This window comes from Pseudomonas sp. PDM32 (assembly GCF_019219225.1).
GTDB lineage: Bacteria > Pseudomonadota > Gammaproteobacteria > Pseudomonadales > Pseudomonadaceae > Aquipseudomonas > Aquipseudomonas laurylsulfatiphila.
Window position 1 is genome coordinate 1 of record NZ_JAHUWE010000020.1, and the last position, 81781, is coordinate 81781.

Genomic DNA, 81781 nt, shown 5'->3' on the forward strand with positions numbered 1-81781 from the left:
ACCGACTGCTGGTACATGGCCTTGTAGGTCGCCTCGTCGGTCAGGGTGTTGGCCAGAACCTCGGGACGAACGGGATACAGGGAAGCCGCACTCATCTTTCTTACCTCGGTGGAATAGTTGTTTTTGTGATCTGTTACGGGTTTGCAGCTCAAGCATTCGGGCAAATGCAACATTCAAATCCGGAAGCGACTGAGTAGTTTGTCTTGCTGGCCGACGTGCTCCACCATGGCTGAGCATTGGCGAGCCTGCTTGTCCGCGCTGCCGGAGACTTCAATACTGATGTCGCGGATATTGGTGGTGTTGCGGTTGATTTCTTCGGTCGTGGCGCTTTGCTCTTCAGCCGCCGCGGCAATCTGCAGGTTCATGTCATTGATGCGGTAAATGGCCTCGCGTATGCGTTCGAGGGTGTCATTGGCGGCATTGGCATCCCCGGCCGTCCTGCTGGCCGTGTCGCGGCTCTGCTGCATACGTGCCTGGGCATGTTTTACCCCGGTCTGCAGCTGGTCGATCATCTCGCGTATTTCCTGGGTGGATTGCTGGGTGCGCGAGGCCAGGGAGCGCACCTCATCGGCCACGACCGCAAACCCGCGTCCCGATTCACCGGCACGGGCTGCCTCGATGGCGGCATTGAGGGCGAGCAGATTGGTCTGGTCGGCGATGCTGGTGATGACCGCCACAATCGATTCAATGCGTTGACTGAGGGTGGACAAGTCATTGATCGCATGGCCGGTGGCGTCCATCTCCTCGGCCAAGCGCTTGATGGCCCCGGTAGACCGGGAAACCAGAGCGACGCCATCGGCGGTTTCTTCGTTAGCGGCAATCGCCGCTTCGGCAGCGGTTTGCGCGTTGCGCGCGACGTCTTCGGCGGTCGAGGCCATCTCGGTCATGGCGGTGGCCAGTTGATCCAGTTCCTGCAACTGCACCTGTATGCGGCTGGCGGCCTGATCCGCCTCGCACGAGGTCGCGGTGGTGCTCTCGCGGACCTGTTGCGAGCTGTTTTTCACGTCGCCGATGAGTGCTTTGAGGTTGTGCAGGAACTGGTTGAACTCCCCGGCGACCAGGGCAATTTCATCATTGCCGATCACCGGCAGCTGGCGGGTCAGGTCGCCTTCACCGCGATTGATGTCTGCCAGCGAGTCCTTCAGTTGTTCCAGCGGCCGCAGCAGTCGCCTGACCAGCAGGCCCAACACCAACAGGCTGAGCAGCACGCCCAGGCCGGTACCGATCACGGCTCGCCAACTCAGGGTATGGGCGGCGGCCATGACGATGTCCTGGTCCAGGACCACGCCGATGTACCAATCCATGCCCTTGAGATCGGAGAGGGGGATGAAGGACACCAGGAGGGATTTCCCGCCGCTGCGCACCTCTTGAAGTTGACCGTCGAGGGGCAGGGCGCTCCCGGCAAAAAGCTGACTGTAGGGCTTGCCGTTCAGTTCGGCGTCCGGGTGGGAAATGATGTTGCCGCTTTTACTGAGCAGGAACGCATAACCGGCTCCGCCGAAATCCAGGGTATTGATGGCATCGGCCACTGTGGTCAGGCGGATGTCGCCGCCAAACACCCCGAGCAACTGTCCCGCATCGCTGATCCGGGCGACGGCCGAGATCAGGATTTCACCCGTGGTGGAGTCCTTGTAGGGTTCGGTCAGGACGGCTTGGTTGCCGGTCTTTCCCGTCGCGTACCAGGGACGGGTGCGACCGTCATAGTCGGGTTTCGGATTCCACGCCGCCGTGTTCTTGATGGGTTTTCCATCTGACTCAAGGGCGCCGAACACCAGCTTGAATTCGTCTTTCAGAATGGGCGAGTCGATGATGCGCTGGGTCGCTTGCACACTGTATTGGCGATCGATCGCCTGGGAGGCCAGGTCCATCAGATGAAGCTTGCCGTTCAGCCAGTTCTCGATCTGACGTGCCACCGCACTGCTCGATTCGGCAATGCTCGCCTCGACCTGGTGACGCAAAATGCTACGGATCTGCTCTACCTGAACCAGCGATAGAAGACTGGTGGTTACCAACAGCACACAAGCAGCCACAAGGCTCACCTTGTAACGGATTTTCATCGAGGGCTCCAAAGGGGCGATCAAGGGGAGCAGAGCATCCAGCCCTGTAGGAGCTGCCGCAGGCTGCGATCTTTTGAACAGGCAATGGGAGCCACCGACAAGCAAAGATCAAAAGATCGCAGCCTGCGGCAGCTCCTACATTTCCGGGTTTTAGAAGAAGCCCAACGGATTGATGTCGTAGCTCACCAGCAGGTTTTTGGTCTGCTGATAGTGGTCGAGCATCATCTTGTGGGTTTCACGGCCGACGCCGGACTTCTTGTAGCCGCCGAACGCGGCGTGTGCCGGGTACAGGTGGTAGCAGTTGGTCCATACACGACCGGCCTTGATCGCCCGGCCCATGCGGTAGGCGCGGTTGATGTCGCGGGTCCAGAGGCCGGCGCCGAGGCCGAACTCGGTGTCGTTGGCGATGGCCAGGGCTTCGGCTTCGTCCTTGAAGGTGGTGATGCTCACCACCGGACCGAAGATTTCTTCCTGGAACACGCGCATCTTGTTGGTGCCCTTGAGCAGCGTCGGCTGGATGTAATACCCGCTCGCCAGGTTGCCCTCGAGTTTTTCCACCTTGCCGCCGGTCAGCAACTCGGCACCTTCGCCCTTGGCGATTTCCAGGTACGAAAGGATCTTGTCGAATTGCTGCTCGGACGCCTGGGCGCCGACCATGGTGTCGGTGTCCAGCGGGTCGCCGCGTTTGATTTGCAGGACCTTCTTCATCACCACCTGCATGAATTCGTCGTAGATCGACTCCTGCACCAGGGCGCGGGACGGGCAGGTGCAGACTTCGCCCTGGTTGAAGAACGCCAGCACCAGGCCTTCGGCGGCTTTCTCGATGAAGGACGGTTCGGCCTTCATGATGTCTTCGAAGAAGATGTTCGGCGACTTGCCACCCAGCTCCACGGTGGACGGAATGATGTTTTCGGCGGCGCATTTCATGATGTGCGAGCCGACCGGGGTCGAGCCGGTGAAAGCAATCTTGGCGATGCGTTTGCTGGTGGCCAGGGCTTCGCCGGCTTCTTTGCCGAAGCCTTGCACGATGTTCAGCACGCCCGGTGGCAGCAGGTCGCCGATCAGTTCGACCAGCACGGTGATGCCCAGCGGGGTTTGCTCGGCGGGTTTGAGCACCACGCAGTTACCGGCAGCCAGGGCCGGGGCGAGTTTCCAGGCGGCCATCAGGATCGGGAAGTTCCACGGGATGATCTGCCCGACCACGCCCAACGGCTCATGGAAGTGATAGGCCGCAGTGTTTTCGTTGATTTCAGCTGAGCTGCCTTCCTGCGCGCGGATGCAACCGGCGTAGTAGCGGAAGTGGTCCACGGCCAGCGGGATGTCGGCGTTCAACGTTTCACGCACGGCCTTGCCGTTGTCCCAGGTTTCAGTGATGGCCAGCAGTTCGAGGTTCTGCTCGATGCGGTCGGCGATTTTCAACAGCGCCAGGGAGCGGTCCTGCACCGAGGTCTTGCCCCAGGCATCGGCAGCGGCGTGGGCAGCGTCCAGAGCCTTGTCGATGTCTTCGGCCGTGGAGCGGGGAAATTCGGCAATCGGTTGGCCATTCACCGGTGAGGTGGTGGTGAAGTACTGACCTTTGACCGGTGCGACGAATTCGCCGCCGATGTAGTTGCCGTAGCGGGACTTGAAGGAAACGATGGCACCGGGAGTGCCTGGGTGGGCGTAGTTCATGATCGGGTTCTCTTGTTGTTTTGGGGTGTGACCGCCCACAGGACGGTCACTGTCAGGTGCGCAAGCCGTGCAGGGTCAGGAGTCCTGAGGGGTTTCGCCACGAGCCAGGCGTGCATTGATGTCTTCAATGACGGCCGGTAGATCGACGATGGTGTCGATCAGGTAGTGCGGGCGCGAACCTTCGAACATCCGGGTGATGCGGGCGCGCTCTTCGGCCAGCTTGTCCGAAGGCAAGTTCCTGAACTGGTCATAGGTCAGCCCCAGTGCGTTGCCGGAGCAGGTCAATGCGACCGTCCACATACCGGCACTGCGGCCTTCAAGGATGCCTGGCCAGGTGTCGTCGACCTTGACGCAGGCGGCCACATCGCTGATGCCCAGAGCGATCACGTTGGCCAGGGCCTGGGCCGGGTGCGGGCGGCCATTGGGTACTTCGTCAGTGGCCACGACGTGGTCGGCGACGTAGCCGTTCTTGCGCGCCAGCTCGACGACTTTCTCCATGACCACCGCCGGGTAACCCGAGCACGAACCGATTTTCAGACCCTTGTCGCGCAAGGCATCGATCGTATCCAGCGCACCGGGAATCAGCGCCGAGTGCAGGGCGATCTTCTCGATCTGCAAGGGCATGAAGCGCTCATAGAGGGCAGTGACATCGTCATCCGTCGGCAGGCGTCCGAAGGCTGCCTGGTAACGTGCGGCGATCTGCGGCTCGTTGCACAACGTGCGGATGTGGTCCCACTTGCCCATGCCCATCGGACCCCGGGCTTCTGCCAGGGAGACCGCTACGCCAAACTCGGCGAAGGCTTCGACAAAAATCTGCGTGGGGGCAAAGGAACCGAAATCAACGACGGTGCCCGCCCAGTCCAGAACCACGGCTTGCAGTTGGGAAGGTTGTTTGTATTGCATGATGATTGCTCCAGGGAAAGGTGAGTGGGTAGTACGAATTCAAGGCGTGGTGCCGACAATGACCGGTTGTACCGGGGTCGATACCAGCAGCGGGTTTTCCAGTGTTTTCGGCCGGCTGTTCCAGAAGGGCACCAGCATCAGGCTGGCCAGGAGTGCGGCGCCGGTGAACACCAGGAACACGGTGATGGTGTCGAAGTAGCCTGGCAGCAGGCCGCCAAGGACCGCACCGATCGAACCACAGCCGTTGACGAAGCCCGCGGCGGAAGCAGCCCCGTCCTTGCTGCCGAAGTCGATGGCCGCCGAGCCGCTGATCATCGAGTCCGGCCCGTAAAGCGTCAGGCCCATCATGAACAGCAGGCCGACCACCATGTACAGGCTGCCGCTTTGCATGGCGGGAACGAACAGTCCAAGGCAGACAGTGAGGACCACCAGGCTGAGCACGCAGGCCGGTATGCGACGAGCGCCGAAGTATTTGTCTGAGGCGATACCGATGAGGATGGGGCCTACCAGACCTGCCAGCTCAAACGAGGTGGGGACGATGGCGGACGCGACCTTGCCGATCTCGGGCATGCGTTCGTAGATGATCACCGGACCCCACAGCAGGATGGCGTAGCGCGCGGGCTTGAGCATGAAATAGGCCAGGCCGAGAATCAGCACGGTGCGATTTTTCATCACGGTCCGTATACCGGCCCACATGCTTTCGCGGGGAACCACGACGTTGCTGACCGGTTCGATCTCGATTTCGACAGCAGGCAGGCCTACGTCTTCCGGACGGTTGCGTTGCAGTAAATAGAACAACACCGCCACCACCAGCACGACAACGGCACTGCTGATGAACGCGATGCGCCAGTCGTGATAGGCCTGATAGGCCCACCAGCCGGCAAACGGCGTGGCCACCAGACCGCCAAAGGCGTACGAGGTGCTCCAGTAACCGAGTACGCGGCCACGCTCACTGGTACTGAAGAAACTCCCGACGTTCTTGCACAGGCCCGACCAACCGGTGGATTGGGCGAGACCCTGGACCAGCATGCAGGAGACGAAGATCGGTAGCGTGGCGTAGGTCCCCATCAGGAGCGCCGCCGCCGCCGAAATGACCAGGCCGCTGAGAACGACCACCCTTGGGCCGAACCGGTCGGAGAAGTTGCCCCACAGGAACTGGCCCACGGCGTAGGCCGTCAGGTAGAGGGCGTCGAGGTTGGCCATCATGGCCTTTTCGAGCATGAAGTTCGGGTCTTCGCCGATACCCAGCTTGGCCACGGAGAACGCTTTGCGGGTGAAGTAGAAGGCGGCATACGCCACCCAGGTAATCAGGAAAATCTGCACGCGCCAACGCTGGAGGGATTTCCAGCCGGTTGCGAGGGGGCTTGTCGTGTTGTTCATGGTGTACTGATCCCGTATGTGGTGCCAGACAGCGCAAATTGGTCGGTTTTTGTTTTTGTTTTCGGTGCACAAGTCTGTCCATTCGCACGACATCGACAGATGAACATGCGAATGGCATCAGGCTTTGATTCATGAATTACGCGATCGCTGACTCCTGCCCGGCGCTGCCGAGCGGTACGTCATCGAATCCATGGTTTAAAAAAAGATCCCTGCCCAAAGGCGCTACCCATTGCACCTTCGCTCGAATCGGCAGAGACCTTTAAAGGGGTCGATCAGGCCGCGGGCTTGAACATGTCCACGTCCATGGCGACCAGGCTGTCCGCGATAGCGCGGAGCAACTGGTGGACGATGTATTCGTCGATCTGGCCGATGCAGCCGATGCGGAAACTCTCGGCAACGGTCAACTTGCCGGGGTAGATGATGAACTGGCGGGCCTTGAGTTCTTCGTAGAAGCGCGTGAAATCGAAGTTGGGATGTTCAGGGCTGAAGAACGTGGTGATGATCGGCGACAGCCAACGGTCTTCCAGCAGCGTCTTGAAACCCAGTTCGCGCATGCCGGCAACCAGCACGTCGCGGTTGCGGGTGTAGCGCGCCAACCGGCCGTGTACGCCACCTTCGTCGCTGTGCTGCTCCAGTGCCTTGTGGAACGCCACCACACTGTGGGTCGGCGGAGTGAAGCGCCATTGGCCGGTGCGTTCCATGTAGGCCCATTGCTCGAAGAGATCGAGGGACAGCGAGTTGGCGCGGCCTTTGGCGGCTTCCAGCACGGAGCGGCGGATGATCACGAAACCGAAGCCCGGGATACCCTCGATACACTTGTTGGCGGAGGACACCACCACGTCGAAGGCTATGTCCTTCACCGTCAGCGGCACGGCGCCGAAGGAGCTCATGGCATCGATGATCAGGCTCTTGCCGTGGGCCTTCACGACATCGGCGATTTCACGCAGCGGGTTGAGGATGCCGGAGCTGGTTTCGCAATGGACGACGAAGACGTTGGTGACGTCGGGGTTGGCCTTGAGCAGGGCGTCCACTTCTTCGGGCTGGGGCGGCAGGTAATCGCCCTTGTCCAGGGTAATGAACGCGCGACCGAGGTACTCAAGGGTCTTGGTGGCGCGCTGGCCGTAGGCGCCGTTCATCAGCACCAGGGCTTTGCCGTCACGGGGGATGGCGGTGGCCAACGCGGCCTCCACCGAGTAGCTGCCGCTGCCTTGCAGTGGCACGCAGGCGAAGCTGTCATCCTCTACGCCGGCCATGCCCAGCAGTTTCTGGCGAACTTCAGCGGTGACCTGATTGAAGGCACCGTCCCATGATCCCCAGTCACGCAGCATGGCTTCCTTGGTGGCTTTGGAGGTGGTCAGCGGGCCCGGGGTCAGCAGGTAGGGTTCACCCAGGGCTGGGGTTGCCAGTGGCTGGGTAGTCGGGAATTCGGCTTTGGTCATGATCTTCTCCGGCGGTGTTGTTTTTGTGGGGGAGTGATGCATGGGTTGATAAAAACATCTGGCATCAAATAACTGAAATCGATTTATCACATGTCACAAACAAGCTGAGCTTATAACTGAGGTAGCACGCGGCCTGAGCCTGGAGGGTTCATCAGCAGCAGGCATTCAAAGGCAGCAGAAAAACCCCGCGCGGTGCATGACCGGGCGGGGTTTTCTGTTCGTTAGCGTGAAATTTCGCTTCGGGGCGGGGGCGCTTATCCCTTGTCCGCCTTGCCGGCGGCCGCGGCAAATTTCGCCAGGCGCACGTCAAGTCGACGGGGAGGTCGGTTGTGGTCTTCGGCGTGCTCCTTGCGGCGAATGGCGTTACGCACCATCAATGAACCCAGGTAGCGGACCGGCTCCGGTGGAAAATGCCCAAGCGGACCTTGCACCAGCGGCGAGCGCGTCCAGGGGTTGTCCACCCCGAGCACCAGCGACGACAGGATCTGCCCACCCATATGGCACGGACCCACGCCGCTGCCGGAATAGCCGAAACCGTAGAAGACGTTGCCGCTCGCGCCCATGCGGCCGAAGAAAGGCAGGCCGGTGACCGAGCGATCGGAAGGGCCGTTCCAGGTAGCGGCGATACCAACGTCGGCAAAGTCCGGAAAGAACTCTGTCAACGTGTTGCGCAACAGCCCTGCGTAGGGCGATGGCTGGTCGAACACCGGCAGGATGCGACCGCCGTAGGCAAAGGTGTTGCCCCCTTTGCCGAGCATGATCCGGCCGTCCGGGGTGTTGTGGTAGTAGTGCACGAAAATCCGCGAGTCGAGCACGGTGACTCCGCTGGTCAGGCCGATCCGCTCGAGCAAGTCCGGTCGCGGCTCGGTGATGATCATGTCGCTGGAGACAATGGCCACCGACCGCGAGAACTGTGGAAAGGCGCGGGCCATCCAGGCGTTCATCGCCAGCACGACCCGGTCGCAGGTCACTTTGCCGTTTGGCGTATTGACGCTGGCGGGCATGCCTTCTTCCAGGCCGGTCATCGGCGTGCCCTCGTAAATGCGCACGCCCAGTTCCAGTGCCACCCGGCGCAGCCCACGGACCAGCTTGCCCGGTTGCACACTGGCAGCCGCCGGCGAGAACCAGCCCTCGATGTGCCGGGCCGAGCCGGCCATGCGTTGCACGTCAGGTAGCGCACATTTGGCGAAAGAGTTGATGCCATGGCGCTCCAGCGCCGCGATCACCCCGTCGGTCGAGCCGACCTGGGCGCGGTTGGTCGCCGTGTAGAGCGTGCCGTCGAGACGGTAATCGGCATCCACCGCGTACTTTTCGCAAAAGGTGCCGATGGCGTAGATGCTCTGCTCCGATTCCTTGACCAGGCGTATCGCCTCCTTGACGCCGAACAAGCGCTCCAGGGTGAAGTACTTGGCCGACCATGACAGCGCGCAGCCGCCATTGCGCCCGCTGGCACCGGCACCGCAGATGTCGGCTTCGACGATGACCACGTCCAGCTCGGGATTCTGTTCCTTGAGCATGATGGCGGTCCACAGACCGGTATAGCCACCGCCGACGATGCAGACGTCGGCGCGGGTGTTCTGTTGCAGCGCAGGGCAGGGCGCAGCGGGTTGATTTTTCAGGGCCTGGTCCAGCCAGTAGGGGCGCATGGGGTCATCTCCGTTGGATCGGTTCGAGGCAGGGTTTTGGACGCAATCAGCCGCACGCGGCGACCACGATCATTTCCACGCGCCAACCGGGGTCGATCAGCTGCGCCAGGGTGCAAGCGCGTGTGGGGGCATGGCCTTCAGGGAAAAACTCATCCCAGACCCGGTTCAGCCCTTCATAGTCTTCGCGATGGGCGAGCAGGATGCGCACCGAAAGCACCCGCTCGCGGTGGCTGCCGGCACTGAGCAAAAGCTGCTCGATAGCGGCCAGCACCTCGCGCGTCTGTGCCTCGATATCGCCACTGAGATCGGTGGCAACCTGGCCACCGATGTACAGATGGTTGTCGTAGCGAACCATGTCCGAACGGCGTTTTGTTGCAGAGAAACGTTCGATTTCCATAGAGCAATCCTGGTGAGTACGAGGGGAAGCACTTGTGAAAATCATGCTTGCAGTTCACTGTTCATAAATAAAATCGATTTATCGTATGAACGAATAAGTTGAACCTATAGCAAGGTGCACCAATGACGATTTCCCATACCCAACTCAAGGCGTTTCACGCCGTCGCCATGAATGGCAGCTTCACCCGCGCGGCCGAGCAACTCTGCCTGTCGCAACCTGCGGTATCCGACCAGGTGCGCAAGCTCGAGGATTATTACGGGGTGATGGTGTTCTACCGCGACAAGCGCCTGGTGCGCCTGACGGAGGTGGGCGAGCGGCTGTTCGGCCTGACCCAGCGCCTGTTCGATATCAGTGTCGATGCCCACGACATGCTCACGGACTACCGCACCCTGTCGACCGGGACCCTGAACCTTGCCGTGGATGCGCCGGTGCACGTCCTGCCCTATGTCTCACGCTTCTGCAGCCGTTACCCCGGTATCGATGTGAAGATCGAAACCGCCAATACCGATGAGGTCCTGCAGCGGTTGTTCAGTCACCAGGCCGACATCGCCCTGCTGGGGCGCAACATCGAAGACGACCGCTTGATGACACTGCACTTGCGCAGCGATCCCATGCTGGCCTTCGTCGCCCAGGACCACCCCTGGGCGCAACGCGAGTCCATCTGCCTGGCCGACCTGCACGACACGCCCATGGTCCTGCGCGAGCAGGGCTCGGTCACGCGCTTATCCCTGGAAGAAGAGATGGCTGCGGCGGGCCTGCACATCCGCAAGGCCATCGAAGTGGAGGGGCGTGAAGCCGCGCGCGAGGCGGTGGCGATCGGCATGGGCGTCGGGGTCGTCTCGGCCGCCGAACTGGGCTCGGATTCACGGCTTCGCGGCTTGCCGATCGTTGACTGTCAGCGGCATTTCACCGAGACATTGGTGTGCCTGCGCGCGCAGAGCACGCGGCGTATCTTGACGACCTTTTTCGACATGGTTCGAGAAGGCCCGGTCGAGTGAGGTTCAGCGTTCCAGCCATCCCCGGCGCGAGGGATGGCTGCGCGAAGGACGCTACTTGACCGCTTCAACCTCATAATTCACATAACCGAACTCATTGCTGCGAGCCGCCACGTACTTGCCGTTCTGCTCGAATACCGTGGCCTCGAAAGGTGTGCCGCCGAGTGTTGTCACCAGATGCCCGTCCTTGATTTCATACTTGGCCGGTACGCCGAACTGACCACCATGCAGTATGTTCAGGTATTCCCCCTGTGCGGGCGCCTTGCCATCGACGCTGGCGACCAGGCGTTGGCCGTCGGTGCCATAGACGATTTCGAATGTCTGGCCGGTGACGGTGTTGCGCACCTTGATGGTTTTGCCCACCACGAAGGTTTGCAATTGCTCGTTGGTGAGCGCTTTGGCGCCTTCGGTTTTCAGTTGATCGATGGTTTTGCCGGCAGCGACAGTCTTGCTGTCCTCGGCTGTCGGTGTGTACCAGATCGGTGAGGTCCACGCGCGCTCCTGGACGGTGGGCGAGACGTCGGCCGGTGGCGGTACTTGCAGCTTGGCTGCGTCATAGGTGCTCCAGCGCGGGGTCGGGATCTGTAGCGCGCGGGCGTAGTAGAACGCGTGCTGGGCCGGATCGAAGTCCGGATCGACCCAGACTTTTTTCAGCTCGGTGGCACCGATGGTATTGGTGTAGGTCGCCTTGGACACATCGACTGTCGAGCCCACTGGAGGGACTTTGCCGGTGACCGGATCCGGTTGGCGATCACCGGCCCAGGCGACGTCGTAGATCTTCTCGAAGGTCTGGCCGTTTTTGGTCCAGCCCTTGATGATCTGGATGCGGTCGAGGTTGCCATCGTCGGCATCCTTGACCGCCCAAACCACGAAGGACGGTGCCTGTTTACCCGGTTTTGCCGGCAAGTCGCCACCCATGGGAACGCCCTTGGCGTAGGCGGCATGCACCCAGTCTTTTTCGTTCCACAGACTGCTGTCGAAGCCCCAGCCACCAAACATGCGCACGGGAATGCGCACGCCGCTGGTGCCGTAGACCTCTTTACGCTTCATCGCATCGAAGATCGATTCACGGGTGTTTTCTTCCGCCCAGACGCCGGCCAGGCCGGAGGTGCTGGTTTGCAAGGCGACCATGCCCGAGTTGTCTTTGCCAGAGAGGCGCGCGGCCGGGGTGCTGTCAGTAAATCCGTGGGAGCCGAAGTTGTTGCTCTGCAAATAGGGAATCACTCCGTTGTGCGAATCGCTGGCACCGACTACGCCCATTTTATAGGGGTTGTACCCACGGGTTTCCTGCATGGCCATGCCATTTTGCCAGGCCTGCCTGATGTAGCTGCCATTGATTTTCGACGTACTGTTGTCGATGCCAAGCAGGAAACTCATGATTTCATAATTGGCAAATTCGTCGGTTGGCGACAGTTCGGGGTGGGTTTCGGAAGTGCCCTTGACCTGGTGGATTTCGGTGAGGGATTCATTGCGCATCCGCGCTTCTGCCCAGGCGGCATCGATGGGCCGCCCACGGTCATCGACGTCCACCGGAAACATCAGGCCGTTGCTGAGGTTGGCGTTGTGGGAGATCGCCAGTATTTCGTTGCCCTTTTTCCGTTGATCGTCCATCCAGCTCCACAAGTCCTCGGGTTTGTTCGAGTCGAGGGCCGTGAAGGGCAGGTCCGGCACCTTCTTCGAGTCGCGGAAAAACACGTTGCGGTGCATGTTCTGGTTGTTCGGTGCCGAGGTCCATTCATAGGCGACGAAGGTGGTGAACTTGCCGGGCTTGTAGTACTTGTCGGCGATGGCGATGTTCTGCTGCCAGATGTTGCCGGCCACCTTCGGATCAATCAGTTCCTTGATGGGGTCGTTCAAGCTGCCGGCGATCCACTTGAACACCCGGTTGAAATCCGCCGGCGTCTTGACCATCAGTTTTTGCGCGATGGGCAGTTTGCTGAAGTCTGACTTCGGATCGTTGGCCAGGGCGATCACGCCGACGTATTCCGAATGATCGGTCACGCCATGAAAATCCAGCGGTCGACCTTTGAGCTGCACTTCAAACCCCATCGGATGCTTGACTGGCATGCCAAGCGAGTATTGGTAGGCCTGCTCGGGATCGACCTGATGGTTGCCGATCAGGTAGGCATCGATCGACCAGGAGCTGTGCGAGTGCGTCTGGCCAAAGTAAACCTCGCGGTCCGGATTGCCCTCTGCCCATGCCAATGTGCTGACAGTGAGCACGGCGCAACCGAGCAGTGACGGCGTGGTGAGGTGTGTTGGTGTTTTCATATTCCACGTCTCCGGAATACGGCAGTGACAGGGTGAAGTTCAGGCCCAGAAACTCGAGACTCGTTCGAAAAACCAGAAGGCCGCCAGGGTTCCCAACCCGTAGGCAGCCATCGGTCGGGCATACAGGAGCGCGGACCGTGGCAGCCGACAACGCAGCAACAGCGCTCGCAGGCACAGCACGGCGGCGACGAACATCAACTGGCCGATCTCGACGCCGACATTGAACGTGAACAGCGCCAGCGGCAGGTCGCGCTGGGGCAAGCCGATCTGCGCCAGCGCACCGGCAAAACCAAAGCCGTGCAACAGGCCAAAACAGAACGCCACCACCCATGGCCATTGGATGGTGAAGCTGACGTCGCCCCGGTTCTTGCGGACGATTTCCACCGCCAGCAACAGGATGCTCAGGGCAATCGTCGCCTCCACAGGCGGGCCGGGAAGCTGCACCGCCCCCAATGCGGCGAGCGCCAGGGTGATGGAGTGGGCGAGGGTGAACGCGGTGATGGTCTTCACCAGCATCCAGCCATTACCCACCAGCAGCAGGAGACCGAAGACGAACAGCAAGTGATCGAAGCCCCCGAGGATGTGCTGGACGCCATGGATCAGAAACGCACCGGCCACCGAGAACATTCCCGGCGTGGTAGCGATTTCTATCCAGGGTTGCGCGGGGTGGACTAGGGTGGTGGTCAGGCTGCCGTCCAGGCGCGAGACACGCACCAGCACATCGGTGATGCTCGCTTGCAGGCCGACAAACTCGATGCGCTGCCCGACCAGGCCGGCGGGACCGGCTTCAATGCCCCGGCGTTCGATCAACGAGTCGTTCAGTTGGCTTTCCACCGGGTCAACGACAGTACGCACACCTTCGGCAAACCGCAGCGCAATCGGCAAGCGCATGCCTGACAGCACCGGTGTGCGCCACAGTACGTCATAGCGCCCGGCAGCCGTTTCGTTGAGTTCCAGGTACGCGGGGCGCGACTCATGGGCCATGGCGCTCAATGCCATGAACCCGAGCAGCAACAACAGCCAGACCCTGCGCCTCATCACGGCCGCTCCGTCTGGATAGCGGCAACGTCAGCGGCGGAAGCAGGCATCATCACCACGACTTCATAGCGTGCTTTGAGTGCATCGAAATTCGCGCGTTTCGATTCGCTGCGTTGCTCGGACAACCAATCGGACTTGACCTGCTGGGCCACGGTTTCGAAAGCCGGTGCCGGTGGCTTGGCCAGCGTATCGATCCACACCAGATGCCAGCCGAAACCTGATTCCACAGGCCCCACCCAACGTCCCGGCGTTTGCTGGAACAACGAAAGGGCGAACTTTGAACCGAAGACCCGCGCCACTTGATCCTGTGATTGCTCCGTGTAGGCGTTTTTAAACATGAACGCATCGCCTTCAGCGCTGTTCCTGTCAGTCAGCCCTCCCAGCGCGGCCTGAGCCTGGGCCTGTGCATCCGCGCCGCGTTTGTCCAGGGCGAAGAACACATGATGAAAGCTCGCCAGGGGGGGCGGGGCATATTGGTCTTGATGCTGGTTGTACCAGGTCTCAAGTACACCGGGTGCCGGTTCGCGAAGTGAAGCGACATCTTCGGCGAGGAAATCCATTTTTTGCGCCAGTCGGCGGCGAATGATGGTGTCGTCTTTGTCCAGGCCAAGTTTCAGTGCTTCGCGATAGAGGATTTCCTCTTTCACATAGTCATCAATCAGGGCCTGCAACTGTTGTTCCGAGGCGGGGCGTTGCCAACGTGCCAGCCAGGAAATCGCGAGCCGCTGAACAACTTCAGGGGTAATCTCGATGCGTTGCGGATCTTGATTGACCGTTGAAGGGTGCAAACCGCCGTACAGTACGAAGAGTGCAAAACCGGCAACTAAGAAGTGCAGTAACGGCTGACGCAGGCATCGCTTGATTAACGAAATTCGAGACTCTTTCGCTTCGCAGACGCTCAAGTTCATGACTTATTGCCCCACGCTATTCTCGAATGGTTTTCGAAACAGAGTGGAGTATTGCTGCTGGGCCGGAACTTTCCACCGAGGTTAATCACGATAAGCACTAGGCATTAGTCGTAATCGGATTAATCCATTTCCCGGGGCCGTGCAGTCTTGCGCCTGTAAAACTCGGGATGAATACCAGAAACCCCAAGCCGAAGAGCGATCCCTGACAGATCTGTTCTTCCTTTACATCGGGCGCAAGATCAGGCAGTCGCCAGTGCTCAGGCTGGAGTCCGGAGTTGCCTTGGCTTGCCTGGCCCCTGTTTGCGGCGCTTGCCCACCACTTTTGTGGTCACCTGTCTGGCCGCCTCACTCATTTCTTCATAGGAGTCCAGCAGGCAGCGCGCGAGAAAATCCGGATCGGAAACGATGTTCGGTGAGCTGGTCAATGAAATAAACATCTTCCCGCAGTAGCTGGTCGGGTTCCAGATCAGTGACATGCCATCGGCCAACGGGCCCATGCCGCCCCAGTGCACCAGCTTCGCCCCGAGCAGGTAGAGCTCAGTGTTGGGACCGGGGACGTTGGTCACCATGCAGTTGTGCAGCAAGACCGGGCCCTTGCCGCCCCCGCCGGTCAGTGTCGCCAGGCGGCCGGCCAGGCCCAGCGTCGCCGGTGGGGTGAACTTCTGCAGATTCGTCAGTTCATGGGCGCCAATCGCATTCTGGATCGCCTTGCATTCCGCCGTGGCGAGTTGTACCGCCTGAAGACGCTCAAGCGGGTCTTCCATGTCAGTACCCAACGGGAACCTGAGGATTGAAATCGTATTGGTCGTGCGCTCGGCCCCTGCCTGGCGCGTATTGACGGGCGCCATGCTCACCAGGGATTTTTCCGGCAGTTCGTCTTTTGCCTGCAAATAGCGGCGCATCGCGCCGCCGATCATTGCAAGCACCGCGTCGTTGATCGTCGCCCCCGGCACCGTGCCTTTGATCTGTTTCACGGTGGCCAGGTCCAGTGTCACCGAGTCCCAGACACGTTTGGCCGACACGTTCGCGTTGAATCGCGTGCGCGGTACGCCATCCTCCGATGACCACAAAGACTGAGCCAGCCTGCGCAGGCCGAACGTGGCGAGTTTGGGTAGCACGCGCGTCAAAGGCGCGGCCATGCGCGCGGAAGCCGAAACATCGTCGATGACCATACGGGTGAGGGCGTCGCCGAACAGGCGCTGGCCGAGCAGCGGCAGGTGCTGGCCGCGGAGCGCGAACGGGTGGCGGCGGTCGAAGATCTGGCGCGTCAGGACGCCGCACTGGCGCGGCAACAATCCGCTGCGGCGCAGGCGGCGCAACAAGTCAGCGAAACCCGTTTGGCAGACCTAGAGTTGCTGCTCGAGCAGCGTGCGGCGCAGATTCAAGATCTGCAGCAGCAGCGTGAGGGCCTATTGCGTGAACGACACGAGGCCCACCAGCAGAACCTGACATTGCAGCAGGAGCTGCAGGAGTTGCGGCTCAAGGCCGAGCAGGAGCGCGTCGCACAGGAGAGCTACGTCCGTGGGGTCGAAGATCGTGCGCACCGTGAGGTCGACCTTGCTCGGGAGGAGGGCAAGCGCAGGACTGCCCAAGTAAAGGAGGCAGGCCACCAACTTGAGCAGTTGCAGCAGAGGATTGAGGGAGTTCAGGTCGCGCTGAGTCAAGCACAACAATACGCCGCTGCACAGCAGGCGCGGGGCGATACGCTGGAGCAGCAGTTAGTGCAACTGCGCTCGTCAACGGTCAGCGACCGCAAGACACGCACAAGGAAAAAGCCTGAACCAAAGCAAGCAAAGTAAGGACGCGAGGCTGAGGCTGCAGCATAAGCGCCTACTTCATTGCCATGCAATCAACCACGTCGCATGCGCAACGGTAATCATTCGATCATCGAGGCTGCCCGGCACCTGGCGAACGCTTGTGGCGCCTCATTGCACGTGATCAGCGTTTACGACAGCGCCGCTCCCGGTCACGGCAACCTGTCTCAGTACGACGCCTGCAAACCTAGGGACTGCGTCGGGCTGGCAAATTACCACCCGGCCGACTGCAGACGGGAAGAGCCTTATTGCTATGACGGTTTATCAGCGAGTCGAATAATGAGTTCGCGATGGAGAGGGTGATGGCGTATGTGGGGCGGGTGAGATCTGAGTTTCTGGCGCTGTTGAGGTCTGTAGATCCAGAGGGATGGGAGCAAGCAAAGAATCTTTCCGGGAAGACGTCGTGAGCTTCCTGGTCTCAAGGCCCCATATCACTTAAAACAGTTCATGAGCATCTGCGTTGCATCTTCGTCCGGACATCGAGGCTTGCGCGCGGACCGCCTAAATACAACAGGATGGTCTCGACAGCAAACAGAAAATAAGTTGTTGCCACTCCTTAGACTGGCTGTTCAAAGTGGCAGGTGCATCCTTGAAGTCTTCTTCCAATTCCATATGCCATGCCAGCATTCGGGAGAGTTCCAGCAAAGCCTAGGCCTGCACCAGGCAAGCTGACAGCGATGGCGATGGCGATGGCGAGGGGGCAGATTAAAAGCCAATTCGAAGGCCTGTTAGACGAGCGTATTCAGCAAACCCACAACGTCTCCAGGCGCGAGCTTGAAAGCCTGAGCTATGGTGAAAGTAAGTTAGCACTAATTTGCCCGTGAATCGTTAAAAGTCTGGCAGACTTCCATGGCTTGCTCGTCATGTTCTTTTTTCGTAATTTTTGATAGATAGGCTCGTGCTGAATTTAGTATTTTCTCATTTTCAGGGTTTAATATCTGATATTTTGCTAATGCACGTCCAGCCGACACGAAGATCCGATGAGCTTCATCCGTAAGCAGAAAATCTGTAATGCTGTCGTTTTCCTTTTGAAATACCTCAAATGCATGATCAAGTTTATTTTTTTGAGTTAGCTGGTTAGGCGTATCTTCCTCATAAGTTCTAGGGTATTTGCTCCTCTTCAGTCTCTCACCAATACCTCCATAGGCCGGATCTCGTTGTAGGTAGATGACACGATCAACTTGAGTCATTGCGAGCATCCCCGCACACATGGCACATGGCTCTAGTGTTGTATAGACGCTATATCCTTTGATGTACTTTCCTACACCCGGGCATTTTAAGAAGCCCTGCATCAGACGAACCTCTCCATGCTGCGTGGCGTCGTCGTCCTTTCTTATGGTGTTTCTTGCCCAAAATACTGGCCTGTTTGAGTTGTCTACGAGAATCGAACCTATATTGTGGCCCCGACCGTTAACGCCTGTTTGCCAATCTCTTTCGACCATGGCCATTGCCAGAAGGGAAAAGATTTCATCTTTCTCCATCTTGGCTGTAACACTGCCCCTCCTTAATAAATCACATGACGGAATGTCGGCTCTGGTTTTTTTTTCGCCATCATATTCTGCTCGCTCCGCGTAAGCGTATTGATGAGGCCGTCCAGGTACATGAAAGAAAGATTTGCATGTTAGCGATGCTTCGGCTGTGTCGTAGGAAATTGATAGTAGGGATATCAAGAGTGCGAGGAGGCTTTTCAATTTAGTTGTCTTAATGATGATTGTTGGGACGAATAGACATCGATAGCACCTAAACTCGACTTGCTCGGCACGGCAAGCGTGCACGGTTGATCGAACAGACAACTCTTAAGGGTGCCGCAGTACCACATCGACGAAGTTTTTCAGTAAAAGATAAAAAGCCCCCAGGGCCGGGGGCATAAAGGTGCTTAACGTGGTGCAACCTGGCCAGTTTCAATCACGGTGTTTTTTTTGTCTGCAAGAAATTTCTTAAAATGTCTCCGGGGCAAGCTGCGCAGAAAAATAGATTGCTGGAGATTAAGAAATTTCTTGCATACCAAGGCGGTTCGAGCAGGTGATAATCGCACTCTTGGAGATAACAGCGGCCCGAACCTAGCTATATTTAGGGCTTAATTGGTCGTAGTGTGAAGGTATAAGCCGTGGTGTATTTTTTCTGCGCGGGTAACTTTCGCTGAGCGGGATAAGTTGGCCTTGAATAAAACTACTTAAACTATAGAGGTGTTGCGTTGCGCTCACTTAATGTGCTGGTTCTTGAAGATCACGCGTTCCAGTTAATGGCCTTACACAAGATGCTAAATGCCATTCAGGTCTTCAATGTGCTGACGGCGGACAGTGTGGAGGTCGCCCAGCAAGCACTAGCCAATCGAGGAGCGGTCGATATTGCCATTTGCGATTTGCAGATGGACGGCCAAGATGGCCTCGACATGATACGGTTTTTGGCCAAATACCGCTTGGCTCGTGCGCTAATCATCCTGAGTAGCAATGACCAAAGCATACTTGACGGTGCGGCCCATTTCGCCCGATCACAGGGGATTTTAGTGCTTGGTAGTTTGTGCAAACCCATGTCGCTTGAAGCGTTGTGCCAGTTGCTGGAGACTTATCAGAATCTTGTTGCTCAAGACGCTCAATCACTACCACTGAAGCAGATATCACAGCGGTTTTCATTGGAAGAGTTACATCAGGTTGCTCCCGGTCAGCGCATCAGTGGCGCGGGTATGTTTGAGCAATGGGTTGCCTATTACCAGCCCAAAGTGAGTCTTGAGGGGCAGCTGGCAGGTGTGGAAGCGTTGGTCCGTTGGCAACATCCTAGCCATGGGTTGATGTCACCCGGTCAATTCATGGGCGCAGTGGAGAGTGCCGGACTGATTGAACCGTTAACCTGGCGGATGCTGGAACTGGCATTGACGTTGTCCTCGCGAGTGCTGCGCGAGCGCGGTGAACGCCTGCCAGTATCGGTCAATATCCCACCGTCGATGATCGAGCGGGATGATTTTGCTCGGCAAGTATTGGCGCTGTTGGGGCGCTTCGGGCTACCTGCCAACGTGCTCACGTTGGAGATTGTCGAAAACCCGTCGTTGCAGACTACGGCTGCACACCTGGAAGGTCTATTGCGCTTACGCATGCAGGGCTGCCATCTGTCGATTGATGACTTTGGCACCGGCGCCTCGAACATTCAGCGTTTGCTGCAACTACCATTTTCCGAGTTGAAAATTCCAGCAGAGTTCGTGCGTGGCATTGGCGACGATGGACGCAAGGCCTCAGTGGTCGCCGGGGCTCTGTTTATGGCGCAAAAAATGGCCTTGAGCGTGGTGGTCGAAGGTGTGGAAACAGCGTGTGACTATCGAGCCTTGCAGAAATTGGGAGGGCCAACCGTACAAGGGTATTTCATTGCGCGCCCCATGAGTGAGGTCGACCTGTTGTGTTGGATTGAAGAGCGCACCAAACTCGGCGGCCTAGTTAAGGCTGTTTAAGCATGCGCATGGCATCAAACTCTAGTCCAAACACCCGTTCGTGCAGGTCAGGATTTTTCTTGCAGACACAAACACTGCGTACGTGGAACCTGAATACGTAATTTCCCTCGCTTGGGATTAACCATATTCTCAAGTATTCAGTGCTTCAACTTTCATTGTGAGAAACAAAGTAATGGCATTGCTTTTGCGTAGTTGGCCATGGGGTATTTGAGTGCTTCTGGTCGCTGAGAGCAATTTAGCTACCATCATCCGAGGCCTTTCAAGATGAGTGCACGATGTTACTACTCATCGGCGGTTAGTCTTTCAAGAGTGTTTAAGTTTATGAAATTGTCGATGTTTTTTATGTCCTGATCGGGCTGCTATTTTTCAAGAGCACGTTATTATTGGCTCAAGGGAACTCCCAATACAGATTGTCTTCAGGTGATGTTTTACGTATCGATGTAGTGGGTGAGCAGGACCTGAGCTTTAATGATCTTCGATTAACTGACGCGGGCAGTCTTACTTATCCCTTTATTGGAGAGATCAATGCGCAGGGCAAGACTGCAGCGCAGATCGAGAAGCTGATTGCCGACAAATTGCGTGGTGACTACCTGGTCGACCCAAGGGGGTCGGTTAGTTTGCCGCGCTACCGGCAGTTTTTTATCAGCGGCGAAGTACGCAGCCCGGGCGTTTACCCCTATCAGGCTGGGCTGACACTGAGGCGTGCTGTCGCCCTCGCGGGCGGCCTGACCAAGCGTGGCTCCGAAAGTCGAATGACCATCGGTCGAGATCAGGGCCCGGTCACGCAAACGCATAAAGGCTCGTTCGACTCACCACTTTTGCCGGGAGACGCCGTCACCATTGCTCGGGGTGTCTTTTAGCAATCACGGTAACGGCGCGTGTTTTCGTCCTCAGTATTAAAAAAATTTCAAGGTGAGATTTATATGCAAAGTAACGTTCTTTCACGCAAGCCGAATCCCTCGGGTCTTGAAATATCTGATGAGATTGATCTATTCAAGCTCTGGAAAGCCCTCTGGCGGCGTAAGTGGGCCATTGTTGGTTTTACGATGCTGCCCAGCCTGTTAGTCGGCCTTTCCCTATTGACGGTTACACCGACCTATAGGGCTGAGACAACCGTTCTGATCGAGGGTAAGCCTTCATCGGTTGGCTCTATCGAACATGTTTACAGCAGGGATACCGTAAGTAGCGAATACCTGCCCACCCAACTTGAACTCTTCAGGTCCCGGGCTTTGGCCGAACGCGTGGTTCGTCAACTGAACCTGGTCGCCCATCCCGAGTTTGTCGCGAAGGAACAGGAGGGGACATTTGCCTTTCTGAAGAAACTGCTCAGTGCGCTCGACATTCGCAAACTTGTTCCGAGCGGAGCAGCGCTTGAGCCACCGACACCTGAAGAGCTTGAGGTACTTCGGTTTGATGAAGTGACGCGGGCATTCATGACTCGCATCAAGGTTATACGCAAAGGCAACAGCACGCTGGTGAAGGTGCAGGTCGAAATGAGCGATCCGCACATGGCGGCAAAAGCTGCCAACGCCTTGGCCAAGGAATTGATCGAGAGCCAAATGGAGGCGGCTGTAGAGGTCTCTGCCGGGGCCAGCGCCTGGATGAATGGCCGGTTGGTGAGCCTACGCGAGCAACTCAAAGTCTCGGAAGAACGTCTGCAGCGTTATCGGGAGGTGGAGAATTTGGTCGATGTAGGTGGTGTGTCGACGATCAGCGCGACGGAACTGGCGCGCACCGGTGACCGGTTGATCGATGCCCGGCTCAAGTATGCGGAAGCCGAAAGCCAATATCGCCAGGTTCAGGCCAATCGTGGCAACTGGGAAAAGCTGGCAGCTGTTCCGGCAGTGCTCGGTCATCCACTGATTCAGCAACTCAAGGCAGATGAGACCAAGGCGCGGGCCAAGGTTGAGGAGCGTTCCAAGCGCTACGGAGCGCAACATCCGCAGATGGAAGCTGTGCGCGCCGAATTGTATACAGCCTCCGCCAACCTGCACGGGCAGATCGTGCAAGTGGTAGCAGGTATCGAGCGTAACTACCAGCTTGCGGTTGCCAACCAAAAGACCCTGCAAGCGTCATTCAACCGCGTTCAGTCACAGCAACAGAGCGTCTCTCGCAAGGAATTCAAATTGCGTGAGCTAAAGAGTGAGGTGGACGCCAATCGCTCGCTGTATAACGCCTTCGCCAATCGTTTGAAGGAAACTGCGGCCACTTCCGACCTGGATATCGTCAGCGTGCGTATCGTTGACCCAGCGATCGTACCGACGATGCCAGTGGGGCAACGTAAAGTCCTGGTCGTGACCCTCACCGCAATGTTGTGCCTCATCCTGGCGGCCGCATTAACACTCTTGTTCGAGGCATTGAACAACACCTTCAAAAGTGCGGATCAGGTCGAAGAGCAGTTGAACATCCCGGTACTCGGCGTTGCTCCGCGGTTGTCCACAAAGCTTGGCTGCGAGTTGTGGCAACTTTACAGTCGAGAGCTGGATCGGCGCTTCAGCGAGTCTATCCGGACAATGCGTACCGGCATCGTGCTTGGCGATCTCAAGCAACCGCACAAGGTTCTACTGGTCACGTCATCCATACCTGGCGAAGGCAAGACTACTGTGTCTACTAACCTTGCATGCGCCCTGGGGCAGATGGAGAAAGTATTGCTGATTGATGCAGACTTGCGCCGTCCCATGCTAGCGAAGCATTTTCAGTTGCCCATTGGTTCGCCGGGGCTGGCTAACTTGCTCGCCGGCACTGCTTCTCTGGACGATTGCATTCAGCAGGCTGACGGGGTGGATGTATTGGCAGCGGGCACCGTGCCACCTAACCCGCAGGAGCTGCTGGCGTCTCCCTTGTTTTCCCAGCTACTGGAACAACTGAGTGAACGCTATCAACGCATTGTTATTGATACTCCGCCATGCCTCGCCGTCAGCGATGCGCTGTTGATGTCCACACTGGCGGACTTTGTACTCTATGTCGTCAAGTCCGATGCGACCGCGGTACCTCTCGTCCACAAAGGAATTGGCCAGTTGTTACAAGGCAATGCACCGGTCAAAGGCATTGTGCTCAACCAGGTCGATGTTACGGCAGCGGGTTCCAAGGGTGGCCGTTACGACGGTTACTACGACTACTACAGCTATAGCGACAGTCCCACCTGATGATCGACCTACATAATCACATGCTCCCGGGTCTGGATGATGGCTCGATTGACCTTGAAGGCGCGCTGGATCTGGCGCGCATGGCGGTGGCAGACGGTATAAAAACAATCGTATGCACACCTCATATGCACCCCGGCCGCCACGACAACAGCGTCTCAGGAATTCAAGCCGCGTGTGCCCGAATGAAAGTTGCACTGTTTGAAGCCGACATTGCCTTGCGCATTGCCGCTGCCGCAGAAGTACGATTCGGCGACCACCTGCCGGCAGCAATTGAGTCGCAATCATTGCCCTTTATGGGAGAGTGGGAAGGTAGGAGGGTGGTCCTGCTTGAGTTTCCCCATGGACAAATCCCGTATGCCGCAGAGCATCTGATCGATTGGCTGTTGGCTCATGGCATCGTTGCGATGATCGCGCACCCTGAACGCAACAAGGCTGTGATGCGAAATCCGGCGAAGCTCAGGCCGTTTGTTGCACGAGGGTGTTTGTTGCAGGTGACCGGAGCCTCCCTGACAGGGTATTTTGGTCAGCAGGTTCAGTCAGTTGCCCGTGACTTGCTGGAGCAAGGAGTCGTGCACGTACTGGCAAGTGATGGTCACAACGTGCGGCACCGTCCTGCAGTTCTCGCTCAAGCACATCAATGCGCTGCACAGCTTATTGGAGACCGCAAGGCCTATGCCCTGGTGCATGATACTCCGTGGGAAATAGCGCAGGGGCTTTTTGCATAGTTGGGCGATAAGCAGGCTGTCTGGGCCTCCTCTCGGCGCAAGCCCGCTTCTATTGATCTGTGGTTGGCGCCTTTTCCTCCTGTAGCAGGATCAACAGGCTTTGCATGCAGCTGGCGATTGCATCTGCCGCGGCCTTCAGCGCCTCAGTACCCACATTGTCTCGGCAGGCTATTTCCATATTGGTGCAACTGATATTGAGCGCTTCATATTTCAGTATCAGTGCACTGCCCTTGATCTGATGGGCGAGCTTGGCTATTCCGTTGGTGTCACGTTGATCGAGTAACTTTTGCAGTTCAAGCAGGTTGTTCGCGGTACTGCGCTCCAACTCTGACCAGAGGGCTTGCATCGCCGTCTCGTCTGCAACAGCCAAGCGCATCAGGTGGGCGTGAAGTTGATCACCTGACAATTCGCCATCATTGAACCCATCGTTATACTCGTTGCAGAGCGCCAGCAATCTGTTGCTCAAGGTGCTCAGGCTAATGGGTTTGAACAGGCAGTCATCCATCCCGGCATCCAGGCAATTTTGCCGTTCCTCAGGTACTGCGTTGGCAGTGAAGCCCAGCAGGAGGCAGCCAGGTTCGTTTCTTTGCTGTTCCTGCTGACGTATGTTTCGTGCCAGTTCATACCCGTCCATGTTGGGCATATTGCAGTCGGTGATGATCACATCGAAGGGAGCTTCGTGCCATAGCTTCAGTGCTTCGACACCATCGCAGGCTTCGCTGACATGATGGCCCAGGTAGCTCAGTTGGCGGATAAGCAGGATACGATTGGCCATGTAGTCATCGACAATCAGGATGTTCAGCGGGCAATCGGCAGCCAGTACTTCTGGCGTCTGCTGTTGCGAGGCCAAAGCCTCGACATGGAGAGCGTTCTGAAGCGGCAGATCGATCCTGACTGTGATCAGGGTACCCACACCCTCCTGGCTGATCAGCTTGAGTGTTCCCCCCATCATTTCTACCAATGCCCGACTGATGACCAGGCCAAGACCCGAGCCGCTGTCAGACAGCTGTTGAGCGTTCTTAACCTGGGAGAAAGGCCTGAACAGGCGTTGTTGGTCGGCGACAGAAATACCAATGCCGCTGTCCTCGACCTTGACTTCCAGGCTCAAGGTTCGTTCTGTGGGATGAAGGGTCGCGCTTGCCGAAAGGTTGACCGAGCCTTGGGCGGTGAACTTGATTGCGTTGCTCAGCAGGTTGGCCAACACTTGCTTGAAGCTCGCGGGGTCGATGAGTACAGGCTGGTCGACCGAAGGGTCGATATGAGTGACCAGCTGCAGTGATTTCTGTGTTGCCGGGCCATCGAAAATACGCACGATCGACATCAGCAGGTCGCGCAGGTTTGCCGGCTGAGGGGTCAGGCTGAGTTGTCCCGCCTCAATGCGCGCGATATCAAGTATGTCGCCGATCAGATCGAGCAGCCCTTGTGCGGCTTCCGAGGCGACATCGATGGCTGCCCGGTCAAATTGGCCTTGCTCGGCGGTTTTTGACGCCATTTCCAGCATCCCAATCACCGCATTCAGAGGTGTGCGGATTTCATGGCTCATGGTGGCAAGGAAGGTCGTTTTCGCCCGGCTGGCGTTATCGGCGTCATTCTTGGCAGCGTGCAATTGTTGGATCAGGTCCTGGCGTTCACTCACATCGAGCCAACCACCAATCAGCCCTTTGACGGCACCATCGCTTGCTCGATAGGGCAGCATCCAGTGATAGATCGTGAGTGTCTCGCCACAGGGAAGTCTGAGCAGGCGATCTTCGAATCTTGGCTCGCCAGAGGCCATCACTTCAAAAAAGCTTTTATTGTATTCAGCGGCCTGGGCTGGATCGAGTAGCAGGCTTTGTTCGACGGTCGTGCCCTCGAGGGGCGCGCCGTCGCTGACGCTGAAGGTATCGAGGTAGGCTTTGTTGCACAGTAACAAGCGCGCATCGCGGTCCCTGGCATAGATCGGGTGCGGGGTGCCATTGAGTAACACTCGCTCGAACTCGAGTTTGTCGTTGAGTGCGCGCTCGGCGAGTTTGCGCTTGGACACTTCGCGCTTCAACGAAGTGATCCACACTAATATGCCCAACAATAGCAATACAGCTACAACCAGGCCTTGATAGATGGTTTCACGGTGTCGGGTCCAGTAGCTGTCTTCGACGACAACTGCGCGGCGCCACCGATTGGTGATCTCATCCATTTCCTCGGGTGAGATACTCAGCAATGATTTATTGAGTATCGACAACAGCTCGGGGGCTTCTTTGCTGACAGCGAAGGCGACCTGGCCTGCTTTGGTGCCGGTGGTCGAGGCTATCTTGAGTGCGTCCGGGTAGGTCCTGGCGATGATGTAGCGCGCACTGATCAACGAACTGAGGGTTGCATCCGCTTTTCCTTGAACGACCATGGCGAATGCTTCATTTAGATTGTTGGCTGGCACAAGCTGTACGTGCGGATATTTACGTGCAAGCAGCGACAAGTTGACGTTGCCATAGACCACGGCCAGTTTCTTGCCTGCCAGCTCTTCAAGGTTATGAGGCGCGTCAGATCTGGCGCGTGTCACAAGCACCAGCGGTGTAGCCAGGTACGGGCGACTGAAGTTGACCAGCTTTTCCCGGTCTGGGCTTTGTGTCAGCGAAGCGACAATATCGAACCTGCCGGCGTTGAGTTCGGAAATCATTTGGTTGACCGAGGATCCGCGGCCAGTTTCAAAGCGCAGGCCGGTTCTCTGGCTGATCTTCTTCAGTACATCAACTGTCAATCCCTTGGAATGACCATATTCATCGACGAAGGAGAAGGGCAAGTAGTCTTCGTTGAACAAAACTTTCAACTGGCCATGCTGTGTCAGCCATTCTTGTTCTTCAACACTGAACTTGATCGAGTTGCGCCCCGAAATACTGACACCGCCTGCTTGCCAGCGCTGGACTATGGCGATGCGTTCGCTGGAGGGAATGGCTTCAAGCGCCTGGTCAACTACGCGTTTAAGTTGCGCGTTTGAACGCAGCAGCGCAAAAGAGAAGTTGTTGGCTTCCAGCCTTGAGAAGTCAGTCATCTGAACAGTGCTCAGGTAACTTTTATTGATCAGGTAATTGGCAGTAACCGTATCGCCCAAATATACGTCAGCATCGCCGAACGCGACCGCACCGATGGCATTGAGTATGGAGGGGTAGAGCACGATCTGCGCTTGGGGATAAAAACCCTGCACGGTCGCTAAAGGCAGGTAATGGTAAAGCATCGCAATTTTTTTGCCAGCCAGACTCTCGTCAGTTGCGCCATCATCTTCAATACGCGTGATGATAGTGGGTTGGTCGAGCATGTAAGTCGCCGAGAGCATAAGCTGCGGATCCGCTGCTTCATAGGCGTTGGCCGATCCGATCAGGTCAATGTCGCGGCGCTTGAGCGCCTCAATCAGTGTGGTGCGGTCTGGAAAGCTGACTATCTCGACCCGGACCTTGAGAAGCTGCCCAAGTAGCGCGGAATAGTCGGCGGTTATACCCTCGAATTCTTTTGTATGGGTAGTGATATCGAGAGGAGGGTAGTCAGGATCGGATATGCCAATGCGCAAGGTGGCTTTTTTCGCTAACCACTGGGTGTCACTTTGGTTGAGAGAGAACTTATCAGAGTCAATAACCGAGCGACCAATAACTTTCAATACAATCGGGTTGTTGTTGGCTGAGGCATAATTGAATACGGCGCAGGAAAAAATTAATATCCAAACATACTTCATACTTTTTCCTTGCTGATGCCCGCTGCCAGACGTTTGCTTTTATAGATACTGATAAGCGCCCGTGTTAAAGCGGCTGATATCTCAATGCCTCCATGGTACACTCCCTATCACCTTATAGAAAGCAAGGGTTAGCGACGTGGCGTACAAAATTCTTGTGGTAGATGACCATCCGCTTATTAGGTTGGCGTTGCGTGCAGTGGTGATCCAGGCGGGGCATGAAGTGGTGGCTGAGGCGGAAAACGGTGTAGACGCCATCAGTCTTGTTCGCCAGCACAATCCACATATTGTCGTCCTTGATGTGACGATGCCCAAGCTCGATGGAATTGCGGTCATCGACCGGATCAAAAGGCTCGAGTTGCCAGCGAGAGTTATTATCCTTACCTCGTTAGCGTCGGAATACTACGCGCAGCGCTGTATCAAGGCGGGGGCGTCAGGATTTATAACAAAGACGGATGACTTGGGCGCTGTTTCCGAAGCTATCAAGTCGGTCATGAAAGGGGAAATTTATTACCCTGACGAAGTCAACGTTTCTACCCGTAAAAGCGACATGCTGGTGGGTGAGATGGAAATGATCGGCATGCTCTCTGATCGCGAGCTTTCGGTGTTGCAGCAGCTTTCAAGAGGCATGAGTAACAAGGCGATTGCTGAAAACCTCATGCTCAGCAGCAAGACGGTCAGCTGCTATAAAGCCCGCTTGATTGACAAGCTGGGTGTCAAGTCTGTGGTCGATCTTGCTGACCTCGCCCGGCGCAACAAGTTGATCTGACTTGGGCGCACGTCCTCACGGATGGCTGAGCTTTCGTGTTCTGACCATCCGATAAAGTCTAAAGCGCCGCGCTTTAGGCCGCGCGCAAGGCGCGACCGTGTAGATCAAGCATCTCACTCCCATGCCAATCCGTGCAGCTTAAGACTTTTCTTGCAGACGCCAGCACTGCTCTCCTAGAAACTGAACCTGTCGCTTCCAAACAGAAAACTATATGTCCTGGCTTTGGTAAAGGGAGTTGCCGATATCTTGACTTGCCATGGTTTTATGGTGAGTGATTCGCTGACGAATGCTCAAGACAAGGCTTAAAAAAGATGTTTATTTTTCTGTTTTGGGGCACGCATTAGATTGGGTGTCAAAGCATGTCTGCCGATTAATCTTATATATGGTCAATCCATGAAATTAAAAACACTGATAACTACTGCCGTCACTACTGTTTTGAGTGCTGCAATTGTTTTGCCGGCCCAAGCATCAGATGGCACCATCAGCTTCTCCGGTTCAATCACGGCTACTACCTGCACCATCACCGTCACCGGTGGCGGTGCCGCCGCTGGTGCTACTGCCACTGTAAACATGCAGGCTGGCAAAGTGGCTGATCTGGATGCCGCTGGCAAGACCGCCGGCAGCACTGACTTCAACGTCAATCTGAGCAGCTGTACGGTTGCTAATGGCCTTACTCAGGGTGTGGCGGTAAATTTCGAGTCGGGCGCTAACGTCAATGCAAACGGGCACTTGTCCAACACTGGCACTGCAACTGGTGTTGATCTAGCGATCTACCCGCGGGGCAGTACCACTGCGCTTAAGCTTGGTGACGCCCCCGTCAGCTCTACCCGAAACATAGCTGGGGGCAGCGTTTCTCTGCCTTATACCGTCAAATACCTTAGAACCGCTGGAGCGGTTGCCGCGGGCACCGTGCGTTCCAACGTAACCTACTCCATCGCCTATTTCTAAGCCATATGCCGGTGGCCCCCATGGCCCACCGGCTACCAGCTAATATTTACATATGCTAGGAGATAAGCGATGCGCCCCCTCAAGTCTTCTCGGTGGTTGCTTTCTGGATTGCCCCTGCTGGCTAGCCTTTATATTACACAGGTCCAGGCTGCCATTGTGATCAGCGGTACCCGGGTGATCTATTCCTCCGACCAGAAGGAAGTCAGTGTCAAGCTCGATAATGGCGGACAGGCTCCTCTTCTGGTTCAGTCCTGGGTTGATGATGGTGATAAGCGCAGCACGCCGGATACTTCCACGGCGCCATTCATCCTGACCCCTCCTATTGCCCGGGTCAATGCAGGTCAGGGGCAGACCCTGCGGATACGCCTGACTGCCCAGCAAATGCTGCCGCAGGATAAGGAATCATTATTCTGGTTGAACGTACTGGAAGTTCCACCTTCTGCCGAGGATGGGCAAAACAAACTCAACATAGTCTTTCGCAACCGGATCAAGCTGTTTTATCGGCCGGTCGGTTTAAAGGAAGATATGGAACAGGCTGCCGGGAAAATGCAATGGCGGCTGAAGAAAAACGTTGGCGGTTGGGCCCTCGAAGGGGCTAATGCCACGCCATATTTTCTGACATGGAGCACAATCAAAGTGGGCGACGCCAGTGCTGATTTGAACTTGGAAAACAGCATGTTCGCGCCGGGCGAGCACAAAACGTTGCCACTCAAAGGCGCCTATTCCCCATCGGGTAGCAGCCGGATTGAAGGTGGCGTAATAAATGATTATGGCGGCATCAGTAAACTTGAGTTCCCTATTTTGTTCTAGTGGAACCTCTCAATGGTTACATTTGATCCGCTAAGTATCTCACTCTTATCATTAGCCTGTTGCTTCGCGTAAACGCTCATAGTCTGCAAGTTCGAAAGTAATTCCAATTAATTTATCGAGGCATTTGTCTTTGTGCGGTTTTCTCGATGGCGTAATAAAAAGTCCTCGGGGGTGTTGATGTTAATAAGACTGAAATCCCGAGTGCGAAGTGTGCGTAACAACTACGGGCGTGGGAACACTAGCAGTGGTGCTCGATGCGTTAATGTTTTTTGTTTGAAATCGTTGGCGGTTGCGACCCTGATGGGCAGCTTTGTCCTGAGCTCCTTTGTTCGAGCGGAAGCACTCGACAGCACCGAAAGCGAATTCGCCAATTTTGACAGCAAGATGTTGATGGGTGCGAGCTCCGGTTTGCTTGATGTCGAGCGCTACAGTCGTGGAAGTCCGGTCGAAACAGGCACCTACAGTGTTGACCTGAGTATCAACGGCACGCCTGCTGGGCGCTTCGATATCGCATTTATTCCTGGCGAGACACCACACCAGGCCAAGCCCGAGCTGTCACTGGAGCTGCTGGATCAACTCGGGGTCGATACCGACAAATTACAAGCGAGCGCAGGTACTGACGCCACCTCTCAGGATCTGTTCAGCCGCGTCGCCAATGCAACCTATCGCTACGACAGTGCCGATCAGCGTCTTGAGTTAAGCGTACCGCAAGTCGCAATGCTCAACCGTCCACGTGGTTATGTCAGCCCCCAGCGTTGGGACAGGGGTGTTAACGCCGCATTCGTCAATTACAGCGCCAACGCCTACCGAAGCAGTAGTCAGAACAGTCAGGGCAGCACTGCATATGCCAATTTCCACGCTGGCCTCAATCTGGGCATCTGGCGTTTGCGCCAGCGTTCGGCGCTGAACTGGAACAACGAAACTGGCAAAGCCTACCAGGCCGTTACCAGCTACGCGCAGCGAGATATCGATTCCCTCGGCTCGGAATTAACAGTGGGTGATGTGTTCAGCGATGGCGAAATGTACGATTCGGTTGCGACGCGTGGTGTGCAGCTAGCCACTGACGATCGTATGTTGCCAGACTCGCTACGAGGCTATGCCCCCGTTGTTCGTGGCGTGGCCGCCACCAATGCGCAGGTCACAGTGCGTCAGAATGGTTTCATCATCCAGCAAACCTCCGTCGCACCCGGAGCCTTTGAAATCACCGATTTGAACCCAGCCAGCCAAAGCGGTGATCTGGAAGTCACAGTGACTGAAGCCGATGGGCAGGAAAAGCAGTTTATCGTGCCGTTCTCGTCGGTCAGTCGTTCCCTGCGCGAAGGGGCTTCACGCTACACGGCAACTGTTGGCCAGGCTCGCAACCTGTCTTACGGTAGTACGCCCACGGTTGCCCAGGTTACCTACCAGCGAGGCCTTAGCAATCTGGTGACCGGCTATGTCGGCATGTCAGCCTCCGAGGGCTATGGTGCTGCAGTACTGGGCGGTGTGTTGAACAGCGAATACGGCGCTATAGGTGCAGACATTACTGCCTCGAAAACCGAGTTGGCGAGCAAGGCCTTCGCGGGGCAATCGGCGCGGGTCACTTACAATAAAGTACTTCAAAACACAGGTACCAATTTCACGTTGGCCGCGTATCGCTATTCCACTGAAGGTTATTTCGGTGTACGCGATGCACTTAATGCTCGCGACCAGTTGCAGCAAAAAGGCGGCAACCATACGAATGCCTTTCGTCATGCTCGTAGCAGAGCTCAATTGAACGTCAGCCAACGCATTAACGATAGATCGCGCCTTTATCTCAATGCCTCGGTGCAGAATTATTGGAACAGTCCGGATAGTGACAAGCAGTTTCAGTCAGGTTATAGCCAGACGTTCAACTGGGGCTCTGCCGGTGTCAGCGCCTCGCGCACCAAGGATATGTATGGGGGCAGTTCCACCCAATACATGGTCAACTTCTCCATGCCCCTTGGCGCGGCAGGCTCTCCGAATCGCGCTCATTTGAGTACGAGTGCCACCTCCAACAGCGATGGCAGCGCCGACTTGCAAAGTACGTTGAGTGGAACCCGCGGAGAAGACCAAACCCTGGGGTATGGCATTTCAGCAAGCATGAATCGTCCCGGCAGCGGTAAGAATTCACGTACTACCGGCGCTAATGCCCAGCTCCGAACGTCGGCGGCTGACCTGAGCGCTTCGCTCAGTAAGGGTAGCGACTTCCAGCAGATCTCACTGGGGGGGAGTGGCTCGGTGGTCGTCCATCCGGCCGGTATTACCTTCGGTCAACCGCTGGGTGACACCATTGCCATCGTTCATGCCCCTGATGCGGCTGGTGCGACGTTGGACAATGCCACGGGCGTGAAACTCGATCGCAATGGCCAGGCAGTCGTGTCGTATTTGACGCCTTACCGGGTAAACACCCTAGGAATCGATCCTAAGGGTCTTTCCGATGATGTTGAATTGCAAAGCACCAGTCAGGAAGTGGTGCCGCGCAGTGGCTCGGTGGTCATGGCCCGGTTCAAGACCGTCACGGGGCGGGCATTACTGATCAATGCCCGGCAGACCGATGGAAAGCCTTTGCCTTTCGGGGCCAATGTCTATGACTCGGACGGTCGGACGGTGGGCGTGGTCGGACAGGGCGGGCAGATATTTGCCCGCCTCGGCAGCGACCAGGGCAGGTTATGGGTCAGCCCCCATGGCAAGGAGTCAAGTCGGTGCAGTATGACTTATCACCTCAAGCCGAGGGAGAAGGAGCATGCGAATGCGGAACTGGCGCGGATCGATTTGCCGTGTCGTGGATAGGGCCTAGTTTTGGGGGATTTTCCTGAAGAGTGGAGCGATCGGATTGTACTGGATGGCAAAAAACAAGTTAATGAGTGAATGCGTAGAGGTAGGTCCATTATGCCAGCCTGCAATCAGAGAGGCATCAATAGGTGCGTTATGATGAAAACATTAAAGATAAAATCGATCAATTCAATAGTGTTTGTTTTTTTGATGCAACTGGCAATTGAAATTAGCGCTCCAAGTTCGGTGTTAGCATGCGGATCTTTCGCACGCGGGCATTCACTTTTTGTTCCGTGGATGACTGTAAGGTCTGGGGTGACAGATAGAGGGTCAATATTAGGTCAATGGTCTAACATAATCGACGTGGGATATAACGGTAGGGCGTGTCCCGCCAATACTGAAGTTTCGAGTAGGGTAAGCTCATCTCGGGCGCCATCGGGATTGATCGTAAATGATGGGGGGGAAAATTACGATGTGTATCCAACCGGTGTTGATAATATTGGATATTACATGCGCTTATCAGGTCCAAACGACATTGGCATTACCTTTGAGGAGGATGTTTTTCGGAACGCGCATGATGCTAATTTTGTCCGCCATCAGGTCAAGTATGTTGCTACGGGGCCGTTAAATCCTGGCATTTATACGCTTCCCGGACGGCACGTTGTAAATTCGCAATGGCGCGTAACTTCCAATGGTGCAGAAGTATTCTCTATAAATCGCAACGCAACCTATAGCGCAACCAGGGTGACCGTCACCGGTGCAACCTGTGCGGTACGCGCTGCCGATCGTAATCAGCAGGTAGTGCTACCCACTGTTTCCAGGAGCAGTTTGCAAAGCGTAGGTTCCACCGCCGCCTCACAAGGTTTTACGATTGGTGTTAGCTGCCCTCCGGGCGTCGCCCTGCATGCAACTATGACCGATGCTAACTTCCCAGATAATAGGGGCAATTTTTTGAGGCTTGCAGGAGATTCAACGGCCGCAGGCGTGGGCCTTCAAATTAGAGTATCAGACAGGGCGGACGTGGTGTCATACGGACCTGACTCGCGAATTGCACGCACCCAAAACCAATGGTTTGTGGGCGGTAATGCCACTTCGCTTGCGACCGTGCATATAATTCCTTTTACAGTGAGATATGTGCGAACAGGAGAAACCCTGCTGCCTGGAACGGTTCGTGCGCGTTCGACAATAACATTCTCGTATCAATAACTACGAGCTAAACTTTCAGCGCGCCAGGATTCACCGTGCCCGAAAACCAGGAATTGAACACATGGAAGCAATGGTCGCTAGAAGAACGGGTAAAACTTTATTTGTCTACACTTTATTGCTGGTCGCTGGTTGCTCACATCATTCGGATATAGAACTTGATCGCAATCATGCCGACGGTGTTACGGCCAAAGGCACTCAAGCTTACATTGCCTGCATAAAACACGAGCTAACCAGCGGCACAAAAACGTTTACCGTGGAGAACAGCGGTAGCATCAACCTGTTTATTGGCAGTATCGACCCCACTACGGCAGCAGGGCTTGTCGAACTTTCTCGCGTCAACGGCCAAACCACCTACAGCGTTAACCAGAGGCATGCGTGGGTTGACAAAGGCAGGTTGATCAATGCGGCACAAGAATGTTCGAAGGACTGAAATATGCGGCAGGTGGCGTTTCATGGTAGGCATGAGTGTTGCCTTAATGACCATCTCTTTCAAGGTCTTAGGTAAAATCCTCTGAAATTTCAGTCAGGGGTACCCGAAAGATGTGGGCCGATGTTTTAGCTCGATTCGAAAAAAAGCACCTGCCAGCGTCATGGTCAAATTGGCGCTGGAGCAGGCTATTGCCCCTGAATGGGTCGATCAGGTCTTCGAAGAACATCGGCAACGGCATTATTCTCGTGAGCTACTGTTCTCGACCATCATCAAGTTGATGTCCCTTGTTCCATTGGGCTTGAAGCCATCCCTGCACGCCGCCGTACGGCAACTGGAAGATCTTCCCGTCAGCTTGGCAGCCCTTTACGACAAGATCAGTCGTACCGAGCCCGCACTGTTACGCGCCCTTGTCACCGGCTGTGCACAACGCCTGGCTCCAACCATCAAGGAGCTGGGTTGCACGACGATGCTGCCGGGTTGGCAGGTTCGGGTCGTGGACGGTAATCACTTGGCATCCACGGAGAAGCGCCTGGGGGCTTTACGCCACGAGCGCGGCGCCGCTCGTCCCGGTTTTTCGGTGGTGGTCTACGACCCCGACCTGGATCAGGTCATCGACCTTCAGGCGTGTGAGGATGCCTATGCAAGCGAGCGTGTTTGTGTGCTGCCTCTATTGGCCGATGCCGAACCGGGCCAGGTGTGGCTGGCTGATCGACTCTACTGCACGCTGCCGGTCATGCAAGCGTGTGAGCAGGTCCAAACCTCCTTTGTGATTCGTCAGCAAGCCAAGCACCCACGCTTGATTCAAGAGGGTGAGTGGCAAGCGCCCGTCGCTGTGGAAACAGGCACTGTACGTGAGCAGATCATCCAAGTCAGAGGTGGTTACCAATGTCGGCGCGTCGAGCTCTTGCTTCATTCGCCAACGGACTCGGGTGACAACAGCTTGATGTTCTGGAGCAACCTGCCTGAAAGCGTCAGTGCACAGCAGATCGCGCAGCTCTATCGCCGTCGCTGGAGCATTGAAGGCATGCAGATTGCGCTGCCCTCGGAATATCTTCCGGTCATCCCTCTGGAAAAGCTGGCCCAACGTTTGTTGGAACTGGCCAAAAACATCCAACCAAAACAAGTTGCGAAAAGTCCCCGCGGCCCCAAGGTGCCCAAGCCCAAGACATGGGTCCAAGGCAGCGCGGTGCATACGCATGTTTCAACAGACCGGGTAATCAAGGCTGCCAAAACGAAAAGACCTTGAAAGAGATGGCCTTAATGACGCATTAAGATGATAAAAGGCAAAAAAGCCCCCGGTGGCGTAATGCTGCTTACTTAAGTTAAACGTGGCGCCTGTTGGGGCTACAAAGCGGTCACGAAATCTTAAGTCGCAGCATTACCCCAGCAGCGGGGGCAAAGTTTTCGATGCGGAGCAACCCGTTCAGTTTCACTCAGGGCAGTGTTTGTGCCTGCAAGAAATTTCTTAAGTTGCACAAATACGTTCGAATGGGCTTAGATGCCCTATGCAATATCTCAAGTGAACTATTAAGTTTTAATTAAAACCTTTCAATCCAGACTGTGATTATCAATTCACAGTTATCGATGCAGAATTCAACCGTGTCTCCATGTTCCCTTGATCATGCAAAGAGCGGTTTATGCCAGCGAATTCTGCAACATTCTACTCCCGCGTTTTATCGCGAGCTCCGGTATGACGACGCGAGCGCTTCCTCTTTCTGCTACAGCGACCGAAGTCCATGCAGCGCTTGCCAGTTGCCGACTGCTGTTGCAAGTGTGCCAGGGGCGGGTGCCGGAACCTGAACAGGAAATGACTGGCACTGACGTACGCCGTGCGGTCAAGCACTACGGTCAGTGCGCCGGAGTCAGTCTGCGCCTCGAGCGTTTGTCGTTGCGCAAGCTGACGCCGAAGGTATTACCTTTGGTCTGGCGCACCCAGGCGGGCGACTTCTTGCTACTCGCACGCCTGTCTGATACCCAGGCATTGATTCAGTCGCCTTCGACCAGCACGCCCGATGTGATCGAGCGTGCGCAATTGGCCGAGCAGTGGAGCGGGGAGGTGATCCGTCTTCGTCAGGGAGGCCTGCGTTTCGATCTGTCCTGGTTTGCTCCAGAGCTGCTACGTCACCGTCGGGTATTGACTGAGGTGGTGCTGTGTTCGTTGCTATTGCAGATACTGGCCCTGGCGACACCGTTGTTTTTCCAGGCAGTGATGGACAAGGTCATGGTGCACCGGGCCCTGGCGACCCTGGATGTTCTGGTCGTGACGCTGGTCGTGGTGGGGATCTTCGAGGTTTTGCTCAAAGGCTTGCGCGAATACCTTTCGGCGCATACCGCCAATCGCATCGACATTGGTCTTAGCATCAAACTGTTCCGTCATCTGCTGGGGTTGCCGCTGCTGTATTTCAAGCAGCGCCAGGTGGGCGCGATCATTACCCGGGTTCAGGAGCTGGATAGCATTCGTGAGTTCCTCACGGGCTCACTGCTGACGTTGTGCATCGATGTCGTCTTCACCCTGGTGTTTTTTGCGGTCATGGCCTGGATTTCATGGCCCTTGACTCTGTTGGTGATGGCCACGCTTCCACTGTATGTCCTGCTGGCCTGGATCAGCACCGGACCGCTGGAGAAACGCATCGAGCGTCAGTTTCAGAGTGCTGCCCGCAACACTGCTTTTCTCAACGAAACCGTGAGCAGTGCCGAGACCATCAAGAGCCTGGCGGTAGAGCCGCAGATGCAGCGGCGCTGGGAGTCCCAGACCGCCGAGATGGTCGAGGCCGGTTTCGCCAGCCAGACCTTGGGCAGCTCAATCAGCCAGGCGGTGAGCCTGCTGCAGAAGTGCACTGCGGTAGGGGTGATTTGCTGGGGCGCAAGCAAAGTTATTGGCCTGGAGATGAGCATTGGCCAGTTGATTGCTTTCAATATGATGCTGTCTCACGTCAGTCAACCGCTGGCCAAGTTGATCGAGGTCTGGCAGCAATTTGTCCAGGTGCGGGTATCGGTGGACAAACTGGGCGATATGCTCAATCTGCCAGTCGAGCAGATGCTCGGCCAGCAGCGCCCGCTACAACCGTTACGAGGCGAGGTGCGCATCGAGCAGTTGGTGTTCCGCTATCGTCCCGACCTGGAACCTGTGATCAAGGGGCTGGACCTGCACATCGTCGCGGGCCAGACCCTGGGAGTCGTCGGGCCGTCCGGCTCTGGCAAAAGCACGCTGACCGGCTTGCTGCAAAAACTCTATACGCCTGATGCCGGACGCATCCTGATGGATGGTTTACCCCTGCATCAACTGGAGCCGGCGTGGCTGCGCAGCCAGATTGGTGTGGTGCTGCAGGAAAACTATTTGTTCAACCGCAGCGTGCGACAGAACATTGCCCTGCGTCATCCAACGGCCTCCCTGGAGGCCGTTATCGCCGCAGCCCGCTTGGCGGGTGCCCATGACTTTATCCTGCAACTGCCGTTGGGCTACGACACGGTGCTGGCTGAAGCCGGCAGTTCGCTGTCTGGCGGCCAACGCCAGCGCATCGCCATTGCCCGCGCACTGATGGGCGACCCAAGGATCCTGATTTTTGATGAGGCCACCAGTGCACTGGACGACGAATCCCAAGCATTGATCCAGGGCAACATGGCGCGGATCGCTGAGGGGCGCACGGTGATCATCATCGCTCACCGATTGTCGGCCGTGCGCCAATGCCAACGCATTGTTGCCGTCGAGCAGGGGCGGGTCAGTGAATCGGGCACCCATATTGAGTTACTCGCCAACGGTGGTTGTTATGCACGCCTATGGGCGTTGCAACGTGCGTTACGCAAGGAGCAGGCATGATGCGTTGGTCATTGTTGAGCATTCCCCGGCAGGCTTGGCGCGCGTTGTGCCAGGCGCCTGCCGCACTCAAACGCAGTCGCGACGAGTACGAGTTCCAGCCCGGTTATCTGGAGATTGTCGAGCGACCACCAGCGCCTTGGGCGCGTGGCACGGCGATGGTGTTGATGTTGTCGATCGCACTGGCGCTGGCGTGGGCGATTCTCGGCTTTCTCGACATTCACGCCAGTGCTTCTGGCCGGTTGATAGTGCCTAGCCACACCAAAATCATTCAGGCCCATGATGCGGGTGAGGTCCGTGCAATCCACGTGCGTGACGGGCAACGGGTCAGGGCCGGTGATGTGTTGGTGGCGTTGAACCCGATTGGTGTCGATGCCGAGCTGAGCGAGCTGAGGGCTCAGCTGGCGTTCAAACGCCTGGAGCTGGCCAGGGCCCAGGCGCTGCTGAGCAATGACCCGATTGGCAGCTATCTGCCGCCATCCGATCTGAGCCCGGAGCAATCGCTGCAAGCCCGTGCGCAATTGGCAAGCACCTGGAAAGAAATCAACGCCAACCTGGACAGCCTGAATGCTGAAATGGCCATCAATCAGGCCGGCCAGCGGGCTCGCAGTGTGGAGATTGCCGCCTTGGGCAAGTTGGCTAGCAATGTCCGGCGGCGCCTTGATGCCCGTCGGGCGATGGCGGCCCAGCAACTGATGCCCCAGGTTGAACTATTGGAGCAGGAAAAGGAGCAGTTGGAGGTCGAGCGCGCGCTGGCCCAACAGCATGCCGAACTGCAGGTGCTAAAGGCCGAGGCGCGCAACCGGCAGGATCAGCGCGACAGTTTTCTGGCCAGGACTCAACGCGAGCAGCATGACGTGCGCCATCGCACCCAACAGGACATTGCCATTCTCGAGCAGCAACTGATCCGCGGGCGCGACAAGCAGCGCCTGCAAACGTTGTTGGCACCGGTTGATGGCGTGGTGCAACAACTGGCGGTGCATACCCTGGGCGGTGCGGTACAGCCAGCGCAACAACTGCTGGTGATTGTGCCAGAGGGCGTAGAGCTGGACGCCGAAGTCATGGTGTTGAACAAGGATGTGGGCTTCGTCAGGGCCGGTCAGCCAGTGGAGATCAAGGTTGATGCGTTCCCCTATACCCGTTACGGCACCTTGCGCGGCACCGTTATGCATGTGTCTGGTGATGCCATCAAGGATGAGCAGCAGGGTTTGGTGTTCCCAACGCGCATCCGCCTGGAAAAGGCCGCTATTGCCGTGGACCAGGGCTGGGTGCCTTTCCAGGCAGGGATGACCGTGACCGGCGAGATACGCACGGGAGATCGGCGGGTGATTGACTACCTGTTGAGCCCGATCCAGCAGTACCAGTCCGAAGCCTTGCGGGAGCGTTGATATGAGCACTGCATCTATCCACGCTGGCGACGATACACCGAACACCCTGGATACCGGCCTGGAGGCCCTGGCTTGGGCGGCACGGCGTTTTGACCTGACCATCACGGCGGCGCAGCTGAATCACCGCCTGGGCCGCGTCGAGGGCCTGGCCGACAGTATCGACTTGCGCCGTTGTGCCGGCTGGGCCGGGCTGCGGGCGAGGGCCGTGCGCAGCAACGTCCAGCGCCTGGAACAACTGCCGTTACCCGCCTTGCTGGAGACCGCGCGCGGGTGGGTGGTGCTCAATGCCGTCGAACCAGGGCAGGTCAACCTGTTCTGGCCGCTGGAGGGGCACTGTCAGGCTCTGCCCCGTGAAGAGCTGGCTGAACTGTGGCAGGGCGAGGTGTTGTTGCTGGCTGAACAGCACACCGGATTGAAAGCGCCCGTTTTCGGCGTGGCCTGGTTTTGGCCATCGATCCTCAAACATGCACGGCAGTTTCGTAGCGTGTTACTGGTCTCGCTGATGCTGCAGTTGGTGGCCCTGGTCACGCCGCTGCTGTTTGAGAACATCATCGACCGGGTGCTGGTCAGCCGGGGTATGTCCAGCCTGCAAGTATTGGGCATTGCCCTGCTGGCGTTGGCGCTGTTCGAACCGCTGTTTGGCCTCCTGCGCTCCTGGCTGTTTTCCAACTTGGCCAGCAAGATCAACGCTGAATTGTGCGCGCGCTTGTACCGGCATCTGGTGCAGCTACCGCTGAGCTACTTCCAGCGTCGTCAAACGGGCGAGATCATCGCCCGGGTCGGTGAGATGCAGCAGATTCGCCAGTTTCTCACCGGTTCGGCGCTAACTCTGGTACTGGATCTGGCCTTCTGTAGCCTGTTCATCGCGGTGATGTACAGCTATGCACCACTCTTGACATGGGTGGTGGTCGGCTCCCTGGTCCTGTACTTCCTGTTTTGGCTGTGCGTGGGCCCCTTGTTGCGCAGCCGGGCGTTGCGCGAGTACGAACTGAGTGCGGCAAACACCGCCTTTCTCACCGAGACTGTGACGGGCATCGAAACCATCAAGACCGGCGCCACCGAAGGCGGTTTCCAGCAGCAGTGGCAACGTCAGTTGGCGGCTTATGTGAGGGCGGCGTTTCACACGCGTATCGTCGGTATCTGGGCCGGTCAGGGTATTGGCCTGATTCAGAAGCTGACCGCCGCGCTGCTGCTGTGGTGGGGCGTGATGCTGGTTATGGATGGGCAGTTGACGCCCGGCCAACTGGTGGCTTTCAACATGCTGGCCGGCCATGTGGTGGAGCCGATTCTGCGCCTGGCCCAGGTCTGGCAGGATTTCCAGCACACCCTGATCTCGTTGCGCCGGCTGGGCGATATTCTCGACACCGAGTGTGAAAGCGGTAGCGGCGGTCTGGCCTCAGTGCCGGCGCTGCAGGGCGCGGTGAGTTTCCAGGGCGTGCGTTTCCGCTATGACGAAGATGGCCAGGAAATCCTGCGCAACCTCAACCTGGACGTACAACCAGGGGAATTCATCGGTATTACCGGGCCTTCCGGCTCGGGCAAGTCGACCCTGACCCGACTACTGCAACGCCTTTATGTACCGCAGCACGGGCGGGTGTTGGTGGACGGCATCGACCTGGCCATTGCCGACCCGGTGGCCCTGCGTCGCAACATGAGCGTGGTGCTGCAGGAAAGCGTGCTGTTCGCTGGCAGCATTGCCGAGAACATTCGCCTGTGCCGACCCCAGGCCAGCGATGCCGACGTACACGAGGCGGCCACCCTCGCCGGTGCTGCGACCTTTATTGAGGCGCTAAGCCAGGGTTACGACACCCAGGTCGGTGAGCGCGGCGGCCAGCTTTCAGGTGGCCAGCGTCAACGCATAGCCCTGGCACGAGCGCTGTTGACTAACCCTGGAATCCTGTTGCTGGACGAGGCCACCAGTGCCCTGGACTACGAGTCCGAGGCGGCGGTGATGGCCAATCTGCAGCGAATCGCCCAGGGCCGCACGGTCATCAGTGTCGCACATCGCCTCAACACGCTGCGTCATGCCGACCGAATCCTGGTCATCGATCAAGGCCAGGTTCTTGAGCAAGGTAGCCACGAACAGTTGCTCGCGCTGGACGGGTTGTATGCCCGGCAATGGGCCTTGCAGATGAAGGATTGAGTCTCCGACCTACTGGCAGCAGGAGGACGCACGAAGCAGTCATCTTTCCAATCACTGATACCCGTACTGATAGACAGCCTTTCGCGGCGCGAAAGGCTTTACTCAAAAACAGATAAAGGAACACTGCAATTGGTTTTTATGTCCAAGGACTTCACGCGCCTGCTCAACACACTGAGTGATCGGCAAATCCAAACGGCAGGTCGGCAAAGCGAATGGTTCAACATGAGCGCCGCTGAACGGGCTGATTACATCAGCCAGGTAGGTGAGCGTTTACTGGAAATACAGCAGAGCACTCTGAGCGTGTTGGCTGCCCAACATTTTCAGATGCAGGAAAATCCTGTCTCGGTCGATGATCATCTGCAAATACTGCAACTACGACGCCAGCAGATGAATGCATTACCCTCCACGCCGGCAATCAGAGTCTACAAGCGGCAACTTGATCGTGAAATACTGTTGTACAGCCGCCAGCAGACGGCCATTGCGCATTATGACAGTACTTGGAAAAAGGCACTGGCCATACTCAACCCTGGCGGCGCGAAGTCCCTGGATGCGCTGACCTTGAGGAAAAATCTGGGGGGCAAGCAGAACAAGCTGGATATCCGGATCAAGCGTCTTGAGCAGCAACTGAGCACACAGATTGCCAGCTCCACCTTCAGCCAAAGCTATGTAACTTTATTCTCCGAGCTACAGGCTTACAAAGACGTCAGTACTCGATACAGCGCCTTGCTCAAGGCTCCTGCAGAACAGGAAGCTGCGGCGCTTGGCGCACTGATCAAGCCACCTCAGGCCTCCGATGATCTGCCAGTGAGTATTTCACTGTTGATGATGGAGGAGCGTCCTGGCTACATCCGTATGAATGTCGCATTGGTCAATCCCTGCACGGATGGTCGTTTCAAGGATTTCTACCTGGAAAGCGGCAGACTGGTTGTACCCACAGACGGGGTACTCAACTTCTCCTTTGGTACCGCTGCACGCTCCCTGGCCTGGCAGCAGCAATACCGGCTCAAGAACGAGCCTCCTTCCTTTCGCTCGCCGACCCATGCGCCGATTCGCTCGGTGCTGGTAAGAACCGAATTTGTCGAGAAATACTTCGCCAACCATATGGTGTCGGAAAGCAGCTTGCGCGAAGGCTTCAAGGTGCAGTTGCTGAGCAATGGCCGCAAGCTGATGCTGACCAACGTTGACCGCAAGGTACCCAACCAGATTGGCATCCAGGTGTCCGGTCAGGCGTTGACTACCACTACCACCCGCGAGGTTCCGTTGCCGAGCGCCTTGAGCGACCTGATCAATCAATACGCGGATATCAGCAGCTTCCAGACCATTGGTTTGGAGGGGTTTCGTCACAGCAGTTACAACGCGGACCGTGATGGTTTGTTCGTCAATATCCATGAGCTGGAACGCTCGGTAGGTTTTGCGGCCACCCAGTATTTGCTTGAAATGCCCCAAGGCGACCGCTACCTGTCGGCCACTCCCTTTGGGTTGATGAACGTTGATGACGGCAAGGTCAGCAGCAGTCATTTGAGCAAGTCGCAGACCGACGCGCTGTATGCCTATAACAGCGCTTTTTTCGAGAAGCTGGAGCAACTACGTGAAGGTGGTATCAAAGACAGTCGCTTGTTTGAAGGCAGCGGCGAGCGTAAGACATTTGAGCAGCAGTTGCTGCGATTACTCGAACGCAACCACATCACTCCAGCAGGCGTGTTGGCACCGCAGTACACCCGCGACAGTATGCGTGACATAAAGGGCAATAACCTGAACAAGGTACTGTGGGAGCAGGCTTTCGCTGCCGCGGTCTGGCACGGCAGCGACGGTGATCAGGTGTTGTTCAGACTGGCGGCGAACCTGGCCAAGGGCGCAACCGTAGCCAGGATCCTGAAAGGTGGCTACCTGCAAAACGATATTGCCCAGGCCAAATTATTGCTGGAGCCGTTGTACGAGCAATGGCGCATTCGTGCGATCGAGGCTGAACACCAGCGAGTTGACAGTGCCAATGCCGCACAACATCCCAGCAACCCGAGAATCAAGGTCTTCGATTCGGTTGCGGTCGAGCTTTCGCTGGACAGTAAGTTGCTCACCTTGTTGTTGGCCGGCCCCCAAGGCCTCGAGCATACCGATGCGCCCCTGCGCCCGCAGGTTGAGGCAGCGCTGTCGAGCGAAGACGGCCGGAGCCTGCGCAAACAGACCTTGTTCCATGCCCTGCGCCCAGTCGCCGATAGCTTTTCCAAGGTTGCGGTACCCGTCAATCCCCACGCCGCACTAACGCCAGAGAGCGGTGCCGATAAAGTCATCATCAACAATCGGCTGGACCAACCCGACCCGTATCTGATTTTAAATACGAGCCCTGAAGGCCCGTCGAGTGATGATGGTTCGTACCTGATGGAAGACGATAAGTACCGCAGTTACAACCAGTTTCGTCCAGATCCCGGCAATCCAGCCACGCGCTACATGAATGATCTGGACACCCCATTTGTGGGCGGCATTTCCGGGACTACTCAGACTGTCAGCAATGTCTTGCCGGAGTTGTTCGGCGGCGTCCTGAGTGTCAAGCAATATTGGCAATTCCAGATGGCCAATGCGGCCTTCATGATCCGTAACGGCTACCACTCATTCTTTGAGACCTTGTATGTTGCCGCGCGTTATGAACCGCAAGGTCCGGGCAGTATCGGTAAGGACATGCTGCAGATGTTCGATCGTTATCGTATCGAAGGCAGCAAGCAAGCGTTGCAGGGTGAGTTGTATGACGCGGTGATGGCGCGCATCTTGCTCGTCGTTAATGAGGGGCTGTCTGCCACCGAAGAATTTCATCCGCCACGCTTCACCAGTATTGGCCCGATGCCCGCGCTAATGGGGCAGGCAGCGAAGGATTTGTGGCTAAAGACGAGGCTAGCGTCGCTCCAGTTCCGCCACGGCAGTGCCGACATTCAGCAATTTGTGGCCGACCCTGTCGAGTTTGTCAAAACCCACACCCTCAGTGCCGAGGTGTTGGTCAAAATGGGACCCTTGCCGACCCGAGGCAATGTACAGTTGGTGAAGGTCGCGCCGAACCAGTATGAGCTTGAATACACCGAGTACAACGCCAAAGAGTTCGCCAGCAGCAGCGTCGACAGCGTGCCAGCGTATTTTCTCGGCTACAACGGACCGGGTCAGGCCAATGCGATGCCGGCCTACGTCGACATTCCCAAACACGCGGCAGCAGCCAGTTTCCTTTTTACCGGGACCTTGTCAGGCGGTTCGTTGGTGGTGACCAGCCTGGACGCCGACACCTACAGGGTTTATCACGACAGCCGGGTCAACAGTTCGTTGCTGTACGACAACGTGGTGATGGCGATCGACTACAAGGATTATAAGGTTGCTGGCACCTCCGAGAGTTTGGCCGCGGCATATATGCAATACCGTGATGGTCAGTGGCAGCTGGTGCTGCAGAGCCAGGAGTATCAGCGCCAAGGCCAGATGGTCTGGCCGCAGTTGCGCGAAGGTGCGCAGCCTTTGATGATTCGGATCGCCGACAAAGTGGGAGTGCGTAATCAAGCTGAATTCGCCGCTTACCGTGAGCAAGTTCACCAGAACCTGAAAAAAATCGCGAAGCAGTTCGGGGTATCGGTCGACGGGGTGGCTGACGGTATCTACACGGAAGGTGCCTTTTCTCCCGAGCATCCGGCAATCACTGCCTGGAACGGGCTGCGTGAAGCGGTCCAGGCCAAGGTCCACGCTGATATCGAACAGCTGACCGTCAAGCGCAACCAGCTTCAGCAAGACCTGTACAGTGCGCCAGACAAGCGTCTGATCGACCAGCAAATTAAGCAGCTCAACCTCACGCTGGACTATTACAGTGCGCAGTTCGAACCCGTATTGCGTGAAGCCCTCTCAGTCGAAAAGACCTGGCTCTGGCAGCAGATCAAGGCCAAGTACGGTACCGCTGCAGTAGTGCGCACCGACGATATGACCCTCCAGGCCGGGGGGGGGGAAGGTACGGGTAATGTGGGCGAGTCCTACGCTAATGCCGAGGCTTTTCAGCGTGGTACTTCGTTCACCGATGGCTTGCGCAATTTTCGCCAGATCAGTATTCCCGGGCTGGACACTAGAATGTCAAGCGTGGAGATGAAGTGTCTGTTTCTCGACGGCAAGCTCACCCCGCAACAGCGTGGTGCCCTGAGTGCTCGCATCACCGAAGCGAGTCAGGCTGAGTACCTTGATAACGTTCTGCGTCGGACCGCTGAATTCAGCGAAGACTTTCATCGAGCGGGGAGTGTGTTTGACCGGCTGGTGCCGCAGGAGTTTTACCTGACGCTGGCCAGCGACCGATTTGGTGGTCGCTGCTACCCCTTGGTCAGGGCGATGGCCGTGGCCTTGGCCAGCGGCGGCGAAGTCGCTGTCGACAGTTTGGTAAATAAGCTGTTTTTGGCCTGTGCCGATCCTGAGTCTGGCAGCGCGACGTTGCTCAAGAACAGCCTGGTCAGGTTGCGCCCCAATGATGAAGCTGTCCAGGCCTCTAGTGCACTGGGACAGTTCAAGTTGTCCGAGGTGGTGTCGCGGCTGGCCGCCAGCATCGGCACCTCGATGTTTGCCCTCAATACCCAGAACCATTCGATGATGGTGGGGGCCACAGTGACTACCGAAGGCCGGCGCTATTACTTCTACGACCCGAACGTGGGGGTTTTTGCCTTCGACACCACCCAGGCCTTGTCCGAGGCTATGAAGCAACACCTGGTGGGGCGAAAAATGGCGGCACACTATGGCTCGTTTGGCAGCAAATCGGAGCCGGCCTTCAACCTGATCGAGATCGATACCGGCAAAATGGCCAAGGTGTCAGTGGGCAGTGGACTGAATGTCGCTGATTTGTCCCGTCCTGAGGAGCTGGCGGACGTCATCGGTCAACGGCACCAGGTTGAAAAGGCAGTGGACGCCCAGCAGCGCTTCAGCGACGACCTGCGTCTAGGGGCCGCGTTGGCAACCTTTGATGCTGAACAGTGGGGTACGCGCTTCGACGATGCCTGTACTCGACTGGCTCTGGAGCACCAGTTGGGCAGTCAGTGGATGCCGATCATCGCCAATACTGAAAAACTGGAAAGTGGCGGCTATCGGGTTCAATTCATAAACCGTGACCAATCCGAGCAAACCCGCTGGTTGGCTACCGAAGATGCCACCTTTATCGAGTTTCGGCGCTTCGTCGACGAAAATCTGCAGGTGCTGAGTCAGCATTTTACCCTCGAACATGGCCAGCTTCGGCCTAAGGGCGAGGTCGGTGAGGCCGCACCGGTGGACGGTTTGAACGCAGGCTTTGCGGTGCAGGCGCTGATCCAGTGGTTTGCCGATAGGAGCCGCAAAAACGCTGCGAGCGGTGGGGCGGCGCCTGATCTTGCTACTGCGCTCAAAGTGCACAGCTACATCAACTTTATCCAGATGGGGCACGGCACCATTCAGGACGTGGCCAAGGTCACCGAGCTGGTCCGCACGGCACTGCGCGGCGAAGCGGTAGCCGCTGAAGCCACTCTCCAGGACTTTGCCACAACGCTGGGGCGCACCGCCAATGAAGGCGCTGGCGTCCTGTTGGGGGCAGCGATGGTTGGCTTTGATGGGTTTGAGCTGGCCCACGCCGAAAACGATATGCAAAAGGCTGTGTTCGGCACTCAGCTCGCCTTCGACTCGGCAAGCTTAGTGACCAGCATTGCGGGACTCAGCGCCGGCCTGATCGGTGCCTCCACCGCCGCAGCCATGCTCGGTGGCTGTGCTGTGGTCCTGGGTGGGCTTGCGGTCGGCTTTACCGCACTGGCACAGGCATATGGTGAGGTGGCTGTGGACGCCCAGGCGGTAGGCCGCTACTTTGATGCGCTCGACAGCGCATACAAAGGTCTCGGTTATCGCTATGACGAGCAGAAACAGGTACTAGTCCCTCTTGCCGGGGCGGTAGTGAAGGCCGTCGACCTGCGCAACGGTCAAATCGAATTCGACAGTCAGTACATCTACCGCACGCATCACGGTGCTACCGGTTCTGGAGCAATCAACTACTTCTTTTGGAGTGGCGACATGCCGGTGATGGTCCGCGATCGCAGTCAGGCGGTCGAGGTGCGCAGTGGCATCGGCTATGGGAGCCACCATCCGCTCGCTCACAGCGATACCAGGGTAGTTATTCTGCCTGGTACACCCAAGTCCTATATCAGTTACGAATACGAGACACTTCCCGGCACCACCAACCGCCATGACGGCGGCTTTGATGTGATTCGTCGGCTTGAGCAAGACAGACGCTTTGACTACGACTTCTACCTCTTTCCGGGCGAGTACACGATCCGCAAGATTCATCAAGAGTACGTCGATACGCCGGTCGAAGTGCTGCTCGATCAGCGTAACCGGCAACTGGTAGTACCCGAGCTGCCCAATGAGCTGCACAGCTTCCTGCGCTACGAGATCAAGGGCACAGGGGGCGAATACGTAATCGGTTTGAATGAAGGCGTGCGGGTCAAGCTCACCAGCGAAACAGGCAGCATGCCCTCGCGCTGGATCATCGATAGCAGCCAGCTTGCCAGTGATAGCATCAGCGTGTCGAACCAACAGTTGGTGGTCGGTGGTGTTGTGGTCGAACTCGACCCGGCACAGAACGGTCGCATACTGGTGGTCAATGCCAAGAAAGAGGTGCGGGAAGTCGATTTCACCGGCATGACGACCCGGGTGCTGGTGGAGGACGCCAGTAAATGGCAGGTGTCAGGTCATCGTATCGAGCAGCACTTGCGCGACTTGGCCAAGGCTCATCAGCTGCAAGGTCAGTACGTTGTGGTGGAGAATTACAGCCACGAGGGACGAAATGTCGGCCGGGCGTTCTATGACGTCGCCAAGGATCGCATGCTGTTCACCAACAGTGATATTGAGCAGGCCAGGCATGCTCAGTTGGGGGCCGTTAGTGGCGACTATGCTTATTTTTTTGACGCCGAGAACGCCGCGGCGTGGCGGGTGGACATCGCCAGTGGCAGGATCGATGCGCAGTTCGATCCATGGTTCAACCAGAGCGCGGGCAACATCAGCCGGTTATGGCAAGAGGGGGATGCGGTCTACCTGACGCGCCGCCATTTGCTCAAAGATGGCAGTGAGGCCGAGCTGAGCTACCGGATCCAGAGCGACCGCATGGAGCTGGTCAGCGCGGTGGGTGATGAGGCGCTATTACAGCTCTCGGCGGCCACTGGCCAATATGGCGACGCGGTAAAAACCATGCTCAATGGCTACGCGAGCAATGGCGTGCAGCGCGGCACCCCAGTGTATGGGTTGGGCGCGCGATTGATCGAGCCAACCCCTGCGGCGTTGTTGACGGTATTTGGCACCGATGCGGTTGGCGTAGCACACCGCTATTGGATACGAACCAGCGATGGCGCCGTGATCAAACCGAATCTGGCGCCACCCGGGGACACAACCCTGCGTTTCGAAGCGCACGAAACAAGTCGTAGCGCCTGGCCTGTTCCCGCCGATCTGGTGTTGGCGGGCAGCATGCCTGGTCTCGATGGCAAGGAGGTGTTCTTTTTCTACAGCAAGGCGCAGAAGGTCCTGTTCCGCCAGGAGGGGCCAGGGCAGGCGGTGCTCGACTCCACCCGCCCGACAGCATTGCGGGTGACAACCCCAGCGCTGGCGAATGTAATCGACTTGAACGGAGTTCTGGTCCTCCTGACCGAGGATGGCCGCCTGGCCAGGGTCGATGCCAAGGGTCAGCGCAGCTACGAAGCTGTCAACGAACATTGGCTTAAAGGGCGTATAACCTGGTGGCAAGACCTGGCCAGTGTCGCTGGCCGCAGTGCAACCCTGGCCGTGTTTGGCGTCAAGGGCAGTGACGCCAAGAGCGTGTTGCCCGTGTGGTACCACAACGGGCAGGTGGTGGTGGCATCCGCCCCGCTGCAAGGCAAGCCCTTGCAGTTTCTGGGGTTTGAAGCGGACGGCAGCGCTGCGCGGATTTTCGATCCGGCAAGTGGCAAGCTCTATCGCCAACCTCCTTTGACCCCCGCAGCGCTTGCTGGTGTGTTTGGCACTGACGAGGTACTCGAGGTGTCGGCGCAACTGCCCGCCGCCAGTGAGCTGGTGCCGAATCTGCATCTCAAGGCGGCAGAGCTCAATGACGCGGGATTACGCCTGACCACCGTCAAAGGCGAGATTTTGCTGCGGAACAACAAGGGTGAATTGCAGCTGGTGGCGGTCGACAACGGCTGGCAGCAAGATAACCGTGATCGTTTGCCCCAGGCACTCAGCGAGCTCGCCAGTCAGTGGCGGGCTACGGGTGTGCTGACTTTGCAGGGGCAAGACGGGCAAGGGTGGTTCGACGTCAGCAGTGGACAATTGTTCTCTGGCAAAGGTCTCCCGGTTGCGGAAGATTTGCGTTTCGTCGGAACCGCTGTTGGGCAGAGAGCAGCCTATGTATACAGCCAGACAGACCAGGGGTTGTACCATGTCTGGGCGGGTAATCCGAAGAGGCTCGGCCATTACACCTCTGTCGAGCGCGTTGGTTCGTCGTTGTTGCTGCGGGGCGACGGCCTGCGTGGTAGCCAGGATGATCTGCAGCCGCCACTGATTGACGGTGTCGACAGTGTCGTGCTGCATGGGGGGGCCAACGGCGATACCTACCGCCTCAGCCCGGAAATGTGGTCGCACTACCGCACAGTCGTCATTGATAACGATGACCCGGACCAGGCCCTGGACCGATTGATCATACCGGCAACCGATGGGGAAAAGCTCCTCGTCAGCCGCCATGATGACGATCTGATGCTGACTGACTGGGCGGGAGGCACTACCTTGGTCGTACGCAAGGTATTTGGCAGCCAGGCGGCGACGCACCGGCACTTGCAAATCGAGCTGAAAGGTTCCGGGGCGGTGATCAGTATTGATCATCTGGTCGCGGGCTTTACCCGTGTAGGGGCCGATACAAATGCCCTGTTCGAGCTGGCCTGGGCCAACCAGCAGCCGGAGTCAGTAGAGAGCGCAACCAGTCCCAGCCTGACCAAGTTAAGCGGCGCAATGGCCGCGTTCGCCGACACCGGCGGTGCCCGCGAATATTTGCTGCAAAACCGCCAGGCCGCACATGGGGCACTGGTGCCTTCGATGTCTTGAGGTAACACGAGAAACAGCAGGAGGGGCGCAACGCGCCTCCTGCCTCCCACCTTCAGCTTGAATCATTCCTCTTGTAGAAGTTACCCAGTCCATGCTCAAAAAAACTATTTCGCGACAGCGGGCGCCTATTGCCTGGTTGCTCGCCCTCCTGCTGCAGACTGAACCGGCGGCCAGCGCACCTCGGGACTTTCCACCTGCGGCCACTCCCAGCGATCTCTGGCGGGTGTACCAAGATGCTCGACAGAACAATTCCGAGCTGGCAGCGGCCCGCGCTGACCAGGCAGCACGGGCTGAGGCCGTGCCTCAAGCCCGTGCCGGCTTGTTGCCCACGCTGTCGGCCAGTGCCGAGCTCAACGACCGAACAACGACCTTGCAACAACCGCAGCAGGACATCGGGCGTAGTGGCAGCAGCTACCAGTTGCTACTTAACCAGCCCGTATTGCGCGTCGATCGCTGGTTCAACCTCAAGGCTGCCGAGTCCCAACACCAGCAGGCGCTGCTGGAATTGGAGATAGCCGAACAGAAACTGATACTCGACAGCGCCCAGGTGTATTTCGGCCTGCTTAAAGCCCAGGACGGACTCGCTGCCGGCAAGGCCGAGGAAGCCGCCCTCAAGCGTCAGCTGGACCTGGCAGAGAAGGGCTTGCAACTGGGCTTGGCTGACCGTACCGATGTGCTGCAGGCTCAGGCCAGTCATGACAGTGCCCGGGCCAATCGCATTGTTGCACAGCAGGACGTGGACAATGCGTTTGAAGCCCTCGATACCTTGACACATCAGCAGTACACCGCAGTCCAGGGGGTGCGGCATGACATGCCAATCCAGTTACCCGTGCCCAATGAAGCTCGGCGCTGGGTTGATAGCGCTATGCAGCAGAACATTTCGCTACGGGTCAGCGAACAGGCCTTGCAGGTGGCGCAGCAAACGCTGAACGCACGCAAGGCTGGGCATGCGCCGACCCTGGATGCAGTGATGCGCTACCAGATTGGCGACAACGACAACCTCGGCTTTGGCAACAGCGGGGTTCAGGGCGGTGGCTATGGCGGCAACGCTGAACAGCGCTCGGTGGGTCTGCAATTCGACATTCCGTTATTCAACGGCGGGCAGACCAGCTCGCAGGTTCGCGAAGCCTATCAACGCATGAGTCAACGCGAGTCGCTTAACGACAACCTGCGGCGCCAAGTGGTGGAGAACACCCGCAATCTGCATCGTAGTCTCAACAGCAGCGTCGAGAAGATCCAGGCGCGACGCCAGTCGATCATCTCCAACCAGGGCGCGGTGCTGGCGTCGCAGCTGGGGTTCCAGATCGGCACACGTAATATCGTTGACGTGCTCGAGGCGCAGCGACAGCTCTACAACGCGGTTCGCGAGTACAATAACAGCCGTTACGACTACATTCTCGATACCCTGCGCCTCCATCAGTCGGTAGGCACCTTGTCGCCGCAAGCCCTGCGGGCTCTTTGTGATTTCCTCAAGCCGAACTACGACCCCGATCGCGATTTCCTGCCTCCGGAGTTTCCGCGTCAGCTGGCCACACGCTAGCGACTTCAGTGCCGCATTGCAGGAGCGTTGACAATGCGAGAATGATTGACGAGGAGTTGGAGTGGATGTTGTATAGGTTAGTGAAGTTCTTCGACGGTAACAGGCTGTACTACAACGCCCTTGGCGTGCTGATCGCGGTCGGGGGAGGCGCGGCAGTTGGCAATTATTACCGCTTGCAGGTTGAAGATGTCTACCTGGCCGGGATCGAAGCGCAGACCCTGGAGCATGCCGCGGAGCTGGAACAGTGGAAGTCCGACGGATTTGCCATTGGCGCGTTGTCGATCCTGGGGCGACACAATCCGGTGCTTAAAAGAGTCATTGAGGAACGCAGCCCTTCCTTAGAACTCATGGAGCAGGCGGCGATACCCTTGAGTACGCTGTCGATCGTGGTGGGCGCCAGTCACGCGTTTGTCGCTAACATGGATGGGAAGATCGTTGCGGTCCATGACTTGCTCGATCCGTCACAGTTGGGCCTAAGTGTAGCTTTCCGTCCCTATTTCAACACCGCCCTCAAGGGCGTTAGCAGCGTCTACGGCGCGATTAGTACTGTCACAGGAACGCGCATGTTCTACATGGCAGTACCAATTTACGCTTCTCGTACTCGTCAGGACAAGGTGATCGGCGTGTTGGTGGCGCGCTTCGATGCCCAATTGCTGGACAGCAGGTTGAGTAAACAACCAGACGGCGACGTTAAAATGATCCTGTCGTCCAGTGGTGTGGTGCTGGCCACCAATGCGCGGCCGTTGCTGCTCAAAGCCGACCGGGAGTGGTCCCCGGGCACGTTTATCGGCGATATCCGCCAGCAATTCGCCGACTATCCATTTCCCGGTGGCATACCTGAAAGGTTACCGTTTGATGCCCATCAGCCTGTTGTCACGTTGGAGGGGCGACGGTATGGCCTGTCCCGGGCCGATTTTGACTGGAGCGACCCGGGAGGCCCCTGGTCGCTGATCACATTGGGCGATCTGGATTTGATCCTGCCTGACGAACACATCTTGTTGATCGAAGGGGTGAGTGCCGGCCTGTTTTTTCTGCTGTGGTGGGGCGGTCTACGGAGGCTGGCGGACGCCCGCCGACACAAGCGCGATGTCGCGATGATCGAGCAAAGTGAACAACGTCTGGACCTGGCCCTGCAGAGCGGGGCACTTGGCCTGTGGGACTGGAACGTCAGTCTGGGCATCGTCATCAACAATGGTGTCTGGCTGCGTATTCTTGGCTATAGCCAATGCGAACTGGAGACTACCTTTGGCAATGGACTGGATCGCTGGGCTCGTCTGATTCATCCGGATGACCTTGAATCGGTCATGGCCAAGCTCAACGCGCACCTGGATAACCAGACTGACGAATACCGCGCTGAATACCGGGTGTGCAATAAAAACGGAGACTGGTTGTGGGTGCTGGATATCGGCAAAGTCATGCAGCGTGACGCCCAAGGTGTCGCGACACGGGTGACTGGAGTGCTGCAGGACATCACCCAGGCTGTCGAGGCTCAGCTGGCGATTGTAGAGAACCAGAGCAAACTCCAGTCGATGATAGCCAATATCCCAGGAGTGGTTTTTCGCAGCCTGCCCAATAGCGCACGCGAGATGATGTTTGTCAGTGATGTCATCGAAGGCTTGAGCGGCTATTCGGCGCAGCATTTTTTGTCCGGCCGAGCCTACCGGGAGCTTGTTCACCCCGACGACCTTGGGATTTTCGACTGCTGCCTGGATGACGGCAGTTATATGCTCGAGTACCGGATCATCACCGCGACGCAGGAGGTGCGCTGGGTCTACGACAAAGGGCAGACCATTGACGTGGACGGGGTACCGCAATACCTGGACGGGGTGATCTTCGACATCACTGAACGCAAGGCCGGGGAAGCACTGATCAAGCAATCGCGCCGCGATGCCGAGCTGGCCACCCAGGCCAAGTCGATGTTTCTCGACAACATGTCCCATGAAATCCGCACACCGTTGAACGCTATTGTCGGTATGTCCCATCTACTCCTGGATATGCCACTGGGGGAGACCCAGCGCGGGTACATCGAGAAGATGGACCGTGCGGCAAAGAATCTGGTCGGGATCATCAACGGCGTACTGGATCTATCAAAGATCGAAGCTGGCAAGCTGAGCATGGAACACGTGCATTTCGACCTTCCGGAGCTGCTGGATGAGGTGCTTTGCCTGGTACGCCAGCGGGCTGCTGAAAAGGGAATCAGTCTGCGCCTGGAGATACCCTCGTTGATGCCTCGCAGTTATGTGGGCGACCCATTGCGCCTGTCTCAGGTACTGACCAATCTGGTCGACAATTCGATTAAGTTCACTGAAGTCGGTCATGTCTGCATCGGGGTACACCAAGTGCGGGAGTGGAGCGGCAAGGTACTGTTGTGCTTCAGCGTTTCGGACACCGGTATTGGTATCAGTGAAGAGCAGCGCATTCGTCTATTCGATGCCTTTGTCCAGGCTGATCCGTCGATTACCCGACGTTATGGCGGAACCGGTCTGGGGCTGACCATTTCAAAAAAAATCGTACAGATGATGCAAGGCAGCATCTGGATCGATAGCCTGGAGGGAAGGGGGGCGGAGTTCAAATTCACCGTAACGCTGAGCGTGCCACAGTCCCAGGATTTCGAGTTGCCTGCCCTTGTGCAGTACGAGCCCGCCAAGCCAGGCGCTGACTTATCGGCCAGCGTTGTCGCTGGCACGTGCACGGTCAACGATTTTACGCGGTTACTGGAGGGTACCCGGGTTTTGGTGGTTGAGGACAACCCGATGAATCAGGAAGTTCTCGAGGGGCTGCTGCAACGCGCCAAAGTACAAGTAGTGATTGCCAACAACGGTGAAGAGGCCTTGCAACTGTTGCTGCGCGACAGTCACTTCGACGGGATTCTGATGGATTGCCAGATGCCGGTCATGGATGGCTACTGTGCCGCATTAGAAATCCGCCGCCACCCCCATCTGCAGTCCTTGCCGATTATTGCCGTCACTGCCCATACCCTGTTGGACGCCAAGGCGCGTATGTTGGCTGTCGGTATGAATGACCATATCGCCAAACCGTTGGAGGTCAATGAGCTCTACAGCGCTCTGGTACGTTGGATCAACCCCCTGGAAGTTCCGCCTGGCGATCATAAACCGCTTGTACCTCGTGTTGCATCAATGCCGCATTACGATGGCATCGACACAGCAGTCGGGTTATCGGTGGTCAATCATGATGCCGCGCTATACCAAAAACTGTTGTGCAGTTTTCGCGACAGTCATCAGCAGTTCGTCGCGCGCTTGTGGCGCTCGCATGCAATCAAGGATCTTCAGGCCATCAGCTTTCTTGCTCATAGCTTGCGCGGTGCTTCTGGCCACATAGGAGCTCGGGCTGTGCAGCGAGCGGCCGGGCAATTGGAGGATCACTGTGCAGGGTCTACTGACCTGGCTCCGTTGATATGGCGGTTGGCCTACCAGTTGCATTCGGTGTTGGAGAGCCTGGCTGATCTGGGGCAGGGGCCGGTGCTGTGTTTGGTGGATGAAGACGAAGACCAAAGCAGTCTCTTGATGGTAAAACTGGAGCGCCTGGCCACGCTGTTGCGCGATCAAAACGCGCAAGCGCTGAGCATGGTCGATGAACTTTGCGAGCAGGGTGCCTGCAGTGCTCTGCTGGCTATCCAGGAGAGTGTCTATTGTCTGGAATTTCAGCAGGCCTATGACCTGCTGATAGCTCATCGAGCGTCACAGACATTGCCGGTGGATTGAGCCAGGCGGAGTAGTGAGACATTCGTTCGTTACACTGGTTGATGAGGCTATGATGAAAGGCCCGGAGCGATTCGGTGATTTGCGACCGGTGCGACACCACCAAGTTCAGGGGGGCTTGCTCGCCCTGCCAGCCGGGCAGCAATGCGAGCAATCGGCCGGCGAGTAAGTCGTCGATGACACTCAATAACGGCAAATAAGCCACACCCTGACCGGCTACCGCCCAGCGCCGTACAGCGTTGCCGTCGTCACAGCAGAAATGCCCTTGCACGTGAACATCTTCGACCTGCCCAGATGCATGGAAGCGCCAACGATTTTCCGCTCGGTCACTACGCGTGTTGATGATGCACTCATGCTCACTCAGATGTTGCGGTGTGCTTGGCAGGGGATGTTCAGAGAGATAGGTGGGGGCAGCACAGACGATGAAGTGATGCTGTTTCAAAACAGGTAGCTCGACCAGATCCAGTGAGAGGCTTTTGCCAAATCGCACGGCCGCGTCGAACTTGCCCGTGAGCAGATCCTCCTCGTTGTCGCTAAGCGCCAGCTTGATAAACAGACGCGGCCTGCTCATTTTGAGGTGCGCGAACACATCGAGTAGCAGGTTTCTGCCCAGGTCGGAGGGCACCGTGAGTTCCAGCATGCCGTCATCATGGGTCAGAGATCGTTTGCCGTCGGCCAGAATTTTCAGGGCGTGCCGCGCGCTCTCCAGGTAACGCGCTCCTTCGGGAGTGAGTTTCATGGTGCGAGTAGAGCGGGTGAACAAACGTACACCCAAGCGGTTTTCCAGGCGCTTGAGTGCCAGGCTGGCAGCAGCGGGCGTGATGGACATCGCACGAGCGGCAGGCGACAGGCCTTGACGGTCGGCGATCAACACAAACAGTTCCAGATCTCCAAGGTTAGCCATGCTTCAATGCTCGCTGTGTGGGCCGAGAAAAGTGTATGACGACCTCAGCAAGGCTGCGGACAGCGACTCTTGGTCGCAAGGTAGGTATTGCAAAAAGCTTGGATGTTCGAGCATTTGTTTGAGTGCCTGCTCATGCCGGTGGTGAAGGTCAGCCCCGGGTTGAAGCAGTTTCAGGTGGTAGGTCAAGGCTAGGGCAAAGAGGTGCGTCGACAGTGGCAGGTCAATTGTATGATGGCTGAAGTCTTCCTTGAGCAGAGCCTCTGCGTGGGTGATCTTCCAGGCGAGGTTGAGGATTCGGTCTTCTGGGTCGGCAAAGCTGAGAACTTCTTCGATCAATACTCTGCTGTGGGCCAAGGCCTGAATTACCGGGATATTAAACTGGTTGAGGCCCATCAGAGCCAAGCAGGCGGCACTGCGAAATATGCTCGGGTCGCTCTCTGCTCCACCAGTGTCCAATAGGATCGACAGGGTATCGAGCAGCGCGTCGAGTTGGATGAGCGGGTTATGTGTCAGCTGCAGTGACAGCGCACTGATGAAACCGTCACGCATGCCATTGCCAGCTGAGGGGGCGCTGACGGGTTGAAGGTTATGCAGGGGTTTGTCCCGATAACTCAGTTGTGCCGATACCCGGGCCAGCACCACCGGAGGCGAAATCGGTTTGGCGATGTAATCGACGGCGCCTAATAACAGACCCAGGCGTTCGTCTTCAACGCTGCTGCGTGAGGTCAGGAAGATGACTGGGATGCTGGTCGTCTCTGGATGGCGCTTGAGTTCGCCGAGCACCTGGAAGCCGTCCATTCCCGGCATCATGATGTCGAGGATGATCAGGTCCGGACGGGCGCTACGGGCCAGCGCGATGCCTTGTTCGCTATGCTTTGCCAGAAGCACTTCATACTCAGAGGTCAAGGTCTTCGAGAGCACGATCAGTGATTGCGGATCGTCGTCGATGGCCAGTAGCGTATAAGGCTTAGAGGCGTGCTCTGAGTGCATGAAGAAGCGTCTCTGCAAAGGAGGGCGAGGGCGACAGTTTATCTCAATTGACTAGTTGGTACCTAGGCAGGCAGTGATGTCGGCATCGTGACAAACGTCATCGACAATGGAAAAGGAGATCAGGCGTGATACCCGATCCTTATGAGCGGAGAGTGCTTGGAATTAACTCAACTAAATAGACGTTTAGTTGAGTTGTAGTTTTCGAGTTACCAATTTGCGCCTTGAAGAGACCTAAAGTACCGGTTTGCAATCGATGGTGTCGCGAAAGCACACATATCACCAGCATGGAGCTCACAGCTAAGAGCTTTCTTGCTGGCTTGAAAAGCGTAGACCTCTAGCATCCTGTAAACCTGTTTTTTGATCTGTTAACTACAGTGGTTAACAGATCAAAAAACAGGTTTACAACGGCAACCGCGCTTCTGGGCCTACGTGATGACGCCGGACGTGTGGATGCGGTTTTGGGTCGGGGACAGGCCGAGGACCAGTGCACGTTACTGAGCTTTTCAACAAACCAAATTCTGGAGCAGCTCCCAGGGAAGCTGGTGGCCGCAGAAGCTCTACGGACTATCGGAATGTATATCAGCCGGGACTGTTCATTTCCACGAATGGCAGCCCTTGAAATCCGTGCACCAACTCCATGCTGAACGCTGCAGATTTCACACGGCGTCGTGCTAGTAGGTGGACGCTGCAATGTCAGTAATACCGTAAATGAACAAGCTGTCTCCAAAAAATTACTCAAATCAAACGAATAGGAGAATTCGCATACGGTGCATGATCAGCCGATCAAGGGTGACATTTCTGGATTCGCCGCTCATGACGTAAAATCGGGCACGATAGCGGCCGCAAAGGCTGCGCCAGAGCCTGTAGCGCGCAGATGATTGCCGGACAGGTATCTGTAAGCAAATCCGTGAACGTGAGGCGAAAGGCTCGATTTACACGATTACTTCCCATTTTTTTACACGTTACTTCTGCGAACTGCTGGCTTGATCTCCAGCACAAGTATTTCTGCGCAATATTCGCATTCTGTGTAGAAGGTTCAGGAATAAGAAAGGTCGCATGGGCCGCACGGAAAGAGCTCTGAAGCCTGCAGAAGTAAAGTCTTTTCCTGGCAGCGAAGCACCCACGCAAGGGATTTAGTTCTCAAAATGAAAAGAGATTACTTCCGAGAGCTTGTACCTGGGAGACACCCTGTGTGGAATATCTGCTAGTACGCATAATGTATATTATGTTAAACGACAGGTCATGTCATAGATGTTCATGAGCTGCCTAAGCCACTGATTCGACAAAACCGTTTCTGACGTCCGTTCTCTCGACGAGCCATGTACCAAATGTTCATGACGGCCTTTTAATGAAGACCTTCCAGTGAAATTGGTTCAGAACCGTTTCTCTTCCGGTCAGCACGTGCCGCTACTTGTGCAGGATGGTCAGGTGGCGCCATCTTGGCCTGCCACTTCGAGGCGATGCGCTTCTGGCGGATTGCGGCAGGCACCAATCCGCGACAAATGCTCAATCAGGTCTGGATTCATTTGATAGATAATTTTGGTTGTTGAATTCTAGTGATTGGCGGCGGATTCCATTTTCCAGTGAGTGCGTCAGAAGAAGGCGCATAAAGACGCATGGTCAGGTTGAACGGGCCTTTGGGTGCGAGCAGCCAGTTGGCTTCTTTGTCATTGCCCGGACTCTCGTTTTGTATATAGAGGTCGAGTGAGCCGTCAGTGTTATGCCGCAGTTCGACACCTTCGGTGGCTTCCACAAGCTCAATTTTCTCCAGCTCAGCAACGAGCGTCTTACTGTCCAGCAATATCTCAAGAGAGTCCGTAGTGAATCCTGATTGGTGGCCATTCAATTGCAACGATTCTAAACATGAGCGCAAATTGACGGTCGAGACGATGAGCAATCGCCCCTAGCGTACTTACTATATGGCCCAGGGATCTGCCGCTCGTGTGAGAGACGAGTACGTCGGGCGTTATCTCGAGAATATCGCCCCTCCCTAAAGCTCTCTCCCCTGCCCTCATCACAGGAACAAACGCCGCTGATTACCATGCTGAAGGTCGCGCATGAAGGTTCAGCTCAATTTTCTGACCGCTAACGCGGAATCCACTAGAGAAATTGCTCCAATGGTGGATCAGTCAATTCAATTTTACCCAGTTTATCCCGGATCAGGATTGATCAATTATGGCTCCATCACTACTGAGGAGCCCCGCAATGAATTCTCTCTTTTCCCAAGTCCAGCTCAGTCGCTACACCCTCTCCAACCGCATGATCATGGCCCCGATGACGCGCTCACGCGCCGACGATGACGGTGTGCCAAGCGAACTGGTTGCGACTTACTACGCTCAGCGTGCCAGTGCCGGACTGATCATCAGTGAAGGCGTGTTCCCCATCGCTATGGGCAAGGGTTATGTCCGTACCCCTGGTATCGAAACCGCCGAGCAGGTCGCTGCGTGGAAGCACGTCACTGAGGCCGTGCATGCTCGTGGCGGACGGATTTTCATGCAATTGATGCACAGCGGTCGCATTTCGCACCCTTCGTTGCTGCCGAATGGCGCGCTGCCACAGGCACCATCCGCGATCAAACCCGCTGGCCAGACCTGGACCGCAACGGGCCTTCAGGATTTCGTTACCCCCCATGCATTGAGCGTGGTTGAGATTGCCGCAATCATTGAGGGCTATCGCCAAGCAGCGCGCCTGGCCATGGAGGCCGGCTTCGACGGTGTCGAGTTGCATGCCGCGTCGGGCTACCTGCCTGAACAGTTCCTCTCGACTGGCAGCAATCAGCGCACGGATGAATACGGTGGATCGGTTGAAAACCGTGTGCGTTTTGTATTGGACGTGCTGTCCGCAATAGCGACGGAAATCGGTGGTGACCGGGTGGGTCTCAAAATCTCCCCTGAAATGAATTTCAACGACATCGTCGATGCCAACCCGCAAGAAACCTACACCTATCTGGTCGAACACCTGCATGGGCTGAATCTTGCCTATCTGCATGTCGCCCTGTTCGGCGCCAATGTCGACTACCACGGCTTGTTACGTCCACTGTTTGACGGCAGCTACCTGATCGGTGGCGGGCTCGATCAACACTCCGCCGAATCCCTGATCGCTGATGGCCGCGCTGATGCTGCCGTGTTTGGCAGTGCATTCCTCGCCAACCCGGATCTGCCCGAGCGCTTTCGCACACGTGCCCAGCTCAACGTTCCGGACAAGAATTCGTTCTACACACCGGGTGCGCAAGGGTATATCGACTACCCTGCTTTGCCCGCAGCGCAACCCGTCTGAGTAACACGGCCATGTCACCCTTTGCACGCCTGCAGCGCATGAATCACGGCAGTCAGTTTCGGGCTTTCAGTCTGCGTGGAAATCAGTTCGCCAAGCCTATCGACCCGTTCCTTGCTGTCGATCATGCCTGGATCAGCGGGCCAACTTTTCCACCACACCCACATGCCGGGTTCTCGGCTGTGTCCTATCTGTTTCTTGATTCCGAAACCGGGATTGATAACCGCGACGCGCTGGGCAACCGCAACCTGATTCGACCCGGTGGGCTGCACTGGACGGCGGCGGGTAAAGGGGTGGTGCACGAGGAGGTGCCGGCCGAGCCGGGCAAGACGGTGCACATGCTGCAGATTTTCATCAACCTGCCGCAGGAGCGCCAAGCGGACGCTCCGTTTGCGCTCAGTCTCGAAGCGCAGGATGTGCCCGTGGTGCGGTTGCCAGGGGTCAAGGTGCGCGTGCCGCTGGGCAGTTTCGCCCAAGTGTCGTCGCCATTATCGGTGCCCACCGAAGTGACCGTGCTGGACATCTCGCTCGAGGACGGCGCTGAAGTCAGCGTCCCGATTCCCGAGGGTCATGTGGCGTTCGTGATGCCGATTGACGGTGAAGTGTGGGTCGACGACCTCCCCTTCAATCTCATCGAGCTCACGCTGCCGGTGAATCTGCCGCTGCATGACGATCGCGCAGTCAGGTTGAGCGCCCCCAAGGGCAACGCCAAGGCTGTGCTGTTTTCAGGTCTCCCGTTGAATCAACCCGTGTATTGGCAAGGTCCGCTGGCGCTTGCCTCTCAGCTCGCGCTGGCCGAAGCCATTGATGGCTACCAGCGCGGTGCGTTCGGAACGCTGCAACCTCGTTAACTCAATGTTGACCGAACAACGCGCCCTCCCTGGCAGGTAAATGACGCTATGACGACAACTACGCCCTCCCCAGCCGCTACCACTCAACAGCGAACATCGCACCGCCCCACATTGCTGCTGATCCTGGCCATCGTCCTTATGGTCGTTGCCTTGTGCGTTGCCTACCTGCTGAAACTGGATAGCGAATCTACCGACGATGCCTATGTCGACGGCAATGTGGTTCAGGTGACCTCCCAAGTCAGCGGTACCGTAACGGCAATCAACGGCGACAACACCGATCATGTCGATAGCAACGCGCCGTTGGTCACATTGAACGCCGTGGACGCCGAAATTCAGTACGAGCGCGCCCAATCGAACCTCGCTCGCGCAGTACGCCTGGCACGCACTGAGTACTACCAGGTCCAGCAACTCCTGGCCGAAGTCGAACAGCGTCGAAACGACGTGCGCAAGGCTCGGGATGATTTGCGTCGGCGCAACCAACTCGCCGACAGTGGTGCCGTTTCTCGTGAAGAGATCAGCCACACCGCCGACGTACTCAAAAACGCAATAGCAGGGCTCGATGGCACCCAACACGCGCTCTCCATTCGGCGCGCGATGGTCGACGACACCACGCTTCGCACTCACCCGGATGTGCTGGTCGCGGCAAGCAACCTCCGTGATGCCTACATCGCCTTGCATCGCACCCAGATCTATTCACCGGTGGCCGGCGTGATCACCAAACGCAGTGTGCAGGTCGGACAAAAAATCAGTCCGGGCGTCGCACTGATGTCGGTGGTGCCGGTTGATCAAGTCTGGGTCAATGCCAATTTCAAGGAATCGCAGATTGAAGATCTGCGTATTGGCCAACCCGTTGAACTGCGTGCGGATGCCTACAGCCGCAGCGTCATCTTCCACGGGACCATTATCGGCCTGGATGCCGGTACCGGCAGCGCTTTCTCCTTGATGCCGGCCCAGAACGCTACGGGCAACTGGATCAAGGTGACTCAACGGGTGCCGGTAAGGATCGCCTTGCGGCCGCAGGAAATAGCACAAAACCCCTTGCGCCTCGGTTTATCCATGCGGGTTTCAGTCGATACCTCCGATCGCAATGGCCCCGTCCTGAACAAGACCGGTGCACAGCAACCGGTTTACAGCACCGAGATTTTCAAGAACGAACTTAAGGACGCCAATGACGTTGTGGAACGCGTGATCAGTGCCAATGAGGGCAGTGACCATGCCCCCAAAAACGTGAAGCTTTGATGGGGCGGATCATGTACAGAAAACATGCTGCCTTGTTGTTCACTGTGGGCCTGCTATGTTCGCTGGAATATTTACAGGCGGGCATGATCGCTTTTGCCAATGCACCGATTCGCGGCGAAATCGAGGCCAGCCCTGAAGAATTCAGCTTGGTGGCCGCCCTGTATGCCTGTATCGCAGTGGTGGTGATTTCGAAACAGCATTGGCTGACGGAGCGCCTGGGCTGGCGCAATTTCATGCTCGGCTCAATCAGCGTTTTCGTGCTGGGCGCTTTGGTGTGTGGTGTGAGTGCTGATTTGACCAGTTTCACCGTAGGCCGAGTCATCATGGCCCTGGGTGGGGCCTCGTTCATGACGTCGGCACGCCTCATGATCAACCTGATTCCCCCTGGCCCGGGCCGGTTCACGGGAATCAAAGTATTTGCCACCGGGCTCGCTGGCGGGACGGCTGCGGCGCCTTTTATCTCGTCGTGGGTGGTGGCTGAAAATACCTGGCACGCCATCTTCTGGATATTGATCGTCGGCGCCCTGGTTGCAGCAGCGCTTTGCGTGCGTTTTCTGCCGACGAGCCCTATCCCCGAAGAGGACCGAACCCCCTCAAGCCTGGCAAGCATTCTCTTGTTGTCGGTCAGCAGTTTCTTTCTGCTCTACATTTTGCAGCGGTCCTACTACGACTTTTATAACGACACCTTCATCATCGTTGGTTGCGCATTCTTGGCAGCACTGGGGATGTACACCTTCTTCCACGCCGAACACAACAAGGCCACGCCTTTCCTGAAAGTCAGAGACTTGATGCAGCCTCGTTACCTCCAGGGTGTGGCGCTGTTTTGCTACGCCTACGTTGTACTGGGCGCCAATAACTACATCTTGCCGTACTTCCTGCAAACGGGACTGGGCTACTCCTGGGACACCATCGGTACATTCCAGGCCATCGGACTGACCGGCACCCTGGCCACCTGGGTCATCATGGCCACTCTCCTTCCAAAGCACCCTGCCCCGAAGAAGTTCTTCATTCTGGGATTCATCGCGCTGGGTGGCTTTGGCTGGCTGCTGTCCTCGCTGACGCCCAGCGCCAACATGTGGTCGAACATTCTGCCGGCATTGATTCTCAATGGCTGCTTTGTGATGTTGGTGATGTCGACCGCGGCCATGCAGACCTTTAGGGATGTGATGCAAGAGGAGAAGCTGTTCGCGCATGCCTATCAGATCAAAAACATGATGGGACAGATCGCCATGGCGATTGGCACCACGGCCGCCACACTGTTTCTGCAATGGCGCACGACCCTGCAATACAACAACCTCAACGTGCATTTCAGCGCCAGCGACCCTCTCTATGTGGAGCAGACTCAACAGCTGGCGCAAGCACTGTCATCCGAAGTGGGCGCCACGACAGCGAACCAAATCTCGGTGGCGATGCACGCACAAATGCTGCAGCAGCAATCGACCCTGGTCGCCAGCATGGAATACTTTTGGGTCGTGATCGGCGTGGCGGTGATCGCGCTGATCATTTCAGTCACGCAAAAGACCTTTAGATGAACCGGCATATTTTCACGAAGGTTGACGTTATGAGTGCTTACACGCGATGAACACCACACACCCGGGAATTATAATTGTCGGCGGATCCCTTGCCGGCCTCACGCTGGCGCTCGCTTGCGCGACCAGGGGCGTGCCCGTTCGTGTCGTTGAGCGCTCCATCGGGCGTATACACGGTGGCGACAGCCTGAGTGTCGATCTTGATGTGGTCGCGGCGACGGTTGGCCATGATCCGCGTGCTGCGCCCATTTTGCCCGTGGTACCCGCCTATCGCGAATTGACGACTTGGCCGGCGCTTTACAACTGGCTACGGGACCGGGCTGTCGCAACACCAGGCATCGTCCTCGAAGAAGGCAACGCCGTCACCTCGGTCACAGACCTTGGCGATCGGGCACAACTCTCCTTTGCCGACGGAACGCAGAGGGTTGCCGCCGCAGTGATCGGGGCGGACGGATATCGCAGCATAGTTCGCCAGGCAATCACGCCCGACGCACCGCTTGCCCGCTACGCCGGTTATCTGGTGTGGCGTGGGCTGGTCGAGGAGCGAGCGCTGACGCGTCCCGTCCCCTGGCCATCGGCCGGCGGCCTATGGATTGAGTTCGTGGGCGGATATCGTCTGGTTGCCGCGGTGCTTCCAGGTCGCGACGGCTCGATGGAGCCAGGTCAGCGTCAAGTCACATTCGCATGGTTCGATGTGCATCAGGAGGCATTGCTCCGTAGCACCCGCTGCCTGACCGCCGATGACCACATCGTGGGTACACTCGGACGCGGGACGATCGATGAAGACGTGAGGTCTGGCTTGGTCGCCCAGGTCCCTCAGGTCTGGCCTGAGATGTGGGCAGAGGCAGTGACTGTCGGCGTGCGCTCAGCGAATGTATTGAGCGGCGCTCCGATTGCCGAATACAAGCCACAGCGGTTGGCACGTGGCGCACTGGCCATCATCGGCGACGCTGCCCACGTCGTTTCTCCGATGACCGGGCGCGGCTTTTTGACCGGAGTGGAAGATGCGGCGGTGCTGGCTCAAATGCTCGCAGACCAAAGCGCAGACGAACCCGTTGTCGCTGTGCTGGCCCGTTATGAAGCAGCACGATTACCCTTCGTCCGCGGGCTGGTCAGCCATTCAAACCGGATCAGCGCCGAATATGTTCGCTATGCGCAAGTGAACTGATCTGGGAACTGTCGCGTTGCTCGACGAGCCATGCACTTCGAGCAGCGCAACAGGATCGCAGCTTTACTGGATGCCAGCACCCAGGGCCGGGAACACGTCGGTGAACAACAAGCCAATCAATTGCTGTCCATTAGGTGTGGACCAATCCTGCCCGATCTCTGCCATGAGCGTATTGGTGGCGGTGAGCACGACGCCGGCATCGTGCATTCGTTGACGGGCGAACTCTTCGGAAAGATCGCTGGGCGAACCCGAAGCATCCAGTACGGCCTGCACGGCAAATCCTTCGAGCGCAGCATCGATTGCCGGAAAGATAAGACAAACGTCGGTGGTCACACCGGCCATGATCAGATGCTTGCGCCCAGTGGCGAGCACCGCATCGCGGAAGTCGTCGTATTCCCAGGCGTTGACCACACCGGGACGCTTGATCCGTGCCGCGTGCGCTTCTGGGAGTATCGCGGCGATTTCCGGAAGAATCGGGCCCTGGGCTTGATCTTCCTGGCTGGACGTAATCACGACCGGCATGTTGAGGATCTTCGCCATCTTGGCCAGCGCAATCGACTGCTTGGCGGCAAACTCACGGTCGATGTTTTTGATCAGTTGCATCGTGCCGACCTGATGGTCGATCAGTAACAACGCGGCGTTCTCTGCAGTGAATCGTACGGCAGCCATAGTACAAATCCTCGTTTCGTTGGGTTCAAAAAAAGGGTAGCGGAGGTCCGCTGAACAGCACGACGTTGGCACTGCCCTGCGGGGCTCTCAACTTGACCTCGCGTGGAGTATTTTGCGCCGGGAACACCGGAAGCTTGAGGTCCTCGCGATTGAAGCGCTGGGCCTCCACCTCCACCGTGCCGTCGATTGGCATGGCAAACATGCAGTGGCCTGCGGCAATAGACACACTCAGCTCGGCACCCTCCTCCAGAGAGATGTCGAGCATCGTTACCTCGGTCGGTGGACTCAGCGGGGAGCGCATCTCACGATAGCTCCCCAACGGCACCCGCACTTTGGCACCTGACTCCTGCATAACTGGCACATCCTGCGCTTCGAGTATCAGCGGGAACGGAGCGATGTCCCTGTTCGACGGAGCGAGAGCGACGAAGATCTGCAGTCCGTGAACCTTTTTGCCGGTTTCGACCGGAACCTCTTCGTGCACCACGCCACGGCCGGCGGTAGTCCAGTGCAGGCCGCCCGGTTGAATCACGTTCTGGGTACCGATCGAGTCACGGTTGGCCATGCCCGTCTCGGAATCGGGAAGCAGGTAGGACACCGCCGAAATGCCGGCATGCTGGTGTGGCCCAAAGGTTGGCGCATCCATCCAGTAGTGGTCGACCCCGATGAAGGGGGAGATCAAATCTGCCTCGGTGCGCAGACCAAAACCGTGGAAATGGCCGCCGAGGTTGGCGCGACTAAGCGGGGCGATAACGACAGACATGACAGCAGCCTCTGGTACTGGTGGTGTCGTTCAATGCGCAATAATGAGTGTAGCCCCACCATCTCTCACCGAACGGCAATTGGTCATCGTGCATAGGGCGCGAAAAAAGCCTCAAACGCAGCCAGCAATGCCTCCGGGCGCTCCTCCGCCGGATAGTGACCGCAATCCGGAATGACCACGGATTCGACATTCGATGCGACCGTGCGCAACTCGGCTTCAACGCTGTCGCCACAGGCAAGCGCGCCCGAAAATGCCAACACCGGTAAGGTCAGGCGCGTTGCTTTGCGCTGTTGGTTCTGTGTAATCGACTGATCGATTGCGCGGTAATAGTCGAAGCTGGCCCGCAGGGCTTGTGGATCGCGCTTGAGTTGTTCGATGTAGAAGTCGATCGCGTAACGAGGTACCGCCTCTGGCGACCCTGCTTTCGTCGCGAACTGGTGACCGAAGTAGAGTTCTTCGCGACCACTGACCAGTTGCTCGTTGATGCCCAGCGCCCGATTGAAGTTGAAATGCCAGAGAAAATCACTGAGCCAGCGCTGCTCAGGCAGCAATGGCGGAGAGTCCGATAAGCCTGGAATAAGCGCCTCGCCCAGCGCAATGCGCTCGATTCGGGCGGGTTGATCGTGTGCCATGGCATAACCGGTCCACATGCCGATGTCATGGCCAGCCATGGCGAAAGACTCATGCCCCAAGGCGTCCATTAGCGCAAACATGTCTTGGGCCAAGGTCCTTGAGTCATAACCCTCCTGCGCTTTTTCCGAGAGCCCGACACCCCGCGGATCGACAGCGATCACGGTGAACGTGCGAGCCAGCGGCTGCATGAGGTAACACCACGCAAACCAGTTTTGCGGCCAGCCCCCAAGCAGTAGCAACGGCTTGCCCTGCCCGCCAATGACGGCGTGCAGTTTCACGCCGTTGGCCGCGATCTCGTAGCTTTCGAAGACGTCAGTAAAACCGGTTGGCAGCTTGGGTACGTCGTGCACGGAGCCGAAGCCGCTCAGCGTTTTGAAGTGTTCCTTTTGCTGCATCCCAAAGCCCGCCTGATTGATCTAATCACCAGACCATAAATGAGGCACCAGAGACTGACTAGACAGGAAAATCACCAAGGACTGTTGTGCTGATGCACCAATCACGGCGCAAGGGCCACGACTGGCGCCCCTGCTTCGCAGTTGTGGCCAATAGACCAGGCTTAAAAACGCACGACCGCCTGGAGCCAGAGTCGCTCGCCGCGGGCCCGGTTTTCGACAAGCGTTTCATGCTGCCACTTCATCAGTACGCCAAATTCGGGGGTTTGATATTTCACAACAGGGCCATAAGCAACCACTCGACCTCGATTGCCATCCTCCCACACCGACTCACCGTGACGCTCATCATCGCTCACCTGCTTGTACAAATACCCACTGACCCCAACCTGCCAATTTTTGTTCAAGCTGTAGCCAAGATGATAGTCAGCATTAATCTCGCGCCCCGACCGGTAATCAGTCGCACGATTCTTGTCGTTTATCATGTAGAGAATCTTGGCGCTTATCTCCACCTCATCTATCGGGTTTGCCGTGAAGGAGTACCACGGCGAGTAGGACCACACATTGGTTCCCACATTGAACAGCCGATCCTTGTCATACGAAGCGGTGGGCGCATAAAAATCCACACCCAGCATCTGATGGAAACGTGGAGAGCTCCAGCCCAGAAACAGTGGCGTAAACGCTAGATCGGCGAAGCCTTCATCCTTGCCACTGTTGCGGACACGCCCTTGGGGTGTTTCGGTATAAAAACTCACCTGCCCTTTTATGTAGGGTAAGGCGGCACGACTGGCCAGTGTTGCGCCCCATAACGTGTAGTCGGAATAAACGTAGTCCAGGCATACCGCGAGTGACTGGTAACTGAGATTGAAGTCTTCAATCCCGGCCATACTGCTCCCATTGGCACCTTTTAGTTCAGTCGACTCGTAAGCGGAGCTATAAAAAAAGGTGGTTAACCCTGGCGGCGGCATTCGCCCAGCCAATACGGTGTCAAGACCGAGTGGGTAAGCGGTTCCGTTATTTTCGGTGGCGTGAGTTTGGGTACAAGTCAGCAGTATGGCTGCCGTGCAGAGCAAGGGAGAGCGTTTGCTGAGCCGCAATGTTTTTACGCGCAACATAAGGATGATCTCGTATGGATTATTATTTTGATTACGAAGATTCATGCGAACAAACAGAACAAACAGAACAACGGGCCTGCCTCTAATGGGTGTTTATTATTTGCAAGGCAATAGAGTCCCTCCTTGTTTCAGGCAGGCCCAGTTGATTAATCAAGTTTAATGTCAGGCAGAGTTACCAGGCAGTGGTTCCACCATCGACCCGAATATCAGTACCCGTGATGAAAGAACTTTCATCAGAGGCCAGGAACACAGCGGTGGCCGCAACTTCTTCGGGCTTACCCAAACGTCCCAGCATCACCTTGCCCACCATCGTTTCTGCCCACTCGGGATCCTGCAGCAACGGGATTGTTTGCTTGGACTCAATCAAACCTGGGGAAATGCTGTTGGCGCGCAAACCATGGACCCGGCCTTCCAGTGCCAGTTGGCGAGTCATGGAAAGCACAGCGCCTTTGGCCGCGCTATGCGCGATTCCAGGGAGCATGCGGTAGGTCGACCATGCCGAAACAGATGCCGTATTAATAATGGAAGCGCCCGCAGACTTGATTAACTCCGGCCAGGCTGCACGTACGAGGTGGAAAACCAGATTCAGCTCCTGATCGATTGTTCGATGCCAATCATCGTCTGATATCTGATCGATCCATCCAAAATAGGCCATCGCCGCATTATTGAATAACACATCGACGTGCCCGTATTCCGACACCGCCAATTCAACTAGACGGGTGCAGTTGGCAGGGTCCGTCAAGTCACAATGGTTTAATGAGACCATCTCCCCACCTATGGACTTCACGGCATCAACCGTCTCTTGAGCCGCCTCATGATATATGTCACACCCCACTACTTTGGCGCCTTGTTGCGCGAACATTAATGCAGCCGCTCGCCCCATTGACCCGCCAGTACCTGTAATAATGCAAACTTTACCCTGCAGACGATGACTCATAAGCACTCCGTTATTCTTGCTTGTTTTTATAAGAACAGATCTTGCAGTAACACACCCGATCAGTCGTGGTGGTTAATGAGTTGCCGAACTGTAGGTAGACCACTACCTATTGACTAGGCACGAAAATCACCAAGGACTGTTGCGCTCACGCTCCAATCACGGTGAAAGGGTCTAAAAGGGAAATGACAGGCAGGGTCAGAAATTCAAAATGCGATTATATTCCGGCTCTAACCACTCCGGTTTTTCGGCGTACAACGTACGTGTTAACTCTTTGATGAGTTCTACGACGCTATCGTTATCATCAAGGCGGTAACTCATGATCAACGGTGAGACCGCTTCTTTGTCGCTTACAAGTCGATAAACCAGCTCACGTCTGAGGTGGCGAGCCGAGGCGGGAATGATGCAATAACCCGACTCCGCGGACGCCAATCCTAACGCTGTCTGAAGATCGCCTACTGCGTGTACCTCCGAGGGTTCGCCACCCTTCGCTCTGATCATGTTCAACACCTGATCAGCGAAGCTTGGATGGAATCGGGAGGGATAAACAATGATCGGCCAGCCACCCAGTTCAGCTAGTGAAACAGGGGTAGATATGGAAGCAAGCTCAAAGGCCGGTGCTATGGCAGCCATAAGGCGCTCCTCTCTGAGCACTATTCGCTCGACCTCGGCTGCCTCCGTGTGGATGCGTCCAAACCCTACATCGATCTTCCTTTCCCGTAGCGCAACCATCTGTTCACCAGATGTCATTTCCTCCCATTTCACGTCCAGGTCCGGCCGAACTCTTCGCAAACGGCGAATAATCGTCGGGAGGGCACCATATAAGGCCGAGGCAACGAAACCGATCGTGAACGTCTGACGTGTGCCCAAGGCCGTCTGACGAGCATTTGCCGTCATCTGTTCGAATTTGCCAACGAGTGCTATGGCATCTTCATAGAATCGCTGACCGGCCGGGGTCAGCTGAATGGGGCGTGTCTCACGAAGGAATAGTTGAAAACCCAACTCTTCCTCGAGCAGATGGATCTGCTTGCTAAGTGACGGCTGCGCGACGTGCAGCGACTGCGCTGCCTTGGTGAAATTCCGTGTTCTTGCCACCGCGATAAAACGCTTGATTTGACGGATATCCATGACGGCCTTTCTACCAGGGAGGTTCCCTAGTATAGCCGCGAGGCTATGGTGCATAGGGACAAAGTCTTGGACGCTGCGCATCAAAGTTGCGAAAAATGGCCCACCAATAATCACAATAGAAAGGTGACTCAATGAACCGCAAGCATGCGCTACGTGTAGCCATCGTGGGTGGAGGAATTGCCGGGACGGCCCTGGCACTAGGCCTGATAAAAAAGGGAATGACACACGTCAAGCTGTTTGAAGTCGCCCCCGCTTTCGGTGAAATCGGCGCCGGCGTTTCTTTTGGCGCCAATGCTGTACAGGCTATCAAGCAGCTCGGTATCGGCGAGGACTACCATGAAATTGCCGACAGCACTTCTGCCCCCTGGCAGGACGTCTGGTTCGAGTGGCGTCATGCGCACGATGCCTCACTGATAGGTACCAGCGTTGCGCCGGGCGTAGGGCAATCATCTGTCCATCGCGCCGACTTCATCGATCTGTTGACCAAGCGCCTACCGCAAGGCATTGCGTCGTTGGGCAGGCAAGTCGTCGGCTATGAAGAAAACAATAACGAAGTATCACTGAAGTTTTCCGACGGCAGCTCCTACCCAGCCGACGTTGTCATTGCCGCAGACGGAATCAAATCAGCCCTGCGTAATCCCCTGCTCGCTGCTGCTGGCCATTCAGCCGTAAAGCCGCGCTTCACCGGCACGTCAGCGTTCAGGGGATTGGTGGAAACGGCGGTACTCCGTGATGCTTATCGTGCGGCAACACTGGATGATCACTTACTCAACGTGCCTCAGATGTACCTGAGCGAAGACGCCCACGTCCTGACGTTTCCCGTTAAAAAGGGGCGTCTGATCAACATCGTTGCCTTTGTGTCCGACCGCCATGTCGAACATCCCTCCTGGCCGGCCGACATGCCATGGGTGAAAGCGGCTTCGAAAGAGCAAATGCTGAACAGTTTTGAAAGCTCAGGGCTTGCCGTAAAAACGCTACTTCAATGCATTGAACACCCGACGCTTTGGGCCCTTCACGATGTGGAGCCGTTACCCACTTATGTCCACGGGCGAGTAGCACTCATTGGCGACGCGGCGCACGCGATGCTGCCACACCAGGGTGCTGGCGCAGGCCAGGGCCTCGAAGATGCTTACTTCCTTGCAGAGTTGCTTTCGAACGAGGCGGCTTCAGCGGCGGATGTACCCGCACTGCTGGCGGCCTACGATGAGGTCCGACGCGAGCGTGCCTCGCGCGTTCAGCGCACGTCCTGGGAAGCCGGTGAGTTGTACGAATACAAGAACCCAACCGTTGGTCGTGATTCCCGGAAATTGAAGGACGCGTTGGAACAGCGCCTAGATTGGGTTTGGCAACATAGTCTGGACGATGAAGTGAAAAAAGCCCTGGCACTCTGCTAAACGCGTTTTTCTCGCCCCTTCTGCCAGGTCAATCGTTCCAGGTTGACCTGATAGTCACCCATTGAATACCGACATGATCAAGCGCCGCAGCCAGACACTTCTCGGCGCTTCATGAAAACGTGCATGCCAGTACTGCTTGAGGTCGTAGCGTGGAATGTCCACGGGAGGCTCGACCATTCGCACGTTCAGATTGTGCGTGTACATGTTGGCGACGGTGCGTGGCAACACCACGATCAAATCGGAGCGTTCGATGATCGATGGCACACTCATGTAGTGAGAAGTCTGCAGCACGATGTTGCGGTGGATACCTGCTTTGGTCAGGTGGGCTTCGAACATTTCCTGGCGACGGCTGCCATCACGTACCTGCAGATGCTCGAGGCTGCGGAAATCCTCCAGGGACAGTCGCTCCCCTGCCAGAGGGTGATCGAGACGGATCAGACAGACCAGGTCATGAGAGAACAATCGCTGCTGGTAAATGTTGGGGGTTGTGAGGTCGGGGAAATAGCCGAGCACCGCATCGACCCGGCCTTCATGCAGGTTCTCCACAAGCTCATCAGGTGCCAGGCTGACGGTTCGAATGCGGGAATTCGGTGCCGCGCTGCGCAGGCTCTGGAATAGCGCAGGTAGAAAGACCACTTCACCCACTTCGCTCAGGCAAAAGACGAACTCCTGGTCGCTGGTAGCAGGGTCGAAGGTCGGTCCGCTGAGGATGTCCCGGTCGATTATTTCGATCACTTCGCGGGTGCGCTCAATGATGCCTTGCGCCCGTGGCGTCGCCTCCATCACGTTACCCGAGCGAATGAACAGTGGGTCCCCCAGTGAGTGACGCAGGCGAGCCAGTGCCGCACTGGTTGCGGGCTGGCTCATGCCTAGCCGCTTCGCCGCCGCGGTGACATTGCCGGTTTCATAAACGGCTAGCAGGACGCGGAGCAGGTTGAGGTCGGTGCGCATAGGTATAACAAAACCAGATAGTTTGAATAATTAGAATTGGCTTCCTTTATTTAAAGCGCTTGGCGACGATCACGTCCAGAAAAAAAAATAAAAGGTAGCCGCATGAACCCTGACAACGCCCGAATTGGCGAGATCATCGACAGCGCGAAGATCTCGCCATACCAGATCGTCATCCTTGCCTTGTGCTTCCTCATCGTCCTGGTGGATGGTTTCGATACCGCAGCCATTGGTTACATCGCCCCGTCGCTGCGCGAAGAATGGGGTCTGTTGCCTGCCCAGTTGTCACCGGTTTTCGGGACAGGGCTGTTTGGTCTGATGGTCGGCAGCCTGATACTGGGGCCAGTCGCCGATGCCATCGGGCGCAAAAGCGTTTTACTGATATCAGTGTTGGTGTTTGGTCTCGCCACCCTGGCCAGCGCCTACACCCAATCGATCGAGTCGCTTACGGTTCTGCGTTTCATCACCGGCATCGGCCTGGGTGGTGCGATGCCGGCGTGCATTGCCTTGAGCGCCGAATACTCCCCCGCCCGCCGACGCATGATCATGGTGACCTTGAGCTGGAGTGGCTTCACGGCGGGCCTTGCCTTGGGCGGCATGCTCGCAGCACACATGATTCCTGCATTCGGCTGGCGTTCTGTGCTGGTGCTCGGTGGCGTCATGCCGCTGGCGCTATTGCCACTGTTGGCTTGGTTAATGCCCGAGTCGGTTCGGTTTATGGCGTCCTCGGACAAGCACGCCGACGCCTTGCGCCGGGTGGTCGAACGCATCACCCGAAAAAGCTGGAGCGGTGTAACGATCCTCGATGACGAACGCCCGGCCCAGGTCAGGTCGCCGATCTCTCATTTGTTCATCGACGGTCGGTTGGTCCGCACACTGCTGCTGTGGGTGACCTTCTTCTGCTCGCTCTTTGTGTTTTATCTGCTGACCAGTTGGCTGCCTACCCTGCTCAAAGAGGCCGGCTACGATATCGCTTACGCTTCGCGTATTGGCGCCATGGTGCCGCTGGGCGGTACCCTCGGCGCCATTCTCATGGCCCTGCTGATGGATCGCGTCGGCCCCTACCCTGTACTGACGTTCTCGTACTCGGTGACGGCTGTGGTCATTGCCGTCACGGGCTATCTGATGGGTGATCCCTATCAATTGGCTGCCATGGTATTTCTCATCGGCTTGGGTGTAGCCGGTGCTCAAAACGGACTCAACCTGGTGTCAGCCACCTTGTACCCCACCGCCGCCCGGGTGACCGGGGTGAGTTGGGCAATGGCCGTCGGCCGTTGCGGTTCAATTGTCGGCTCGACGCTGGGCGCCTGGTTTATTTCCACCGCGGGTACAGCACAGGTCTTCTTCCATTGGTTGGCGCTTCCTGTGCTGATCGGCGCAACAGCCATTGGTGGTCTTTATTGGCTCAGCACTCGACGGAACCCGACAGTCAAGCGTGCTCAAGGTGCTCACGCAGAAACTCAATGAAACGTTGAGTTTTTGCAGGCAAAAGACGGGTTTCAGTGAGGGCATACACCGGGATCGGATTGGCCTGCCATTGGGGCAGTACCGGTTGCAGCAAGCCAGTGCGCAGATCGTCCGCTGCAATGCCTTCAGGTAGCAGCGCTATCCCCAGATCCAGTGTCGCCAATCGCCGAAGCATCCCGACGCTATTCAGTTGAAACCGTCCTCCCACCTCGACCTCAACCACTTCGCCTGAATGGGAAAGCTGCCACTTGCCAGCCTTTCGCAGGCGCAAGCATTCGTGGTTTACCAGCTCGGACGGATCGCTGGGTTCTCCATTGAGTTCCAGATAACGAGGCGAGGCGTACAAACGACGAGTGAGGCTCGCCAGCTTGCGTGCAATCAGATTCGAATCTGCCGGTTCGCCCATGCGAATAACCACATCGACGGGTTCGCTGACCAGGTCAACCTGGCGTGGCGTGAGGTCGAATTCAAAGCTGATGCCAGGGTACCGTCGAGCGAATTCAGCAATGAGCGGTGCCAGGTAAATGTTGGCGAAATCCACCGGCAGTGACGCGCGCAAAAGGCCGCTTGGATGCGCGAGCATTTCACCCAGCTGCTCGTGCGCCAGCCGCGCCTCGTCAACGATTCGCTTGCACCGGTCAAAGTACAACTGCCCCGCCTCGGTCAATTCGATCTTGCGCGTGGTGCGATTTAACAGTCTCAAGCCAATGGCCTTTTCAAGCCCGCTGATGCGTCGCGACAAGGTCGAATTGGGCATCGCCATCGCTTCTGCGGCTTTGCGAAAACTGTGGGCTTTGACGACCTCGACGAACAACGCCATGTCGTTCAGAAGTTCCATGTTCATTGCTCCATCAGTGGATCAGTCATTTCAATTGTAGCTAGTTTATCCCGCATCCAGTTTGATCAATGATGGTTACATCAGCCTTTGCCGTTAACGGTTGCTCAACGGCCCCCGCAGGAGAGCGTCAACTGCATGAAAGACCTTAATGACCTTTATTACTTCGTACTGGTGGTCAAACATGGAGGGTTCTCGGCAGCGGCACGGGCTACGGGCATTGAAAAAACGTTGCTCAGTCGTCATATCGCGGATCTTGAATTGCGGATGGGCGCCAGGCTGTTACATCGCACAACGCGCCAGGTTTCGCTGACCGAAGCCGGCCATCATTTCTTTACGCTCAGCCAGCCCGTTGTCGAGGGTGCGCATACCGCTTATGAAAGTGTGGAACATCTTCGACGAGAACCCGTCGGGTTGGTACGGTTGAGCTGTCCTCAGGTGATGGCGCAGAGTTACCTGGCCCCCCTGCTGCCTGGGTATATGGAGAAACACCCAAAGGTACGGCTTGAGTTGAATGCAGTCGATCGAGAGGTCGACCTCTTTGAAGAGCGCTTCGACGTGGCCTTGCGATCGCGTACCCGGATTGAAGAAACGGCCGGGTTGGTCGCAAAGGAATTAGGGGCAACCAGGCAGATTCTGGTCGCAAGCCCCCGCTTTCTCGATCGTGTCGGGCGACCTGCCACGATCCAGGCCCTGTCGGACATCGAGACGCTTTCTCGTCCTGGTGACATCCATGACGGCGTCGGCCGATGGTTCCTCAGCAGTTCGTCAGGTGAGGAGCTGCTGGTCAGCCATCAGCCACGTCTGATCTTCGATGATCTACGCATGCAACTGGAGGCCGCCGTCAATGGATTGGGTGTCGCGTTGTTGCCAGAACCCATAGCTGCAGCCTCTGTTCGCGCGAAGGCCCTGGAAGTCGTTATCCCCTCCTGGAGCGGTGCAACGCATATCATCCATCTGCTCTACCCCAAACCGAAGGGTATGTTGCCCTCCGTTCGCAGCCTGATCGACTACCTGAGCCTCCATTTACCCCAGAGCATCCAGGAACGAAGCATCACCGTTGAGAGTGTCGCTTGATACCGCGCCGGTTGATGTTTTGAGCGAGGGGAACACAACGCCTTGATGGCCACGGCTCCCTTTGAAAGCGACTATTGCCAGGCTGATTGTTGGCTGCGCAGTACCTGGCCGACCATTTCTCTCAACCACTTGTTCTGAGGGTCTCGGTGAAATCGGTCATGCCAGTACAGATCAATCTCGAACGAGGGTATTTGCAGGGGCAGAGGGTGTATGACGAGAGGATAAAAGCGCGCCAGGGTTTTACCCAGGGAAATGGGCAACGTCCATATCATGTCGGTATCCAACAGCAAGTGCGGAGCGGACAAGAACTGAGGGGTGCGCATTTTAATGCAGTCTCTGCCGCCCGCATCGACCAAAGCACGCTCCAGTGCCTGGTGACCGCCACCACCTGACTCCACCAACAAATGCTCACTGGCGACAAAGGCTTCAAGGCTCAAGCCGCGATCTGCCAAGGGGTGCTCTTTGCGCATGGCGCAGACGTAATACTGAGAAATAACAGGCGTACGGTGAATGTCAGTCTGAAGGGTCGGCAAAAAGCCGAGCGCCAGGTCGATTCTGCCAGTGGACAGGCCATTGAGCGTCTCATCCATCCCACCCACAACGGTGTGTATTCGAGCTTGAGGTGCAACCCTGGACAATTCGCTCAAGATGGGCGGCAAACAAACGACCTCGCCAATGTCGCGCATTCTAAAGACGAATGATTTTTCACAATTTTTCGGATCGAACACCGGCATTTGGCTTCCTGCCTCCCTGACCATCGCAAGGGAGGCCAACAGTCGCGGCGCGATATGGACACAAAACGGCGTCGGCTCCATTCGGCGACCGACCAGCGTAAACAACCTGTCTCCATAATCGTTTCGCAACCGCTTGAGCGAACCGCTGACGGCAGCCTGCGTAACACCCAGATTCTGCGCCGCAATGGAGGCTGAGTGGTCTCGCCACAACGCCTCAAAGGTATAGAGCAGATTCAAATCCTTCATCGAAATGCCTTTACTGAAATTCGCAAACCAAAACACTGCACTCGCCAGCAAAGCGGCGTGGGCTTCGACCGGCGAGTGCAGCTCAACTGGCACTCATGTGTGGTTATGCAGACGCTTGGATAACATTACCAGCAGATGCGCTGCTGAACAGGGGCGAAATATCAATGTGAATTCGATAATCATTGATCAATCGGGAAGCATTGAAGTGAACAACGACACAACAAGGAACATTGATAATCGTGCCGTCATGCTGGGTGTAATAGGTATCAAAACGCATGATTGTCGTGTTGCCCTCGCTCCACACGCCTTGAAGAATGTGTTCCAGCGAGGCTATTTTGGTAAAAAATGACTCAATCGCCGTCCTGACACCCTCTTTCCCCACTACTTCCGGGGAATTGCCAAACCGAAACACGACGTCATCGGTCAGATAACTCAAAAAACCTTCGACCGACATCCGATCGACACTTTCAAACATACCTGTCAATTCATGGTTCATTGCACGCCTCATTTCTTGTTTTTGTTTTTTCATTTCTGGTCGCTGCGGTGAATCTTATGCCGCTTTGCTGACCTTGTTACGGATGGCTTGCAGGGTGGATCGTACGGCGCTCAGGTAGGACGTCTGCATGCCGGTTGAGAACTCGACTTCCTTCTCGCTGCCCGCCGGTACGCCCGGCAGGGAGAAATCGAAGGAGAAGCGCAGGAACAGTTCGCCATCCTCTTCCTCGATGACGTTCTTGATCAGACCACGGGCATTACCGGAGAGGCGTACGAACTCGACTTGCTGCTCTTCAGTAAGAAGGACCATTTCCTGAAGGCGCTCACCGTAAAGCACCACTTCGCGGATAAAGGTATTGCCCTGGTCCTCAACGACATTACATTCGGTAATGGCATCAACGAACGGCACCGCATTGCGAGCCTTGCTCACCAACCCTTCCCATACCTGGCTGCGGTTCAGGTTTACACCGCCCGACTCCTCAGGGGCATTGACTTTCAAGCGACGACTTACATTGATCATGGGGGTACTCCGGGGTTTCAGGTTCAAAAGTGACCGACTCCCTGTCGAGTGTCAGGGACAGTCTGTCAGGGGGTCTCAAACGGTGAGATAACCACCGTCTACGGCCATTGCCGTACCGGTCACAAAACTGGCGTCATCGGACAGCAGCCATAGCGCAGCCTGGGCGATTTCTTCCGGTTTTCCGAAACGACCGATAGGGTGTCGTTCGCGCAATGCAGCGAACTGTTTGGCAAAATTGGGCTCTTCGCTCGCACGCACGATCATTGGCGTTTCGATGATCCCTGGCATGATTGCGTTGACCCGGATGTTGAGGGTGCCATAGTCGACGGCCGCAGCCTTGGTCAACCCGACCACCCCATGCTTGGCAGCGATATAGTCCGAGGCAGCGGCAATCGCTACCGAGCCCAGGGACGAAGCGGTGTTCACGATGGCGCCACCGCCACTGTTCAACATGGCCCGGATCTGATGCTTCATGCAGTAGAAAACACCGGTCAGGTCGATGCGGATAATGCGATCCCACGCCGCAGACGAAATTTCATGCAGAGGCAAATTGCTTTGCTCGACCCCTGCATTGTTGAACGCGCCATGCAGACGGCCAAATCGAGTGACGACATCATCGACTGCTGCGGCCACAGCGTCTTCGTCGGTAACGTCGCAGATGATTGAATAAGCCTTGCCACCGGTAGCCGTGACAGCGCTGGCGGTTTCTTCGATGCCTAGGGCATCGCGATCAAGCAGCACAACTCTGGCGCCCGCTTTGGCAAAAGCCAGTGCGGAAGCACGGCCAATACCGCCTGAGGCGCCAGTGACAATGATGTTCCGGTCGTCAAGGTTGCTCATATCCACACTCTCGTTTTGTAATGCCACTTACTGTATTTACCGGGGCAACGATCGGGAATCCCGTAAAACCACCAAAGACTGTTGCGCTGTTGCACCAATTAGCAGCGGGTCAAATCCAGCGTCGCATCGACGATCATGTCCTCTTGCCCACCGACCATTTTTCGCCGACCCAATTCGACCAGGATGTCGACGGTACGCAACCCGTAGCGCTGGGCAGCCGCTTCGGCATGGCGAAGAAAGCTGGAGTAAACGCCTGCATAACCCAGCGCCAGCGTCTCGCGATCAACACCCACTGGACGGTCCTGAAGGGCGGCGATGTCATCGGCGACATCCATCAGGGTGTAAAGATCGGTGCCATGGTTCCAGCCCAGTTGCTCGGCAGCGGCGATGAACACCTCCAATGGTGTGTTGCCTGCACCGGCCCCCATCCCAGCCAGACTGGCGTCAACGCGATCACAACCCTGACCACCGCGACGATGGAGTTGGCAACGCCCAAGCTCAGGTTGTGGTGGGCATGGATACCCGTCTTCGCATGGGGGGCGTGGTTCAAGGATTAAGTGGCGGGGAAGCAACGGCGGCAGCATGCGATGATCGACTGCCACAGCGTTCCCGGCCACAAAGGATAGGTCCGTTTGAAGCGGCGCAAAGGGACAGCGCTCTCGTGCCCTTTGCGCTTGAAGCAATGCCTTTACCGAGCTTAGATGCCCAGGCAGAGGTATTTGATTTCCAAATAATCTTCGATGCCGTACTTGGAGCCTTCACGGCCCAGACCCGAGGCCTTGATGCCGCCGAACGGCGCGACTTCGTTGGAGATCAACCCCGTGTTGACGCCGACCATGCCGTATTCCAGGGCTTCCGCCACGCGGAATACACGGCCCATGTCGCGAGCATAGAAGTACGAAGCCAGACCGAACTCGGTGTCGTTGGACATCGCGATCACCTCGGCTTCGTCTTTGAAGCGGAACAGTGGAGCCAGTGGGCCAAAGGTTTCTTCCTTGGCTACGGCCGCGTTGTTCGGCACGTTGGTCAGGATGGTCGGCTCGAAGAAGTTGCCTTCCATCGGCTTGCCACCGGCCAGTACAGTCGCACCTTTGCTCAGGGCGTCGGCGATGTGTTCTTGCACCTTGGCCACGGCTTTTTCGTCGATCAGCGGGCCAGTGGTGGTGCCGGCTTCCAGACCGTTACCGATCTTGAGCTTGGCCACAGCCACTTTCAGCTTCTCGGCGAACGCGTCGTAGACCGAATCCTGAATGTACAGGCGGTTGGCACAGACGCAGGTCTGACCGTTGTTGCGGTATTTGGAAATGATCGCGCCTTCGACGGCCTTATCCAGGTCCGCGTCGTCGAACACGATGAACGGCGCGTTGCCGCCCAACTCCAGGGACACTTTCTTGATGTCCTTGGCGCATTCCGACATCAGTTGACGACCGATTTCGGTCGAACCGGTGAAGGACAGCTTGCGTACGATCGGGTTGCTGGTCAGTTCGCTGCCGATGTCGCCGG

57 protein-coding genes and 2 pseudogenes are annotated in these 81781 nt (G+C 56.9%); 27 read left to right on the forward strand and 32 right to left on the reverse strand.

Annotation, left to right across the window (positions count from 1 at the left end; all coding sequences use genetic code 11):
• The 9 genes and pseudogenes from KW846_RS30595 to KW846_RS28570 all read right to left on the reverse strand — a co-directional run.
• The coding region (locus KW846_RS30595; protein WP_371321739.1) for a hypothetical protein at nucleotides 1-95 on the reverse strand (95 nt) is incomplete at its 3' end.
• A 78-nt stretch (nucleotides 96-173) separates the two neighbouring features.
• The gene (locus tag KW846_RS30600) at nucleotides 174-887 is read right to left on the reverse strand and encodes a methyl-accepting chemotaxis protein (protein ID WP_371321783.1); all 714 of its coding nucleotides are present in this window, start codon (nucleotides 885-887) and stop codon (nucleotides 174-176) included.
• Between the two features lie 144 nt (nucleotides 888-1031).
• Nucleotides 1032-2057, reverse strand: a pseudogene (locus KW846_RS30605) (cache domain-containing protein); the annotation flags it as partial.
• 150 nt (nucleotides 2058-2207) lie between these two features.
• Complete coding sequence (locus KW846_RS28545; RefSeq protein WP_218486300.1) at nucleotides 2208-3728, reverse strand: aldehyde dehydrogenase family protein; 1521 nt, start codon at nucleotides 3726-3728, stop codon at nucleotides 2208-2210.
• A 75-nt stretch (nucleotides 3729-3803) separates the two neighbouring features.
• Nucleotides 3804-4631, reverse strand: coding sequence for a phosphonoacetaldehyde hydrolase (gene phnX / locus KW846_RS28550; protein WP_218486301.1), 828 nt, complete (start codon nucleotides 4629-4631; stop codon nucleotides 3804-3806).
• Between the two features lie 39 nt (nucleotides 4632-4670).
• Nucleotides 4671-6011 (reverse strand): MFS transporter, encoded by a 1341-nt coding sequence (locus KW846_RS28555; RefSeq protein WP_007970213.1) that lies wholly within the window; start codon nucleotides 6009-6011, stop codon nucleotides 4671-4673.
• Nucleotides 6012-6283: 272 nt separating this feature from the next.
• Nucleotides 6284-7450 (reverse strand): 2-aminoethylphosphonate--pyruvate transaminase, encoded by a 1167-nt coding sequence (locus KW846_RS28560; protein ID WP_218486302.1) that lies wholly within the window; start codon nucleotides 7448-7450, stop codon nucleotides 6284-6286.
• 254 nt (nucleotides 7451-7704) lie between these two features.
• Nucleotides 7705-9096, reverse strand: a complete 1392-nt coding sequence (locus KW846_RS28565; RefSeq protein ID WP_007970215.1) for an FAD-dependent oxidoreductase — start codon at nucleotides 9094-9096, stop codon at nucleotides 7705-7707.
• 46 nt (nucleotides 9097-9142) lie between these two features.
• Complete coding sequence (locus KW846_RS28570) at nucleotides 9143-9493, reverse strand: RidA family protein (RefSeq protein WP_218486303.1); 351 nt, start codon at nucleotides 9491-9493, stop codon at nucleotides 9143-9145.
• Nucleotides 9494-9615: 122 nt separating this feature from the next.
• Here KW846_RS28570 and KW846_RS28575 point away from each other — a divergent pair, with 122 nt between their 5' ends.
• Entirely contained in the window at nucleotides 9616-10491 is an 876-nt protein-coding gene (locus KW846_RS28575) for a LysR substrate-binding domain-containing protein (protein WP_218486304.1), read from the forward strand.
• Nucleotides 10492-10542: 51 nt separating this feature from the next.
• Here the strand turns inward: KW846_RS28575 and KW846_RS28580 are convergent, their stop codons facing one another.
• The 4 genes from KW846_RS28580 to KW846_RS30610 all read right to left on the reverse strand — a co-directional run bounded on the left by KW846_RS28580 (nucleotide 10543) and on the right by KW846_RS30610 (nucleotide 15997).
• Entirely contained in the window at nucleotides 10543-12759 is a 2217-nt protein-coding gene (locus tag KW846_RS28580) for a DUF3604 domain-containing protein (protein ID WP_218486305.1), read from the reverse strand.
• A 39-nt stretch (nucleotides 12760-12798) separates the two neighbouring features.
• Complete coding sequence (locus KW846_RS28585; RefSeq protein ID WP_218486306.1) at nucleotides 12799-13797, reverse strand: HupE/UreJ family protein; 999 nt, start codon at nucleotides 13795-13797, stop codon at nucleotides 12799-12801.
• On the reverse strand, nucleotides 13797-14705 hold the full coding sequence (locus KW846_RS28590; protein WP_218486307.1) for a peptidyl-prolyl cis-trans isomerase: 909 nt from the start codon (nucleotides 14703-14705) through the stop codon (nucleotides 13797-13799). Before KW846_RS28590 ends, KW846_RS28585 begins: the two co-directional genes overlap by 1 nt.
• Before the next feature lie 257 nt (nucleotides 14706-14962).
• Entirely contained in the window at nucleotides 14963-15997 is a 1035-nt protein-coding gene (locus KW846_RS30610) for a WS/DGAT domain-containing protein (protein WP_371321781.1), read from the reverse strand.
• On the opposite strand from KW846_RS30610, the gene KW846_RS28600 reads away from it, so the two are divergent.
• Complete coding sequence (locus KW846_RS28600) at nucleotides 15947-16504, forward strand: hypothetical protein (RefSeq protein ID WP_371321782.1); 558 nt, start codon at nucleotides 15947-15949, stop codon at nucleotides 16502-16504. The genes KW846_RS30610 and KW846_RS28600 overlap by 51 nt on opposite strands.
• Before the next feature lie 824 nt (nucleotides 16505-17328).
• Here KW846_RS28600 and KW846_RS28605 read toward each other — a convergent pair.
• On the reverse strand, nucleotides 17329-18210 hold the full coding sequence (locus KW846_RS28605) for a nucleoside deaminase (protein WP_218486308.1): 882 nt from the start codon (nucleotides 18208-18210) through the stop codon (nucleotides 17329-17331).
• Nucleotides 18211-18713: 503 nt separating this feature from the next.
• Here KW846_RS28605 and KW846_RS28610 point away from each other — a divergent pair.
• From KW846_RS28610 to KW846_RS28625, 4 genes are all read left to right on the forward strand, one after another.
• On the forward strand, nucleotides 18714-19958 hold the full coding sequence (locus KW846_RS28610; protein ID WP_218486309.1) for an EAL domain-containing protein: 1245 nt from the start codon (nucleotides 18714-18716) through the stop codon (nucleotides 19956-19958).
• A gap of 383 nt (nucleotides 19959-20341) precedes the next feature.
• On the forward strand, nucleotides 20342-20818 hold the full coding sequence (locus KW846_RS28615) for a polysaccharide biosynthesis/export family protein (protein ID WP_256356897.1): 477 nt from the start codon (nucleotides 20342-20344) through the stop codon (nucleotides 20816-20818).
• A 63-nt stretch (nucleotides 20819-20881) separates the two neighbouring features.
• Nucleotides 20882-23104, forward strand: a complete 2223-nt coding sequence (locus KW846_RS28620) for a polysaccharide biosynthesis tyrosine autokinase (protein ID WP_218486310.1) — start codon at nucleotides 20882-20884, stop codon at nucleotides 23102-23104.
• On the forward strand, nucleotides 23104-23829 hold the full coding sequence (locus KW846_RS28625) for a tyrosine-protein phosphatase (RefSeq protein WP_218486311.1): 726 nt from the start codon (nucleotides 23104-23106) through the stop codon (nucleotides 23827-23829). Before KW846_RS28620 ends, KW846_RS28625 begins: the two co-directional genes overlap by 1 nt.
• A 49-nt stretch (nucleotides 23830-23878) precedes the next feature.
• Here KW846_RS28625 and KW846_RS28630 read toward each other — a convergent pair whose 3' ends face one another.
• On the reverse strand, nucleotides 23879-27526 hold the full coding sequence (locus KW846_RS28630) for a transporter substrate-binding domain-containing protein (RefSeq protein ID WP_218486312.1): 3648 nt from the start codon (nucleotides 27524-27526) through the stop codon (nucleotides 23879-23881).
• A 136-nt stretch (nucleotides 27527-27662) separates the two neighbouring features.
• Between KW846_RS28630 and KW846_RS28635 the strand changes: the two genes are divergently transcribed.
• The 13 genes from KW846_RS28635 (at nucleotide 27663) to KW846_RS28695 (ending at nucleotide 56143) form a co-directional block, all read left to right on the forward strand.
• Nucleotides 27663-28292, forward strand: a complete 630-nt coding sequence (locus tag KW846_RS28635) for a response regulator transcription factor (protein WP_218486313.1) — start codon at nucleotides 27663-27665, stop codon at nucleotides 28290-28292.
• A gap of 393 nt (nucleotides 28293-28685) precedes the next feature.
• A complete protein-coding gene (locus tag KW846_RS28640) occupies nucleotides 28686-29240 on the forward strand; it encodes a fimbrial protein (protein ID WP_218486314.1) in 555 nt (184 codons plus the stop codon).
• Nucleotides 29241-29309: 69 nt separating this feature from the next.
• Complete coding sequence (locus tag KW846_RS28645) at nucleotides 29310-30050, forward strand: molecular chaperone (RefSeq protein ID WP_218486315.1); 741 nt, start codon at nucleotides 29310-29312, stop codon at nucleotides 30048-30050.
• Between the two features lie 273 nt (nucleotides 30051-30323).
• On the forward strand, nucleotides 30324-32843 hold the full coding sequence (locus tag KW846_RS28650; protein WP_218486316.1) for a fimbria/pilus outer membrane usher protein: 2520 nt from the start codon (nucleotides 30324-30326) through the stop codon (nucleotides 32841-32843).
• 141 nt (nucleotides 32844-32984) lie between these two features.
• Nucleotides 32985-34031 carry a fimbrial protein gene (locus KW846_RS28655; protein WP_218486317.1) on the forward strand — a complete coding sequence of 349 codons (1047 nt, stop codon included), beginning with the start codon at nucleotides 32985-32987 and terminating at the stop codon, nucleotides 34029-34031.
• Between the two features lie 61 nt (nucleotides 34032-34092).
• Complete coding sequence (locus KW846_RS28660) at nucleotides 34093-34461, forward strand: hypothetical protein (RefSeq protein WP_218486318.1); 369 nt, start codon at nucleotides 34093-34095, stop codon at nucleotides 34459-34461.
• Between the two features lie 160 nt (nucleotides 34462-34621).
• Nucleotides 34622-35707, forward strand: coding sequence for an IS4 family transposase (locus tag KW846_RS28665; RefSeq protein ID WP_218486319.1), 1086 nt, complete (start codon nucleotides 34622-34624; stop codon nucleotides 35705-35707).
• A gap of 444 nt (nucleotides 35708-36151) precedes the next feature.
• Entirely contained in the window at nucleotides 36152-38278 is a 2127-nt protein-coding gene (locus KW846_RS28670) for a type I secretion system permease/ATPase (protein ID WP_218486320.1), read from the forward strand.
• Complete coding sequence (locus KW846_RS28675) at nucleotides 38275-39663, forward strand: HlyD family type I secretion periplasmic adaptor subunit (RefSeq protein ID WP_218486321.1); 1389 nt, start codon at nucleotides 38275-38277, stop codon at nucleotides 39661-39663. Before KW846_RS28670 ends, KW846_RS28675 begins: the two co-directional genes overlap by 4 nt.
• Nucleotide 39664: 1 nt before the next feature.
• Entirely contained in the window at nucleotides 39665-41806 is a 2142-nt protein-coding gene (locus KW846_RS28680) for a type I secretion system permease/ATPase (protein WP_218486322.1), read from the forward strand.
• A gap of 138 nt (nucleotides 41807-41944) precedes the next feature.
• The gene (locus tag KW846_RS28685) at nucleotides 41945-50881 is read left to right on the forward strand and encodes a TcdA/TcdB pore-forming domain-containing protein (protein ID WP_256356898.1); all 8937 of its coding nucleotides are present in this window, start codon (nucleotides 41945-41947) and stop codon (nucleotides 50879-50881) included.
• Between the two features lie 91 nt (nucleotides 50882-50972).
• Nucleotides 50973-52421: a TolC family outer membrane protein gene (locus tag KW846_RS28690; RefSeq protein ID WP_218486324.1), complete on the forward strand. Its 1449-nt coding sequence runs from the start codon at nucleotides 50973-50975 to the stop codon at nucleotides 52419-52421.
• 41 nt (nucleotides 52422-52462) lie between these two features.
• Entirely contained in the window at nucleotides 52463-56143 is a 3681-nt protein-coding gene (locus KW846_RS28695) for a PAS domain-containing protein (protein ID WP_256356899.1), read from the forward strand.
• Here the strand turns inward: KW846_RS28695 and KW846_RS28700 are convergent.
• The 3 genes from KW846_RS28700 to KW846_RS28710 form a co-directional block, all read right to left on the reverse strand.
• Entirely contained in the window at nucleotides 56052-57044 is a 993-nt protein-coding gene (locus KW846_RS28700; protein ID WP_218486325.1) for a LysR family transcriptional regulator, read from the reverse strand. The genes KW846_RS28695 and KW846_RS28700 overlap by 92 nt on opposite strands.
• 3 nt (nucleotides 57045-57047) lie before the next feature.
• Nucleotides 57048-58034: a response regulator gene (locus KW846_RS28705; RefSeq protein ID WP_218486326.1), complete on the reverse strand. Its 987-nt coding sequence runs from the start codon at nucleotides 58032-58034 to the stop codon at nucleotides 57048-57050.
• 1522 nt (nucleotides 58035-59556) lie between these two features.
• Entirely contained in the window at nucleotides 59557-59931 is a 375-nt protein-coding gene (locus KW846_RS28710; protein ID WP_218486327.1) for a DUF1214 domain-containing protein, read from the reverse strand.
• A 308-nt stretch (nucleotides 59932-60239) separates the two neighbouring features.
• Between KW846_RS28710 and KW846_RS28715 the strand changes: the two genes are divergently transcribed.
• From KW846_RS28715 to KW846_RS28735, 5 genes are read left to right on the forward strand one after another with little or no spacing between them, the layout of a single operon-like run.
• On the forward strand, nucleotides 60240-61310 hold the full coding sequence (locus KW846_RS28715) for an alkene reductase (RefSeq protein WP_095966120.1): 1071 nt from the start codon (nucleotides 60240-60242) through the stop codon (nucleotides 61308-61310).
• Between the two features lie 11 nt (nucleotides 61311-61321).
• Entirely contained in the window at nucleotides 61322-62158 is an 837-nt protein-coding gene (locus tag KW846_RS28720) for a pirin family protein (RefSeq protein WP_218486328.1), read from the forward strand.
• 48 nt (nucleotides 62159-62206) lie between these two features.
• The gene (locus KW846_RS28725; RefSeq protein ID WP_095966118.1) at nucleotides 62207-63397 is read left to right on the forward strand and encodes an efflux RND transporter periplasmic adaptor subunit; all 1191 of its coding nucleotides are present in this window, start codon (nucleotides 62207-62209) and stop codon (nucleotides 63395-63397) included.
• A gap of 11 nt (nucleotides 63398-63408) precedes the next feature.
• Entirely contained in the window at nucleotides 63409-64929 is a 1521-nt protein-coding gene (locus KW846_RS28730) for an MFS transporter (RefSeq protein WP_218486344.1), read from the forward strand.
• Between the two features lie 46 nt (nucleotides 64930-64975).
• Nucleotides 64976-66094: an FAD-dependent monooxygenase gene (locus KW846_RS28735; RefSeq protein ID WP_218486329.1), complete on the forward strand. Its 1119-nt coding sequence runs from the start codon at nucleotides 64976-64978 to the stop codon at nucleotides 66092-66094.
• 63 nt (nucleotides 66095-66157) lie between these two features.
• On the opposite strand, the gene KW846_RS28740 is transcribed toward KW846_RS28735, so the two are convergent.
• The 6 genes from KW846_RS28740 to KW846_RS28765 all read right to left on the reverse strand — a co-directional run bounded on the left by KW846_RS28740 (nucleotide 66158) and on the right by KW846_RS28765 (nucleotide 71722).
• Nucleotides 66158-66763 carry an isochorismatase family protein gene (locus KW846_RS28740; RefSeq protein WP_218486330.1) on the reverse strand — a complete coding sequence of 202 codons (606 nt, stop codon included), beginning with the start codon at nucleotides 66761-66763 and terminating at the stop codon, nucleotides 66158-66160.
• Nucleotides 66764-66788: 25 nt separating this feature from the next.
• Nucleotides 66789-67523 carry a pirin family protein gene (locus tag KW846_RS28745; protein ID WP_218486331.1) on the reverse strand — a complete coding sequence of 245 codons (735 nt, stop codon included), beginning with the start codon at nucleotides 67521-67523 and terminating at the stop codon, nucleotides 66789-66791.
• Nucleotides 67524-67606: 83 nt separating this feature from the next.
• Complete coding sequence (locus KW846_RS28750; protein ID WP_218486332.1) at nucleotides 67607-68551, reverse strand: alpha/beta fold hydrolase; 945 nt, start codon at nucleotides 68549-68551, stop codon at nucleotides 67607-67609.
• 161 nt (nucleotides 68552-68712) lie between these two features.
• Complete coding sequence (locus tag KW846_RS28755) at nucleotides 68713-69660, reverse strand: transporter (RefSeq protein ID WP_218486345.1); 948 nt, start codon at nucleotides 69658-69660, stop codon at nucleotides 68713-68715.
• Between the two features lie 172 nt (nucleotides 69661-69832).
• Nucleotides 69833-70597: an SDR family NAD(P)-dependent oxidoreductase gene (locus KW846_RS28760; protein WP_218486333.1), complete on the reverse strand. Its 765-nt coding sequence runs from the start codon at nucleotides 70595-70597 to the stop codon at nucleotides 69833-69835.
• Between the two features lie 195 nt (nucleotides 70598-70792).
• The gene (locus tag KW846_RS28765; RefSeq protein ID WP_218486334.1) at nucleotides 70793-71722 is read right to left on the reverse strand and encodes a LysR family transcriptional regulator; all 930 of its coding nucleotides are present in this window, start codon (nucleotides 71720-71722) and stop codon (nucleotides 70793-70795) included.
• A 131-nt stretch (nucleotides 71723-71853) separates the two neighbouring features.
• Here KW846_RS28765 and salA point away from each other — a divergent pair, with 131 nt between their 5' ends.
• Nucleotides 71854-73116, forward strand: coding sequence for a salicylate 1-monooxygenase (gene salA, locus KW846_RS28770; protein ID WP_218486335.1), 1263 nt, complete (start codon nucleotides 71854-71856; stop codon nucleotides 73114-73116).
• 54 nt (nucleotides 73117-73170) lie between these two features.
• On the opposite strand, the gene KW846_RS28775 is transcribed toward salA, so the two are convergent.
• The gene (locus KW846_RS28775; RefSeq protein WP_218486336.1) at nucleotides 73171-74067 is read right to left on the reverse strand and encodes a LysR family transcriptional regulator; all 897 of its coding nucleotides are present in this window, start codon (nucleotides 74065-74067) and stop codon (nucleotides 73171-73173) included.
• A gap of 102 nt (nucleotides 74068-74169) precedes the next feature.
• Here KW846_RS28775 and KW846_RS28780 point away from each other — a divergent pair, with 102 nt between their 5' ends.
• A complete protein-coding gene (locus tag KW846_RS28780) occupies nucleotides 74170-75531 on the forward strand; it encodes an aromatic acid/H+ symport family MFS transporter (RefSeq protein WP_218486337.1) in 1362 nt (453 codons plus the stop codon).
• Here KW846_RS28780 and KW846_RS28785 read toward each other — a convergent pair.
• Nucleotides 75494-76369: a LysR family transcriptional regulator gene (locus KW846_RS28785; protein WP_007970775.1), complete on the reverse strand. Its 876-nt coding sequence runs from the start codon at nucleotides 76367-76369 to the stop codon at nucleotides 75494-75496. The two genes, KW846_RS28780 and KW846_RS28785, sit on opposite strands and share 38 nt — an antisense overlap.
• A 135-nt stretch (nucleotides 76370-76504) precedes the next feature.
• Here KW846_RS28785 and KW846_RS28790 point away from each other — a divergent pair, with 135 nt between their 5' ends.
• Entirely contained in the window at nucleotides 76505-77443 is a 939-nt protein-coding gene (locus tag KW846_RS28790; protein WP_218486338.1) for a LysR family transcriptional regulator, read from the forward strand.
• 71 nt (nucleotides 77444-77514) lie between these two features.
• Here the strand turns inward: KW846_RS28790 and KW846_RS28795 are convergent, their stop codons facing one another.
• From KW846_RS28795 to KW846_RS28820, 6 genes and pseudogenes are all read right to left on the reverse strand, one after another.
• Complete coding sequence (locus KW846_RS28795; protein WP_218486346.1) at nucleotides 77515-78423, reverse strand: LysR family transcriptional regulator; 909 nt, start codon at nucleotides 78421-78423, stop codon at nucleotides 77515-77517.
• A 103-nt stretch (nucleotides 78424-78526) separates the two neighbouring features.
• Complete coding sequence (locus KW846_RS28800) at nucleotides 78527-78919, reverse strand: nuclear transport factor 2 family protein (protein ID WP_218486339.1); 393 nt, start codon at nucleotides 78917-78919, stop codon at nucleotides 78527-78529.
• A 54-nt stretch (nucleotides 78920-78973) separates the two neighbouring features.
• A complete protein-coding gene (locus KW846_RS28805; RefSeq protein WP_008049901.1) occupies nucleotides 78974-79438 on the reverse strand; it encodes an SRPBCC family protein in 465 nt (154 codons plus the stop codon).
• Nucleotides 79439-79513: 75 nt separating this feature from the next.
• Complete coding sequence (locus KW846_RS28810; RefSeq protein WP_218486340.1) at nucleotides 79514-80278, reverse strand: SDR family oxidoreductase; 765 nt, start codon at nucleotides 80276-80278, stop codon at nucleotides 79514-79516.
• A 98-nt stretch (nucleotides 80279-80376) separates the two neighbouring features.
• A pseudogene (locus tag KW846_RS28815) lies at nucleotides 80377-80816 on the reverse strand (4-hydroxy-2-oxovalerate aldolase); the annotation flags it as partial.
• A gap of 159 nt (nucleotides 80817-80975) precedes the next feature.
• Nucleotides 80976-81781 (reverse strand): aldehyde dehydrogenase family protein (locus tag KW846_RS28820; RefSeq protein ID WP_218486341.1); only part of this gene is annotated, 806 nt, incomplete at its 5' end.

What these genes read in the sequence shown, in the direction of transcription:
- KW846_RS28625 (WP_218486311.1), top strand. Translation starts at nt 23,104, where the DNA reads ATGATCGACCTACATAATCACATGCTCCCGGGTCTGGATGATGGCTCG.
- KW846_RS28665 (WP_218486319.1), top strand. Translation starts at nt 34,622, where the DNA reads ATGGTCAAATTGGCGCTGGAGCAGGCTATTGCCCCTGAATGGGTCGAT.
- KW846_RS28785 (WP_007970775.1), bottom strand. Translation starts at nt 76,369, where the DNA reads ATGGAACTTCTGAACGACATGGCGTTGTTCGTCGAGGTCGTCAAAGCC.
- KW846_RS28585 (WP_218486306.1), bottom strand. Translation starts at nt 13,797, where the DNA reads ATGAGGCGCAGGGTCTGGCTGTTGTTGCTGCTCGGGTTCATGGCATTG.
- KW846_RS28680 (WP_218486322.1), top strand. Translation starts at nt 39,665, where the DNA reads ATGAGCACTGCATCTATCCACGCTGGCGACGATACACCGAACACCCTG.
- KW846_RS28570 (WP_218486303.1), bottom strand. Translation starts at nt 9,493, where the DNA reads ATGGAAATCGAACGTTTCTCTGCAACAAAACGCCGTTCGGACATGGTT.
- KW846_RS28775 (WP_218486336.1), bottom strand. Translation starts at nt 74,067, where the DNA reads ATGCGCACCGACCTCAACCTGCTCCGCGTCCTGCTAGCCGTTTATGAA.
- KW846_RS28760 (WP_218486333.1), bottom strand. Translation starts at nt 70,597, where the DNA reads ATGAGTCATCGTCTGCAGGGTAAAGTTTGCATTATTACAGGTACTGGC.
- KW846_RS28660 (WP_218486318.1), top strand. Translation starts at nt 34,093, where the DNA reads ATGGAAGCAATGGTCGCTAGAAGAACGGGTAAAACTTTATTTGTCTAC.
- phnX (WP_218486301.1), bottom strand. Translation starts at nt 4,631, where the DNA reads ATGCAATACAAACAACCTTCCCAACTGCAAGCCGTGGTTCTGGACTGG.
- KW846_RS28790 (WP_218486338.1), top strand. Translation starts at nt 76,505, where the DNA reads ATGAAAGACCTTAATGACCTTTATTACTTCGTACTGGTGGTCAAACAT.
- KW846_RS28620 (WP_218486310.1), top strand. Translation starts at nt 20,882, where the DNA reads ATGCAAAGTAACGTTCTTTCACGCAAGCCGAATCCCTCGGGTCTTGAA.
- salA (WP_218486335.1), top strand. Translation starts at nt 71,854, where the DNA reads ATGAACCGCAAGCATGCGCTACGTGTAGCCATCGTGGGTGGAGGAATT.
- KW846_RS28695 (WP_256356899.1), top strand. Translation starts at nt 52,463, where the DNA reads ATGATTGACGAGGAGTTGGAGTGGATGTTGTATAGGTTAGTGAAGTTC.
- KW846_RS28580 (WP_218486305.1), bottom strand. Translation starts at nt 12,759, where the DNA reads ATGAAAACACCAACACACCTCACCACGCCGTCACTGCTCGGTTGCGCC.
- KW846_RS28575 (WP_218486304.1), top strand. Translation starts at nt 9,616, where the DNA reads ATGACGATTTCCCATACCCAACTCAAGGCGTTTCACGCCGTCGCCATG.
- KW846_RS28685 (WP_256356898.1), top strand. Translation starts at nt 41,945, where the DNA reads ATGTCCAAGGACTTCACGCGCCTGCTCAACACACTGAGTGATCGGCAA.
- KW846_RS28555 (WP_007970213.1), bottom strand. Translation starts at nt 6,011, where the DNA reads ATGAACAACACGACAAGCCCCCTCGCAACCGGCTGGAAATCCCTCCAG.
- KW846_RS28670 (WP_218486320.1), top strand. Translation starts at nt 36,152, where the DNA reads ATGACGACGCGAGCGCTTCCTCTTTCTGCTACAGCGACCGAAGTCCAT.
- KW846_RS28700 (WP_218486325.1), bottom strand. Translation starts at nt 57,044, where the DNA reads ATGGCTAACCTTGGAGATCTGGAACTGTTTGTGTTGATCGCCGACCGT.
- KW846_RS28810 (WP_218486340.1), bottom strand. Translation starts at nt 80,278, where the DNA reads ATGAGCAACCTTGACGACCGGAACATCATTGTCACTGGCGCCTCAGGC.
- KW846_RS28735 (WP_218486329.1), top strand. Translation starts at nt 64,976, where the DNA reads ATGAACACCACACACCCGGGAATTATAATTGTCGGCGGATCCCTTGCC.
- KW846_RS28800 (WP_218486339.1), bottom strand. Translation starts at nt 78,919, where the DNA reads ATGAACCATGAATTGACAGGTATGTTTGAAAGTGTCGATCGGATGTCG.
- KW846_RS28795 (WP_218486346.1), bottom strand. Translation starts at nt 78,423, where the DNA reads ATGAAGGATTTGAATCTGCTCTATACCTTTGAGGCGTTGTGGCGAGAC.
- KW846_RS28545 (WP_218486300.1), bottom strand. Translation starts at nt 3,728, where the DNA reads ATGAACTACGCCCACCCAGGCACTCCCGGTGCCATCGTTTCCTTCAAG.
- KW846_RS28675 (WP_218486321.1), top strand. Translation starts at nt 38,275, where the DNA reads ATGATGCGTTGGTCATTGTTGAGCATTCCCCGGCAGGCTTGGCGCGCG.
- KW846_RS28640 (WP_218486314.1), top strand. Translation starts at nt 28,686, where the DNA reads ATGAAATTAAAAACACTGATAACTACTGCCGTCACTACTGTTTTGAGT.
- KW846_RS28560 (WP_218486302.1), bottom strand. Translation starts at nt 7,450, where the DNA reads ATGACCAAAGCCGAATTCCCGACTACCCAGCCACTGGCAACCCCAGCC.
- KW846_RS28645 (WP_218486315.1), top strand. Translation starts at nt 29,310, where the DNA reads ATGCGCCCCCTCAAGTCTTCTCGGTGGTTGCTTTCTGGATTGCCCCTG.
- KW846_RS28630 (WP_218486312.1), bottom strand. Translation starts at nt 27,526, where the DNA reads ATGAAGTATGTTTGGATATTAATTTTTTCCTGCGCCGTATTCAATTAT.
- KW846_RS28730 (WP_218486344.1), top strand. Translation starts at nt 63,409, where the DNA reads ATGTACAGAAAACATGCTGCCTTGTTGTTCACTGTGGGCCTGCTATGT.
- KW846_RS28740 (WP_218486330.1), bottom strand. Translation starts at nt 66,763, where the DNA reads ATGGCTGCCGTACGATTCACTGCAGAGAACGCCGCGTTGTTACTGATC.
- KW846_RS30600 (WP_371321783.1), bottom strand. Translation starts at nt 887, where the DNA reads ATGACCGAGATGGCCTCGACCGCCGAAGACGTCGCGCGCAACGCGCAA.
- KW846_RS28565 (WP_007970215.1), bottom strand. Translation starts at nt 9,096, where the DNA reads ATGCGCCCCTACTGGCTGGACCAGGCCCTGAAAAATCAACCCGCTGCG.
- KW846_RS28725 (WP_095966118.1), top strand. Translation starts at nt 62,207, where the DNA reads ATGACGACAACTACGCCCTCCCCAGCCGCTACCACTCAACAGCGAACA.
- KW846_RS28755 (WP_218486345.1), bottom strand. Translation starts at nt 69,660, where the DNA reads ATGTTGCGCGTAAAAACATTGCGGCTCAGCAAACGCTCTCCCTTGCTC.
- KW846_RS28705 (WP_218486326.1), bottom strand. Translation starts at nt 58,034, where the DNA reads ATGCACTCAGAGCACGCCTCTAAGCCTTATACGCTACTGGCCATCGAC.
- KW846_RS28715 (WP_095966120.1), top strand. Translation starts at nt 60,240, where the DNA reads ATGAATTCTCTCTTTTCCCAAGTCCAGCTCAGTCGCTACACCCTCTCC.
- KW846_RS28780 (WP_218486337.1), top strand. Translation starts at nt 74,170, where the DNA reads ATGAACCCTGACAACGCCCGAATTGGCGAGATCATCGACAGCGCGAAG.
- KW846_RS28805 (WP_008049901.1), bottom strand. Translation starts at nt 79,438, where the DNA reads ATGATCAATGTAAGTCGTCGCTTGAAAGTCAATGCCCCTGAGGAGTCG.
- KW846_RS28745 (WP_218486331.1), bottom strand. Translation starts at nt 67,523, where the DNA reads ATGTCTGTCGTTATCGCCCCGCTTAGTCGCGCCAACCTCGGCGGCCAT.
- KW846_RS28720 (WP_218486328.1), top strand. Translation starts at nt 61,322, where the DNA reads ATGTCACCCTTTGCACGCCTGCAGCGCATGAATCACGGCAGTCAGTTT.
- KW846_RS28765 (WP_218486334.1), bottom strand. Translation starts at nt 71,722, where the DNA reads ATGGATATCCGTCAAATCAAGCGTTTTATCGCGGTGGCAAGAACACGG.
- KW846_RS28690 (WP_218486324.1), top strand. Translation starts at nt 50,973, where the DNA reads ATGCTCAAAAAAACTATTTCGCGACAGCGGGCGCCTATTGCCTGGTTG.
- KW846_RS28655 (WP_218486317.1), top strand. Translation starts at nt 32,985, where the DNA reads ATGAAAACATTAAAGATAAAATCGATCAATTCAATAGTGTTTGTTTTT.
- KW846_RS28590 (WP_218486307.1), bottom strand. Translation starts at nt 14,705, where the DNA reads ATGAACTTGAGCGTCTGCGAAGCGAAAGAGTCTCGAATTTCGTTAATC.
- KW846_RS28750 (WP_218486332.1), bottom strand. Translation starts at nt 68,551, where the DNA reads ATGCAGCAAAAGGAACACTTCAAAACGCTGAGCGGCTTCGGCTCCGTG.